General features: G+C 68.2%; 110 protein-coding genes and 1 tRNA gene (2 of these 111 cut by a window edge). 64 read left to right on the top strand and 47 right to left on the bottom strand.

Translation table 11 applies throughout. The features are described 5' to 3' along the window. The 7 genes from F3H32_RS03100 to cysE form a co-directional block, all read left to right on the top strand. On the top strand, positions 1-158 hold the 3' end of the coding sequence (locus tag F3H32_RS03100; protein WP_149764331.1) for a phage tail tape measure protein. It extends 508 nt beyond the left edge of the window; the window shows 158 of its 666 coding nt (coding positions 509-666); its start codon lies beyond the left edge, outside the window; the stop codon is at positions 156-158. A gap of 1 nt (position 159) precedes the next feature. Beyond that, positions 160-792 carry a DUF2460 domain-containing protein gene (locus tag F3H32_RS03105; RefSeq protein ID WP_149764333.1) on the top strand — a complete coding sequence of 211 codons (633 nt, stop codon included), beginning with the start codon at positions 160-162 and terminating at the stop codon, positions 790-792. Further along, a complete protein-coding gene (locus F3H32_RS03110; RefSeq protein WP_149764335.1) occupies positions 789-1,607 on the top strand; it encodes a DUF2163 domain-containing protein in 819 nt (272 codons plus the stop codon). Before F3H32_RS03105 ends, F3H32_RS03110 begins: the two co-directional genes overlap by 4 nt. Next, positions 1,604-2,026 carry an NlpC/P60 family protein gene (locus F3H32_RS03115; RefSeq protein WP_149764338.1) on the top strand — a complete coding sequence of 141 codons (423 nt, stop codon included), beginning with the start codon at positions 1,604-1,606 and terminating at the stop codon, positions 2,024-2,026. Before F3H32_RS03110 ends, F3H32_RS03115 begins: the two co-directional genes overlap by 4 nt. Before the next feature lie 14 nt (positions 2,027-2,040). Further along, positions 2,041-5,931 carry a baseplate multidomain protein megatron gene (locus tag F3H32_RS03120; protein ID WP_149764339.1) on the top strand — a complete coding sequence of 1,297 codons (3,891 nt, stop codon included), beginning with the start codon at positions 2,041-2,043 and terminating at the stop codon, positions 5,929-5,931. Next, a complete protein-coding gene (locus F3H32_RS03125; RefSeq protein ID WP_149764341.1) occupies positions 5,924-6,646 on the top strand; it encodes a DUF2793 domain-containing protein in 723 nt (240 codons plus the stop codon). The genes F3H32_RS03120 and F3H32_RS03125 overlap by 8 nt, the downstream gene beginning before the upstream one ends. Before the next feature lie 63 nt (positions 6,647-6,709). Next, positions 6,710-7,549: a serine O-acetyltransferase gene (cysE, locus tag F3H32_RS03130; protein ID WP_149764343.1), complete on the top strand. Its 840-nt coding sequence runs from the start codon at positions 6,710-6,712 to the stop codon at positions 7,547-7,549. Here cysE and F3H32_RS03135 read toward each other — a convergent pair. Both F3H32_RS03135 and F3H32_RS03140 read right to left on the bottom strand, forming a co-directional pair. Next, complete coding sequence (locus tag F3H32_RS03135) at positions 7,546-8,604, bottom strand: quinone-dependent dihydroorotate dehydrogenase (RefSeq protein WP_149764345.1); 1,059 nt, start codon at positions 8,602-8,604, stop codon at positions 7,546-7,548. The genes cysE and F3H32_RS03135 overlap by 4 nt on opposite strands. Further along, entirely contained in the window at positions 8,601-8,975 is a 375-nt protein-coding gene (locus F3H32_RS03140) for a DUF952 domain-containing protein (RefSeq protein WP_149764636.1), read from the bottom strand. Before F3H32_RS03140 ends, F3H32_RS03135 begins: the two co-directional genes overlap by 4 nt. A gap of 82 nt (positions 8,976-9,057) precedes the next feature. Here F3H32_RS03140 and F3H32_RS03145 point away from each other — a divergent pair, with 82 nt between their 5' ends. Further along, complete coding sequence (locus F3H32_RS03145) at positions 9,058-10,659, top strand: bifunctional metallophosphatase/5'-nucleotidase (RefSeq protein WP_149764347.1); 1,602 nt, start codon at positions 9,058-9,060, stop codon at positions 10,657-10,659. A 42-nt stretch (positions 10,660-10,701) separates the two neighbouring features. Here F3H32_RS03145 and F3H32_RS03150 read toward each other — a convergent pair whose 3' ends face one another. Then, on the bottom strand, positions 10,702-11,052 hold the full coding sequence (locus F3H32_RS03150; RefSeq protein WP_149764349.1) for an ArsR/SmtB family transcription factor: 351 nt from the start codon (positions 11,050-11,052) through the stop codon (positions 10,702-10,704). Positions 11,053-11,237: 185 nt separating this feature from the next. Between F3H32_RS03150 and F3H32_RS03155 the strand changes: the two genes are divergently transcribed. The 5 genes from F3H32_RS03155 to F3H32_RS03175 all read left to right on the top strand — a co-directional run bounded on the left by F3H32_RS03155 (position 11,238) and on the right by F3H32_RS03175 (position 13,899). Beyond that, positions 11,238-11,579 (top strand): AtpZ/AtpI family protein, encoded by a 342-nt coding sequence (locus F3H32_RS03155; protein ID WP_115756002.1) that lies wholly within the window; start codon positions 11,238-11,240, stop codon positions 11,577-11,579. 2 nt (positions 11,580-11,581) lie between these two features. Next, positions 11,582-12,328 (top strand): F0F1 ATP synthase subunit A, encoded by a 747-nt coding sequence (locus F3H32_RS03160; RefSeq protein ID WP_115756003.1) that lies wholly within the window; start codon positions 11,582-11,584, stop codon positions 12,326-12,328. Positions 12,329-12,386: 58 nt separating this feature from the next. Beyond that, positions 12,387-12,620 carry a F0F1 ATP synthase subunit C gene (locus F3H32_RS03165; protein WP_010394077.1) on the top strand — a complete coding sequence of 78 codons (234 nt, stop codon included), beginning with the start codon at positions 12,387-12,389 and terminating at the stop codon, positions 12,618-12,620. 77 nt (positions 12,621-12,697) lie between these two features. Beyond that, positions 12,698-13,348, top strand: coding sequence for a F0F1 ATP synthase subunit B' (locus tag F3H32_RS03170; RefSeq protein ID WP_188128576.1), 651 nt, complete (start codon positions 12,698-12,700; stop codon positions 13,346-13,348). Then, positions 13,345-13,899, top strand: a complete 555-nt coding sequence (locus F3H32_RS03175; protein ID WP_149764350.1) for a F0F1 ATP synthase subunit B — start codon at positions 13,345-13,347, stop codon at positions 13,897-13,899. Before F3H32_RS03170 ends, F3H32_RS03175 begins: the two co-directional genes overlap by 4 nt. A 182-nt stretch (positions 13,900-14,081) precedes the next feature. Here F3H32_RS03175 and F3H32_RS03180 read toward each other — a convergent pair whose 3' ends face one another. Both F3H32_RS03180 and F3H32_RS03185 read right to left on the bottom strand, forming a co-directional pair. Continuing rightward, the gene (locus F3H32_RS03180) at positions 14,082-14,729 is read right to left on the bottom strand and encodes an OmpA family protein (RefSeq protein ID WP_149764352.1); all 648 of its coding nucleotides are present in this window, start codon (positions 14,727-14,729) and stop codon (positions 14,082-14,084) included. Positions 14,730-14,887: 158 nt separating this feature from the next. Next, the gene (locus tag F3H32_RS03185; RefSeq protein ID WP_149764354.1) at positions 14,888-15,484 is read right to left on the bottom strand and encodes a methylated-DNA--[protein]-cysteine S-methyltransferase; all 597 of its coding nucleotides are present in this window, start codon (positions 15,482-15,484) and stop codon (positions 14,888-14,890) included. A 100-nt stretch (positions 15,485-15,584) separates the two neighbouring features. Between F3H32_RS03185 and nth the strand changes: the two genes are divergently transcribed. Together nth and F3H32_RS03195 are read left to right on the top strand one after the other, a co-directional pair. Further along, entirely contained in the window at positions 15,585-16,253 is a 669-nt protein-coding gene (gene nth, locus F3H32_RS03190; protein WP_149764356.1) for an endonuclease III, read from the top strand. Continuing rightward, entirely contained in the window at positions 16,250-17,257 is a 1,008-nt protein-coding gene (locus tag F3H32_RS03195; protein ID WP_149764358.1) for an adenosine kinase, read from the top strand. The genes nth and F3H32_RS03195 overlap by 4 nt, the downstream gene beginning before the upstream one ends. A gap of 166 nt (positions 17,258-17,423) precedes the next feature. Here the strand turns inward: F3H32_RS03195 and F3H32_RS03200 are convergent, their stop codons facing one another. The 6 genes from F3H32_RS03200 to F3H32_RS03225 form a co-directional block, all read right to left on the bottom strand. Further along, the gene (locus tag F3H32_RS03200; RefSeq protein WP_149764360.1) at positions 17,424-19,601 is read right to left on the bottom strand and encodes a 3-hydroxyacyl-CoA dehydrogenase NAD-binding domain-containing protein; all 2,178 of its coding nucleotides are present in this window, start codon (positions 19,599-19,601) and stop codon (positions 17,424-17,426) included. Positions 19,602-19,613: 12 nt separating this feature from the next. Next, the gene (locus tag F3H32_RS03205) at positions 19,614-20,825 is read right to left on the bottom strand and encodes an acetyl-CoA C-acetyltransferase (RefSeq protein ID WP_149764361.1); all 1,212 of its coding nucleotides are present in this window, start codon (positions 20,823-20,825) and stop codon (positions 19,614-19,616) included. Further along, positions 20,822-21,463: a glutathione S-transferase family protein gene (locus tag F3H32_RS03210; protein ID WP_149764363.1), complete on the bottom strand. Its 642-nt coding sequence runs from the start codon at positions 21,461-21,463 to the stop codon at positions 20,822-20,824. Before F3H32_RS03210 ends, F3H32_RS03205 begins: the two co-directional genes overlap by 4 nt. 267 nt (positions 21,464-21,730) lie before the next feature. After that, the gene (locus F3H32_RS03215) at positions 21,731-23,509 is read right to left on the bottom strand and encodes an acyl-CoA dehydrogenase C-terminal domain-containing protein (RefSeq protein ID WP_149764365.1); all 1,779 of its coding nucleotides are present in this window, start codon (positions 23,507-23,509) and stop codon (positions 21,731-21,733) included. Beyond that, entirely contained in the window at positions 23,506-23,922 is a 417-nt protein-coding gene (locus F3H32_RS03220) for a MerR family transcriptional regulator (protein ID WP_149764367.1), read from the bottom strand. Before F3H32_RS03220 ends, F3H32_RS03215 begins: the two co-directional genes overlap by 4 nt. 76 nt (positions 23,923-23,998) lie before the next feature. Further along, on the bottom strand, positions 23,999-24,418 hold the full coding sequence (locus F3H32_RS03225; RefSeq protein ID WP_149764369.1) for a MerR family transcriptional regulator: 420 nt from the start codon (positions 24,416-24,418) through the stop codon (positions 23,999-24,001). 137 nt (positions 24,419-24,555) lie between these two features. Here F3H32_RS03225 and F3H32_RS03230 point away from each other — a divergent pair, with 137 nt between their 5' ends. Genes F3H32_RS03230 through F3H32_RS03240 form a run of 3 tightly spaced genes read left to right on the top strand, consistent with a single transcriptional unit; the run spans position 24,556 to position 26,831 of the window. After that, positions 24,556-24,999 (top strand): PaaI family thioesterase, encoded by a 444-nt coding sequence (locus F3H32_RS03230; protein ID WP_115756015.1) that lies wholly within the window; start codon positions 24,556-24,558, stop codon positions 24,997-24,999. A 1-nt stretch (position 25,000) separates the two neighbouring features. Beyond that, on the top strand, positions 25,001-25,504 hold the full coding sequence (locus F3H32_RS03235; protein ID WP_115756016.1) for a PaaI family thioesterase: 504 nt from the start codon (positions 25,001-25,003) through the stop codon (positions 25,502-25,504). Then, a complete protein-coding gene (locus F3H32_RS03240) occupies positions 25,497-26,831 on the top strand; it encodes an MATE family efflux transporter (protein WP_149764371.1) in 1,335 nt (444 codons plus the stop codon). The genes F3H32_RS03235 and F3H32_RS03240 overlap by 8 nt, the downstream gene beginning before the upstream one ends. Before the next feature lie 38 nt (positions 26,832-26,869). Here the strand turns inward: F3H32_RS03240 and F3H32_RS03245 are convergent, their stop codons facing one another. Then, positions 26,870-27,184, bottom strand: a complete 315-nt coding sequence (locus F3H32_RS03245; protein WP_115756859.1) for a DUF1476 domain-containing protein — start codon at positions 27,182-27,184, stop codon at positions 26,870-26,872. 147 nt (positions 27,185-27,331) lie between these two features. On the opposite strand from F3H32_RS03245, the gene purC reads away from it, so the two are divergent. The 9 genes from purC to rnr all read left to right on the top strand — a co-directional run bounded on the left by purC (position 27,332) and on the right by rnr (position 37,635). Beyond that, positions 27,332-28,096, top strand: a complete 765-nt coding sequence (purC, locus tag F3H32_RS03250) for a phosphoribosylaminoimidazolesuccinocarboxamide synthase (protein WP_115756861.1) — start codon at positions 27,332-27,334, stop codon at positions 28,094-28,096. Between the two features lie 11 nt (positions 28,097-28,107). Beyond that, positions 28,108-28,347 (top strand): phosphoribosylformylglycinamidine synthase subunit PurS, encoded by a 240-nt coding sequence (gene purS / locus F3H32_RS03255; RefSeq protein WP_115756863.1) that lies wholly within the window; start codon positions 28,108-28,110, stop codon positions 28,345-28,347. An 88-nt stretch (positions 28,348-28,435) separates the two neighbouring features. After that, on the top strand, positions 28,436-29,308 hold the full coding sequence (locus tag F3H32_RS03260) for a LysR family transcriptional regulator (protein WP_149764373.1): 873 nt from the start codon (positions 28,436-28,438) through the stop codon (positions 29,306-29,308). Between the two features lie 76 nt (positions 29,309-29,384). Then, positions 29,385-29,876: a formate dehydrogenase subunit gamma gene (locus tag F3H32_RS03265; RefSeq protein WP_149764375.1), complete on the top strand. Its 492-nt coding sequence runs from the start codon at positions 29,385-29,387 to the stop codon at positions 29,874-29,876. Further along, positions 29,873-31,405, top strand: a complete 1,533-nt coding sequence (locus F3H32_RS03270; RefSeq protein ID WP_149764377.1) for an NADH-ubiquinone oxidoreductase-F iron-sulfur binding region domain-containing protein — start codon at positions 29,873-29,875, stop codon at positions 31,403-31,405. Before F3H32_RS03265 ends, F3H32_RS03270 begins: the two co-directional genes overlap by 4 nt. Then, positions 31,402-34,281 carry a formate dehydrogenase subunit alpha gene (fdhF, locus tag F3H32_RS03275; RefSeq protein ID WP_149764379.1) on the top strand — a complete coding sequence of 960 codons (2,880 nt, stop codon included), beginning with the start codon at positions 31,402-31,404 and terminating at the stop codon, positions 34,279-34,281. Before F3H32_RS03270 ends, fdhF begins: the two co-directional genes overlap by 4 nt. A 4-nt stretch (positions 34,282-34,285) precedes the next feature. Further along, positions 34,286-35,101 (top strand): formate dehydrogenase accessory sulfurtransferase FdhD, encoded by an 816-nt coding sequence (fdhD, locus tag F3H32_RS03280; protein WP_149764381.1) that lies wholly within the window; start codon positions 34,286-34,288, stop codon positions 35,099-35,101. Positions 35,102-35,107: 6 nt separating this feature from the next. Beyond that, on the top strand, positions 35,108-35,326 hold the full coding sequence (locus F3H32_RS03285) for a formate dehydrogenase subunit delta (RefSeq protein ID WP_115755109.1): 219 nt from the start codon (positions 35,108-35,110) through the stop codon (positions 35,324-35,326). Positions 35,327-35,370: 44 nt separating this feature from the next. Beyond that, positions 35,371-37,635, top strand: a complete 2,265-nt coding sequence (gene rnr / locus F3H32_RS03290; protein ID WP_149764383.1) for a ribonuclease R — start codon at positions 35,371-35,373, stop codon at positions 37,633-37,635. 215 nt (positions 37,636-37,850) lie between these two features. On the opposite strand, the gene F3H32_RS03295 is transcribed toward rnr, so the two are convergent. Next, entirely contained in the window at positions 37,851-39,449 is a 1,599-nt protein-coding gene (locus F3H32_RS03295; protein WP_149764385.1) for a phosphoenolpyruvate carboxykinase, read from the bottom strand. A gap of 226 nt (positions 39,450-39,675) precedes the next feature. Between F3H32_RS03295 and F3H32_RS03300 the strand changes: the two genes are divergently transcribed. The 6 genes from F3H32_RS03300 (at position 39,676) to F3H32_RS03325 (ending at position 42,991) form a co-directional block, all read left to right on the top strand. Further along, positions 39,676-40,104 carry an HPr kinase/phosphorylase gene (locus F3H32_RS03300; protein WP_115755110.1) on the top strand — a complete coding sequence of 143 codons (429 nt, stop codon included), beginning with the start codon at positions 39,676-39,678 and terminating at the stop codon, positions 40,102-40,104. A gap of 8 nt (positions 40,105-40,112) precedes the next feature. Continuing rightward, positions 40,113-41,072 carry an RNase adapter RapZ gene (gene rapZ / locus F3H32_RS03305; RefSeq protein WP_115755106.1) on the top strand — a complete coding sequence of 320 codons (960 nt, stop codon included), beginning with the start codon at positions 40,113-40,115 and terminating at the stop codon, positions 41,070-41,072. Positions 41,073-41,096: 24 nt separating this feature from the next. Further along, positions 41,097-41,522, top strand: a complete 426-nt coding sequence (locus tag F3H32_RS03310) for a PTS sugar transporter subunit IIA (protein WP_115755105.1) — start codon at positions 41,097-41,099, stop codon at positions 41,520-41,522. Beyond that, positions 41,519-41,809, top strand: a complete 291-nt coding sequence (locus F3H32_RS03315) for an HPr family phosphocarrier protein (protein ID WP_115755104.1) — start codon at positions 41,519-41,521, stop codon at positions 41,807-41,809. Before F3H32_RS03310 ends, F3H32_RS03315 begins: the two co-directional genes overlap by 4 nt. Positions 41,810-41,818: 9 nt before the next feature. Then, positions 41,819-42,430, top strand: coding sequence for a TetR/AcrR family transcriptional regulator (locus F3H32_RS03320; protein WP_115755103.1), 612 nt, complete (start codon positions 41,819-41,821; stop codon positions 42,428-42,430). Positions 42,431-42,526: 96 nt separating this feature from the next. Then, positions 42,527-42,991, top strand: coding sequence for a DUF2852 domain-containing protein (locus F3H32_RS03325; protein ID WP_149764387.1), 465 nt, complete (start codon positions 42,527-42,529; stop codon positions 42,989-42,991). Between the two features lie 33 nt (positions 42,992-43,024). Here F3H32_RS03325 and F3H32_RS03330 read toward each other — a convergent pair whose 3' ends face one another. The 10 genes from F3H32_RS03330 to F3H32_RS03375 all read right to left on the bottom strand — a co-directional run bounded on the left by F3H32_RS03330 (position 43,025) and on the right by F3H32_RS03375 (position 51,877). Then, positions 43,025-44,404: a glutamate--cysteine ligase gene (locus tag F3H32_RS03330; protein ID WP_149764389.1), complete on the bottom strand. Its 1,380-nt coding sequence runs from the start codon at positions 44,402-44,404 to the stop codon at positions 43,025-43,027. A gap of 50 nt (positions 44,405-44,454) precedes the next feature. After that, positions 44,455-44,970 (bottom strand): hypothetical protein, encoded by a 516-nt coding sequence (locus F3H32_RS03335; RefSeq protein ID WP_115755100.1) that lies wholly within the window; start codon positions 44,968-44,970, stop codon positions 44,455-44,457. Then, complete coding sequence (locus tag F3H32_RS03340) at positions 44,967-45,386, bottom strand: GNAT family N-acetyltransferase (protein WP_149764391.1); 420 nt, start codon at positions 45,384-45,386, stop codon at positions 44,967-44,969. The genes F3H32_RS03335 and F3H32_RS03340 overlap by 4 nt, the downstream gene beginning before the upstream one ends. Then, a complete protein-coding gene (gene dapE / locus F3H32_RS03345; protein WP_149764393.1) occupies positions 45,383-46,540 on the bottom strand; it encodes a succinyl-diaminopimelate desuccinylase in 1,158 nt (385 codons plus the stop codon). Before dapE ends, F3H32_RS03340 begins: the two co-directional genes overlap by 4 nt. Before the next feature lie 29 nt (positions 46,541-46,569). Beyond that, positions 46,570-47,343: a sulfite exporter TauE/SafE family protein gene (locus F3H32_RS03350; protein WP_149764395.1), complete on the bottom strand. Its 774-nt coding sequence runs from the start codon at positions 47,341-47,343 to the stop codon at positions 46,570-46,572. A 284-nt stretch (positions 47,344-47,627) separates the two neighbouring features. Then, positions 47,628-47,702: transfer RNA gene (locus F3H32_RS03355), tRNA-Val, on the bottom strand. A 56-nt stretch (positions 47,703-47,758) separates the two neighbouring features. After that, positions 47,759-48,049 carry an HU family DNA-binding protein gene (locus tag F3H32_RS03360; protein ID WP_115755096.1) on the bottom strand — a complete coding sequence of 97 codons (291 nt, stop codon included), beginning with the start codon at positions 48,047-48,049 and terminating at the stop codon, positions 47,759-47,761. Positions 48,050-48,122: 73 nt separating this feature from the next. Next, positions 48,123-50,537: an endopeptidase La gene (gene lon / locus F3H32_RS03365; RefSeq protein WP_149764397.1), complete on the bottom strand. Its 2,415-nt coding sequence runs from the start codon at positions 50,535-50,537 to the stop codon at positions 48,123-48,125. A 195-nt stretch (positions 50,538-50,732) separates the two neighbouring features. Further along, on the bottom strand, positions 50,733-50,933 hold the full coding sequence (locus F3H32_RS03370) for a CsbD family protein (RefSeq protein WP_149764399.1): 201 nt from the start codon (positions 50,931-50,933) through the stop codon (positions 50,733-50,735). Positions 50,934-51,028: 95 nt separating this feature from the next. Continuing rightward, entirely contained in the window at positions 51,029-51,877 is an 849-nt protein-coding gene (locus F3H32_RS03375; protein WP_149764401.1) for a glycosyltransferase, read from the bottom strand. Positions 51,878-52,494: 617 nt separating this feature from the next. Here F3H32_RS03375 and F3H32_RS03380 point away from each other — a divergent pair. Then, positions 52,495-53,673, top strand: a complete 1,179-nt coding sequence (locus F3H32_RS03380; protein WP_149764403.1) for a hypothetical protein — start codon at positions 52,495-52,497, stop codon at positions 53,671-53,673. A 48-nt stretch (positions 53,674-53,721) separates the two neighbouring features. Here F3H32_RS03380 and ileS read toward each other — a convergent pair whose 3' ends face one another. After that, complete coding sequence (ileS, locus tag F3H32_RS03385) at positions 53,722-56,655, bottom strand: isoleucine--tRNA ligase (RefSeq protein ID WP_149764405.1); 2,934 nt, start codon at positions 56,653-56,655, stop codon at positions 53,722-53,724. A 203-nt stretch (positions 56,656-56,858) separates the two neighbouring features. On the opposite strand from ileS, the gene F3H32_RS03390 reads away from it, so the two are divergent. Next, positions 56,859-57,260: a group III truncated hemoglobin gene (locus tag F3H32_RS03390; RefSeq protein ID WP_115755090.1), complete on the top strand. Its 402-nt coding sequence runs from the start codon at positions 56,859-56,861 to the stop codon at positions 57,258-57,260. Positions 57,261-57,323: 63 nt separating this feature from the next. Here the strand turns inward: F3H32_RS03390 and F3H32_RS03395 are convergent, their stop codons facing one another. The 5 genes from F3H32_RS03395 to F3H32_RS03415 all read right to left on the bottom strand — a co-directional run bounded on the left by F3H32_RS03395 (position 57,324) and on the right by F3H32_RS03415 (position 60,822). After that, complete coding sequence (locus tag F3H32_RS03395) at positions 57,324-57,956, bottom strand: trimeric intracellular cation channel family protein (RefSeq protein WP_149764407.1); 633 nt, start codon at positions 57,954-57,956, stop codon at positions 57,324-57,326. Continuing rightward, positions 57,953-58,420, bottom strand: a complete 468-nt coding sequence (rnhA, locus tag F3H32_RS03400) for a ribonuclease HI (RefSeq protein WP_149764409.1) — start codon at positions 58,418-58,420, stop codon at positions 57,953-57,955. Before rnhA ends, F3H32_RS03395 begins: the two co-directional genes overlap by 4 nt. A gap of 251 nt (positions 58,421-58,671) precedes the next feature. After that, on the bottom strand, positions 58,672-59,622 hold the full coding sequence (gene ispH / locus F3H32_RS03405) for a 4-hydroxy-3-methylbut-2-enyl diphosphate reductase (protein WP_149764411.1): 951 nt from the start codon (positions 59,620-59,622) through the stop codon (positions 58,672-58,674). A gap of 40 nt (positions 59,623-59,662) precedes the next feature. Beyond that, positions 59,663-60,226, bottom strand: coding sequence for an adenine phosphoribosyltransferase (locus F3H32_RS03410; RefSeq protein WP_149764413.1), 564 nt, complete (start codon positions 60,224-60,226; stop codon positions 59,663-59,665). Further along, the gene (locus F3H32_RS03415) at positions 60,226-60,822 is read right to left on the bottom strand and encodes a flavin reductase family protein (RefSeq protein ID WP_149764640.1); all 597 of its coding nucleotides are present in this window, start codon (positions 60,820-60,822) and stop codon (positions 60,226-60,228) included. Before F3H32_RS03415 ends, F3H32_RS03410 begins: the two co-directional genes overlap by 1 nt. A gap of 355 nt (positions 60,823-61,177) precedes the next feature. Between F3H32_RS03415 and F3H32_RS03420 the strand changes: the two genes are divergently transcribed. Further along, the gene (locus F3H32_RS03420; RefSeq protein ID WP_149764415.1) at positions 61,178-61,735 is read left to right on the top strand and encodes a GNAT family N-acetyltransferase; all 558 of its coding nucleotides are present in this window, start codon (positions 61,178-61,180) and stop codon (positions 61,733-61,735) included. Here F3H32_RS03420 and F3H32_RS03425 read toward each other — a convergent pair. Then, positions 61,723-62,259, bottom strand: coding sequence for an Ivy family C-type lysozyme inhibitor (locus F3H32_RS03425; protein WP_149764417.1), 537 nt, complete (start codon positions 62,257-62,259; stop codon positions 61,723-61,725). The two genes, F3H32_RS03420 and F3H32_RS03425, sit on opposite strands and share 13 nt — an antisense overlap. Before the next feature lie 156 nt (positions 62,260-62,415). Here F3H32_RS03425 and F3H32_RS03430 point away from each other — a divergent pair, with 156 nt between their 5' ends. Then, positions 62,416-63,237, top strand: coding sequence for an EcsC family protein (locus F3H32_RS03430; RefSeq protein ID WP_149764419.1), 822 nt, complete (start codon positions 62,416-62,418; stop codon positions 63,235-63,237). Here F3H32_RS03430 and F3H32_RS03435 read toward each other — a convergent pair. The 3 genes from F3H32_RS03435 to hemE form a co-directional block, all read right to left on the bottom strand. Beyond that, complete coding sequence (locus F3H32_RS03435) at positions 63,234-64,775, bottom strand: ATP-dependent DNA helicase (RefSeq protein ID WP_149764421.1); 1,542 nt, start codon at positions 64,773-64,775, stop codon at positions 63,234-63,236. The two genes, F3H32_RS03430 and F3H32_RS03435, sit on opposite strands and share 4 nt — an antisense overlap. 133 nt (positions 64,776-64,908) lie before the next feature. After that, positions 64,909-65,784, bottom strand: a complete 876-nt coding sequence (locus F3H32_RS03440; protein WP_149764422.1) for an EamA family transporter — start codon at positions 65,782-65,784, stop codon at positions 64,909-64,911. Between the two features lie 16 nt (positions 65,785-65,800). Next, complete coding sequence (gene hemE / locus F3H32_RS03445) at positions 65,801-66,829, bottom strand: uroporphyrinogen decarboxylase (RefSeq protein ID WP_149764424.1); 1,029 nt, start codon at positions 66,827-66,829, stop codon at positions 65,801-65,803. A gap of 75 nt (positions 66,830-66,904) precedes the next feature. Between hemE and hemC the strand changes: the two genes are divergently transcribed. Beyond that, a complete protein-coding gene (hemC, locus tag F3H32_RS03450) occupies positions 66,905-67,846 on the top strand; it encodes a hydroxymethylbilane synthase (RefSeq protein ID WP_149764426.1) in 942 nt (313 codons plus the stop codon). Here hemC and cbiB read toward each other — a convergent pair. Then, positions 67,843-68,751, bottom strand: a complete 909-nt coding sequence (gene cbiB, locus F3H32_RS03455; RefSeq protein WP_394349608.1) for an adenosylcobinamide-phosphate synthase CbiB — start codon at positions 68,749-68,751, stop codon at positions 67,843-67,845. The two genes, hemC and cbiB, sit on opposite strands and share 4 nt — an antisense overlap. Before the next feature lie 17 nt (positions 68,752-68,768). Next, positions 68,769-69,320, bottom strand: a complete 552-nt coding sequence (locus F3H32_RS03460; protein WP_149764430.1) for a histidine phosphatase family protein — start codon at positions 69,318-69,320, stop codon at positions 68,769-68,771. 176 nt (positions 69,321-69,496) lie between these two features. On the opposite strand from F3H32_RS03460, the gene F3H32_RS03465 reads away from it, so the two are divergent. Beyond that, entirely contained in the window at positions 69,497-70,657 is a 1,161-nt protein-coding gene (locus tag F3H32_RS03465) for an isovaleryl-CoA dehydrogenase (RefSeq protein ID WP_149764432.1), read from the top strand. After that, positions 70,657-71,106 (top strand): lysozyme inhibitor LprI family protein, encoded by a 450-nt coding sequence (locus F3H32_RS03470; protein WP_149764434.1) that lies wholly within the window; start codon positions 70,657-70,659, stop codon positions 71,104-71,106. The genes F3H32_RS03465 and F3H32_RS03470 overlap by 1 nt, the downstream gene beginning before the upstream one ends. A gap of 50 nt (positions 71,107-71,156) precedes the next feature. Here F3H32_RS03470 and F3H32_RS03475 read toward each other — a convergent pair whose 3' ends face one another. Beyond that, positions 71,157-71,768, bottom strand: coding sequence for an OmpW/AlkL family protein (locus F3H32_RS03475; protein WP_149764436.1), 612 nt, complete (start codon positions 71,766-71,768; stop codon positions 71,157-71,159). A gap of 143 nt (positions 71,769-71,911) precedes the next feature. On the opposite strand from F3H32_RS03475, the gene F3H32_RS03480 reads away from it, so the two are divergent. The 6 genes from F3H32_RS03480 to F3H32_RS03505 all read left to right on the top strand — a co-directional run bounded on the left by F3H32_RS03480 (position 71,912) and on the right by F3H32_RS03505 (position 79,340). Further along, positions 71,912-73,516, top strand: coding sequence for a carboxyl transferase domain-containing protein (locus F3H32_RS03480; protein ID WP_149764438.1), 1,605 nt, complete (start codon positions 71,912-71,914; stop codon positions 73,514-73,516). Between the two features lie 126 nt (positions 73,517-73,642). Beyond that, a complete protein-coding gene (locus tag F3H32_RS03485) occupies positions 73,643-75,583 on the top strand; it encodes an acetyl-CoA carboxylase biotin carboxylase subunit (protein WP_149764440.1) in 1,941 nt (646 codons plus the stop codon). Then, positions 75,576-76,241, top strand: coding sequence for a glutathione S-transferase family protein (locus F3H32_RS03490; protein WP_149764442.1), 666 nt, complete (start codon positions 75,576-75,578; stop codon positions 76,239-76,241). Before F3H32_RS03485 ends, F3H32_RS03490 begins: the two co-directional genes overlap by 8 nt. Continuing rightward, positions 76,228-77,082, top strand: a complete 855-nt coding sequence (locus tag F3H32_RS03495) for a hydroxymethylglutaryl-CoA lyase (RefSeq protein ID WP_149764444.1) — start codon at positions 76,228-76,230, stop codon at positions 77,080-77,082. The genes F3H32_RS03490 and F3H32_RS03495 overlap by 14 nt, the downstream gene beginning before the upstream one ends. Further along, entirely contained in the window at positions 77,079-77,864 is a 786-nt protein-coding gene (locus tag F3H32_RS03500) for a crotonase/enoyl-CoA hydratase family protein (protein ID WP_149764446.1), read from the top strand. Before F3H32_RS03495 ends, F3H32_RS03500 begins: the two co-directional genes overlap by 4 nt. Before the next feature lie 279 nt (positions 77,865-78,143). Beyond that, the gene (locus F3H32_RS03505; protein ID WP_149764448.1) at positions 78,144-79,340 is read left to right on the top strand and encodes an MFS transporter; all 1,197 of its coding nucleotides are present in this window, start codon (positions 78,144-78,146) and stop codon (positions 79,338-79,340) included. Positions 79,341-79,557: 217 nt separating this feature from the next. Here F3H32_RS03505 and F3H32_RS03510 read toward each other — a convergent pair whose 3' ends face one another. The 3 genes from F3H32_RS03510 to F3H32_RS03520 form a co-directional block, all read right to left on the bottom strand. After that, positions 79,558-80,610 carry an ABC transporter substrate-binding protein gene (locus tag F3H32_RS03510; protein ID WP_149764642.1) on the bottom strand — a complete coding sequence of 351 codons (1,053 nt, stop codon included), beginning with the start codon at positions 80,608-80,610 and terminating at the stop codon, positions 79,558-79,560. Between the two features lie 150 nt (positions 80,611-80,760). Beyond that, on the bottom strand, positions 80,761-81,687 hold the full coding sequence (locus tag F3H32_RS03515) for a homoserine O-succinyltransferase (protein WP_115756780.1): 927 nt from the start codon (positions 81,685-81,687) through the stop codon (positions 80,761-80,763). Beyond that, positions 81,665-82,576, bottom strand: a complete 912-nt coding sequence (locus tag F3H32_RS03520; RefSeq protein WP_149764450.1) for an ATPase — start codon at positions 82,574-82,576, stop codon at positions 81,665-81,667. Before F3H32_RS03520 ends, F3H32_RS03515 begins: the two co-directional genes overlap by 23 nt. A gap of 269 nt (positions 82,577-82,845) precedes the next feature. Between F3H32_RS03520 and F3H32_RS03525 the strand changes: the two genes are divergently transcribed. The 14 genes from F3H32_RS03525 to recN all read left to right on the top strand — a co-directional run bounded on the left by F3H32_RS03525 (position 82,846) and on the right by recN (position 98,980). Further along, a complete protein-coding gene (locus F3H32_RS03525) occupies positions 82,846-83,826 on the top strand; it encodes a TerC family protein (RefSeq protein WP_149764452.1) in 981 nt (326 codons plus the stop codon). A gap of 228 nt (positions 83,827-84,054) precedes the next feature. After that, a complete protein-coding gene (locus tag F3H32_RS03530; protein WP_115756776.1) occupies positions 84,055-85,224 on the top strand; it encodes a peptidoglycan glycosyltransferase FtsW in 1,170 nt (389 codons plus the stop codon). After that, positions 85,221-86,336, top strand: a complete 1,116-nt coding sequence (locus F3H32_RS03535; RefSeq protein WP_149764454.1) for a UDP-N-acetylglucosamine--N-acetylmuramyl-(pentapeptide) pyrophosphoryl-undecaprenol N-acetylglucosamine transferase — start codon at positions 85,221-85,223, stop codon at positions 86,334-86,336. Before F3H32_RS03530 ends, F3H32_RS03535 begins: the two co-directional genes overlap by 4 nt. Further along, complete coding sequence (murC, locus tag F3H32_RS03540; protein ID WP_149764456.1) at positions 86,333-87,754, top strand: UDP-N-acetylmuramate--L-alanine ligase; 1,422 nt, start codon at positions 86,333-86,335, stop codon at positions 87,752-87,754. Before F3H32_RS03535 ends, murC begins: the two co-directional genes overlap by 4 nt. Continuing rightward, the gene (locus F3H32_RS03545; RefSeq protein WP_149764458.1) at positions 87,751-88,008 is read left to right on the top strand and encodes a DUF2484 family protein; all 258 of its coding nucleotides are present in this window, start codon (positions 87,751-87,753) and stop codon (positions 88,006-88,008) included. Before murC ends, F3H32_RS03545 begins: the two co-directional genes overlap by 4 nt. A gap of 239 nt (positions 88,009-88,247) precedes the next feature. Continuing rightward, positions 88,248-88,910, top strand: coding sequence for a metal-binding protein ZinT (locus F3H32_RS03550; protein WP_149764460.1), 663 nt, complete (start codon positions 88,248-88,250; stop codon positions 88,908-88,910). A 91-nt stretch (positions 88,911-89,001) separates the two neighbouring features. Next, a complete protein-coding gene (gene murB / locus F3H32_RS03555) occupies positions 89,002-89,922 on the top strand; it encodes a UDP-N-acetylmuramate dehydrogenase (protein ID WP_149764462.1) in 921 nt (306 codons plus the stop codon). A gap of 118 nt (positions 89,923-90,040) precedes the next feature. Further along, entirely contained in the window at positions 90,041-90,976 is a 936-nt protein-coding gene (locus F3H32_RS03560) for a D-alanine--D-alanine ligase (protein WP_149764464.1), read from the top strand. Continuing rightward, positions 90,964-91,983 (top strand): cell division protein FtsQ/DivIB, encoded by a 1,020-nt coding sequence (locus tag F3H32_RS03565; RefSeq protein ID WP_149764466.1) that lies wholly within the window; start codon positions 90,964-90,966, stop codon positions 91,981-91,983. The genes F3H32_RS03560 and F3H32_RS03565 overlap by 13 nt, the downstream gene beginning before the upstream one ends. A 19-nt stretch (positions 91,984-92,002) precedes the next feature. Further along, positions 92,003-93,337 carry a cell division protein FtsA gene (ftsA, locus tag F3H32_RS03570; RefSeq protein WP_149764468.1) on the top strand — a complete coding sequence of 445 codons (1,335 nt, stop codon included), beginning with the start codon at positions 92,003-92,005 and terminating at the stop codon, positions 93,335-93,337. Positions 93,338-93,557: 220 nt separating this feature from the next. Then, positions 93,558-95,186 (top strand): cell division protein FtsZ, encoded by a 1,629-nt coding sequence (ftsZ, locus tag F3H32_RS03575; RefSeq protein WP_149764470.1) that lies wholly within the window; start codon positions 93,558-93,560, stop codon positions 95,184-95,186. Between the two features lie 229 nt (positions 95,187-95,415). Continuing rightward, a complete protein-coding gene (gene lpxC, locus F3H32_RS03580) occupies positions 95,416-96,357 on the top strand; it encodes a UDP-3-O-acyl-N-acetylglucosamine deacetylase (RefSeq protein WP_149764472.1) in 942 nt (313 codons plus the stop codon). 129 nt (positions 96,358-96,486) lie between these two features. Further along, positions 96,487-97,329, top strand: coding sequence for an outer membrane protein assembly factor BamD (locus F3H32_RS03585; protein WP_115756429.1), 843 nt, complete (start codon positions 96,487-96,489; stop codon positions 97,327-97,329). 7 nt (positions 97,330-97,336) lie between these two features. Then, positions 97,337-98,980: a DNA repair protein RecN gene (recN, locus tag F3H32_RS03590; RefSeq protein ID WP_149764474.1), complete on the top strand. Its 1,644-nt coding sequence runs from the start codon at positions 97,337-97,339 to the stop codon at positions 98,978-98,980. On the opposite strand, the gene F3H32_RS03595 is transcribed toward recN, so the two are convergent. The 5 genes from F3H32_RS03595 to F3H32_RS03615 all read right to left on the bottom strand — a co-directional run bounded on the left by F3H32_RS03595 (position 98,977) and on the right by F3H32_RS03615 (position 104,103). Beyond that, a complete protein-coding gene (locus F3H32_RS03595) occupies positions 98,977-99,288 on the bottom strand; it encodes a hypothetical protein (protein ID WP_149764476.1) in 312 nt (103 codons plus the stop codon). The two genes, recN and F3H32_RS03595, sit on opposite strands and share 4 nt — an antisense overlap. Positions 99,289-99,368: 80 nt before the next feature. Beyond that, complete coding sequence (gene mmsB, locus F3H32_RS03600; RefSeq protein WP_149764478.1) at positions 99,369-100,244, bottom strand: 3-hydroxyisobutyrate dehydrogenase; 876 nt, start codon at positions 100,242-100,244, stop codon at positions 99,369-99,371. Then, positions 100,241-101,248: an enoyl-CoA hydratase/isomerase family protein gene (locus F3H32_RS03605; protein WP_149764479.1), complete on the bottom strand. Its 1,008-nt coding sequence runs from the start codon at positions 101,246-101,248 to the stop codon at positions 100,241-100,243. The genes mmsB and F3H32_RS03605 overlap by 4 nt, the downstream gene beginning before the upstream one ends. Further along, positions 101,248-102,393, bottom strand: a complete 1,146-nt coding sequence (locus F3H32_RS03610; protein WP_149764481.1) for an acyl-CoA dehydrogenase family protein — start codon at positions 102,391-102,393, stop codon at positions 101,248-101,250. Before F3H32_RS03610 ends, F3H32_RS03605 begins: the two co-directional genes overlap by 1 nt. A 210-nt stretch (positions 102,394-102,603) precedes the next feature. Next, complete coding sequence (locus tag F3H32_RS03615) at positions 102,604-104,103, bottom strand: CoA-acylating methylmalonate-semialdehyde dehydrogenase (RefSeq protein ID WP_149764483.1); 1,500 nt, start codon at positions 104,101-104,103, stop codon at positions 102,604-102,606. 109 nt (positions 104,104-104,212) lie between these two features. On the opposite strand from F3H32_RS03615, the gene F3H32_RS03620 reads away from it, so the two are divergent. The 4 genes from F3H32_RS03620 to F3H32_RS03635 all read left to right on the top strand — a co-directional run bounded on the left by F3H32_RS03620 (position 104,213) and on the right by F3H32_RS03635 (position 107,153). Next, a complete protein-coding gene (locus F3H32_RS03620; protein ID WP_149764485.1) occupies positions 104,213-105,106 on the top strand; it encodes a LysR family transcriptional regulator in 894 nt (297 codons plus the stop codon). Positions 105,107-105,199: 93 nt separating this feature from the next. After that, complete coding sequence (locus F3H32_RS03625; RefSeq protein WP_115754313.1) at positions 105,200-105,637, top strand: CBS domain-containing protein; 438 nt, start codon at positions 105,200-105,202, stop codon at positions 105,635-105,637. Positions 105,638-105,746: 109 nt separating this feature from the next. Further along, positions 105,747-106,241 carry a pantetheine-phosphate adenylyltransferase gene (coaD, locus tag F3H32_RS03630; protein WP_149764487.1) on the top strand — a complete coding sequence of 165 codons (495 nt, stop codon included), beginning with the start codon at positions 105,747-105,749 and terminating at the stop codon, positions 106,239-106,241. 54 nt (positions 106,242-106,295) lie between these two features. Next, a complete protein-coding gene (locus F3H32_RS03635; protein WP_149764489.1) occupies positions 106,296-107,153 on the top strand; it encodes a DUF2189 domain-containing protein in 858 nt (285 codons plus the stop codon). An 88-nt stretch (positions 107,154-107,241) separates the two neighbouring features. On the opposite strand, the gene F3H32_RS03640 is transcribed toward F3H32_RS03635, so the two are convergent. The 3 genes from F3H32_RS03640 to F3H32_RS03650 form a co-directional block, all read right to left on the bottom strand. Beyond that, a complete protein-coding gene (locus F3H32_RS03640; RefSeq protein ID WP_115754315.1) occupies positions 107,242-107,751 on the bottom strand; it encodes a bactofilin family protein in 510 nt (169 codons plus the stop codon). Next, the gene (locus F3H32_RS03645; RefSeq protein ID WP_149764491.1) at positions 107,741-109,030 is read right to left on the bottom strand and encodes a M23 family metallopeptidase; all 1,290 of its coding nucleotides are present in this window, start codon (positions 109,028-109,030) and stop codon (positions 107,741-107,743) included. The genes F3H32_RS03640 and F3H32_RS03645 overlap by 11 nt, the downstream gene beginning before the upstream one ends. A gap of 416 nt (positions 109,031-109,446) precedes the next feature. After that, positions 109,447-110,170: the 3' portion of a helix-turn-helix domain-containing protein gene (locus F3H32_RS03650; protein WP_115754317.1), read on the bottom strand. Its footprint extends 671 nt past the window's final position; only the last 724 of its 1,395 coding nucleotides appear in the window; its start codon lies beyond the right edge, outside the window; its stop codon occupies positions 109,447-109,449.

Genomic DNA, 110,170 nt, shown 5'->3' on the forward strand with positions numbered 1-110,170 from the left:
ACGGGCGGCTGGGGGTCGCGGCGGCGGGCGGCGGCGGGCGGCCGGTCAATGTGACATTCAACGTCTCGACCCCCGACGTGGCGGGATTCCAGCGCAGCCAGAGCCAGATCGCCGCGCAGATGGGCCGGCTGCTGGCGCGCGGGGAAAGGAACGGCTGAGATGGCATTTCACGAGATCAGGTTCCCGGCGAACCTGTCCTTTGGCTCGGTCGGCGGGCCAGAGCGGCGGACGGAAATCGTCGCGCTGACCAACGGCCACGAAGAACGCCGCACGCCCTGGGCGCATTCGCGGCGGCGCTATGACGCCGGGCTGGGCCTGCGTTCGCTGGACGACGTGGCGGCGCTGATCGCGTTCTTCGAGGCGCGGGCCGGGCAGATGCACGGGTTTCGCTGGAAGGATTGGGCGGATTGCAAGTCCTGCGCGCCAAGCGGGACGGTGAGCTTCCAGGACCAGGAGATCGGCATGGGCGACGGGGTGCGGCGCGAATTTGCGCTGCGCAAGGGCTATGCCTCGGGTCCGGTACGCTATTGGCGGCCGGTGGCCAAGCCGGTCCAGGGTACGGTGCTGGCCGGGGTGGGCCAGGTGGAGCTGCGCGCCGGGGTGGATTTCGCGGTCGATTGGGCGACGGGGGTGGTCCGTTTCGTCGCGCCGCCCGAGCGGGGGGGGGTGGTCACGGCCGGGTTCGAGTTCGACGTGCCGGTGCGCTTTGACACCGACTGCATCGCGGTCTCGGTCGCGTCCTTCCAGGCGGGCGACCTGCCGCAGGTGCCGGTGGTGGAGGTGCGGCTATGAGCGAGACGATCGCGCGGGCCTGGGCGGTCGAGCGCCGCGACGGGCTGGTGCTGGGATTTACCGATCACGACCGGGGCTTGGGCTTTGACGGCATCGCCTTTCGCCCCGATAGCGGGCTGAGCGCGCGGGCGCTGGTGCAGGGATTGGGCCTGTCGGTGGACAATAGCGAGGCGGTGGGGGCGCTGTCGGACGGCGCCATCACCGAGCGCGACCTGATGGCCGGGCGCTGGGACGGCGCCGAAGTGCGGCTGTGGGAGGTGGACTGGACCGATTCCGCGAACCGGCGGCTGCTTTTCCGCGGCCATCTGGGCGAGGTGGTGCGCAGCGGCGCGGCCTTCCGCGCCGAGTTGCGCGGCCTGTCCGAGCCATTGGGCCGGGCGCAGGGGCGGGTCTATCACCCGCGCTGCTCGGCCATGCTGGGGGATGGGCAGTGCCGGTTCGACCTGGGCCGCCCCGGCTATGCCGCCGAGGGCGTGGTCGAGGCCGAGGACGAGGGCCGGCTGGTCCTGTCGGGCGTCGCCGGCCATGACGCCGGCTGGTTCGAGCATGGCCGGCTGGTGGTGCTGGCCGGCGCGGCCGAGGGGCTGTCGGGCCTGGTCAAGGCCGATGCCGCCCTGCCGGGTGCGCGGCGCGAGGTCGAGTTGTGGACCGCGCTGGGCATCCGGCCCGCTGTAGGCGACCGGGTGCGGCTGGAAGCGGGCTGCGACAAGCGGGCCGAGACCTGCCGAATGAAGTTCCTGAACTACCTGAACTTTCGAGGCTTTCCGCACCTGCCGCCCGAGGACTGGCTGATCGCGCCCAAGGTGAACCGATGAGCGCGGTCGTTCAGGCGGCGCGGGGCTGGATCGGCACGCCCTATGTGCACCAGGGCTCGGCCAAGGGGGCGGGGACGGATTGCCTGGGGCTGGTGCGCGGGGTGTGGCGCGAATTGTGCGGCGCCGAGCCCGAGGTGATGCCGGCCTATACGCCCGACTGGGGCGAGGCGGGCGGGACGGAACTGCTGCTGGGCGGGGCGGGGCGGCTGCTGCGGCCCGCGCCCGACGAGCGGCCGGGCGATGTGCTGGTCTTTCGCATGCGGGCGGGGGCGGTTGCCAAGCATATGGGAATACTGGCGGAAATCGGCGCGCGGGGCAGTTTCATCCATGCCTATGACCGGCATGGCGTGGTCGAAAGCCCGCTGTCGGCGCCGTGGCGGGCGCGGATCGCCGGGCGATTCCGGTTTCCGCCGCGGTAAGGGAAAGGGAAGCAATGGCGACGATTCTGCTGGCGGCGGTCGGGGCATCGCTGGGTGCGGGCTTTGGCGGCACGGTTCTGGGGCTTTCGGGCGCCGTCATCGGCCGGGCGCTGGGCGCAAGCCTGGGCCGGGCCATCGACCAGCGCCTGCTGGGCGGCGGCTCGAAGGCGGTCGAGACGGGGCGCGTGGACCGGATGCGCATCCAGACCGCGGGCGAGGGCACGCCGGTCGCGCGCATCTGGGGGCAGATGCGGGTGCCGGGCCATGCGATCTGGGCCGGCCCGCTGGTCGAGACCCGGCGCAGCCAGGGCGGCGGCAAGGGCTCGGGGTCCAGCGTGACCCAGATCGGCTATCGCGCCAGCCTGGCGCTGGCGCTGTGCGAGGGGCCGATCCTGGGGGTCGGGCGCATCTGGGCGGATGGCGAAGAGGTCTCGGCCGATGCGCTGAACATGCGGGTTTACCTGGGCGACGAGGAGCAATTGCCCGACCCGGCGATTGCCGCCGAGGAGGGCGAGGCGGCGCCGGCCTATCGCGGCTTGGCCTATGTCGTGCTGGAAGACCTGGCGCTGGAGAAATGGGGCAACCGGGTGCCGCAACTGTCCTTCGAGGTCACGCGGGCGGCCAGGCAGGGTCGGGGCCTGTCGCGCGAGGTGCAGGGGGTGGCGATGATCCCCGGCACCGGCGAATATGCGCTGGCGACCACGCCGGTCAGCTATGACATGGGCCTGGGCGAGATGCAGGTCGCGAACCGCAACAGCGCGCTGGGGGCGACGGATTTCCTGGCCTCGATGGCGACGCTGGGGCGGGAATTGCCGCGGGTCGGCTCGGTCTCGCTGGTGGTGTCGTGGTTCGGCGACGATCTGCGGGTCGGCGAATGCGCGGTGCGGCCCAAGGTCGAGGACCTGTCGCGCGACGGCCAGGGCATGGCCTGGCGCGCCGGCGGCATCGGGCGCGATGCGGCGCAGGCGGTGGCGCGGGTGGACGGGCGGCCGATCTATGGCGGCACGCCGGCCGACGGCTCGGTCATCGAGGCGCTGCGGGCGATCGCGCAAAGCGGGCGCAAGGCGGTGTTCTATCCCTTCATCCTGATGGAGCAGCTTGCCGGGAACGGCCGGCCCGATCCCTGGAGCGGGGCCGCGAACCAGCCGGTCATGCCCTGGCGCGGGCGCATCACCACCAGCGTCGCGCCGGGGCGCGAAGGCAGTCCCGTGGGCACCGAGGCGGCCGCCGAGGAGGTGGCGCGGTTCTTTGGCACGGCCGAGCCGGGGGATTTCAGCCGCGACGGTTCGGTGATCCGCTATGACGGGCCGGAGGAATGGTCCTATCGCCGGTTCATCCTGCATTACGCGCATCTTTGCGCCGCGGCGGGCGGGATCGACGCCTTCCTGATCGGGTCCGAGATGGTCGGGCTGACGACGATCATGGCGGCGGGGCATTCCTTTCCGGCCGTGCAGCAGTTGCGGCGGCTGGCGGCGGATGTGCGCGGCATCCTGGGCGAGGCGGTCAAGGTCGGCTATGCCGCCGACTGGTCGGAATATTTCGGCCACCAGCCCGGCAATGGCGACGTGCATTTCCACCTGGACCCGCTTTGGGCCGACGAGAACATCGACTTTGTCGGCATCGACAATTACATGCCGCTGTCGGATTGGCGCGATGGCGAGGATCACCTGGACGCCCATCACGGGCGCATCGACGATCCGGCCTATCTGCTGGCCAATGTCGCGGGCGGCGAGGGCTATGACTGGTATTATGCCAGCGATGCCGACCGGCAGGCGCAGCGGCGCACGGCGATCCATGATGGCGCGCATCACGAGCATTGGATCTGGCGCTACAAGGATATCCGCGGCTGGTGGCAGAACGCGCATCACGACCGGATCGGCGGGGTGCGGCAGGCGCAGCCTTCGGCCTGGGTGCCGGGCCTGAAGCCCGTGTGGTTCACCGAGATGGGCTGCGCGGCGCTGGACAAGGGCACCAACCAGCCCAACAAGTTCCTGGACGCGATGAGTTCGGAATCGATGCTGCCGTATTTCTCGGACGGGCGGCGGGACGACCTGGTGCAGGCGGCCTATCTGCGGGCGATGACCGGGTTCTGGGGCGATCCGGCGAACAATCCGGCGCGGGCCGCCCATGGCCGGACCGGGGCGGGGCGAATGGTGGACATGGCGCGCGCGCATGTCTGGTGCTGGGACGCGCGGCCCTATCCGGCCTTTCCGGCGCGTCTGGACCTGTGGTCGGACGGCCCGGCATGGCAGCGCGGGCACTGGCTGAATGGCCGCGCCGGCGCGGTGCCGCTGGCCGATGTGGTGGCCGAGATCTGCCGCGAGGCGGGGGTGCGGGCATTCGACGCCGAGGGGCTGCGCGGGCTGGTGCGCGGCTATGCGCTGTCGGGGGCCGAAAGCGGGCGCGCGGCCTTGCAGCCTTTGATGCTGGCGCATGGCTTCGACGCGGTCGAGCGCGACGGCGTCTTGCGCTTTGTCATGCGCGGCGCGCGGGTCGATGCCGAGCTTGGCCCCGGTGACATGGCGCTGGCCGAGGAGGTCGAGGCGGTGGAAGTTTCGCGCGCCGCCGATGCCGAGATGGTGGGCCGCATCCGGCTGACCCATGTCGAGGCGGGCGGCGATTATGCCGCGCGCACCGCCGAGACGGTGATGCCGGGGGCCGAGTTCCTGGCGGTCTCGGACAGCGAACTGGCGATGGCGCTGACGCGGGCCGAGGGGCGGGCGCTGGCGGAACGCTGGCTGTCCGAGGCGGCGGTGGCGCGGGACGCGGTGCGCTTTGCCCTGCCGCCCTCGCTGGGGCATCTGGGGCCGGGGGACGTGGTGCGGCTGGCCGAGGGGGCGGCCGAGGCCAAGCGCTGGCGCATCGACCGCATCGAGCGGGCGGGCGCGATCACGGTAGATGCGGTGCGGGTCGAGCCAGGGGTCTATCGCCCGGCCCGCGTGGTCGAGGGCGAGGCGGCGCTGCGCCCCTTTGTCCCGCCGATCCCGGTCTGGCCGGTTTTCCTGGACCTGCCCTTGCTGCGCGGCGACGAGGTGCCCCATGCGCCGCATCTGGCGGTGACGGCGACGCCCTGGCCGGGGGCGGCGGCCGTCTGGGTCTCGACCGAGGAGGCGGGGGGCTATGCGCTGAACGCGACCCTGGCCGAGCCTTCGGTCATGGGGGTAACGGAAGGGCCGCTTTCGGCGGCGCGGCCGGGGGTCTGGGACCGCGGGCCGGCGCTGCGGCTGCGGGTCAAGGGCGGCAACCTGCGTTCCGCCAGTGCCGAGGCGCTGCTGGCGGGGGCGAACCTGCTGGCGATCGGCGACGGCTCGGCCGAGGGCTGGGAATTGCTGCAATTCCGCGATGCGCGGCTGGTCTCGGCCGGGGTGTGGGAGGTGTCGATGCGGCTGCGCGGGCAGGCGGGGACGGATGCCTTCATGCCGGCGGTCTGGCCCTCGGGCAGCGTGGCGGTGCTGCTGGACGGGGCGGCGGCGCAGGTGGAACTGGCGCCCTCGGCCCGCAACCAGCTGCGGCATTGGCGCATCGGGCCGGCGACGCGCAGCCCGGACGATCCCAGCTATCGCCATATCGCCGCGGCGTTCCGCGGCGCCGGGCTGCGGCCGCTGTCGCCCTGTCACCTGGCGGTGCGGGGCCGGGTCGTGACCTGGGTGCGGCGCACGCGGATCCAGGGCGACGGCTGGGACGGGCCGGACGTGCCGCTGGGCGAGGCGCAGGAGCGTTACGCCGCCCGGCTGGTCCGGGACAGGCAGGTGCTGGCCGAGGCGGTGCTGGCCGAGCCGCGCTGGGCGGTGCCCGATGGCGTCTGGTCCCAGGCCGCGGCGGGCGGCGGCTTTGCCGTCGAGGTTGCCCAGCTTTCCGACACGTTCGGGGCCGGGCCCCATGCAAGGAGGATGATCCATGTCTGAGAACACGACCGCGAATTGCGCCCTGCCGCTGCTGATGCCGGCGCAGGCGCAGAAACATGTCACGGTGAACGAGGCGCTGATGCGGCTGGACGGGCAGGTGGACCTGGTGCTGCAAAGCCTGACCCGCATCACCCCGCCCGAAACGGTGGTGGATGGGCTATGCTGGGGCGTGCCGCAGGGCGCGGTCAACGCCTGGGAGGGGCAGGGCGGCAAGATCGCCGTCGGCGCGAATGGCGGCTGGGTCTTTGTCGAGCCGGGCTTCGGCCGGCGGGCGCTGGTCGCCGACCAGGGGGTGGTGGCGATCCATGGCGGGGCGGCCTGGGTGCCCGGCGCCGTCACGCTGGGCCAGCACGGATCGGGGCTGCTGGCGCGGCAATTGCACGAGGATGTCACGCTGGGCGCGGGCGCCTGGTTCGAGACGGCGATGGCCGTGCCGCCCGGCGCGCTGGTCATCGGCGCCACCGCGCGGGTGCTGGAGGCGATCACCGGCAGCGCGACATCCTGGTCCTTGGGCACGGCGGGCAGTTCGGACAGCCTGACGCGTTTCGGCCAGGGCCTGGGCAAGGCACAGGGGTCCTGGGCGCGGGGGATGCTGTCGCCGCCGATGGCCTTTTGGGAGCCGACGCCGCTGCGGCTGACGGCCTCGGGCGGGCAGTTCGCCGGCGGCCGGGTGCGCGTCGTGCTGCATTGGTGGGAATTGCGGCTGCCGGATTGACGCCTTTTCCACCCCGGCGGTTTGCGTTAGACTCGGCCGGATGAAACGCATGGGCGCATTTGGATGAACTTGCAAAAAGACATGATCGAGCCCTTGTCGGACGCGCGGGACGCCCCGCGCGATTCGGTCTGGGGCCGCATCCAGCGCGAGGCGCGCATCGCCGTGCGCGACGAGCCTTTGCTGGGCGCCTTGATTCATGCCGGGCTGTTGCACCATGCCACGTTCGAGGCGGCCCTTGCCTATCGCTTTTCGCTGAAGCTTGCCTCGCGCGAGATGAGCGAGCAAATCCTGCGCGAGATCGCCGACGATGCCTTTGCCCGCGCGCCGGAACTGTCGGCGGCGGCGCAGGCGGATTTGCTGGCGGTCTATGACCGCGACCCGGCGACGCATCGGCTGATGCAGCCGATCCTGTTCTTCAAGGGCTATCAGGCGCTGCAATCCTATCGCATCGGGCATTGGCTGTGGCAGCAGGGCCGGCGCGACATGGCCTATTTCGTGCAGATGCGCTGCTCCGAAGCTTTTGGCGTGGACATCCACCCGGCGGCGCGGATCGGCACCGGGGTGATGATCGACCACGCCCATTCCATCGTCATCGGCGAGACGGCGGTGGTGGGCGACGACGTGTCGATGCTGCATTCGGTGACGCTGGGCGGCACCGGCAAGGAAGACGGCGACCGCCATCCCAAGATCGGCAACGGCGTGATGATCGGCGCCGGCGCCAAGGTGCTGGGCAATATCCATGTCGGGCACCATTCGCGCATCGCCGCCGGCTCGGTGGTGCTGGCCGAGGTGCCGCCCTGCAAGACCGTGGCCGGGGTGCCGGCGCGGATCGTCGGCGATGCCGGCTGTTCGGAGCCGTCGAACACGATGAACCAGCTTTTGGGTTACAGCGACCTGTTCTAAAGCCAGTCGGCGTTGCCGCTGCCGGTCAGTTCGGCCAGCGTGACGTTTTCGCGCGCGAGCCGGTCGTCCAGGTCGCGCGCGATCTGCGCCGCCAGCGAAAAGCCCTGATAGACCAGCGCCGAATAGACCTGCACGGCCGAGGCGCCGGCGCGCAGCTTTTGCCATGCCTGCTCGGCCGAGCCGATGCCGCCGACGCCGATCAGCGGCACCCGGCCCTGCGTTTCGCGATAAAGCCGCGCGAGGATGCGGGTGGCGCGGTCGAAAAGCGGCGCGCCGGACAGGCCGCCGGTTTCCCCGGCATCCGGCGAGGCCAGCCCGTCGCGCGACAGCGTGGTGTTGGTGGCGATGATCGCATCGACCGGCGCGGTCAGCGCCACGGCGGCGATGTCGGCCAGGGCGGCATCGTCCAGGTCGGGGGCGATCTTGATGAGCACCGGCGGGCGGTTCGCCAGCGCGTCCCGCGCCGCCAGCACGCCTTGCAGCAGCGCCGCCAGCGCCTGTGGTCCCTGAAGGTCGCGCAGCTTTTCGGTATTGGGCGACGAGACGTTGACGGTCAGGAAATCGGCGTGCAGGCCGGCGATCCGCACCACCTGGGCGAAATCGGCGCTGCGGTCGGCGCTGTCCTTGTTGGCGCCGATGTTCAGCCCGACCGGAATGCCCCGCGGGCGCTGGGCCATGCGCTCGGCGATGGCTTGCGCGCCGTCATTGTTGAAGCCGAAGCGGTTGATGATCGCGCGGTCTTGCGTCAGGCGGAACAGCCGCGGGCGGGGATTGCCGGGCTGGGGCCGCGGGGTGGCGGCGCCGATCTCGACAAAGCCGAAGCCGGCGCGCATCAGCGCGGGCAGGGCGCGGGCATTCTTGTCATAGCCCGCCGCCAGCCCCACCGGGTTCGGCAGGTCCAGCCCGGCAAGGCGGATGCGCAGCCGGTCCGAGGTGACGGGCCGGCCCGGCAGCGGCACCAGCCCCCGCCGCAGCGCCAGGATCGAAAGATCATGCGCGCGTTCGGGGTCAAGCCGATGCAGCGCGGCCATGCCCAGCCGCTCGATGGGGGTCATGACAGCTCTCCCAAATCGTGGCCGGCGGGGCCGAGGGACAGGGGACGAGACCAGACCACGTCGCCCAGGCGCAATTCGCGATAGAGATGCGGAAACAGGTCGCCGCCGCGCGAGGGTTCCCAGCGCAGATCGGGCAGGGCATCGGCGTCCAGCGCCAGCAGGTGCAGCCCCGCTTCGCCGGCGAAATGGCGCGCAAGCGTTTCGGGAAGCTGCGCGGCGGTGGACAGGTGGACATAGCCGTCGGCCAGGTCCACCGGCGCGCCGTCGCTGCGGCCCTGCTGTTGAAGGGCCTGGAACTCGTATGTGCGGAAGATCTTGTAAACCAGCATGACGGTTTCATGCGTCGCGCCATGCGGGCCGTCAAGCGTCATCGCGCCGCGGCTTCGTCGATTGACGGGGCGGCCGTCATCCCCCAATCTGCCTGTCATCCAGATATTCGGGCAAGGGGGTTCGATGAAACGCGGGCTGATGGTTTCGGCGGCGGCGGTGCTGTTTTCCGCCGTCGCGGCGCAGGCGGATTACACGCTGCATGTGCTGCATATCAACGATTTCCACAGCCGGATCGAACCGATCAGCGCCTATGACAGCACCTGTGCCGCCGAGGCCGAGGCGAAGGGCGAATGTTTCGGCGGCGTGGCGCGGCTGGCGACGAAGATCCGCGAATTGCGCGACGGCCTGCGCGCCCAGGGCCAGAACGTGATCGTGCTGGATGCCGGCGACCAGTATCAGGGCAGCCTGTTTTACACCACCTACAAGGGCCGGGACACGGTCGAGTTCATGAACGCCATCGGCTTCGACGCCATGGCGGTCGGCAATCATGAATTCGACGACGGGCCGCAGGGGCTGCAAATCCTGGCGGAAGGGGCGAAGTTTCCGGTTGTCTCGGGCAACCTGGACCTGTCGCAATCGCCCGAGTTGAAGGGCAAGATCGGCGGCACGCTGGTGCTGGAGGTCGGCGGCGAAAAGCTGGGCATCGTTTCGGCCCTGGCGATGGACACGCCCGAGACCGCGGCGCCGGGCCCAAATGTCATCTTCATGGACGACATGGACAGCCTTGGCGCCGATGTCCGGGAACTGACCGATCAGGGCGTGGACAAGATCGTGGCGCTGACCCATTCCGGCTACAAGCGGGACCAGGCGTTCGCCGCCAGCGTGGCCGGGATCGATGCGGTGATCGGCGGGCACAGCCACACCCTGCTGGGCGATATGGAGGGCGCGGCAGGCCCCTATCCGACCATGGTCGAGGGGGCGGACGGCGCCATGGTGCCGGTGGCGACGGCCTATGCCTATGGCAAATACCTGGGCCATCTGGTGCTGACCTGGGACGACCAAGGCAAGCTGATCAAGGCCGAGGGGCAGCCGATCCTGCTGGACGGCTCGGTCGTGCCGGACGAGGCGCTGGCGGCGCGCGTCAAGGAAATGGCCGAGCCGATCGAGCGGCTGAAGCAAAAACGCGTGGCCGAGATCGCAGCGCCCATCGACGGCAGCCGCGAAACCTGCCGGGCGCGGGAATGCGAGATGGGCAGCCTGGTGGCCGACGCCATGCTGGCGCGCGTCAAGGGACAGGGCATCAGCATCGCGATCCAGAACGGGGGCGGCTTGCGGGCCTCGATCCCGGCGGGGGTGGTGACGATGGGCGATGTGCTGGCGGTGCTGCCGTTCCAGAACACGCTGTCGACCTTTCGGCTGAAGGGCGCCGACGTGGTCGCGGCGCTGGAAAACGGCGCCAGCCAGATCGAGGAGGGCGCCGGGCGCTTTGCCCAGGTCGCGGGCCTGAAATACACGCTGGACCACGCGGCCCCGGCGGGCAGCCGGATCAGCGAGGTCATGGTGCGCGACGGCGCCGACTGGGTGCCGCTTGACCCCCAGGCGATCTATGGCGTGGTGTCGCAGAACTACATGCGCGCGGGCGGGGACGGCTATCGCGTCTTTGCCGAAAAGGCGACGGATGCCTATGATTTCGGGCCGGACCTTGCGGAAGTGCTGGCCGATTACCTGGCGAAGCAGGGGCCGGATTTCGCCCCCGGCCTGGATGGGCGCATCACGGTGAAATGACATCGCTGCAAGGGCCGGGCCGATGCCCGGCCCTTTTTGCGTTTATGGCTTCGGCTCGCCGGCGTCGATCAGCGATTGGTGCAGGAAGCGTTCGAAATCGTCCAGGTCCACCGGCTCGAACTGGCCGAAACCCTGCATCCAGACCGAGGCATCGCGCAGCCCGTCGGGTTCCAGCTTGCACCAGATGATGCGGCCGCGCCGTTCCTGCCGGATCAGCCCGGCGGCGGCTAGCACGGCAAGATGCTTGGAAATCGCCGCCAGGCTGATGTGGAAAGGCGCGGCGACATCCGTCACCGCCATGTCGTCTTCCAGCAGCATGGCCAGGATCGCCCGCCGCGTCGGATCGGCGAGGGCAGAGAAAATGGCGTCCAGGCTGGGTTGCTGTGGGTTCATCGGGCTTTCTTAACCTGCGGGTTGAATATGCGGCGGAAGGCAGGGCGGCTGCAAGGCCGCGTTGGCCGGGCGCGGACGATTAGAAAAACGATGCATATTCAATAAGCTGAGATTTCCGCCCGCTTGCTTGACTCGCCGGGCGCGAATCCCTATCACCGCGCCAACCGATAACGGGGGTGTGAGCCGTGGCCGAGGACGACCATGACGCCGCGCGGGCCCGTGACGCGGAGCGGCTGCGCGCGCTGGAGGCCCGGCTGGGCAAGAAGGCCGGCGACAAGGCCCCCTCGCGCGGGGAAGAGCATTTCAGCCAGGCCAACATGGCCTGGCGCATGGTGACGGAGCTGGTGGCGGGATTGGCCCTGGGCTTCGGCATCGGGTTCGGGCTGGACTATCTGACCGGCCTGCAACCGGTCTTCATGGTGGTCTTCGTGCTGCTGGGACTGGCGGCCGGCATCAGGACGATGATGCGGACCGCGAACGAGATAGGCAAGACACCGGGGCGTCCCGGCGACGACAAGGGTGAATGACGATGGCAGAAGAAGAAGCAGGTGGTCTGGTTTTCCATCCGATGGACCAGTTCGTCGTCAAACCGCTGTTTGGCGAAGGTGCGGTGAACTGGTATACGCCGACCAATGCGACGCTGTGGATGGCGCTGGCGGCGCTGGCGATCACCGCGCTTCTGGTCTTTGGCACCCGTGGCCGGGCCATCGTGCCCAACCGCGTCCAGTCCATCGCCGAACTGCTTTACGGCATGGTCCACAAGATGGTCGAGGACGTGACCGGCAAGGACGGGCTGAAATATTTCCCCTATGTGATGACGCTGTTCTGCTTCATCCTGTTCGCCAACTTCCTGGGCCTGCTGCCGAAAAGCTTTTCGCCGACCTCGCATATCGCCGTGACGGCGGTGCTGGCGGTGCTGGTCTTTGCCGGCGTGACCGTGCTGGGCTTTGTCAAGAACGGCGCGCATTTCTTGGGCCTGTTCTGGGTCAGTTCGGCGCCCCTGGCGCTGCGCCCGGTGCTGGCGGTGATCGAGCTGATCTCGTATTTCGTGCGCCCGGTCAGCCATTCGATCCGACTTGCCGGCAACATCATGGCCGGCCACGCGGTGATCAAGGTCTTTGCCGCCTTTGCCGCGGTGGCCGCCATCGCGCCCGTGTCGGTCGTCGCCATCACCGCGATGTATGGGCTGGAGGTGCTGGTGTGCCTGATCCAGGCCTATGTCTTCACCATCCTGACCTGCGTCTATCTGAAGGACGCGCTGCACCCGGCGCACTAAGCCGGGCAGCCAAGGTCTGAAACGAAAAACTCTTTCCAAAGCCTCAAGGAGCATGAACATGGAAAATCTGGGTCAACTGGGACAGTATCTCGGCGCCGGTCTGGCTTGCGTCGGCATGGCGGGCGCCGCCATGGGTGTGGGCAACGTTGCCGGCAACTACCTGGCGGGCGCGCTGCGCAACCCGTCGGCCGCCGCTTCGCAGACCGCCACGCTGTTCATCGGCATGGCCTTTGCGGAAGCCCTGGGCATCTTCTCGTTCCTGGTCGCGCTGCTGCTGCTGTTCGCAGTCTGATCCTTTTGCCATCCTTGCGGTTGGGTGGGGGCATGAGGCGCCCACCCGATTGTGAAACGACCGGCATGGGGTAGGATATGTTCAGCCTGTTGCAACAGACCGCGCCCGTCGTGGTCGAAGAATCTGAAACGGTGGTCATCACCGAATCCGCCGAAGCGGCGGGACATGGCGCCGACGCGGTGGCCGCGGCGGATGCCGCCCATGGCGCGGCCGGCCATGCCGCAAGCGCCCCTGGGATGCCGCAACTGGATTTCACCACCTTCGGCAACCAGATCTTCTGGCTGCTGGTCATCCTGGCGGTGATCTATTGGGTGCTGTCGCGCATTGCGCTGCCGCGCATCGGCGGGGTGCTGTCGGACCGGCAAGGCGCCATCACCGGCGACCTGATGGCGGCCGAGGAATTCAAGCATAAGGCCAAGGAGGCCGAGGCCGCCTATGACAAGGCGCTGGCCGATGCCCGCGCCGAGGCCGGCAAGATCGTGGCCGCCAACAAGGCCGAGATCCAGAAGGAACTGGACGCCGCCATCGCCCATGCCGATGCGGAAATCGCCGCGCGTTCGGCGGAATCCGAAAAGCGCATCGGCGAAATCCGCGCCTCGGCCGTCGAGGATGCGCGTTCCGTCGCGCGTGAAGTCACCGCGGCGCTGGTCGAGAATTTCGGCGGCAAGCCCGACCAGGGACTGGTCGATACGACAGTGGATCAGCGGTTGAAGGGGGTTCTGCAATGAAACGTCTGAGCGTTCTCTTCGCGCTGATGGCAAGCCCGGCGCTTGCGGCTTCGGGGCCGTTCTTCTCGCTGCGCAATACCGACTTCATCGTCACGCTGGCCTTCCTGCTGTTCGTCGGCATCCTGGTCTGGTTCCGGGTGCCGCAGATCGTCGGCGGGCTGCTGGACAAGCGCGCCGAGGGCATCCGCAACGATCTGGCTGAGGCCCGCCGCCTGCGCGAGGAAGCGCAGGAGATCTATGCCAGCTACGAACGCCGCCAGCGCGAGGTGAAATCGCAGGCCGACGACATCGTCGCCAATGCCAAGCGTGAAGCGGTCGCCGAGGCCGAGAAGGCCAAGAAGGTGCTGCAACTGTCGATCGAGCGCCGCCTGAAGGCCGCCGAGGACCAGATCGCCAGCGCCGAATCCGACGCGGTCCGCGCCGTGCGCGATCGCGCCATCCAGACCGCGATCGGCGCCGCGACCGAGATCCTGGGCAAGCAGGCCAGCCCGGCCGAGCGCAGTGCCGGCATCGACCAGGCCATCGACGAAGTGGCCCGCCGCCTGAATTGACCCGACGGAGCCGAAGGATGGGGATGCGTCGAAGCACCCCCTTGGGACAGTGACCGGAACCCCCGAGGCGGAGACGCTTCGGGGGTTTTTCCGTTTCCGGCCCCCTCGCCGTGCTTCGGCGCAAAAGCAAGGGCCGGCCGCCTTTCGGCAGCCGGCCCGCATCCCTACCGTCCCTGCCGGGCTTAGCGGGTCGGCACGATCAGGATCTCGACCCGGCGGTTCTGCGCCCGGCCCGAGGCGGTGTCGTTCGAGGCCACCGGCTGGGTCGCGGCGCGCCCCGTGGTGGTGATGCGCGATTGCGACACGCCACCGGCGCCCAGGATGCCCGCGACCGAACGCGCCCGGCGTTCGGACAGGTCCTGGTTATAGGCGGCCGAGCCGGTGCTGTCGGTATGGCCCACCACCTGGATGGTGCTGTTGGGATATTGGGTCAGGTTGCGCGCGATGGTGTAAAGATCGTTCTGGCCCTGCGCGCCCACCGCGGCCGAATCCGTGGCGAACAGCGTGGTTTCCGGCATGATCACCGACAGGTGGGTCCCGTGGTTGACCACCTGGATATTCGGGTTGTTCAGCGATTGCTGCAAGGCGCGCTGCTGCTGGTCCAGGATCGAGCCGCCGACGGCGCCCGCCGTCGCGCCGATAATCGCGCCCTTGACGGCGTTCGAGCGGCTTTCGCCGGCGCCGATCAGCCCGCCCACCACCGCGCCCGCAACGGCGCCTTGCTTGGTGCGGCTCATCTGCTGGGGCTGGCCGTAGGGGTCGGCCGGCGTGCAGGCGCTGATGGCGATCACGCCGGCCGAGGCGAGAAGCAGCGAAATACGGGTCTTCATTCTTTCACCTTTCTTTTCGGGGCGATCCTACGCCGCCTGTCCTTGCGACGCGGCCGGCTTTCCCCAAGGGTGCCGGCGGCTGATGCCCAAACGCGGTCACATTGGCATGGGTTCCGGGCCAACTCCACAGGAATAGGCGGAAATCGGGCGCGGGCGACTCACAATGCGGCGATGGCGCGAGGGGCGATGGCGGCGCCTTCGCGCGCCAGCAGGGCGCGCTTTACCGCCTCGCCCCAATGATAGCCGCCAATGCGCCCGTCGGTGCGGGTCACGCGATGGCAGGGGATCGCCCAGGAAACCGGGTTCTGTCCCACCGCCGTGCCCACCGCCTGCAATGCGTTCGGGCGGCCGATGCGGCCGGCCAGCATGGCATAGCTGATGACCTGGCCCGGCGGCACCTGGGCCAGGGCGCGCCAGACCTGCATCTGGAACTCGGTCCCGGCCAGGCGCACGGTGATATCGCCCTGCTCGGCCGACAGCGCCCGGATGGCGGGGTCCAGCGCCTCTGGCGCCTCGACGATGCGGGCGCGGGGCCAGCGCCGCGCCAGGTCCGCCTCGACCTGGTCCACGGGCAGGGGGCCGGCAAAGCCCAGGCCCCACAGCGCGCCGCCGGCGCCCAGGGCCACCACCGTGCCAAGCGGCGTGGAAAAGCGCCCGCGACAAAGCACCGCGCCCAGATCCTGCGCCGGCTGGGTGGTGATCGCGACCCGCAGGCCGGGCTGGGCTGGTGCAGGGGTGAAAAGCGTTCGTGTCATCCTTGCCTCGCAACTGTTGCCGGGACAGAGTAGCGCGGCTGCGTCGCAAATCCATACGCGACTGCTTGCGCCGGGCCGCGCGGCGGGGCATCTGGAGGCCATGGCACGCAGCACCCTGACCCGGCTTCCCCCCGCCTTGCCCTATCCGACCCAGGTCGCGATCTTTTCGCGCCTGCGCGCGGCCAATCCGCAGCCGGTGACCGAGCTGGAATATACCAACGCCTTCACCCTGCTGGTGGCGGTGGCGCTGTCGGCGCAGGCGACCGATGTGGGCGTGAACAAGGCGACGAAATCGCTGTTCCAGCGCGTCGCCACCCCGCAACAGATGCTGGAGCTGGGCGTCGAGGCGCTGACCGAAGAGATCAAGACCATCGGGCTTTATCGGCAAAAGGCCAAGAATGTGATCGCCCTGTCGCGCCGGCTGGTCGAGGAATATGGCGGCGAGGTGCCGCAATCGCGCGCCGCATTGATGACCCTGCCCGGCGTCGGGCGCAAGACCGCCAATGTGGTGCTGAACAGCGTGTTCCATTTCCCGGCCCAGGCGGTCGACACGCATATCTTCCGCGTCGGCAACCGCACCCGCATCGCGCCGGGCCGCGACGTCGAGGCGGTCGAGCGCGCCGTCGAGGACAACGTCCCCGTCCCCTTTCAGCAGAACGCGCATCACTGGCTGATCCTGCACGGCCGCTATATCTGCCAGGCGCGGCGGCCGCGCTGCAAGATCTGCCCGATCGAAGACCTGTGCCCCTATGAGGAGAAGACCGAATGACCACCCCCTATGTGATCGGCATCGGCAATGCCGTCATGGACGTGATCGCGCCGACATCGGATGCCACGCTGGCGCGGCTGGAGGTGGAAAAGGGCATCATGCAATTGATCGACCGCGAGCGGTCCGAATTGCTGATGGCGGCGCAATCGGCCGATGCGCAGGCGGGCAAGGCGCGGCTGGTGCCGGGCGGCTCGGTCGCCAATACCCTGGCGGGGCTGGGGATGCTGGGCCTGCGCACCGCCTTTATCGGCAAGGTCGCGGGCGACGCGCTGGGGCTGAGCTATGCCGAGCAGACCGAGGCGCAGGGCACGGTCTTCGTCAACCCGCCGGTGGCCGGGGATGTGGCGCCGACCTCGCGCTCGATCATCTTCGTGACCCCGGATGGCGAGCGGTCGATGAACACCTATCTGGGGATTTCCGGCGAATTGGGGCCGGACGACGTGAACCCCGCCACCTTCAGCGGCGCGGACTGGCTGTTCCTGGAAGGCTATCTTTTCGACAAGGATGCCGGCAAGGCGGCCTTCCTGAAGGCGGCCGAGGCCTGTCACGCGGCGGGCGGGCAGGCGGGGATTGCGCTCTCTGATCCGTTCTGCGTCGACCGGCACCGCGAAGGTTTCCGCCGGCTGGTGGCCGGGCCGATGGATTACGTTATCGGCAATGTCCATGAATGGCAGTCGCTTTACCAGGTCGAGGACCTGGAAGAGGCGCTGCGCCTGGCCCGCGCCGATTGCGGCACGGTGATCTGCACCCGCTCGGGCGAGGATGCGATCCTGATCCGCGGGGCCGAGCGGGTCAGCGCGCCGGTCCACCAGGTGGTGCCGGTGGATGCGACCGGGGCGGGCGACCAGTTCGCGGCGGGGCTGATCTATGGGCTGGCCATCGGCGCCGACCTGGCGGCGGCGGGGCGCATGGGCTGCATCGCCGCGGCAGAGGTGATTTCCCATGTCGGCGCCCGCCCCGAAAGCGACCTGCGCGTGGCCTTCCGGGCCGAGGGGCTGATCTGACGGCGCTCAGGGGCGCGGTTGCCGGAGTATTTGGGAAACGGTGAATTGCCCTGGTCGCGCCTTTTCTGCCGAGGTTGCGGCATCGGCCCGGTTGCTTTCACCGTTTTCTAAAATACTCCGGCAACCGGGCGGACAAGGCCAGGCCGGCCCTGTCCGCCGCGAGATTTCAGGCGGCCTTGTTGCCGGCGTCGCCATAGAAGCGTTCGCCCTTTTCCGCCATGTCCCTGAGCAGTCGCGGCGGGGCAAAGCGCGGTCCGAATTTTTCCGCAAGGCTATCGGCGATCTCGACCGCACGGGCGGCGCCCAGCATGTCGAGCCAGCCAAAGGGGCCGCCTGACCAGGGCGCGAAACCCCAGCCGAGGATGGCGCCCACATCGCCTTCGCGGATGTCTTCCAGCACGCTTTCTTCCAGCGCCCGGACGGCTTCCAGCGATTGGGCGAACATCAGCCGGTGCTGGATTTCGGTCAGCTCGGGCTGGCTGTCGGCCTGGGGCCATTCCGCCGCCAGCCCAGGCCAGATGCCCTGGCGCTTGCCCCCCTCGTCATAGTCGTAGAACCCTGCCTTGGCCTTGCGGCCCAGCCGGCCCTGGTCGGCCAGGCGAAAGATCACCGCATCGACCGCATCGTCCGGGTAGGTCTCGCCCATGGCCGCGCGGGTCGCCTTGGCGATCTTGACGCCCAGGACGATCGAGGTCTCGTCCACCAGTTGCAGCGGCCCCAAGGGCATCCCCATCATCCGGGCGGCATTCTCGATCAGGGTCGGGCTGACCCCTTCGGCCACCATGCGGATGCCTTCGTTCAGATAGGGGATGATGCAGCGATTGGCATAAAAGAAGCGCGCGTCGTTCACCACGATGGGGGTCTTGCGGATCTGGCGCACGAAATCCAGCGCCTTGGCGACGGCGCGCGGGCCGGTTTCGCGGCCCTTGATGATCTCGACCAGGGCCATCTTGTCCACCGGGCTGAAGAAGTGGATGCCGATGAATTGCTCGGGCCGGGCGCTGGCGCGGGCCAGGTCGCTGATCGGCAGGGTCGAGGTATTGGTGGCAAAGATCGCGTCCTGCGGGATCACCGCCTCGGCGCGTTTCGTGACCTCGGCCTTGACTGCGGGGTCTTCGAACACCGCTTCGACCACCAGGTCGCAGCCTTGCAGCGCGGCGTAATCGGTGGTCGCGGTGATGCGCGACAGCACCTCGGCCTTTTTCTCCTCGGTCGCCTTGCGGCGGCTGATCGCCTTGTCCAGCAGCGTGGCGGAATGGGCCTTGCCGCGTTCGGCCGCATCCTGGGCGGCGTCGATCAGCACCACCTCGATCCCGGCCATGGCGCTGACATGGGCGATGCCGGCGCCCATCATCCCGGCGCCCAGGATGCCCAGTTTCCTGACCCGCTGGTCCGGGGCCTCGGGACGGTTCGCACCCTTTTCCAGCGCCTCCTTGTTGATGAACAGGCTGCGGATCATCGCGGTCGAGCTGGGGTTCATCAGCACGTTGGTGAACCAGCGCGCCTCGATCTTCAGCGCCGTGTCAAAGGGGACCAGCGCGCCTTCATAGACCGCCGACAGCAGCGCCTTGGCCGCCGGATAGACGCCCAGCGTCTTGCCATGCACCATGGCGCTGGCGCCGACAAAGGTCATGAAGCCCGCCGGGTGGTAAGGCTCGCCGCCCGGCATCTTGTAGCCCTTGGCATCCCAGGGCTTGACCAGGTCGGCATCGCCGGCAGCCAGCACCCAGTCGCGGGCGGCGGCCAGCGGATCGGCGGCCACCTCGTCGATCAGCCCGGCGGATTTCGCCCGCGCCGGGTCGGAAAGCTTGCCTTCCAGCAGGAAGGGCGCAGCACCCATGGCGCCCAGCTTGCGCACCAGCCGGGTGGTGCCGCCGCCGCCGGGAAAGATGCCGACCATGATCTCGGGCAGGCCGATTTTCGCCTTGGGATTGTCGGCGGCAAAGATGCGATGCGTGGCCAGCGGCAGTTCCAGCCCGATCCCCAGCGCAGTGCCGGGCAGGACGCTGGCGATGGGCTTGCCGCCCTTTTTCGTCTTTGGGTCCATCCCCGCCAGCTCGATCTTGCGCAACAGGCGGTGCAGCGACATGATGCCGTCGAAGACCGCCTGCGCGCCGCCGTCCTTCATCGCGGCGATGACGTTCAGGTCCATTCCGGCGGCGAAATCCGCCTTGCCGCTGGTGATGACGATGCCTTTGACGGCCGGGTCGGCCAGGGCGTCGTCGATCAGCGCGTCCAGTTCGGCGGCGCCGTCCAGCGACAGCACGTTCATCGACTTGCCGGGCAGGTCCCAGGTGATGATGGCGACGCCGTCGGCGCCTTTATCCATGGTGAAATCGGTCATCTTCCCCTCCGCTCAGACGCGCTCGATGATGGTGGCCGCGCCCATGCCGGACGCGATGCACAGCGTGGCAAGGCCCAGGGTCTTGTCCTGCCGCTCCAACTCGTCCAGCAGCGTGCCGATGATGATGGCGCCGGTCGCGCCCAGCGGGTGCCCCAGCGCGATGGCGCCGCCATTGACGTTGACGCGGGCGGGATCGACCTGGAAGGCCTGCATGAAGCGCAGGACGACGGCGGCAAAGGCCTCGTTCACCTCGAAAAGGTCGATGTCGCTGATCGCCAAGCCCGATTCGCGCAGGATCTTTTCCGTCACCGGCACCGGCCCGGTCAGCATGATGGTCGGATCGGTGCCGATCTTGGCGGTGGCGCGGATGCGGGCGCGGGGCCTTAGCCCATGGGCCTTGCCGAATTCCGCATTGCCGACCAGCACCGCGGCGGCGCCATCGACGATGCCCGAGCTGTTGCCGGCATGGTGGATATGCTCGATGCGGTCCAGATGCGGGTATTTCAGCATCGCCACCTTGTCAAAGCCGGGCATGGTCTCGCCCATCTCCTTGAAGCTGGCCTTCAGCCGGGCCAGGTCCTCCAGCGTGGTGCCGGGGCGCAGGTATTCGTCGCGGTCCAGGATGGCCAGGCCGTTCTGGTCCCGGACCGGCACGATGGACTTGGCAAAGCGGTCCTCGGCCCAGGCCTGGGCGGCGCGGCGCTGACTTTCGACGGCCAGGGCATCGGCTTCCTCGCGGGTGAAGCCGTATTCGGTGGCGATGATGTCGGCGCTGATCCCCTGCGGGACGAAATAGGTCTTGAAGGCCAGCGCGGGATCCACGGCGATGGCGGCGCCGTCGCTGCCCATGGGCACGCGGCCCATCATCTCGACGCCGCCGGCGATATAGGCGTCGCCTGCGCCGCCCCTGACCTGGTTCGCGGCCAGGTTCACCGCCTCCATGCCCGAGGCGCAGAAGCGGTTGATGGCAAGGCCGGGGATCGACTCGTCCAAGTCGGATTCCAGCACCGCCGAGCGCGCCAGGCAGCCGCCCTGTTCCTTGACCTGGGTGACATTGCCCCAGATCACGTCCTCGACCGCATGGCCGGAAAGCCCGTTGCGTTCCTTGACGGCATTGAGCAGCCGCGCGGAAAGCGCCACCGAACTGACTTCGTGCAGGCTGCCATCGGGACGGCCCTTGCCGCGCGGGGTGCGGGCGGCGTCATAGATATAGGCTTCGGTCATGCGTCCTCCTTCGCGGCCCGGTCCGCGGGATTGCCGGGCATCAGGTCATAGGGGTGTTTCCAGCCGGCCAGCGCCTGGATGCGGCCAAGCCAGGCGTCGATCCCCGGCCATGCGGCGCGGTCGAAGCCGAAGGGCTCGGGGTAAAAAAGATAGCTGCAACAGGACAGGTCGGCGACGGTCGGCCGGTCGCCCGCCAGCCAGTCGCGGCCGGCCAGGTGCTGGTCCAGGGTCTTGAGCGCCGCCTTGCAGCGCCCCTGCAACCAGCCGATCACCTCGGCCGGGCGCTTCTCGGGCGGCAGGAAGTTCATCAGGAAGCGCAGGGCGCCGAATTGCGACGAGCCCTTGTGGTTGTCCCAGAACAGCCAGCGCAGGATTTCATTGCGGTCGCCATCCATGAAGCGCCCGGTCTTTTCGGCCAGGTGCAGCAGGATCACGCCAGACTGGGTCAGCACCTGCCCGTCCTCGACCAGGACCGGCGCCTCGGCCATTTCGTTGAGGGCACGATAGTCGGCGCCGCGCATGGCGCCGCCGAAGAAATCCACGAAGACCGGCTGCCAGGCATGACCTGTCAACTGCATCATCAGCGCCACCTTGTAGGAATGGCCGGATTCTCCGAAGCAGTGAAGCTGGGCGGTCATGCTGTTTCCTTTCCTTCGACTTGGCGCCGGGCTTCCCGGTCGCATGGGTATTTATGAAACGGTGAAGCGATTAACCTTTTCTCAACATTTCTGGCCTAGCCTCGAGGGGCGGTACAGGCTGGGGAGCCGATGACCGCAAACGGTGAAAGCGCCCCGGACGACCCTGGCATTTTCGGAAAGCCCGGTCATCCGGGGCGCAGCATCGCCCTTTCACCGTTTTCCAAATACCCATGCGACCTTGCCACCAGGCGCCCCGCTTTGCCCGTTTCAGAACCGTTCCGCATCCAGCGCCATCACCGGCGCGGCGCCCGAACGGATGCGGGCCAGATGCGTCGCGGTCATCGGCAATTGCCGCGCCATGTAATAGCGGCCGGTGGCCAGCTTGGCCTCGTAGAAACCCGCGTCCCCGGCGCCGGCATCCAGCGACGTGCGCGCGGCGGCGGCCATGCGCGTCCACATCAGCCCGAGCGCCACATGGCCGAAAAGGTGCATGAAGTCGTAGGAGCCGGCCAGCGCCGCGTTCGGGTCCTTCATCCCCTGTTCCATGAAGAACATCGCCGCCGCTTGCAGGTCCTTGGACGCGGCCTTCAGCGGCTCGCAGAAGCCGGCCTTCAGCGCCGCGTCGCCGTCATGCGCCTTGATCTCGGCCTTGACCAGTTCGAAGAAACCCATGATCGGCTTGCCGCCCTCGGCCGCCAGCTTGCGGCCCACGAGGTCCAGCGCCTGCACGCCGTTCGCGCCTTCGTAGATCATGGCGATGCGGGCGTCGCGGACGAATTGCGACATGCCCTGTTCCTCGATATAGCCGTGGCCGCCGAAGACCTGCTGGGCCTGGACCGCCGTGTCGAAGCCCTTGTCGGTCAGGAAGCCCTTGATCACCGGGGTCAGCAGCGAAACCAGGTCATGCGCCTGCTTGTCCTGGCCCAGCACGGCGCGGTCGATCAGATGCGCGCCCCAGAAGGCCAGGGCGCGCGCGCCCTCCAGGAAGCTTTTCTGGTCCATCAGGTTGCGGCGGATGTCGGGATGCACGATCAGCGGATCGGCCGGGCCCGAGGGGTTGGCGTCGCCCGTCACCGCGCGGCCTTGCAGCCGGTCGCGGGCATAGGCGGCGGCGTTCTGATAGGCGGCCTCGGCCACGGAATAGCCTTGCAGGCCGACGCCGATCCGCGCCTCGTTCATCATGGTGAACATGGCGCGCATGCCCTTGTGAAGGTCCCCCAGCAACCAGCCCCTGGCGCCGTCATAGTTCATGACGCAGGTGGCATTGCCGTGGATGCCCATCTTTTCTTCCAGGTTGCCGACCGAAACTGCGTTGCGCTGGCCCAGCGAGCCGTCCTCGTTCACCAGGAATTTCGGCACGATGAAGAGCGAGATGCCGCGGGTACCCTCGCCCCCGCCCGGCGCCTTGGCCAGCACCAGGTGGATCACGTTCTGCGCCATGTCGTGGTCGCCGGCCGAGATGAAGATCTTTTGCCCGGTGATCAGGTAGCTGCCGTCGTCCTGCGGCTCGGCCCTGGTGCGCAGCAGGCCCAGGTCGGTGCCGGCATGGGGTTCGGTCAGGTTCATGGTGCCGGTCCATTCGCAGGACACCATTTTCGGCAGGTAGGTGGCCTTTTGCTGGTCGGTGCCATGGGCGTGGATGGCGGAATAGGCGCCGTGGGTCAGGCCCTGATACATGGTAAAGGCCATGTTCGCGGCCGAGAACATCTCGCCCGCCGCCAGGCCGATCACATAGGGCATGCCCTGGCCGCCATAGTCCGGATCGCAGTCGAGCGCGGTCCAGCCGCCCTCGCGCAGTTGCTCGAAAGCCTCGGCAAAGCCCTTGGGCGTATGGACCACGCCGTTTTCCAGCGTGCAGCCCTGGCGGTCGCCCACGGCGTTCAGCGGCGCCAGCACTTCGGCTGCAATCTTGCCGGCCGCGTCCAGCACCGCCTGGGTGAAGTCGCGGTCCAGGTCGCCATAGCCCGGCAGGTCCTGGCCCGATATCGCCAGCAGGTCGTGCAGCACGAATTGCATGTCGCGGATGGGGGCGGAATAGGTGTTCATCGGTCCTCCCAGGAGGGTTTGCCCTCAGGCGTCGATTTCAGTCTTTGCAGCGCGGCATCGCCCTCGGCGATCTGCTGGCGCAGCTCGGCGATGGCCTCGGCCAGGTCGCGGTGCTGGCGTTCCATGTCGGCCAGCCGGTCGCGGGCGGTGGCCAGCGTCGCCTCGGTCTGGGTGATGTTGCGGGTGGCGGGATCGTAAAGTTCCAGCAATTGCCGGATCTGTTCCAGCGAAAAGCCGAACCGCTTGCCGCGCAGGATCAGGGTCAGTCGGGCGCGGTCGGAACGGGCGTAAAGCCGGTGCTGGCCGCGCCGCTGCGGAAACAGCAATTCGCGCGATTCGTAGAAGCGCAGCGTGCGCGGCGTGACGTCGAAGGCGTCGCACATCTGGCGGATGGTCAACAGATCGTCGCCCATGGGATCCCTTCCCTGTGGCACATTCCCCGTGGGGAATATAGGACGAGTTGACGTGCGCGTAAGCCGCGACGTGGCGTCAGGGCCGGCGCGGGTCGTCGTCGCCGGGCTCGCCCCCGGCCTCCATGCCTTGGATGAGCGAGAGGGTTTCGTCGCGCAGGGCCGCCAGTTCCGACATCGAGGCGTCCAATTCCTCGCGCTGCTGGCGCAGCACCTGAAGCTGGCGGTCGGCCAGTTCGATCCAGACCCGATACTGTTCGCGCGTGCCCTTTTCGCCATAGATCAGCAGCCATTGCCGGATGTCCTCTAGCGAGAAGCCAAAGCGGCGGCCGCGCAGGATCAGCTTCATCCGGGCCACTTCGCGCGGGCCGTAGAAGCGCGAGCGGCCTTCCTTGCGGGGGCTGAGCAGCTCGATATATTCGTAATAGCGCAGCGTTCGCGGGGTCACGTCGAAGCGAGCGCACATTTCCTTGAAGCCAATGTATTCATTGTCGGACATCTGGCGTCTCTATGCTGCATATGCGGCAGCAGCCTAGCGCGGTGGCGGCGCGAACTCAACCTCGGCGCGGGTGGGCTTGCCTGCGGATCGCCGGGTGCTACCATGGCGGCCGGCACGCCAAGCGAAAGGCCAGGGGCATGAACGATCCGACGCCAGAGGGCGATCCTGAACAGCGCCGCCGCATCGCGCGCCAGTTCATCGAGGTGATCCCCCATGCGCGGGCCCTGGGCATGCGGCTGGACCAGCTTTCGGCCGAGGGCGCCGAGATTTCCCTGCCCTGGCGCGAGGACCTGGTGGGCGATCCGCGCAGCGGCGTGATCCATGGCGGCGTGATCTCGGCCCTGATGGACACATGCAGCGGTGCGGCGGTGATGGCCCATCCGGCGGGGGCGCATTCGACCGCGACCATCGACCTGCGCATCGACTATATGCGCGCGGCGACGCCCGGCCAGACCATCCGCGCCAAGGCGCATTGCTATCACATCACCCGGTCGGTCGCCTTTGTGCGCGCCTGGGCCATGGACGACGATGAATCGCGGCCCGTCGCCTCGGCCACCGGCGCCTTTACGGTCGAGCGCTGACATGGCCCCGCGCAATGAACCCCTGGACGTCATCAAGTCACGGCGCAACAACACGCTGAACGCCCTGGTTTCCAGCGTGCCCTATATCCGCTGGCTGGGCATCGGCTTTGACCGGCGCGGCGATGAATTGACCGCGGTGCTGCCCTTTGACGAAAAGCTGATCGGCAATCCGATGCTGCCGGCGATCCATGGCGGGGTCACGGCCGCCTTCCTGGAGGTGACGGCCATCGTCGAACTGACCTGGACCGCGATCTGGCAGGACATGGAACAGGGCCGCATCGCGCCCGATGCCGCGGTGCCCGAAAGCCTGCCGCGCCTGCCCAAGACCATCGACTTCACCGTGGATTACCTGCGGTCGGGCCTGCCGCGCGACGCCTATGCGCGGGCGCGGGTGGTGCGGTCGGGGCGGCGCTATGCCAGCGTCCATGTCGAGGCCTGGCAGGACCAGCGCAGCAAGCTTTTCGCCCAGGCGACCGGGCATTTCCTGATGGCGCAGCATGGCTGAGCGGTTGCCCGGCCCCTTGGGCCGGGCCCAGGCGGAAATCTCGCATCGCCGCGTCCTGGCCATCGCGCTGCCGGTGGTGCTGTCGAATGCGACCATCCCGATCCTGGGCGCGGTGGATACCGGCGTCATCGGCCAGTTGGGCGCCGCCGCGCCCATCGGCGCGGTGGGGCTGGGGGCGGTGATCCTGACCTCGGCCTATTGGATCTTCGGCTTTCTGCGCATGGGCACCTCGGGGCTGGTGGCGCAGGCGCATGGCGCGGGCGACGACGGCGAATCGGGCGCGCATCTGATGCGGGCGCTGGCGATCGGGCTGGCGGCGGGGCTGGCGCTGGTGCTGCTGCAAGCGCCGCTTTTCGCCGCCGCCCTGCGGCTTGCGCCCGCCTCGGATCAGGTCGAGGCGCTGGCGCGGCAATACCTGGTGCTGCGCATCTGGGGGGCGCCGGCGACCATTGCGCTTTACGCCCTGACCGGCTGGCTGATCGCGACCGAGCGCACCCGGCTGGTGCTGGCCCTGCAATTGCTGATGAACGGGCTGAACATCGTGCTGGACCTGTGGTTCGTGCTGGGGCTGGGCTGGGGGGTGCGCGGCGTGGCCGGCGCGACGCTGATCGCGGAATGGTCGGGGCTGGCGCTGGGGCTGTGGTTCGCCCGCCATGCCCTGCGCGCGGCAATGCAGCGCGCCGGGCTTTTCGCCCGCGACCGGATCGAGGAACTGGCGCGGCTGAACGGCGATATCCTGATCCGCTCGATCCTGCTGCAAGGCGCGTTCACCAGCTTCATGTTCCTGGCCGCGGGCCAGGGGGACGTGACGCTGGCCGCCAACCAGGTGCTGCTGCAATTCCTGTCCATCGTCGCCTATGGGCTGGACGGCTTTGCCTTTGCCGCCGAATCGCTGGTCGGGCAGGCGGTGGGCGCGCGCCGGCCCGACCGGCTGCGGCAGGCGGCGCGGCTGGCCTCGGCCTGGGGCGCGGCGGGGGCGGGGCTGCTTGCGGCGGCCTTCCTGCTGGGCGGGCCGGCGATCATCGACCTGCTGACCACCGCGCCCGAGGTGCGGTCCCAGGCGCGCGAGTTCCTGCCCTGGCTGGTCGCGGCGCCGCTGATCGGCATCGCCTCGTGGATGCTGGACGGCATCTTCATCGGTGCCACCCGCACGCGCGAGATGCGCAACGCCATGCTGGCTTCGGTCGGGGTCTATGCCGTGCTGGTCGTGGCGCTGCCGCCGGTCCTGGGCAATCACGGGCTATGGGCCGCGCTGATGGCGCTGAACGCGCTGCGCGGGCTGACCATGTGGCGGCTTTACCCGCGGGCCGAGGCGGCGGCGGCCTGAAAGCGTGCCCCGAAAGGGGCGCCGCGATCCGGCTGGGATCAGATCTCGCGCAGGATCTGTTCGCGCGCGGTCAGACGCAATTCGGCCATGCGGGTGCGGATGGCTTCCTCGTCCGCCTTGCCGGCCAGGTCGGCGGCCAGCTTGCGAAACACGTCTTCCTCGCCCGGCTCGTCGAAATCGGAGCTGACCACGGTCAGCGCATAGGCGCGGGCGTCGTCGCCGGTCTTGCCCAAAAGGCCGGCCGCCCATTCGCCCAGCAGGCGGTTGCGCCGCGCTTCGGCCTTGAAGTTCAGTTCCGCATCATGGGCGAATTTCGCCTCATGCGCGCGCTCGCGGTCGTCAAAAGTGGTCATGGCGGCCTCCGGCTTGGGAATATCCCGTGGTTATTTCGCAGGATATGCCCATGCGGGCCGGCCATCGCAAGCCCGTATTGCCCCGGACCCCGTTTCTGGCCTATAGCCGCATAAAGATTGTCACCTTGCGGACGGGAGACGCGCAGCATGGCACCAAGGCGCAAGAAAATCTACGAAGGCAAGGCCAAGATCCTTTATGAAGGCACCGAACCTGGAACGCTGATCCAGTATTTCAAGGACGATGCCACCGCCTTCAACGCGCAAAAGAAGGCCACGGTCGAGGGCAAGGGGGTGCTGAACAACCGCCTGTCGGAATTCTTCATGACCGGGCTGACCAATATCGGCGTGCCGAACCATTTCATCCGCCGCATCAATATGCGCGAGCAACTGGTGCGCCAGGTCGAGATCATCCCGCTGGAAGTGATCGTGCGTAATTTCGCCGCAGGCTCGATCTCGAAGCGGCTGGGCATGGAGGAAGGCACCCCCCTGCCGCGCCCGATCGTGGAATACAGTTTCAAGAACGACGAATTGGGCGACCCCTTCGTCAGCGAGGAATATGTCATCGCCTTTGGCTGGGCCACCCAGCAGGACCTGGACGACATCGTGTCGCTGGCGCTGCGGGTGAACGATTTCCTGTCGGGCGTGTTCTTCGGCGTCGGCATCAAGCTGATCGACTTCAAGATCGAGATCGGCCGCATCTGGGACGGCGATTTCATGCGCCTGGTGGTCGCCGACGAGATCAGCCCGGACAGCTGCCGGCTGTGGGACGTGAAGACCGGGCAAAAGCTGGACAAGGACGTGTTCCGCCGCGACCTGGGCAGCCTGACCGATGCCTATACCGAGGTGGCGCGCCGGCTGGGGCTGATGCCCGCCAACACCACCTCGCTGACCAAACCGACGCTCATCAACTGAAAGGCTCGCCGATGAAAGCTCGTGTCACCATCATGCTGAAGGATGGCGTTCTGGACCCCCAGGGCGAGGCGATCCGGCACGCGCTGGGGGGGCTGGGCTTTGCCGGCGTCTCGGGCGTGCGCCAGGGCAAGGTGATCGAGCTGGACCTGGCGGCATCCGATGCCGAGGCAGCCCGCGCCGAGGTAGCGCGCATGTGCGAGGGCCTGCTGGCCAATACCGTGATCGAGAAATACGCGGTCGAGATCGTCTGATCCGTTCGGGCCGGGGGCTTCGCGCCCCCGGACCCCCGCGGAGTATTTTGAAAACGGAGAAAGCCGGCCGGGCGGGGAGGGCGGGTCCGTGATCGACAAGCTCTCGATGTTCATGGCGCTGGCGCGCGAGAAGCATTTCGGCCGCGCCGCCCTGTCGCTGGGTATCACCCAGCCCACCCTGTCATCCGCCATCCGGGCGCTGGAGGATCAGCTTGGCGTGCAACTGGTGCGGCGCGGTTCGCGTTTCCAGGGGCTGACGCCCGAGGGCGAGCGGGTGCTGGGCTGGGCGCGGCGCATCGTCGCCGATGCCCGCGCCATGCAGGCCGAGATGCAGGCTAGCCGCAAGGGCGTGTCCGGCCTGCTGCGCATCGGGGTGATCCCCACCGCCATGCCGCGCATTGCCGAATTGACCGGCCCCTTTCTGCGCCGCCATCCCAATGCCGGCGTGTCGATCCTGTCGCGCAGTTCCGACGAGATCCGCGACCAGATCGAGGCGCTGGAGCTGGATGCGGGGGTGACTTACCTGGACAGCGAGCCGCTGGGACGGGTGCAGAGCATGCCGCTGTATCGCGAGACCTATTGCCTGATCGACCGCAGCGCCTTGGACGGGCCGGCGGATTGGGCCGAAACCGCCACTCGGCCGCTATGCCTGCTGACCCCCGACATGCAGAACCGCCGCATCGTCACCCGCCACCTGGTCGAGGCCGGGGCTGATACGCTGCCGCGGGTCGAATCGACCTCGATGCTGGCGATCCTGTCGCATGTGGCGACGGGGGACTGGGCGGCGATCCTGCCGCGGGCGCTGGCGCGCGGCCTGCCGCTGCCCGAAGGGGTGCGGGCGCGCGACCTGACCGGGCATGGCCATATGGTCGGACTGGTCGTCGCCCGGCGCGAGCCGCATCCGCCGCTGGTCGAGGCGCTGATCCGCATTGTCGCGTCGATTGATACCTTCAATGAATAGACGATAACTCACGATTGTTTTGTCTATCATCGGGTTCTATTCTTGCGCAAAGAGTTGAGCCCGGAACCGCCTAGCCATGACTTTCCCAGCGACAGACGCTGATTTCCTTTCGCGCCTTGATGAAATCATCGCCGCCCATCAGGGCCGCGAGGGGCCGCTTTTGCCCATCCTGCACGACATCCAGGCGGAATGGGGCCATGTCCCCGAAGAGGCGCAGCCGGTGATTGCCGCGGCCTTGGGGCTGACCCGCGCCGAGGTTTATGGCGTGGTGAGCTTTTACCACGATTTCCACGACCGCCCGCAGGCCCGGCATGTGCTGCGCCTGTGCCGGGCCGAGGCCTGTCAGTCCATGGGCGCCGATGCCCTGGCCGATCAGGTGCGCGCCGCACTGGGGATCGACTGGCACGAGACGACGCCGGACGGGCGGGTGACGCTGGAGCCGGTGTTCTGCCTGGGGCTGTGCGCCTGTGCGCCCTCGGCGCAGATGGGCGGCAGGCTGCTGGGCCGGGCGGATCTGGCCAAGGTGCAGAAGCTGGTGGCCGAAGCAGGCATGGGGGCGGGCGCATGAGGGTCTGGGTTCCCCTGGACGCCGCCGCGCGCGCCCTGGGCGCCGACGCGGTGGCCGAGGCGCTGGGGCGCGAGTTCACTGTTACCCGCAACGGCACCCGCGGCATGGTCTGGCTGGAGCCGCTGGTCGAGGTCGAGCGCGACGGCGTGCGCCACGGCTATGGGCCGGTCGGGCCCGAGGACGCGGCCTCGGTCGCCCAAGCGATCCGTTCGGGCGGCGATCATCCGCTGGCCCTGGGGCCGGTCGAGGAACTGCCCTGGATGAAGGCGCAGACCCGGCTGACATTCGCCCGCGTCGGCGTGATCGACCCGCTTTCGGTCGAGGAATACCAGGCGCATGGCGGGCTGGAGGGGCTGCGCCGGGCCATCGGCATGGGATCCGAGCCCATCGTCGCGGAGGTCGTCGAATCCGGCCTGCGCGGCCGCGGCGGCGCGGGTTTTCCGACCGGCATCAAGTGGAAGACGGTGGCCGCCGCCGCCGCCGCCGCCGAGCGCAAGTATATCGTCTGCAATGCCGACGAGGGCGATTCGGGCAGCTTTGCCGACCGGATGCTGATGGAGGGCGACCCGCTGGTCCTGATCGAGGGCATGGCCATCGCCGGCATCGCCGTGGGCGCGGTCCAGGGCTATGTCTATATCCGCAGCGAATATCCCGACGCGATCCGGCTGATGGAGGCCGCCATCGGCAAGGCGCGGCAGGCCGGCATCCTGGGCCAGTCGGTTTTGGGCTCGGCCCATGCCTATGACATGGAGGTGCGGGTCGGCGCCGGCGCCTATGTCTGCGGCGAGGAAACCAGCCTTTTGAACAGCCTGGAAGGCAAGCGCGGCGTGGTCCGCGCCAAGCCGCCGATCCCGGCGCTGGAGGGTTTCCTGGGCCGGCCGACGGTGGTCAACAACGTGATCTCGCTGGCCTCGGTGCCGTGGATCCTGGCCCATGGCGGGGCGGAATACGCGAAATTGGGCATCGGGCGGTCGAAAGGCACCATCCCGATCCAGATCGCCGGCAATGTCCGGCATGGCGGGCTGTTCGAGGCCGCCTTTGGCATGAGCCTGCGCCAGATCGTCGAAGAGATCGGCGGCGGCACCGCCTCGGGGCGGCCGGTCAAGGCGGCGCAGGTGGGCGGGCCGCTTGGTTCCTATATCCCGCATTGGAATTTCGACGTGCCCTTCGGCTACGAAGAGCTGGCGACGAAAGAGGGGCTTTTGGGCCATGCCGGCATCACCGTCTTTGACGACAGTGCCGACATGCTGAAGCTGGCGCGCTTTGCCATGGAGTTCTGCGCCGTGGAAAGCTGCGGCAAATGCACACCCTGCCGCATCGGCTCGGTTCGCGGCGTCGAGACCATCGACCGCATCGCCCAGGGCGACGAGACGGGGATCCCGATCCTGACCGATCTTTGCAACACGATGAAATGGGGCTCGCTTTGCGCGCTGGGGGGCTTTGCGCCCTTCCCGGTCATGTCGGCGCTGACGCATTTCCCCGATGATTTCAGGGGCCGCAGCGAGCCTCGGAAGGAGGCCGCCGAATGAAGGATTTCATTATCCCCGACCGTGACATGGGCACCCCCGCGGTCAAGTCCGACGTCGCCGTGAACCTGCTGGTGGACGGCATCTCGGTCAGCGTTCCCGCCGGCACCAGCGTCATGCGGGCGGCGGCCGTGGCCGGTATTTCTGTCCCCAGGCTTTGCGCGACCGACCATCTGGAAGCTTTTGGTTCGTGCCGTCTGTGCGTGGTGCAGATCGACGGCATGCGCGGCCTGCCTGCATCCTGCACGACCCCGGTGGCAGAAGGCATGGTGGTGCGCACCCAGACCGACGAGGTCGCCCAGGTCCGCAAGGGGGTGATGGAGCTTTACATCAGCGACCATCCGCTGGACTGCCTGACCTGCGCCGCCAATGGCGATTGCGAACTTCAGGACATGGCCGGCGCCGTCGGCCTGCGCGAGGTGCGCTATGAGCCGGGTGCGAACCATTTCGCCCGCCGCGACGCCGAGGGGCCAAACCCGGAATACCGGCCCAAGGACCAGTCGAACCCTTATTTCACCTTTGATCCGGCGAAATGCATCGTCTGTTCGCGCTGCGTGCGCGCCTGCGAGGAAGTGCAGGGCACCTTCGCGCTGACCATCGAGGGGCGGGGCTTTGACAGCCGCGTTTCGGCCGGGATGGAATCGGACAGCTTCCTGTCGTCGGATTGCGTGAGCTGCGGCGCCTGCGTGCAGGTCTGCCCGACCGCGACGCTGATCGAGAACAGCGTGATCCAGATCGGCACGCCGGAACATATCGTCAAAACCACCTGCGCCTATTGCGGGGTCGGCTGTTCCTTTGACGCGCATATGCGCGGCGAAGAGGTCGTGCGCATGGTGCCCAGCAAGGATGGCAAGGCCAACCACGGCCATAGCTGCGTCAAGGGCCGCTTTGCCTGGGGCTATGCCACGCATCGCGAACGCCAGACCCAGCCGATGGTGCGCGAGCGGATCACCAATCCCTGGCGCGTGGTGACATGGGACGAGGCGCTGGATTTCGCCGCCACCCGGCTGCGCCAGGCGCAGGCGGATTTCGGGCGCGATTCCATCGGCGTCATCACCTCGTCGCGCTGCACCAACGAGGAAACCTATCTGGTGCAAAAGCTGGCGCGGGCGGTGTTTGGCAACAACAACACCGACACCTGCGCGCGGGTCTGCCATTCGCCGACCGGCTATGGCTTGAAAACCACCTTCGGCACCTCGGCCGGCACGCATGATTTCGATTCGGTCGATGACACCGACCTGGCGCTGGTCATCGGCGCCAACCCGACCGACGCGCACCCGGTCTTTGGCTCGCGCATGCGCAAAAGGCTGCGCGAGGGCGCGGGGCTGATCGCCCTTGACCCGCGCGAAATCGACCTGCTGAAAACCCCGCATATGGGCGAAAGCCTGCATCTGCCGCTGCGGCCGGGCACCAATGTCGCCGTGCTGACCGCCTTGGCGCATGTCATCGTCTCGGAACGGCTTTATGACGAAGCCTTTATCCGCAGCCGCTGTGACTGGGACGAGTTCCTGGCCTATGCCGAGTTCCTGCTGGACCCGCGCCATGCCCCCGAAGCGGTCGAGACGCTGGCCCGCGTCCCGGCCGAGCTGATCCGCAAGGCCGCCCGCGCCTATGCCGCCGCACCCCGCGCCAGCATCTATTACGGGCTGGGCGTGACCGAGCATTCGCAGGGCTCGACCACGGTGATGGCGATCGCCAACCTGGCGATGATGACCGGCAATATCGGCAAGCCGGGCACCGGCGTGAACCCGCTGCGCGGCCAGAACAACGTCCAGGGTTCCTGCGACATGGGCAGCTTCCCGCATGAATATCCGGGCTATCGCCATGTCTCGGACCCCGAGACGCGGGCGATCTACGAACGCGCCTGGGGGGTGGAACTGTCGCCCGAACCCGGCCTGCGTATCCCCAACATGTTCGACGAGGCGCTGGCCGGCCGGTTCCGCGGGCTTTACTGCCAGGGCGAGGATATCGTGCAGTCCGACCCCGATACCCGGCACGTGACCGCGGCGCTGGCGGCGATGGATATCGTCATCGTGCAGGACCTGTTCCTGAACGAGACCTCGAACTACGCGCATGTGTTCCTGCCCGGTTCCAGCTTCCTGGAAAAGGACGGCACCTTTACCAATGCCGAACGCCGCATCAACATGGTGCGCCGCGCCATGACGCCCAAGAACGGCTACGAGGATTGGCAGGTCACGCAACTGCTGGCCAATCGCATGGGCGCCGCCTGGTCCTATACCCACCCGCGCGAGATCATGGCCGAGATCGCGATGACCACCCCCAGCTTTGCTGGTGTCAGCTATGACCTGCTGGAGCGCGAGGGGTCGGTGCAATGGCCCTGCAACGGCCAGGCGCCGCTGGGCACCCCGGTCATGCATATCGACGGTTTCGTGCGCGGCAAGGGCCGGTTCGTCCATACCGAATATATCGCGACCGAAGAACGGACCGGGGCGCGCTTCCCGCTGCTGCTGACCACTGGCCGGATCCTGTCGCAATACAATGTCGGCGCCCAGACCCGGCGGACCGGCAATTCCGTCTGGCACCCCGAGGACATCCTGGAGATCCATCCCTCGGATGCCGAGAACCGCGGCGTGCGCGATGGCGACCTGGTGCGGCTGGCCTCTCGTGCCGGGGAAACGACGCTGCGCGCGCATATCACCGAGCGGGTGGCGCCGGGGGTGGTCTATACGACCTTCCATCACCCGACGACCCAGGCCAATGTGGTGACGACCGACAATTCCGACTGGGCCACCAACTGCCCCGAGTTCAAGGTGACGGCCGTGCAGGTCAGCCCCTCGAACGGCCCGTCGGAATGGCAAGAGGAGTATCGCCATCATTCCGACCTGGCCCGCCGCATCCTGCCCACCGCTGCCGAATGACGGCATGCGGGACGTGACGGCCGGCGTCCTGCGCTGGAACGGCGCCGGCGCGGGTGGCGGCTGGCATCAGGTCGAGCCGCCACCCGCCCCCCAGGAATGCCCGGTGGCCATCGTCGTCGACGGCATGAGCCAGGCGGTGCTGATGGCGACGCCGCATGACCTGCGCGATTTCGCCCTGGGCTTTGCGCTGACCGAAGGGTTGATCGCCGCGCCCGCGGATGTCCAGGGCTTCGAAGAGGCCGAGGCCGAGGCCGGCGGCTTTCCCGCGCGCGAGGCGCGGCTGTGGCTGCGCCCCGGCCTTGCCGCGCGCCTGGCCGAACGCCGGCGCAGCATGGTAGGCCCGGTGGGCTGCGGGCTGTGCGGCATCGACAGCATCGAAGCGGCGCTGCCGCCGGTGGTTCCCGTCGCCTCGGGCTGGACCATGCCGCCCGCTGATGTGGCCCGCGCCATGGCCGCGCTGGCCCAGGGCCAGGTCCTGCGGCGCCAGACCCCGGCGATCCATGGCGCGGCCTTCTGGGACGGCGCCCGCGCGGTGACGCGCGAGGATGTGGGCCGCCACAATGCGCTGGACAAGCTGGCGGGGGCGCTGGTCCGCGCCGGGCTTGCGGCGGATCGCGGCGCGCTTGTCCTGTCCTCGCGGCTGTCGGTCGATCTGGTGCAAAAGGCCGCCCGCATCGGCGCGCCGATCCTGATCGGCGCCAGCGCGCCCACGGCGCTGGCGCTGGCCTGGGCCGAACGCGCCGGCATCACCCTGATCGCCCGCGCGCGCGGCGAAAGCTTTGATCTTTACACCCATCCCCGGCGCATCGCCGGAAGCTGAGGCAACATGTCCGACGATTCCAAACTGATCCGCATGGCCAGCCAGATGGCACAATTCTTCGCAAGCCAGCCCGACCGCCCCGCCGCCGAGGCGGTGGCCGCCCATATCAACGATTCCTGGACGCCGCGCATGCGGCAGGCTTTTGTCGACCAGATCCGCGCCGGGGTTCAGGCCGACCCGGTGGTGCGCGACGCTGCGGGTTTTGTCCGGCTGCCCGCGGGCTGATTTTTGCCCCTGCCACCCCGCGCGGCCTCGTGCTAGCGTGGGGCATGGCACAGCTACCTTCCCGACAGCAGATTCTCGACTGGGTGTCCGCCCACCCGGACGCCACCGCGAAACGCGACATCGCGAAAGCCTTCGGCATCAAGGGGGCCGAGCGGATCGAGCTCAAGCGCCTGCTGAAAGAGCTGGAGGCCGAAGGCCTGCTGGAGCGCCGCCGCCGCCATTACCACGATGCCGAGCGCCTGCCCCCGGTCACGGTGCTGCAATTGCTGCCGCCCGACGCCGACGGCGACATCTTTGCCAAGCCGCTGGAATGGCAGGGCGAAGGGCCGATGCCGCGCATCCTTTACGCGGCGCTGAAATCCGATCCGGCGCTGGGTGCGGGCGACCGGATCCTTGCCCGGCTGATCGAAACGCGGGGCGAAGATCACGACTACCAGGCCCGGCTGATCCGCCGCATCGGCACCGTGCAGCACCGCGTGGTCGGCATCTTTCGCGCCGCGGCCGGCGGGCCGGATGCCGGCGGCCGCATCCTGCCCATCGACAAGGGCCAGGACAAGGAATGGCAGGTGCGCGCCGGCGATGCGCAGGGCGCCAAAAGCGGCGAGTTGGTCGAGGCCGAGCAGGTCGGCCCGCGTGGCCGGCTTGGCCTGCCCATGGCGCGGATCGTCGAGCGGCTGGGCGATCCGTCGGCGCCGCGCGCGGTCAGCCTGATTGCCATCCACCAGCACGGCATTCCCGACGATTTCCCCGACGAAGCCATGGCCGAGGCCGATGCCGCCCGCCCGGCGACCATGAAGGGGCGCGAGGATCTGCGCGCGCTGCCCTTCGTCACCATTGACCCGGCCGATGCGCGCGACCGCGACGATGCCGTGGCGGCCGAAACGCATGATGACGGCGGCGCCACGGTCTGGGTCGCCATCGCCGACGTGGCGCATTACGTCCGCCCCGGCTCGGCCCTGGACCGCGAGGCGAGAAACCGCGGCAATTCCACCTATTTCCCCGACCGGGTGGTGCCGATGCTGCCCGACATCCTGTCGGGCGACCTGTGTTCGCTGCATCAGGGCGTGGACCGGCCGGTGATCGCGGTCAGGATGCGGCTGGACGCCCAGGGCAACAAGACCGGCCACAGCTTTCACCGCGGCATGATCCGCTCGGCCGCGAGCCTGGCCTATGAACAGGCGCAGGCGGCGGCGGACGGCAACCCGGACGACCAGACCGCGCCGCTGCTTGACGCGGCGATCCGCCCGCTCTGGCACGGCTACAGCCTGCTCAGGGCCGCGCGGCAGCGTCGCCAGCCGCTGGAACTGGACCTGCCCGAGCGCCGGATCGAACTGACCGAGGACGGGCGGGTGAAATCGGTGAACTTCCGCGAACGCTACGACGCGCACCGGCTGATCGAGGAATTCATGGTCCTGGCCAATGTCGCCGCGGCCGAGGAGCTGGAGCGCCTGCGCCGCCCACTGCTCTACCGTGTCCACGAGGAGCCGACGGTGGAAAAGCTGGACGCGCTGCGCGAGGTGGCCGAGGCTTCCGGCTTTACCCTGGCCAAGGGGCAGGTGCTGGAAACCCGGCACCTGAACCGGCTGCTGGAACAGGCCGAGGGTTCGGAATTCGACGAATTGATCAACATGACGGCGCTGCGCTCGATGCAGCAGGCCTATTACCACCCCGAGAATTTCGGCCATTTCGGGCTGGCGCTGCGGTCCTACGCGCATTTCACCTCGCCGATCCGGCGCTATTCCGACCTGATCGTGCACCGGGCGCTGATCATGGGGCATAAATGGGGCGACGACGGGCTGTCGGCGCAGGACATCGAGATGCTGTCTGACACCGCGCAGCAGGTCAGCGAGACCGAGCGGCGCTCGATGGCGGCGGAACGCGACACCACCGACCGCTACCTGGCCGCCTATCTGGCCGACCGGGTTGGGGCAGAGTTCACCGGCCGCATCAGCGGCGTGCAGCGTTTCGGCGCCTTCGTGCGGCTGGACGAAACCGGGGCAGACGGGCTTTTGCCGATCCGCGAGATCGGGCGGGAATATTTCCACTACGACCCGGATGCGCAGGTGCTGATGGGTTCGGAAACCGGGCTCGAGATCGGCATCGGCCAGCGCGTGACCGTGCGCCTGACCGAGGCGGTGCCGCTGACCGGCGGGCTGATGCTGGAACTGCTGGAAGTCGAGGGCCGGCCGCTGCCGCAAGGCTCGGGCACCGGGCGCGGCAAGGGGCCGATGCGCAAGCGCGCCACCCAGGCCCGCCTGGCCGAGATCAAGCGCGCGCAAAAGCGCCGGCGTGTCCGGCGGCAGCACTGAAGAAGGGGGCTTTGCCCCCGCGCGTTCCGCGCTCCCCCAGGATATTTCGACACGAAAGAAGCCGGTGCCCATCCCGCGCCGCTTCTTTCGTGGAAAAATATCCTGCGGGGGAGTCGGCCGCAGGCCGGCGGGGGCGCAAAGCCCCCTGGCGGCGGTGACGCAAGCGAAAGGGGCGGCCATTCGACCGCCCCCCGCTTTCATGTCCGGGCCTGGCCTCAGCCGATGGCGGCGGCGCGGACGTCGTCGTCGATCTTGTCGGCATATTGCGCGAAATTGTCGCTGAACATGCCGACCAGCTTGCGCGCCTGGGCGTCATAGGCGGCCGGATCGGCCCAGGTCTGGCGCGGGTCGAGCAGCCTGTCCTCGACACCGGGGACCGAGACCGGCACGTCGAAGCCGAAATTCGCATCCTTGCGGAACTCGACCTGGTTCAACGAGCCGTCCAGCGCCGCGGTCAGCAGGGCGCGGGTGGCCTTGATCGGCATGCGCTTGCCGGTGCCGAAGGCGCCGCCGGTCCAGCCGGTATTGACCAGCCAGCAGGCCGCGCCGGTCTTGGCGATCTTTTCCTGCAACAGCTTGCCATAGACTTCCGGCCGCCGCGGCATGAAGGGGGCGCCGAAGCAGGTCGAGAAGGTGGGCGTCGGCTCGGTCACGCCGACCTCGGTCCCCGGCGTCTTGGAGGTGAAGCCCGACAGGAAGTGATACATGGCCTGCGCCGGCGTCAGCCGCGCGATCGGCGGCAGCACGCCATAGGCGTCGCAGGTCAGCATGATCACGTTCCTGGGCTGGCCGCCCAGCGAGTTTTCCGACGCGTTCGAGATCTGCTCCAGCGGATAGGCGCAGCGCATGTTGTCGGTCAGCGAGTTGTCCTCGAAGTCCAGCTCCAGCGTGTCCTCGTCATAGACCATGTTCTCGATCACGGTGCCGAACTTGAAGCAGGTGGCGTAGATTTCCGGCTCGGCCTCGGCCGAGAGGTTGATGGTCTTGGCGTAGCAGCCGCCTTCGAAGTTGAAGATGCCGGTGTCGGACCAGCCATGTTCGTCATCGCCGATCAACGTGCGCGCGGGGTCTTGCGACAGCGTGGTCTTGCCGGTGCCCGACAGGCCGAAGAAGATGGCGCTGTCGTCGGGCTTGCCGATGGCGTGGTTGGCCGAGCAATGCATCGGCATCACGCCCTTTTCCGGCAGGATGTAGTTCAAGAGCGTAAAGACCGATTTCTTGTTCTCGCCGGCATAGGCGGTATTGCCGATCAGGATCAGCTTCTTTTCGAAGTTGAGCGCGATCACCGTTTCCGAGCGGCAGCCGTGCCGCGCCGGGTCGGCCTTGAAGCTGGGGCAGTTGATGATGGTGAAATCGGGCACGAAGCTTGCCAGTTCGGCCGCGTCCGGGCGGCGCAGCAGGTGGCGGATGAACAGCCCGTGCCAGGCCAGTTCGGTCACCACCCGGACATCCAGGCGCAGGGCAGGATCCGCGCCGCCGTAAAGGTCCTGGACGAAATAGTCCTTGCCCTTCATGTGCTCCAGCATGTCGGCATGCAGCCGGTCGAATGCCTCGGGCTCCATCGGGCGGTTGTTTTCCCACCAGATGCTGTCTTCCACCGAAGCGGTGCGCACCACGTGCTTGTCCTTGGGCGAGCGGCCGGTATGGACGCCGGTGGAAACCAGGAAGGTGCCGCCCAGGCCCAGCTTGCCTTCGCCGCGCTGGATCGCCGCCTCGACCAGCGCCGGTTCGAGCAGGTTGTAGTGGACATTGCCGAGTCCGGCGATCCCCTGGTCTTCAAGACGGCAATTCGGATTGACGCGCGATTCGGTCATGGCACCTTTGCTCCTGCTGATAGTCCGGGCCGGCAGCGGCCGTTGCGCGTCCTATAACACGGCATATCCCCGGCGAAAGCGCACATATGGGCAGGGTTAGCGCAATCACATGCAGTTAGCGCAATCATACGCCCGGCCGTGGCCTGGGCGTCGGAAATCCGTCACAAATGCCTTGGTGGCGGGGCTGGAAAACCGCCGGTTGAGGCCGCGGAAACGGGGGTGCGCGATGATCCTGCATGCAAGCTGCGTGGCCGTCGGGCGCAGGGGGCTGTTGATCCTGGGGCCTTCGGGCGCAGGCAAATCCGGGCTGGCCCTTGAATTGATGGCCTTTGGCGCGGCGCTTGTGGCGGATGACCGGACGGTGCTGCGGGCCGAGGCGGGGCGAATCATCGCCGATGCGCCGCCCTCGATCCGCGGCCTGATCGAGGCGCGCGGCGCCGGTATCCTGCATGCCCGGCCGCATGGCCCGGTGGACCTGGCCCTGGCGGTCGACCTGGGCCGCCCCGAGCCGCAGCGCCTGCCGCCGGACCGCCGGCTGGAGCTTTTGGGCCTGTCCCTGCCCCTTGTCCTTGGGGCCGGGGCCGGTCATCTTGCGCCCATATTGCTGCAATATCTTGTCGCCGGCCGGGCGGACGGCGACATGGGCGAAAGGTAGGCCAGACCATGCCGACGGCGACGGATGCCATGGAATGCCAGGACGAGCAGGCCCAGCGGCTGGTGCTGATCACCGGCCCGTCGGGGGCCGGGCGTTCGACCGCGATCAACGTGCTTGAGGATCTGGGCTACGAGGCCATCGACAACCTGCCCCTGTCGCTGATCCCGCGGCTGCTGGACGGGCCGGCGCGGCCGATGCCTCTGGCCCTGGGTCTGGACGTGCGCAACCGCGATTTTTCGGTGGCCAATCTGATCGAGCTGATCGACCGGCTGACCCGGCTGCCGGAATATGCGCCCGAGGTGCTGTTTCTGGACTGCACGACCGAACAGCTTTTGCGACGGTTCAACGAAACCCGCCGCCGCCATCCGCTGCGGGCCGAGGGCTCGCCCCTGGACGCCATCCGGGCCGAACGCGACATGCTGGCGCCGATCCGCGCCCGCGCCGATGTGCTGGTCGATACGTCGGACCTGTCGCCCCATGACCTGAAGGCCGAACTGGCCCGCTGGTTCGAGACCGAGCCGGGGCGGCGGCTGACGGTTTCGGTGCAGTCCTTTTCCTATAAGCGCGGGGTGCCGCGGGGCGTGGACATGATGTTCGACTGCCGTTTCCTGTCCAATCCGCATTGGCGGCCCGCGCTGCGGCCCCTGGATGGGCGCGATCCGGCGGTTCAGCACTATGTGATGGCCGATTCGCGATTCGACGAATTCTTCCGCCGGGTGCGGGATCTTGCGCTTTTCACCCTGCCTGCCCATCTGGAAGAGGGTAAGGCCCACCTGGCGATCGGCTTTGGCTGCACCGGGGGGAGACACCGTTCCGTCACAATGGCGGAAAAAATGGCGGATGCGCTTGCGAAAGCAGGCTGGCAGGTGTCAATTAGACATCGGGAACTTGAACGCCGTGAAAAGGCGCCGGCACCTGGGGATGATGGTCCTGTTCGGGCCTCTCGCACGGCTTTGGCGCAAGGGTGAACGGCTGCTGCGTGGTGGAGTGAATTGATCGGGATTGTCATCGTGGCGCATGGGGGCCTTGCGCGGGAATATCTCTCGGCGGTCGAGCATGTGGTGGGACCTCAGATCGGGATCAAGGCCGTGGCGATCGAGGAAAGCCATGACCGGGGCGAGAAGCAGGCCGAAATCTGCGCCGCCGCGGATGCGGTCGATTCGGGCGACGGCGTGGTCGTGGTCACGGACCTGTTCGGGGGCTCGCCTTCGAACCTGTCGCTGATGGCTTGTGCGATGCGCAACCGCTCGATCCTTTATGGCGCCAACCTGCCGATGCTGGTCAAGCTGGCCAAGTCGCGCAAGCTGTCGGTGGCGGATGCGGTGACGCTGGCCAAGGATGCGGGACGCAAATACATCAACAGCTATGACGTGCTGCCCGCCGACGTGCTGCCCATCCCCAAACGTGCCGCTTCATGAACGACCTGAGCAACGGGACCGTCACCCGCGAACTGGCGATCATCAACGAAAAGGGCCTGCATGCGCGGGCCAGCGCGAAATTCGTCGAAACGGTCGAGCGTTTCGATGCCAGGGCCACGGTCGAAAAGGACGGGATGAGCGTTTCGGGCGATTCGATCATGGGCCTGCTGATGCTGGCCGCGCCCCGCGGCAGCGCCATCCGCGTCACCACCCGCGGCGCGCAGGCGCGCGAGCTTGCCGATGCGCTGGCGGCGCTGGTCGGGGATTATTTCGGCGAAGGCATGTAAGGGCCCGGCATGGCCCGAACCTCTTATCACCACGGCAACCTGCGCCAGGCCCTTGCCGAAGCCACCGTGCGGCTGATCGAGGAAAAAGGTCCGCAGGCATTCACCCTGGCCGAGGCCGCCCGGCTGGCGGGCGTCAGCGCCGCGGCGCCCTATCGCCATTTCACCGGCCGCGAGGACCTGCTGGAAGAGGTGGCGCGCCAGGGATTCCAGGAATTTGCCGACCGGCTGGAAGCCGCCTTTGACGAAGGGCGGCCGCGGCCTTTGACCGCCTTTCTGCGCATGGGTCAGGAATACCTGAATTTCGCCGCCCAGCGGCGCGGCTTTTACATGGCGATGTTCGAATCCGGCATCTCGATCACCGGCAATGCCGGGCTGGCGCAGGCGTCCGAACGGGCGCGCGGCATCCTGGTGCGCGGGGCCGAGGCGCTGTTTGCGCCCCTGCCTGCCGGGCGCCGCCCGCCGCCCGGCATGGTCGCCGACCATATCTGGGCCATGAGCCATGGCGTGGTCGAGCTGTTCGGCCGCGGCAAGCCGGGTGCGCGCTCGCCCATCGCGCCGGCGGATATGCTGGAAAGCGGGGCGCTGATCTATCTGCGCGGGCTGGGGGTCATTTCCGACTGAAGCCTTGGGCGAAAATTTTCGCCTTGGCCTTGACGGCGGCGGGCTGCGCTCCATTTATGTAAATGTGATTAACATTCACATCGGAAAGGGACCGCCATGAATACCGACTTCGCCCCGCGCCCCTCTGTCCTGGACCGGGTCGGCGCCTTGCTGGCCGGTGTCCGGGACTGGCTGGACGATCGCGGCAAATGGGCCTGGATCGTCGCCATGATCCTGGGCTTTATCGCCTGCTGGCCCTTGGGCCTTGCCATCCTGGGTTACATGATCTGGAGCAAACGCATGTTTTCCTGTCGCCACCGCCATAATCACCATAACCACCACCACCACCGCGGCCATGGCCATGGTCACGGGCGCGGCTATGCCGCCTCGACCGGCAACACGGCTTTCGACGCCTATCGCGAAGAAACCCTGAAGCGGCTGGAGGACGAGCATCGCGAATTCCTGGACTTCCTGCAAAAGCTGCGCGAAGCCAAGGACAAGGCCGAGTTCGACCAGTTCATGCAGGGCCGCAAGGAACAGCCGGCCGAGCCGCAGGCTGGACCGGCCGCACCGCAGGCATGATGCGAAAAGGGCCGGGGATCACCCGGCCCTGCTTCAATAGGAATATTCGGCATAGATGCGGTTCAGATCGCCCGCCCATTCGCCGTGGTATTTGTCCAGCAATTCGTCGGCCGGCACCTTGCCGGTTTCGACGCTTTCCTTGAGCGTGTTCAGGAAATGCGTCTCGTCCGGGACCAGCCCGCCCGAGCCGGCCCGCCCGCGCGCCCTTAGCCCGGCTTCGGAAATCGCCAGCACCTCGCGCGCCAGGTCGCGCATCTTGGTGCCGCCGACCTGGGCATCCAGGGCCATTCGTCCCGCGCCCTGCCGCCAGGATTCCCGCGTCTCATGGTCCCAGCCCTTGACCAGGTCCCAGGCCGCATCCAGCGCCGATTGGTCGTAAAGCAGCCCGACCCACAGCGCCGGCAACGCGCAAAGCCGCCGCCAGGGGCCGCCGTCGGCGCCGCGCATCTCGATGAATTTCTTGACCCGCGCCTCGGGGAAGACCGTGGTCAGGTGGTCGGCCCAGTCCGACAGCGTCGGAATCTCGCCGGGCAGGGCGGGCAGGCGGCCGTTCAGGAAGTCGCGGAAGCTTTGCCCCAGCGCGTCGATATACTTGCCGTCGCGATAGACGAAATACATCGGCACATCGAGCACGTAATCGACCCAAGCCTCGTAGCCGAACCCGTCCTGGAAGACAAAGGGCAGCATGCCGGTGCGCGCCGCGTCAAGGTTCTGCCAGATATGCGCGCGCCAGCTTTTCCAGCCATTGGGCTGGCCGTCCAGGAAGGGCGAATTGGCGAAAAGCGCATTCGCCACCGGCTGCAAGGCCAAGGCCACGCGCAGCTTTTGCACCATGTCGGCTTCGGATGCGAAGTCCAGGTTCACCTGGACCGTGCAGGTGCGATACATCATCTGCGTGCCCAAAGTGCCGACCCGGCCCATATAGTCGGTCATCAGCCGATAGCGCCCCTTGGGCATCATCGGCATCTGGTCCTGCGTCCAGACCGGCGCCGCGCCCAGGCCGATGAAGCCCGCGCCCAGATCGTCGGCGACGGACTTCACCTCGGCCAGGTGCTGGTTCACCTCGTCGCAGGTCTGGTGGATGGTTTCCAGCGGCGCGCCCGACAGTTCAAGCTGCCCGCCCGGCTCCAGGCTGACATTGGCGCCGTTGCGTTCCAGCCCGATGATCTGGCCCGCCTCCTGCACCGGGGTCCAGCCAAAGCGGGCCTGCAACCCCTCCAGCATGGCGCGGATCGAGGGCTGGCCGGGCGCCGCCTCATAGGGCAGGGGCATCAGGTCGGCATGGCGATAGCCGAATTTCTCGTGTTCGGTGCCGATCCGCCAGTCCGCCCGTGGCTTTTCACCCGAGGCGATGTATTCGACAAGCTGTTCGGAATGTTCAATCGGGCCGCCGCCCTGTTGGGGAATGGACATCGGTGGCCTTTCGTTTGCCTTTGCCCGTCACAGGTGGCAAGCGTTGGGCGTCAAGTCAAGCGGGCGCGAGCCGGCCTGGTCCAAACGGTTTGGATTGCCGGCGCAGCCTCGGCCAGGGCGGCGGCGACCCGGCCCATCTCGATCCCCGGCAGGGTGGCAAAGGCACCGGCAAGATGTTCGGCCCCGGCGGCATCGACCGGGATCAGCAGCGCCTGGCCGTCGCCGCTTTTCAGCCGCCAATGCCGGCGGCCGTTCAGCCGCATCAGCCGGATCTCGTTCAATTCGCGCAGCGCGATTTCGCCGCCCAGCAGGCGGTTCGGCGACAGGTAGCGGATCGCGCCTTCGTCCAGTTCGACCATGCCGGGACCAAGCGTGTCGTGGCGAAAGCGCATCCGCCGCCGCGCATCCAGCGCCCATAGCGCCGAGGCCGCGGCGATTGCCGCGCCGATCGGCCACAGGATCCAGCCGCCCAGCGAGAACACCCATAGCCCAAAGGCGGTCGCGGCCAGCGCGGCGCCGGTTTCCGCCCAAGGGCGCAGCCTTTCGGCCAGTTCGGGACGGATCATTCCAGGTCCCGCGCCATGTCGCGATGCGGGATGCCGGCATCGTCGTATTCCGGGCCATAGGCGGCAAAGCCCAGCTTTTCGTAAAAGCCGATGGCATGGGTCTGGGCGCCCAGCTTGGCGCGGGTCAGCCCCGGCAGGGCGCGCAGTTCCGCCAGCGCCGCGCGGATCAGCGCCGCGCCGATGCCGGTGCCGCGCGCGGATCGCAGAACGGCGACGCGGCCGATCTTGCCGGTCGCGCCCTGGACCAGGATGCGGGCGGTGCCCACCGCCGCGCCCGAGGCGTCGCGGGCCAAGAGGTGGATCGCCTCGCCGTCGCGGCCGTCCCATTCCTCGGCTTCGGGGACGGATTGTTCGGTGACGAAAACCGCGTGGCGGATGGCCCGGCAGGTTTCCAGATCGGTCGTGCGTTCGATCATGCGAAATAACGCTCTAGGATGCGGCGATAGATGCGGGCAAGCTGGCGCACCTGTTCGGCCGGCACGCGTTCGTCCACCTGGTGCATGAAATGCCCCACCAGCCCGAATTCCAGCACCGGACAGTGATCCTTGACGAAACGCGCATCCGACGTCCCGCCCGAGGTGGACAGCACCGGGTCCAGCCCGGTTTCCTCGCGCACCACGCCGGCGACCAGATCGACAAAGGGGCCGGGCGCGGTCAGGAAGCTTTCGCCCGACACCTCGGTCGCGATGGCGAAATCGACCCCGGTCCGGGCCGAGATCGCCGCCGCCCGCTCGCGGACCATCCGGTTCAGGCTTTCGGAGCTATGCGCGTCGTTGAAGCGGATGTTCACCGTGGCCCGCGCCCGTTCGGGGATCACGTTCGAGGCGGGGTTGCCGCAATCCACCGTCGTCACCTGCAAGCCCGAAGGGTCGAAATGCGCGGTCCCCGCATCCAGCGGCGCGGCGGTCAGTTCGTGCAGCAGGTCCAGCAGCGCGTGGATCGGGTTGCGGGCGCGGTGCGGATAGGCGGCATGGCCCTGGACCCCCTGCGCCGCGATCCGCAGGGTCATCGAGCCGCGGCGGCCGATCTTGATCATCTCGCCCAGCCGGTCGGGGTTCGAGGGCTCGCCGACGATGCAGACATCCATCCGCTCGCCCGTCGCCGCCATCCAGTCCAGCAGCGCGCGGGTGCCGTGCTTGCCCGGCCCCTCTTCGTCGCCGGTGATGGCCAGGATCACCGCGCCGTCCGGCGGCGTCTCGGTCACGAAGCCGATGGCGGCGGCGGCAAAGGCCGCGACCCCGGATTTCATGTCGGTGGCGCCGCGGCCCCAGATCCAGCCGTCCTCTTCATGCCCGGAAAAGGGCGGATGCGTCCAGCTTGCCGGATCGCCCGGCGGCACCACGTCGGTATGGCCGTTGAAGCCGAAGGTCCTGGCGCCCCTGGCCCCCCAGCGCGCGAACAGGTTCGGCACCCCCTCGCGGTCGACGCGATGGCATTCGAAGCCCGCCGCGCCCAGCAGATCGGCCAGCAGGACCAGCGCCCCGCCCTCGTCCGGCGTGACCGAGGGGCAGCGGATCAGACGGGCGGTCAATTGCGCGGGGTCGGGGATGGTGGTCGGGGGCGCAGTCATGGCGGGCCTTTCGCTTGTCGCGCCCCTGATTACACCGCCCGGCCGGCAAGCTCCAGCGCGCGGCGCAGCAGGTTGGCGCCGGCCAGAGCCAGCAGGACCAGCGTCCAGCGCCGGAACCGCGCCGCGTCCAGCCGGTCATGTGCCAGATAGCCCAGCCCCATGCCCGCCAGCGCCGGCACCACCAGCGCCGCCGAAAAGGGCAGGGTCTGCGCGTTCAGCAGCCCCGATTGCAGATGCGATACGGTCAGCACCGCCGCGCCGATAAAGAACACGACGCCCTGCACCCGCATCTGTTCGGCCTTGGGCACATGCAGCGACAAAAGCAGCACCAGCAGCGGCGGCCCCCAGATGCCGGAAATGCCGCCGATCAGCCCGCCGGACACGCCGGTCGCGATCTCCATCCGGCGGCGGTGATGGACGGGCAGGACCAGGCTGCGCCCCAGGATCTGCCACAGCGCGAAGCCGGTAATGGGCAGGCCGATCAGCGCATACATCAGCCATTGCGGCACCCGCGTCGCGAAAAAGGCGCTGACCGGAATGAACAGCACGACTATGCCGACGTGCCAGCGCCAGTCCCAGGCCGCCTGCCAGGCCGGGCGCCAGCCCTGGCGCAGCGCTTGGCGGATATTCGTGACCAGCACCGGCAGGATGACCGCCGCAACGGCCTGCCGGGCGTCCAGGAACGAGCCCAAGGCCGCCAGCATGATCATCGGCATGGCGAAGCCGATGGCGCCCTTGACGAAGCCTGAAAACAGCGTGACCGCGGCAGCGATCCAGAAATGCAGGGGATCAAGGCCGAACATCGGCCCGCAGGACTGGAGGATGAAATGTCATGCGGTTTGGATATTCCCTTGCCGGGGCGATCTCAAGCGCGCAAGCCCCGGCTACGGGGTGAAGCCGCCGGGGGCTGGGGGGAAAGACGGCATCCTGATACCCACGGCATTTCATGTGGAGGCGGGTTTTCCATGCGTTTGCCCTGGCTGCATTGTCCAGACAAGCCGGCCAGGGCCGGGTGTGCAAAAGCTTGGGGGAAGGTTCAATCGACTTAGGCGCGCTTCGTATGCGCTGACCTAAGCCGATGAAAACATGGTGGGCGATAACGGATTTGAACCGCTGACATCTTCGATGTGAACGAAGCGCTCTACCGCTGAGCTAATCGCCCGGTGCGCGCTAGATAGCCGCAGCCGCGGCAGGCTGCAAGAGGGGTCCGGCGAAAAATCACGCCGCCCCGGTGGTGCGGCGGCGCAGGCGCAATGTGATGACCTCGCCGCCCGACCTGTCGTGGCGCCGGCTGATGCGCGCCCGGCCCAGGGGCGGCAATGCCAGCGTCATGCCCGAGGCGATGGCTTCGCCCAATTCGGCCAAGGTGGCCTCGACGACCGCCTTGACTTCGCTGTTGCGCAAGCCGGTTCGCCGCGCCACCTGGGCCAGAAGCTGGCGCTTTTGCAGAACGGTGGCGGGTGTCGGCTCGTCCGGGTCGGGATCTTGTCTTGCCTGGGAACTTGCCATGAGCGAACTCCTTTCCGAATGGAGCCTCGGTCAAGAAGAAGCCGCGCGGGCTGTTGGCCCGCGCGGCTTGATGTCAATGGGCGACCGTCGCGCCGCCGCCCTGGCCGCGGGTCGCGGCCAGGCGGCTGGCCTCGGCCGCTTCTTCGGCGGCTTCGTCCCATTCGATGGGCTCGGGCATCCGCACCAGCGCATGGCGCAGCACTTCGCGCACATTGCTGACCGGGATGATCTTCAGCCCTTCCTGGACATTCGCCGGGATCTCGGCCAGATCCTTTTCGTTATCGGCCGGGATCAGCACCGTCTTGATGCCGCCGCGCAGCGCCGCCAGCAGCTTTTCCTTGAGCCCGCCGATGGCCAGGACATTGCCGCGCAACGTGACCTCGCCGGTCATGGCGACATCCTTGCGGACCGGGATCTGCGTCAGCACCGAAACGATCGACGTGACCATGGCGATCCCTGCCGAGGGACCATCCTTGGGCGTCGCCCCTTCGGGGACGTGGACGTGGATATCCACCGTTTCGAACTTCGGCGGCTTCACCCCCAGTTCAGGGCTGACCGAGCGGACAAAGGACGATGCGGCGTCGATCGATTCCTTCATCACATCGCCCAGTTTGCCGGTCGTTTTCATGCGGCCCTTGCCGGGCAGCTTCAACGCCTCGATCTGAAGCAGATCGCCGCCGACCTGGGTCCAGGCCAGGCCCGTCACCACGCCGATCTGGTCGTCCTTTTCGGCAAGGCCGTAGCGGTGGCGGCGCACGCCCAGATAGTCCTCGGCCTGGTCGGGCGTCACTTCGACAGACTTGACCTTGCCCTTGAGGATTTCGGTCACGGCCTTGCGGGCCAGCTTGGCGATCTCGCGTTCCAGCGACCGCACCCCCGCTTCGCGGGTGTAATAGCGGATCACATGGGTCAGCGCCTCGTCCGTTACCGAGAACTCGCCCTTGCGCAGCCCGTTCGCCTTGATCTGCTTGGGCAGCAGGTGCTGGCGCGCGATCTCGCGCTTCTCGTCCTCGGTATAGCCGGCCAGCGGGATGATCTCCATCCGGTCAAGCAGCGGCCCCGGCATGTTGTAGCTGTTGGCGGTGGTCACGAACATCACGTTGGACAGGTCGTATTCCACTTCCAGATAGTGGTCCACGAAAGTCGCATTCTGTTCGGGGTCCAGCACCTCCAGCATGGCGCTGGCCGGATCGCCGCGGAAATCCTGGCCCATCTTGTCGATTTCGTCCAGAAGGATCAGCGGGTTGGTCGTCTTGGCCTTTTTCAGCGCCTGGATGATCTTGCCGGGCATCGAGCCGATATAGGTCCGGCGGTGGCCGCGGATCTCGGATTCGTCGCGCACGCCGCCCAGGCTGATGCGGATGAACTCGCGCCCCGTGGCCCGCGCCACCGAACGCCCCAGCGAGGTCTTGCCGACACCCGGAGGCCCGACAAGGCACAGGATCGGCCCCTTGAGCTTGGCCGAGCGGTTCTGCACCGCCAGGTATTCGACGATCCGTTCCTTGACCTTTTCCAGGCCGTAATGATCGGCGTCCAGCACTTCTTCGGCCTTGGTCAGGTCCTTGCGGACGCGCGATTTCACGCCCCAGGGCAGCGCCAGCAGCCAGTCCAGATAGTTGCGGCTGACCGTGGCCTCTGCCGACATCGGCGACATCGACTTCAGCTTCTTCAGTTCGGCCTCGGCCTTTTCACGGGCCTCCTTGCTGAACTTGGTCGCGGCGATCTTTTCCTCAAGCTCGGTGATTTCGTTGCCGCCATCCTCGCCGTCGCCCAGCTCTTTCTGAATGGCCTTCATCTGCTCATTCAGATAGTATTCGCGCTGGGTCTTCTCCATCTGCGTCTTGACGCGGGACTTGATCTTCTTTTCGACTTGCAGGACCGACATTTCGCCCTGCATCAGGCCGTAAACCTTTTCCAGCCGCTCGGCCGTCACCAGGGTTTCCAGCAGTTCCTGCTTTTTATCCAGGGCGATGCCCAGGTGACCGCTGACCAGATCGGCCAGGCGCGCGGCGTCGCCCGCCTCGGCCACGGCAGAGACCACTTCTTCGGGGATGTTCTTGCGCACCTTGACGTAACGCTCGAACTCTTCGGCGACGGCGCGGGTCAGGGCGGTGACGGTATCTTCGTCCCCCGCCTCTTCCGCCAGCGTCTCGCTGCGGGCCTCGAAATAGGCGTCATTGGGGATGAAATCGGTGATGCGCACCCGCTCGCGCCCTTCGACCAGGACCTTGACGGTTCCGTCGGGCAGCTTCAGCAGTTGCAGCACATTGGCCAGCACGCCGGTGCGGAAGATCCCCTCGGCGGCGGGCTCGTCGACGGCGGCATCCTTTTGCGCCGCAAGAAGGATCGGGCGATCCTGCTCCATCACGGCTTCGAGCGCCCGCACCGATTTTTCGCGTCCGACGAACAGCGGCACGATCATGTGCGGAAACACCACGATATCCCGCAAGGGCAGGACCGGATGGGTAGTCTGGGCGAATTCGTTCATGGAATCAGTCCTTTCTCGCCAAGAAGCGCAACCCCTAAGACAGGCAGTCTGCGCCCCCTGCTTGGCTGACAAGATAGGAAGCTCGCGCCGGAGGTTCAATGGGCGATTAGTTCGTATTTTGTTCCATTTTATACGACATTCGCCGCGTCGAAAAAGGGCCTCCGCCATGCGGCGAAAGCCCCTTGTCTGCGCGGTTCAGACCTTGTCGCGGAAGAAGCCGTCGATCTGCTCGTCGGCCTGTTCCTTGGTCCAGCCGTATTTCTCTTGCAGCTTGCCGGCCAGCTTGTCCCTTTTGCCGCCGACCTCGGTCAGTTCGTCATCGGTAAGGTCGCCCCAATTCTCTTTGACGCTGCCCTTGAGCTGGTTCCATTTGCCTTCGATGATATCCCAGTTCATTGGCGTTCCTTTCAGTCGGATTGCGTTTTCGATACGGGAAGGAAACGCCCATTTCGCCGGTGAAGTTCCCGCCGTCGCGCCGGCTTGGCTGCCGCTTAGCCCGCGCTATCCCGAAGCGCCATCAACCCGGACAGGCAGGACGGATCGAGAAAGGGGAAATTGCGGGCAAGCAATTCGCGAAACCCCGGCTCGTCCAGCGGCGACAGGCCGCTGCCGGGAACGGCCGCGACCATGCGCGAATCGTGGCCCTGAAACTTCAATTGCAACGAGCCGATGGCGCCATGGTCCAGCATTGCCGGAAAACGCCGCATCAGCGCGTAATGCCCAAAGGCAAAGACGCTGCGATGGGGCTGGCTTAGCCGCGCTGCCGCGCCGGCGGCGTGAAACGGCAGGCTGCATTCGTAATGGCGCGGCCCGCCGCCCTGGTAATGCGTGACCACAAGCGCGCGCGGCAGGGAAAAGGCAAAGCTGCGCTGGTCCTGCATGATCCGGGCCGCCCGCCCCAACCGCGCGACGTAATCGCCGCACAGGCAATCGTCGTCATCCAGCCGGAACTGGATCGCCGGCCCGGCCGGGCGCGCCAATTCGGCCAGCACCGGCGCCAGCGCGGTGCCCACATCCGCCGCATCGGAAAGAACCAGCCGCGCTTGCGGCAGGGTTTGGCACAGCGCCCGCAGCCGCTCTTGCCAGGGGCGGGGCAGGGCGGGCGAACTCAGCACCAGGAAGTGAAAATCCGGGTCAGTCTGCGCCCGAAGCGAGGCCAGGGTCAGCCGTTCGAAACTGTGAAAGCGAAAGCGCAGCCGCGCATCGTCGTAAAGCGCGGCGCGGCTGCGCTCTATCGCCGCCGCCTCGGCCGCCGAGCCGCGCGGGATGCCGGAAAACGCCTGCCAATCGCCGCGGCCCAGAAAGGAAAAGCGGCAAATCCCCACGATCGGCGCAACCATGCCACCCCTCACAACAGCCCAAGCCCGATTTCGGCCGGACTTTCCCGATCCGGCCGGAAAACGCAATGGCCGGCCGCAGATCAAAGGCCCGGCCGATTCGCGCCATTCGCTGCCGGATACGGGGTAGGGGCGGATGCGGACCCTGCATTATTCCTTGCGCGGCCGGGTCCAAATGCACGGAATGCGCGAATATCGGGTCCCGCCGCGGGATAATCGGCGAAAATCAGGCATTTTTCCGGTGATCCGTCGGCGAAAAAGCGCCTTGCATTGTCGAGGTAATCGACAATGAAAAGCCGAAATGGCAAATTCGAAAAAGAGCGACCGGATGAGCGCAGTGCCCTATTGTCTCATCCGGTCTGGCCGAACCTGTAAAAGCGGAAATCGTTCAACGGCTGAGGCTAGCCTGCAACGAAAGGCTTAGGCCGAACACCTGCCTTTTTAGTGAGGTTTTTGCCGCGTTCGGGCGGTTTTAGCTAATTCGAAAACCCTTTGGCATCATTGTCCTAGGCCGCTTTATCGTATACAGGTTGAGCAAAGAAAAATCAATTCACCTCTGGAACGAGGTGGACCGTTGTTGCTAGACCTGTCGCGGTTAAAGATTCGCACAGGGGCGTGGCATGACGGACAAGGACAAGGGCGAGATTCGGGACGAAACCCAGGCGCCGCCGTCGTCGGACCGGGCCGCCGAGCGGGCGGCGCGGCAGGCCGCCAATCGCGCCGAGCGCGAAGCCCGCCGCCAGGCCCGCCAGGCCGAAAGAGTCCGGCGCCGCGATTCGCCCGCGGCCGAAGTTCCAGCCGCGCCGCCTGCGTCCACCGGCGTCTTCAACATCCTTGTGGTGGGGCAGGGCCAGCGCCTGGGAATGGAGGCGCTGCTTTTCGCCGCCAGCCTGCGCCGCCACGCGCCGGGCTGGAGCGGCCGGCTGGTCGTTGCAGAACCCCGCCCCGAGGGGGCCTGGGCCGGGGCGCAAACCGCGATGCCCGGCCCGATTCGCGATGCCTTGACGGGTTTCGGCGCCGAAATCCTGCCCTTTACCGCCCAGCATTTCGGCGCCGGCTATCCCTATGGCAACAAGATCGAGGCGCTGGCGGCCCTGCCGCCCGGCGAGCCCTTTATCTTCTTCGACAGCGATACGCTTGTCACCGGCCCGCTGGATCGGCTGCCCCTGGAGTTTTCGCGTCCCTCCGCCTCGATGCGGCGCACCGGCACATGGCCCGAGCCGCCGCTTTACGGCCCCGGCTATGGCGCGATCTGGAAATCGCTTTATGACCGTTTCGGGCTGGATTACGAAAGCTCGCTGGACCCCGGCCAGCCCGACGAGCATTGGGAACGGTACCTGTATTTCAACGCGGGCTGGTTTTTCGGCGCCGATCCGCAGGAATTCGGCCGGCGCTTCCTGGACTGGGCGCTGGCGATCCGCGAGGAACCTGGCGAGGCGCTGGCCAGCCAGACGCTGGAGGTGCTGCTGGACCAGGTGGCGCTGCCGCTGGTGATCCATGCCCTGGGCGGCGGCCGGCCCGGTCCCGGCCTGGCGGGGCTGGACGGCGACGTGACTTGCCATTACCGCGACCTGCCGCTGCTTTACGCCCGAGAAAGCGACCTGGCGGTCGAGACGGTCGAGGCGGTCTTGCACGACCCGCGGCTGAAGACCCTGGCCGAGGCGTGGGAACCGGCCCGCACCATCGTGCTGCAAGGGGTGGGCCGGGACCGCATCCGCCCCATGTTCCAGCGCGACCGGCCCCTGAACGAAGGGCGGACCCGGCAGATGCTGAAGAAAGCCGGGCTCTGGCTGCGCTAGGCTGCCGGGCGGCGCGCGGGATGCCGCCGGGCAGCCGCGGACCGGCGGCTAGGCGTCCAGCACCGCGTCGCAGCGCGCACAGGTGCCCGGATGCGCGTGGCTGCCGACATCGGGCAGGATCTTCCAGCAGCGCTGGCATTTCTTGCCCTCCGCCCGCTCGAACACCACGCCGATTCCGGGCACGTCCGACATGCGGAACGCCTCGGCCGGGGCCGGATCGCTGGTCAGGCTCAGCGCCGAGGTGATGCAGATATCGGCGAAATCCACCGATTTCAGCGCCTGCAACTCTTCGGCGGCCTCGACATGCACCACCGGCCCGGCTTCCAGGCTGGCGCCGATAACCTTGTCGGTCCGCTTGATCTCCAGCGCGGCGGTGACGGCGCGGCGCACGCGGCGGATGGTTTCCCATTTGCGCGCCAGCGGCTCGTTCAGCCATTCAGCCGGGGTTGCCGGGAAATCGTGCAGATGCACGCTGTCATCCTCGGACGGAAAGCGGCTCAGCCAGACATCCTCCATGGTAAAGGGCAGGATCGGCGCCAGCCAGGTGACGAGCCGGTGGAACAGCAGGTCCAGCACCGTGCGCGCCGCCCGCCGACGCAGCGCATCGGGGGCGTCGCAATAAAGCGCGTCCTTGCGGATGTCGAAATAGAAGGCCGACAGGTCCACGGTGGCGAACTGGAACACCGCCTGGAACACGCCCTGGAAATCGAAGCGGTCATAGCCCTGGCGCAATTGCCCGTCGATCTGGGCAATGCGGTGCAGCACCCACTGTTCCAGTTCGGGCATCGCCGCCGGCTCGACGCGCTCGGCCTCGGAAAAATCCGCCAGGTTGCCCAGGATGAAGCGCAGTGTGTTGCGCAGCCGGCGATAGCTGTCGGCGGTGCCCTTCAGGATTTCCGGCCCGATGCGCTGGTCGGCGGTATAGTCGGTCTGCGCCACCCAAAGCCGCAGGATGTCGGCGCCGTATTGCTTGATGACCTCGGCCGGCACGATGGTATTGCCCAGCGACTTGGACATCTTCATGCCCTTTTCGTCCAGGGTAAAGCCATGCGTGACCACGTTGCGATAGGGCGCCCGGCCCCTGGTCGCGCAGGCCTGCAAGAGCGAGGACTGGAACCAGCCGCGATGCTGGTCGGTGCCCTCCAGATAGACGTCGGCGATGCCGTCCGGCGCCCCGTCGGCGCGGTCGCGCAGCACGAAGGCATGGGTCGAGCCGCTGTCGAACCAGACGTCCAGCACGTCCATCACCTGGTCGTAATCGGCCGGATCGGCCACGCCCGCCAGCACCTGGGCGGCAAAGCCGGGGCGATACCAGGCATCGGCGCCGTCCCGTTCGAAGGCGGCAATGATGCGGTCGTTCACCCGCTGGTCGCGCAGCAGGAACTCCGGGTCCGTGGGCCTTGCGCCCTTCCTGACGAAGCAGGTCAGCGGCACGCCCCAGGCGCGCTGGCGCGACAGCACCCAGTCGGGCCGGTTCTCGACCATGGAATGGATGCGGTTGCGGCCCGATTGCGGCCACCATTTCACCAGCCTGTCGATGCTGGTCAGCGCGCGCGCGCGGATGGTGTCGCCATAGTCGCCCATGCCGTCCGTCAGCCCGTGGTCGATGGCGGCGAACCATTGCGGCGTGTTGCGATAGATCAGCGGCGCCTTGGAGCGCCAGCTATGCGGATAGGAATGCTTGATCTTGCCCTTGGCCAGCAGCGCGCCCGCATAAGCCAGCTGCTTGATGACGCTGACATTGGCCGGGCCGTCCTTGCCGTCCGGCGCGATGATCGCCTGGCCGCCAAAGATCGGCAGGTCGGCGCGATAAGAGCCGTCGGGTTCCACATTATAGGTCATCGGCAGCTTGAAGCGCAGCCCAAGCTGATAGTCGTCGTCGCCATGGCTGGGCGCGGTATGCACAAAGCCGGTGCCCGCATCCTCGGTCACATGCTCGCCGGGCAGCATGGGCACGGCGTAATCCCACTCGCCCGCGCCGCCCTCGACCCCGCGCAGGGGGTGGGCCAGCACCAGCCCCTCCAGGTCGGCCGCGGCCACGTCGCGGACCCGCTCCCACTCCTCGACCTTGGCGGCGGCGCGCACGCTCTCGGCCAGCGCATCGGCCAGCACCAGCAATTCGCCCGCCTTCGCGGTCGCATTCTCGGCCACCGCGCCCACGCGATAAAGCCCGTAAGCCACGCCCGGATTATAGGCCACCGCCCGGTTCTGCGGGATGGTCCAGGGGGTGGTGGTCCAGATCACCACGCTTGCAGGTTTCTCCGTTGCCCAAATACCCTGCGACGATTCCACCGGGAAGCGCACCCAGATGGTGTGGCTCTGATGGTCGTGATACTCGACCTCGGCCTCGGCCAGCGCGGTCTTCTCGACCGGCGACCACATCACCGGCTTCGAGCCCTGATAAAGCGAGCCGTTCATCAACAGCTTCATGAACTCGGCCGCGATCACCGCCTCGGCGTGATGGTCCATGGTCAGATAGGGGTCGTCCCATTTGCCGGTGATGCCCAGCCGCTTGAACTCTTCGCGCTGGATGCCGACCCAGGATTCGGCAAAGCGGCGGCATTCCTGGCGGAACTCGACCACGTCCACCGCGTCCTTGTCGCGGCCTTCCTTGCGATATTGCTCCTCGATCTTCCATTCGATCGGCAGTCCGTGGCAGTCCCAGCCCGGCACGTAGCGCGCATCCCGGCCCATCATCTGGTGGCTGCGCACGATGATGTCCTTGATCGTCTTGTTCAGGGCATGGCCGATATGCAGGTGGCCGTTCGCATAGGGCGGGCCGTCATGCAGGATAAAGGGCGCCCGGCCTCCCGGCTGTCCCGCCGCCCGCTCGCGCAGCCGGTCATAGATGCCGATCCGCTCCCAGCGGGCCAGCCATTCCGGCTCGCGCTGCGGCAGGCCGGCGCGCATCGGGAAATCGGTCCGGGGCAGGAAGACGGTGTCGCGGTAATCGGGCGCGGTCGGGGTGGTCGTGTCGCTCATCTGGCGGGGATCCTTCGGTGGCAGGGCAGGCATGCGTGACCCGGCGGCGAGGGGTTCCCTACGCCGCCGGGCGAATAATTCGGAAAATCCGCGCCCTGCTGAACATGCGCGGGTTATAGGAAACCGCCCCCCGCCCTGCAAGCGCCGCTTGCAGCCGGGCAAGGGGGCTTGCGGCGCCGGCGCTTGGGGTCCATATCCGGGCCATGATCCCGCCCCGTTTCGATGTCACGCCCGAACAGATCGACCGCGTCGTCGCCACCTTCTACGCCGCGGTGCGCCGGCACGAGGTGCTGGGCCCGGTCTTTGCCGGCCATGTCGCCGACTGGCCCGAGCACGAGGCCAAGATCGCCCGCTTCTGGCGCAATGCCATCCTTTACGAGCGCGGCTATGACGGCAATCCGATGCAGGTCCATATGCGCGCCGGCGACGTGAAGGCCGGCCATTTCGCGCCCTGGCTGATGCTTTTCGACGAAACCCTGCGCCGCACGCTTCCGCCCGAAACGGCGGCGGCCTGGTCGGCGCTGGCGCATCGCATCGGCGCCGGCCTGCGCATGGGGGTCGAGGATCTGCGCGAACGTCGCCCCGGTCCCCCCGCCCTGCGCTGACCCACGCGCCAGGCCAGACAAAAGATCCGCCCCTGGCAATCTTGCCGGTCCGGCCTGCCGAACCTAGCGCCGCGGCGGCCGGGCCTTGTAGACCGGCAACCGCCAGCCGAAAACCATGCTGCCCGCGCGCAGCAGCAGCACCACCGCGCCGCCGCCGATCAGCGCCCAGCCGCGCGGGCTGCCCAGCGTCAGCAACAGCAGCGCCGCCACCGCCCCGCCAAAGGCGGCCGTGACGTAAAGCTCGCGCTGCTTCAGCACCAGGGGCATCTCGTTGCCGACCACATCGCGCATCAGCCCGCCGAAGGTGCCGGTCATCACCCCCATCAGCACCGTGACGACCGGGCCGACCCCCGCCTCCAGCGCCACCCCGACCCCGGCCGGCACCGCCACGGCCAGGGCAAAGGTGTCCAGCCACAGGATGGCGCGATAGCGGCTTTCCAGCAGATGCGCGGTCAGGAACACCGCGGCGGCGGCCCCGGCCGTCAGCAGCAGCAGTTCCGGCCGCTCGACCCAGAACACCGGCGCCCGGCCCAGCACCAGGTCGCGCAGGGTGCCGCCGCCGATCCCGGTCAGCGTGGCCAGAAAGACGAAACCCACCAGGTCAAGCTGGGCGCGGCTGGCGACCAGCGCCCCGGTCAGGGCAAAGACCAGCACGCTGGCATGATCCAGCAGCGCGATCAGCGCCCCGATGCTCATCCCGAAACCTTCGCCGGCTTGAAGGGCGCCATGCCCGCCCGCGCCAGTTCATCGGCGCGCTCGTTCTCGGGATGGCCGGCATGACCCTTGATCCATTCCCAGCGCACCCGGTGCCGGGCCTGCGCCAGGTCCAGCCGCTGCCACAGGTCGGCATTCTTCACCGGCTTGCGGTCGGCGGTGCGCCAGCCGTTCTTCTTCCAGCCGTGGATCCATTGCGTGACGCCGTTCTTTACATAGGCGCTGTCGGTGGTCACGGTGATCTCGCTGGGCCGCTTCAGCGTCTCAAGCGCCGCGATCGCCGCCATCAACTCCATGCGGTTGTTGGTGGTCAGCGCCTCGCCGCCGGACAATTCGCGTTCCTTCAGCACCTGCCCGTCCTCCAGGGCGCGCATCAGCACCCCCCAGCCGCCGGGGCCGGGATTGCCGCTGCATGCGCCGTCGGTCCAGGCATAAAGCGCGCTCATCCCACCATCCTTTCCAGGCCGGCCAGCGTGCCTGGGTCCAAACAGCCCCGGCGCGACGGCGCATCCACCATATCGGCGGCCCCGCAATCGCAAACTCGGGACATCCCCGGCGGCTGCGCCTTGCCGCGATATCCTTGGACCGGCATCGACCAGAGCTTCATCCCCATCTTTCTCCGTTTCAAAAATACTCCGGGGGAGGCCCGCAGGGCCGGGGGCAGAGCCCCCGCGACAGTCCCGCCGGCCGTCCCGCCTCAGGCTTCGCGCAAGACCCGCGGCACCTTGAACTCGACATTCTCGCGCGCCGTCTCGACCAGTTCGACCGTCACCTCATAGCGGTCGCGAAAGGCCGCGACCACCTCGTCCACCAGCACCTCGGGGGCCGAGGCGCCGGCGGTCACCCCCACCGCCCGCGCCCCCGCGATGGCGCGCCAGTCGATCTGGTCGGCGCGCATCACCAGTTGCGAATAGGCGCAGCCGGCGGCGCGGCCGACCTCGACCAGCCGGCGCGAATTGGAACTGTTCGGCGCCCCGATCACCAAAAGCGCGTCGATCCGCCCGGCGATGGCCTTGACCGAGGCCTGGCGGTTGGTCGTCGCATAGCAGATATCCTCCTTGGCCGGGCCGACGATGCCCGCAAACCGGGCCTGCAAGGCGGCGACGATGGCGGCGGTGTCATCGACCGACAGCGTGGTCTGGGTGATGAAGGCCAGCCGCCCAGGGTCGCGCGGCTCGATCCGCGCCACGTCCTCGACCGTCTCGACCAGCAGCACCTCGCCCTCGGGCAATTGTCCCATGGTGCCCAGCACTTCCGGGTGGCCGGCATGGCCGATCATCACCATCTGCAAGCCCTCGGCGTGATGGCGCTCGGCCTCGACATGGACCTTGCTGACCAGGGGGCAGGTGGCGTCGACAAAGACCATCTCGCGCCGCCGCGCCTCGGCCGGGACCGATTTCGGCACGCCATGGGCGGAAAAGATCACCGGCCGGTCGGAGGGCGCATCGTCCAGTTCCTCGACGAAGACCGCGCCCTTGTCGCGCAAGCTGTCCACGACGAACTTGTTGTGCACGATCTCGTGGCGGACATAGACCGGCGCGCCCCATTTCTGAAGCGCCAGCTCGACGATCTTGATGGCGCGGTCCACGCCGGCGCAAAAGCCGTGCGGCGCGGCCAGGTAAAGGGTCAGGGGCGGTTTCTTGTCCATGGGCCACCACCTAACCCCGGCCCGTGCGGCCCGCAAGGGATCAGGCGCCCTCGAAACTGGTCAGGGCATGGACCTCTTGGCCCAGCCCCTCCAGCACCGCGCGCCCGCCCAGCTCGGGCAGCTCTATCACAAAGGCGCAGCCCACGACCTCGGCCCCCAGCCGCTCGCAAAGCGAGATCCCGGCCGCCGCGGTGCCGCCGGTGGCCAGCAGGTCGTCCACGATCAGCACCCGTTCGCCGGGACGCAGCGCGTCGTCATGGATCTCCATCACCGCCTCGCCATATTCCAGGGCATAGGCCTGGCTGATGACGGCGCCGGGCAGCTTGCCTTTCTTGCGGATCGGCACGAAACCCACGGAAAGCTGATGCGCCACCGCGCCGCCCAGGATGAAGCCCCGCGCCTCCAGCCCCACCACCTTGTCGATATCCTCGCCGGCATAGGCGGCCAGAAGCTGGTCCACCGCCATGCGAAAGCCCCGCGCATCGGCGAAAAGCGTGGTCACGTCGCGAAACAGGATGCCTTCATGCGGGAAATCGACGATGGTGCGGATATAGTCGCGCACCGCGCGATTGTCGCGGCGGCGCTTTCCGTTGGTCGTTTCCATCAGGGGCGCTCCATTTCGAAGGTCTGGGTGGTGATGGCGTAATCCCGGTAGCCCAGCCGCGACAACCAGCCCAGGCCATGCAGGTCGAAGCGGCCGTCCTTCAGGCAATCCTCGCGCAGGTGGATGCCGGTCACGACGCCCAGCACCATGAAATTCGCCTCGCCCGCCAGGCGCTGGATGCGCGTGGCGCGGCATTCCAGCGCCGCGGCCGCGCCCTTGACGCGCGGGCAGTCGATGGTCTGGCAATCGGCGGGCTCGATGCCCGCGGCCTGGAACTCGTCCATGCCGGCAGGCAGGGCGGCGGAACTGGCGTTCACCTGCTCTTTCAGCGTGCCGTCGGCGATATTGACGCAAAAGACCCGCGATTCGGCGATCTGCGCCACGCTGTCCTTGGTGCCCGGCCGGTCCGGCTTGTCCGAGGTCGAGGCGAACATCACCTGCGGCGGCACATAGGCGGTCAGGTTGAAAAAGGAATAAGGCGCAAGATTGTCGCCCAGCCGCCCGCGGGTCGAGATCCAGCCGATGGGACGGGGCGCGACGATGGCGCTCAGCGGGTTGTGCGGCAGCCCGTGGCCGTCCTGGGGTCGGTAGAACATGGTGCCTCGCTGGTCCTTGGATTGCGGGTCCAGAAGTGGCCCCATGCGCGCGGCGCGTCAAGCACCCAGGCCGGCACGGCCGGGAGGTCGAGGCCGGGAGTGCGCCACATCTCCGCAGGGACATGCCCAGAACCGGCGACGGAAACGGCCTCGGCCCCGATTTTAACGCGATGGAATCGCGCATCAAGCGCAAAGATCCTGCGTAGCCGCCCTGGCCCCCATCGCCCGGCCGCGCGCCCCGGAACTCGGGGCGGGATTTTTAGCCCGCCCGTCTCCGCAGGCGGTTTTCGCGGCGGCGCCCGCATGCTAGGCCGTCCTGCGCCGCGCCCCGATCCATGCCAGTCCAGGAGGCAGGATGTACGAACTTTGCCCCGAAACCCCCGCCGACACGCCCGAGGTCGAGGCGCTTTTGGACCTGTGCTTTGCGCCGGGGCGCACGGCGCTGTCCTCGTATCGGCTGCGCGAGGGGGTGGCGCCGGTTCTGCCGCTATGCCTGATGCTGCGCGACGATTTCGGCGCGCTGATGGGCGCGATCCGCTATTGGCCGGTGCGGGTCGGCGCCAGCCCGGTCCTGCTGCTGGGCCCCGTCGCCGTCCACCCGACGGCGCAGGGCGAAGGGCTGGGCGGCCTGCTGATGCGCGAAAGCCTGTCGCGGGCGACCGCCATGGGCTGGCAGCGGGTCATGCTGGTCGGCGATCTGCCCTATTACCGGCGTTTCGGCTTTTGGAAGCTGGAAGGCGTCGAGATGCCCCCTCCGACCAACCCCGACCGGGTGCTGGGGATCGAACTGGTGCCCGGCGCCTGGTCCGGGATCACCGGCGCGGTCGAGCGCGAAACCGGCGATCCGCGCCCGGCGGACCGGCGCAGCCCAGGCTGCATTCAGGTCGCGCCGCCCGATCATCATTCGGCATAGCGGAAATCCTGCGGGTGGTTGGCCAGGCTGCCGGTCAGCGCCGCGTAAAGGATGGTGCGCCCGTCGATGGTCTCGGGTCCGCCGGCCATACCAAGCCAGGTCAGCAGCTCCGCCCCCTCGCCGTCGCGCACCGAAAGAACCCCGTGCGCCGTGCCGCTGCCCGGTGCGTAAAGCACCGCGAACTGGTTTTCGGCGCAGTCGTGCTGCTTGCAGGCGATCATGGCCAGGTATTCCTGGCCGCCGAAAGCCACGGTCTGGCTGGGCGAGATCACCGCGCCCTCGCGCAGCCATTCGGGCATCTGGTGGCCCTCGGCCATCTTCTCGACCGCCGCGGTCAGGCCCTGGTCCCTGCCCAGATCGGCCAGCGTCAGCCCCATCTCGGGGGCCGCGGCCTGGGCAGTCGCCTGCTCTGCCGTGCCTTGCGTTCCGGTGTCTTGCGCCCCGCTTTCCTGCGCCAGGGCGGCCGGTCCCAGCACCAGCGCGGCGGTCAGGGTCAGGGCGGGGATGATGCGGCGGATGGTCATGGCGGTCTTCCTTGTCCTTGTTCTTTCCGTCGTTCTTGCGTCCCGCCCTGCGGCGGCGGGCTGCCGATTCGCCTTAGGAACCTCTGGCACGGGTTGCGGGTTCCTCTGCCAATGCCCAGTTCTAGCACAGCCATGACATCGCAAGGTATCCGCAGGATGACCGAACAAAGCCAGATCCCCCTCCGCCAGACCGTGCTGCCGCCCATCGACGACCCGACCGTGCATGCCGCGATCGACAGGCTGGCGCGGCGCTACCTTCAGGCCGGGGGCATCGCGATGGAATTGCTGACCGCCGTCGGTGGCAAGGCCGAGGGGCTGATCGAACGTTTTCCGGCGGGCGTGCGCGGCCGCGTGGACCGCATCACCTTGGCGGCGCTGAACCGCGCCTTTGACGCCGCCTCGCGGTCGCGGGGGGTGCTGCGCGAACGCGGCGACATGTTCAACCGGCTGCTCTCGACCACCTCGGGGGCGGTGGGCGGGCTTGCCGGGATCGGCGGCGCGGCGCTGGAACTGCCGGTGACGGTGACGCTGCTTTTGCGCGCCATCATGGATATCGCCGCCGAACATGGGTTCGACCCCGTCTCGGACGAGGCGCGGCGCGAGGCGCTGCACGTCTTTGCCTCGGCCGGGCCGATGGCGGATGACGACGGCGCCGACCTGGGTCTCTTGGCCGCGCGCATGACCATCACCGGCCAGACCGTGCAGGCGCTGATCGCGCGGGTGGCGCCGCGGCTTTCGGCCTCACTTGCGCAGAAGCTGGCGGCGCAGGCGGTGCCGGTCTTGGGGGCGCTGGCCGGGGCGTCGATCAACTACAGCTTCACCCGCTATTACCAGGAACTGGCGCGGGTGCATTTCGGCCTGCTGCGCCTGTCCCAGGAAACCGGCATCCCGCGCGAGGCCCTGGCCGAGGCGCTGGAGCTGCGCATGGCCCAGCTACGTCCAGCCGGCGGCGCGCGCAAACCGTCGCGGCGCGGCTAGTCCCCGGCCTCGGCTTCAGCGGCCAGTTCCAGCGTGGCGGCCGGCACGGCAAGATGGTCGATGCCCAACGGGGCCGAGGGTCGGGCGAGGCGCGATTTGACCACCCAGTGCAGCCGTTCCTGGGCGCGGGTGATGGCGACATAGGCCAGCCGCTTCCACAGCGCGATGCCGGCCTCGGAGCGGCCCGACCAGGCGGCGGCGGCAATGTCGGGGGCAAAGACCTGCACGTCGGGCCATTGGCTGCCCTGCGCCTTGTGGATCGTCACCGCCGCGCCATGCAGGAAGGTCGCGCCCATGCGGGCGGCAAAGGGGATGAAGGGCTCTTCGACATCGGGCATCTCGATCTTGACGATGCTGGCCGCGGAAAGCCGGGGGTCTTCGGCCCCCACCACATGCAGGCGCGAAAAGCCGGGCTTGCGGCCCGGCCCCAGATAGACCACCTGCGCGCCCTTGATCAGCCCCCGCGCCTCCAGGTCGATGCGCTTCTTGCGGTGCTTCAAGGGTAGTTCCAGCCCGTCGCAGATCAGGGGCTCGCCCGGCAGCAGCGCGTCGCCCGGCGCGCCATAGGCGGAGCGAAAGGCCTGGATCAGCTTGATGCGGGTGATATTGCGCCAGACCAGCACCGGGCTTTGCGCCATCAGGTCGGATTCCACCCGTTCGGCCCAGATTACCCGCGGGTCGCGGGCGGCGGCGTCGCGGATCATCCGCTCGAACGCGTCGAATTCCAGCGCCGGATCGGCCAGCGCATGGGCAAGGTCCAGGATCGGGCTGTCGCCTTCCTGGCGGTGGATGCGGCTCAGCACCAGCCGCTGCGAGGGGGCCAGCCGCTCGAACACCATCTGCCCCGACTGGCCCACCGGGGCAAGCTGGGCCGGGTCGCCGAACAGCACCAGCACCGGAAAGATCTCGCGCAGGTCGTCGAATTGCCGTTCGTCCAGCATCGAGGCTTCGTCGATCAGCCCGATGTCCAGCCCTTCCTCGCGCCGCTTCCAGCCGCGAATGAAGTCCGAGCCGCGCAGCCCCGCCGCGGCCAGCGCGCCGGGGATCGAGGCATGCTGGTCGTAGAACGCCTTGGCGCGGTCCAGCGCCGCGTCGGTCAGCCCCTCCATCAGCCCCGCGACCGACGGACGCTCGCCGGCGCCGGTCAGCCAGTCGGCGATGCGTTCGTATTCGGGGTCATAGACCGGGGTGTAAAGGATGCGGTGGATCGTGGTCGCCGGCACGCCGCGCATGCGCAGCACGAAGGCCGCCTTGTTGGTGGGGGCCAGGATGGCGACGGTGCGGCGGTCCTTGCGCTTCTTGCCTTCGTAATCGCCCGAGATGATGTCGACCCCGGCCGCCTTCAGCGCCTTGGTCAGTTCCGCCAGCAGCAGGGTCTTGCCCGAGCCGGCCTTGCCGATCACCGCCATCACCCGCCCCTTGCCGGGCTGCGGCGGCGCGATTTCTTCCGAGACCAGGTCGATGCCGGCCTCTTCCAGGATGGCGGCAAGCGCATCCCAGGCTTCGGCCTGATCGGGGGAAAGGGCGGGCAGGGTCATGCGCCCTTGTTAGCCCGCAGCGCGCGGGGCGGAAAGGCCGATCCGGTGGCAGGGCGGTGATTTGAGTATTTGAAAAACGGTGAAATGGACCGCTTGGGGGGCTGTTCACCGTTTTCCAAATACTCATGCGATTCTAGCCGCTCGTCGCGACCAGTGCCGCGACGCCCAGCACGACCAGCGCCATCCCGGCCAGTTGCCGGCGCGAGACGCCTTCGCGAAACAGCCGGCCCGAGACGATCTGCGCCAGCACCACCTCGACCAGGGCCAGGGTGCGGACATTGGCCGCCGCCGTCAGCGCAAAGCCCAGGAACCAGAACAGCGAGGCCAGCGCCCCCAGCGCGCCCGCCCCCAGCGAGCCGCGCCAGTGCCGGGCGATGCCGGCCAGGGCGGGGCGGTCGCGCGCGCCGAGCCATGCCAGCATGATCGCGCTTTGCAGGGCCAGGGCCAGGACCAGCACGGTTGCCGCCCGCACCGCGCCGTCGCCAAAGGGCAGCGCCAGGATCGCACCGCGAAAGCCGATGGCCGACAGGCCGAACAGCGCCCCGGCCGCGATGCCCAGCCCCGCCGCCCGCCAGCCGCCGCGCCGCCAGTCGGCGCCGGACATCAACGTCACGCCCAGCGTCGCCGTGGCGATCGCGCCCATGCGCGCGGGGCCCAGCGGTTCGGCCAGCAGCAGGGCGCCGATCAGGGCCAGCGTCACCGGCTCGGTCTTGATCAGCGCCGTGGTGACGCCGAAGCCGCGGTTTTCCATCGTCAGCAACATCAGCGCGGTGGCGGCGATCTGCGCGCCCGCCCCCAACGCCGTCCAGGCCAGCACCGTGGCATCGGGCCTGGGCACCGGCGCAAGCCACGCCATGCCAGCCAGAACCAGCGCGGCAAAGGGCAGGCCGAAGAGAAAGCGCACCGCGGTCGCGCCGATGGTGCCCAGCTCCGCGGTCAGCCGCCGCTGCGCCGCGTTGCGCCCGGTCTGGGCCGCGGCGGCGATCAGCGTGGCCAGGATCCAGCTCAAGCGCCGATCCCGCCCGTCAGCCGCGGATGGCTTCCAGCATCCGCGTCACATTGTCGGGGTCGGCCTCGGGGGTGATGCCATGGCCGAGGTTGAAGATATGCGGCCCCTGCGAGAAAGCCTGCACGATCCGCCGCGTCTCGGCCACCAGTTCGTCGCCGCCGCTGACCAGCAGGCGCGGATTGAGGTTGCCCTGGACGCAGCCGTCCTTTTGCACCTCGGCCGCTGCCCAATCGGCGCTGACCGAATTGTCCAGCGCCACGCAATCGGCCCCGGTGGCACGGGCAAAGCCCGCATAGCGCGGCCCGGCTTCGCGCGGAAAGGCGATGACCGGAATGCCGGGATGGCGCGATTTCAGCGCCGCGATGATCCGCCGCGTCGGTTCGAGCGCGAAATCGTCGAAGTCCCGGCCCTTGAGCGAGCCGGCCCAGCTGTCGAACAGCTTGACGACCTCGGCCCCGGCCTCGATCTGGGCCGACAGGTAGTCGATGGTTCCCTGGGTGATCAGGTCGATCAGGGCGGCGAAGGCGGCGCGGTCCTGGGCCATGAAGGCATGGGCCGGTGCCTGGTCGGGGGTGCCGCGGCCGGCGACCATATAGGTCGCGACGGTCCAGGGCGCGCCGGCAAAGCCGATCAGCGTCGTTTCGCGCGGCAGTTCCCGCGCCAGGATGCGCACGGTTTCATAGATGGGCGACAGGGTGTCGTGGATCGCCGCGGCCGGTTTCAGCGCCGCGACCTGCGCCGCGGTGGTGACGGTCGACAGCCGCGGCCCCTCGCCGGTGACGAACCACAGGTCCAGCCCCAGCGCCTGCGGCAAAAGCAGGATATCGGCAAAGAGAATCGCCGCGTCGAAGCCATAGCGGCGGATCGGTTGCAGCGTGACCTCGGCCGCCAGGTCGGGGTTATAGCACAGCGACAAAAAGTCGCCGGCCTGGGCGCGGGTGGCGCGGTATTCCGGCAGGTAGCGGCCGGCCTGGCGCATCATCCAGACGGGCGGAACGGGCAGACGCTCGCCCTTGAGCGCGCGCAGGATGGTTTTTTCGGACATAATTCACCTCTCGCCCCCTTCATGGCGCGCCCGCCCCCGTTGTCAAGGCCGAGGGGGCGGGCTAAGCCCTGTGCCATGACCCAGATGCCCGACCCCCAGAACCCCCTCCGCATCGGCACCCGCGGCTCGGCGCTTGCGCTGGCCCAGGCGCATGAAACCCGCGACCGGCTGATCGCCGCGCATGGCCTGGCGGCCGATGCGTTCGAGATCGTGGTGATCAAGACCACCGGCGACCGCGTGCTGGACCGGCCGCTGAAAGAAATCGGCGGCAAGGGCCTGTTCACCCGCGAGATCGAGGATGCGCTGCTGGCGCAGGACATCGACATCGCCGTGCATTCGATGAAGGATATGCCGACGATCCAGCCCGACGGCTTGATGATCGACTGCTACCTGCCGCGCGAAGATGTGCGCGACGCCTTTGTCAGCGCGCAATACGGCGCGATTTCCCAGCTTCCGCCCGGCGCAGTGGTCGGATCATCCAGCCTGCGGCGGCGGGCGCAACTGGCGGCGCGGCGGCCGGACCTGAAGCTGGTGGAGTTTCGCGGGAACGTGCAGACCCGCCTGAAGAAGCTGGAAGAGGGGGTCGCCGTGGCGACCTTTCTGGCCATGGCCGGGCTGACCCGGCTGGGCATGCTGCATGTGGCGCGGGGCGCGGTCGAACCGGACGAGATGCTGCCGGCCGTGGCCCAGGGCTGCATCGGGGTCGAGCGGCGCAGCGGTGATGCGCGCGTCGCCGCGCTGCTGGCCGCCATCGCCGACCGCGACAGCGGGCTGCGGGTCACGGCCGAGCGCGCCTTTCTGGCCGGGCTGGACGGTTCCTGCCAGACGCCCATCGCCGGGCTTGCGGAACTGGACGGCGACCGGCTGCACCTGCGCGGCGAGATCCTGCGCCCCGACGGCAGCGAGGTGATCGTGGGCGAGCGCCGCGGCCTTGCCGCTGACGGCGCCGCCATGGGCAGCGACCTGGCCGAGGAATTGCGCGCCCGCGCGCCCGCCGATTTCTTCGACTGGAGCTAAAGCGCCAAGGCCAGCGCCAGCGCCAGTCCCAGCAGCACCATCGCCCGGCGATAAAGCGCCAGCCCGCGCAGCAGGTCTTGCGGGCCGGGGTCGCGGGCGTCTTCGTTCAGCCAGGGCTCGGGGCTTTCCACGCCGTGATAGCGGCGCGGACCCGACAGGCGCACGTCCAGCGCACCGGCCATGGCGGCCTCGGGCCAGCCGGCATTGGGCGAGCGGTGGCGGCGCGCATCGCGGCGCATTACTCGCCAGGCCCGCCGCGACCCCGCCGCCACGACAAAAAGCAGCCCGGTCAGGCGCGAGGCGGGCAGGTTCACCAGGTCGTCCAGCCGCGCCGCCACCCGCCCGAACAGCGCGTGGCGCGGGCTCATGTGGCCGATCATCGAATCAAGCGTGTTGATCGCCTTATAGGCCGCGATCCCCGGCAGACCTGCCACCGCCGCCCAAAACAGCGGCGCGACCACCCCGTCCGAGGTGTTTTCGGCCAGGCTTTCCAGGGCGGCGCGGGCGATGGGCTGGGGCCGGTCGTCCAGGTCGCGGCCGACGATCATCGCCACTGCCGCCCTGGCCTGCGGCACATCGCCCTGGGCCAGCGGCCGGGCCACGGCGGCGACGTGATCGTGCAGCGACCGGGTGGCGACCAGCGGCCAGGCCAGCAGGCCCAGCAGAACGGGGCCGAGGGTCAGCGGCAAGAGCGCCCAGGTCAGCAGCAGCGCCGGGACGACCGCCGCGCCAAGCGTCACCGCGACCGCCAGCGCGCCGCGGGCGATGCGGTGCCCGCCGCCATTCCAGCGCCGGTCCAGCGCCGAGATCAGCCGGCCGATCCAGACCACCGGGTGCGAGATGCGGCGATAAAGCGCATCCGGCCAGCCGATCAGCGCATCGGCCAGCATTGCCGTAAGCGCGATGGTCAAGGTTTCCTGCGTCACGGCGCGACCCGGTTGACGGCCTCGACCGCCCAGCCGGCGGGGCTGCGCGCCAGGATGGTCAGCGACAGCGGCGCCACGGAAAAGGACAGCGCCGCCGGGCCGACCGCCAGCGCCAGCGCCGCCCGCACCGTGCCGGCATGGGCGACCACGGCCACGGTGCCCTGCGCCCGATCCAGCAGCGGCTGCACCCGCGCGGCCATGTCCAGGAAGCTTTCGCCCCCCGGCGGGCGCTGGCGGGCCAGTTCCTCGGGCAGCAGCGGGCCAAGGTCGGGGATCGTGGCGCCGGGTTCCTCCCAGGCGCCGAAATCCTGCTCCCACAGGGCGGGATGCCATTCCGGGGACAGATCCAGCGCCGCGCAGGTCTGCCGGCAGCGCCGGGCGGGGCTGGACCAATGCGTCCCGGCGCCATCCAGCGCGGCGCGCGCCCAGTCCAGCGCCGCGCGGTCGCTGCAATCCGCCGCGACGTCGCGGCGACCGGCCAGACCCGGCACGGCCAGCGGCGCATGGCGCAGCATCAGCAGCCGCGCGGCAACAGGGGCAGGGTTCATCGGGCATCCTTGCGGTTTGGCCGGCCTTGGATGGCCGCGGGGCGCGGACTTGTCAACGCGCGCCCCGCAGGCGCAGGATGGCCCCGGACCGCCCAGAACAGGCTTGACGCGGGCCGGGCACCGGCCGCATAAGTCAGTTAAATGAACACTTGTTCAATAAACAGAGGAGAAGGCCGATGTTCACCGCGGGAATGCAGTTCGACCTGGGCGAGGACGTGAACGCGCTGCGCGACACCGTCCACCGCTGGGCGCAGGAGCGGGTGAAGCCGATGGCGGCCCAGGTGGACCGATCCAATGCATTCCCGAACGAGCTGTGGCGCGAAATGGGCGATCTGGGCCTGTTGGGCATCACCGTGTCCGAGGAATATGGCGGCGCCGGCCTGGGCTATTTGGCCCATGTCGTCGCGACCGAGGAAATCGCCCGCGCCTCGGCCTCGGTCAGCCTGTCCTATGGCGCGCATTCGAACCTTTGCGTGAACCAGATCAAGCTGAACGGCAGCGATGAACAGCGGCGGAAATACCTGCCCGGCCTGTGCAGCGGCCGCGCCGTCGGCGCCCTGGCCATGTCCGAGGAGGGCGCGGGCAGCGACGTGGTCGGCATGAAGCTGCGCGCCGAAAAGCGCGGCGACCGCTATGTGCTCAATGGCAATAAATACTGGATCACCAACGCGCCCGACGCCGATACGCTGGTGGTCTATGCCAAGACCGACCCCGAGGCCGGCAGCCGCGGCATCACCGCCTTTATCGTCGAGCGCGGCATGGCCGGCTTTTCGACCAGCCCGCATTTCGACAAGCTGGGCATGCGCGGCTCGAACACCGGCGAGCTGATCTTCCACGATTGCGAGGTGCCCGCGGAAAACGTGCTGGGGGCCGAGGGCAAGGGCGTGCGGGTGCTGATGTCGGGCCTTGATTACGAACGGCTGGTGCTGTCGGGCATCGGCACCGGCATCATGGCCGCCTGCCTTGACGAGGTCATGCCCTATGTCAAGGAACGCAAGCAGTTCGGCCAGCCCATCGGGTCCTTCCAACTGATGCAGGCCAAGGTCGCCGACATGTATGTCGCGCTGAACACGGCGCGCGCCTATGTCTACGAGGTAGCGAAGGCCTGCGACGCGGGCCGCGTCACCCGCCAGGATGCGGCCGGCGCGGTGCTTTACGCCAGCGAACAGGCCATGGTGCAGGCGCATCAGGCCGTGCAGGCGCTGGGCGGCGCCGGCTTCCTGAACGATTCCGCGGTCAGCCGGCTGTTCCGCGATGCCAAGCTGATGGAGATCGGCGCCGGAACCTCGGAAATCCGCCGGATGCTGATCGGGCGGCAGTTGATGGACATTGCCTGATGCGCGCGCTAGCGCTGCTGCTGCTGATGGGCGCGCCTGCGCTGGCCGGCGATGCCTCGGGCTTCGATCCGGCGGCGATCGACCGATGCCTTGATGCGGCCCAAACCCAGGGCGCGCGGGCCGATTGCGCCGGGGCGGGGATGCCGCCCTGCCTGGACTATGCCCGGCAGAAATATACCGGCGACGACCCGGATTTCCCGATGGCGAACTGCCTCGACGCCTCGCACCAGGCATGGGAGGCCAAGCTGACCGCCGTCTACGCGGCGGCGCTGGCGGGTGCAGCCCAGCAAGAGCCGCTGCGCCGGATGGAACGCGCCTGGATCGCGTTTCGCCAGGCGCTTTGCGACCGGGCAGGCCAGGCCGGCGAGGACCTGGCCCGCGCCCGCTGCCTGCGCGACGAGACCGCGCGGCAAGCGGCGCTGCTTCTGTCCGTGGCGGAACCGAAATGATCCGGGGCGCGCAAAACGGGCGGCGCCCCGCCAAGGGCCGCGATGGCGGCCTAGAACTTCATCACATAGCTGACGCCGGCCACCACCGGATCGACATCGACCGAACCGATATTGGCGCCGTTCAACTCGACATCGGCATTGATGTCGATCCAGCGCAGGTCGGCGCGCAGGGCCGAGCGGTCGTTGATCCAATGGTCCACGCCCAGATGCGCGGCCAGTCCCCAGCTATTCTTGACCCGCAACTGGTTGCCGGCCAGCGGCCCCTTGGCCTCGCCGTCCCAGAAGCCGGTAAAGTTCACGCCCAGGCCGACAAAGGGCTTCCAGCGCGGATGCATGTCGAAATGATATTGCAGCGACACGACCGGCGGCAGGTGCTTGACGGTGCCGATCTCGGCCCCGTTCGACCGGACCGAATGGGTGAAGGGCAGGGCGCCCAGCACCTCGACGCCGATATTGTCGCGGATGAAATATTCAAAGGTGATGCTGGGGCGGGTGCTGTCGTCGATGCTGGTCGGAACCGTGCCCGCGGCCAGCACGCCATTGTCCGATTTCGGATTCACATGTGCGATCCCGAAGCCGAGCGTCCAGTCGCCTTGCGATTGCGCAAGCGCAGGCGAGGCAAGCGCGGCGAGCGCCGCGGCAATGGCAAGCTTGTGTCTCATGGCGATCCTCTCTTCTTGTCGCAGCTCCGCTCATCGCGCCTCGCCTTGGGCTGCGGCGTTGATCTGGATCAAGATTTCCCCGCCTTTGCCCCGACTGCGACAAACAGGCGCAGCCTCCGGCCCGGTCCCGAAAGGATGATGCGATGAAGCTTGGCAGTTCGGTCCTGCCCTCCTCGGAAACCTTCCGCGCCAATCGCGCGGCGCATCTGGCCATGCTGGAAACCGTGCGCGAGGCGGCCTTGGCCGCGGCGGCGGGCGGCGGCGCCAAGGCGCTGGACCGCCACGTCGCCCGCGGCAAGATGCCGCCGCGCGAACGGGTGGCGAACCTGCTCGACCCCGGCTCGCCCTTCCTGGAAATCGGCGCGACGGCGGCGCATGGCATGTATGACGACGCCGCGCCCGCGGCCGGGGTCATCGCCGGCATCGGCCGGGTGCATGGCCAGGACGTGATGGTCGTGGCCAATGACGCGACCGTCAAGGGCGGCACCTATTACCCGATGACGGTGAAAAAGCACCTGCGCGCCCAGGAAATCGCCCAGGAATGCCACCTGCCCTGCATCTACCTGGTCGATTCCGGCGGCGCGAACCTGCCCAACCAGGACGAGGTCTTTCCCGACCGCGACCATTTCGGCCGCATCTTCTACAACCAGGCGCAGATGAGCGCGATGGGCATCGCCCAGATCGCCGTGGTCATGGGGTCCTGCACGGCGGGCGGCGCCTATGTGCCGGCCATGTCCGACGTGACCATCATCGTGCGAAACCAGGGCACGATCTTCCTGGCCGGCCCGCCCTTGGTGCGCGCCGCCACCGGCGAGGTGGTCTCGGCCGAGGACCTGGGCGGCGGCGACGTGCACACGCGCCTGTCCGGCGTGGCCGACTACCTGGCCGAGGACGACGCCCATGCCCTGGCCATCGCCCGGCGCAGCATCGCCAACCTGAACCGCCGGCAGCCCGCGACCGTGCAATGGCAATCCCCCGAACCGCCGGCCCACGACCCCGACGAAATCCTGGGCCTGGTCCCCGCCGACCTGCGCATCCCCTATGATATCCGCGAGGTGATCGCCCGCGTCGTGGACGGCTCGCGCTTCGACGAGTTCAAGGCCCGCTTCGGCGAAACGCTGGTGACGGGCTTTGCCCATGTCGAGGGCTGCCCCGTCGGCATCATCGCCAATAACGGCGTGATCTTCTCGGAAGCCGCGCAAAAGGGCGCGCATTTCATCGAGCTTTGCTCGATGCGCGGCGTCCCCCTGGTCTTCCTCCAGAACGTCACCGGCTTCATGGTCGGGCGCAAATACGAAAACGAAGGCATCGCGCGCCACGGCGCCAAGATGGTGACGGCGGTGGCCACGACCAATGTGCCCAAGATCACCATGCTGGTCGGGGGCAGCTTCGGGGCCGGCAATTACGGCATGTCGGGCCGCGCTTACGGCCCGCGCTTCCTCTGGACCTGGCCCAACAGCCGCATCTCGGTGATGGGCGGCGAACAGGCGGCGGGGGTGCTCGCCACCGTGCGCCGCGACGGGATCGAGCGCCAGGGCGGCCACTGGTCGCCCGAGGAAGAGGCCGAGTTCAAGCGCCCCACCATCGAGATGTTCGAACGCCAAAGCCATCCGCTCTATGCCTCGGCCCGGCTCTGGGACGACGGCGTCATCGACCCGCGAAAGACCCGCGACGTGCTGGCGCTCAGCCTGCGCGCCAGCCTCAACGCCCCGATCCAGCCGACCCGCTTCGGCATCTTCCGGATGTGACGGCCATGCGCATCCCGCCCCATGCCCTGCCCCGGAAAGGCTGATGATTTCTCCGTTTCCCAAATACTCCGCGGGGGTCCGGGGGTGTGAAACCCCCGGCCCGTCCGCTGCCACAGGAGCCACCGGATGTTCCAGAAGATCCTGATCGCCAACCGGGGCGAGATCGCCTGCCGCGTCATCGACACTGCCCGCAAGCTGGGCGTGCGCACGGTCGCGGTCTATTCCGATGCCGACCGCGCCGCACGCCATGTGGCGATGGCGGACGAGGCCGTGCCTATCGGCGGCCCCGCGCCCAAAGACAGCTACCTGCGCGGCGACGCGATCATCCGCGCCGCGCTGGACACCGGCGCGCAAGCCATCCATCCCGGCTACGGCTTTCTCAGCGAAAACCCGGATTTCGTCGATGCGGTGACGGCGGCGGGGCTGGTCTTCATCGGCCCCTCGGCCGATGCGATCCGCAAGATGGGCCTCAAGGACGCGGCCAAGGCGCTGATGGAGCAGGCCGGCGTCCCCGTCGTGCCCGGCTATCACGGCGAAAACCAGGACGCCGCGCATCTGGCGCAGCAGGCCCAGGCGATCGGCTATCCGGTGCTGATCAAGGCGGTGGCCGGCGGCGGCGGCAAGGGCATGCGCCTGGTCGAGCGGGCGCAGGATTTCCCCGCCGCGCTGCAATCCGCGACCGGAGAGGCCGCCACCGCCTTCGGCAACCCTGCCGTGCTGATCGAGAAATATGTCCGCCAGCCCCGCCATATCGAGGTTCAGGTCTTCGGCGACGGCCATCGCGCCGTCCACCTTTTCGAACGCGACTGTTCGCTGCAACGCCGCCACCAGAAGGTGATCGAGGAAGCCCCGGCCCCCGGCATGACGCCCCGGATGCGCGCCGCCATGGGCGAGGCCGCCACCCGCGCCGCCCAGGCCATCGGCTATGCCGGCGCCGGCACCGTCGAATTCATCGTCGATGCCGGCCAGGGCCTGCGCCCCGACGGCTTCTGGTTCATGGAGATGAACACCCGCCTTCAGGTCGAACATCCCGTGACCGAGGCGATCACCGGCATCGACCTGGTGGAATGGCAACTCCGCGTCGCCAGCGGCGAGCCGCTGCCGGCCCGGCAAGAGGACCTGGCTATCACCGGCCATGCCTTCGAGGCCCGGCTTTATGCCGAGGACGTGCCGGCGGGCTTCCTGCCCGCCACCGGCCGGCTGGCGCATCTGCGCTTTCCCGACCAGGCGCGGCCCGACCAGGTACGAATCGAGACCGGGGTCCGGGCGGGCGACGCCATCTCGCCCTGGTATGACCCGATGATCGCCAAGGTCGTCACCCATGGCGCGACCCGCGCCATCGCGCTGCGGGCGCTCGAATCGGCGCTGGCCGATACCGAGGTGGCGGGTTCCGTGACCAACCTGGATTTCCTGATCGCGCTGACCCGGCATCCGGGCTTCGGCCGCGGCGAGGTCGATACCGGCCTGATCGCCCGCGACCTGCCGGCGCTGATTGCCGCCGCCGAACCCGATCCGGCGGCGCTGGCGCTGGCGGTGCTGGGCCTGGCCCGGCTGGACGATCCGCAAAGCCGCGGCGGCATCACCTTGTGGCAGCCGCTGCGCCGCACCATCGCCTGGGACGGGGGCGCGGCGCTGCTGGAGGTGCTGGGCCCCGGCGCGGCCCGCGTCACGCTGGACGGCGCCGCGCATGAGATCGGCTATCAGGGCGGACGCTGGTGGGTCGACGGCAGCCCGCGGCGCGCGCGCATCGTGAACCATGCGGCCGGCACCAGCGTTTTCGGCGACGGCGCGCTGACGCTTGTCCCGCTGGATCCGCTGGCGCGCGGCGGGGCAGAGACGGGCGGCGGCTTGACGCTGTCGCCCATGCCGGGCCTGGTCAAGGCGATCTTCGTCGCGCCGGGGCAGCAGGTGGCGGCCGGCACGCGGCTGGCGATCCTGGAGGCGATGAAGATGGAACACACGCTGACCGCCGCCCGCGACGGCCGGGTGGCCGAGGTCCTGGCCCAGCCCGGCGACCAGGTCGAGGCCGGCGCCCCCCTGATCCGGCTGGAGGAAGAGGATGGCTGAACTGACGCTTTGGCATGTGCCGCTGTCGCGCTCGATGCGCATCCTGTGGCTGCTCGAAGAGATCGGCTGCGACTATGACCTGCGGCTGATGGATCTGGCCGACGGATCGACCCGCCGGCCGCCCTATGACGCGATCCACCCGGTCGGCCGGGTCCCGGCGCTGCGCGACGGCGCGACCACGATCCACGAATCCGGCGCCATGACCGAATGGCTGTGCGAAACCCGCGCCCCGCATCTGTGGCGCGCGCCCGGCAGCCCCGGACGCCTGGGCTGGCTCGACTGGCTGCATTTCGGCGAGACGCTGGGCCAGCACCTGGCCAACCTGACCCAGCAGCATGTGTTCCTGCGGCAGGAAAGCCAGCGCTCTGCCATCCTCATGCGGCTGGAAGCGGCGCGGCTGTCGCGGGCGCTGCGCCTGGTCGAGGCTTGCGTCGCGGATTCGGACTGGCTGCTCAGCGAATTTTCCGGCGTCGACTGCCAGGTCGGCTATTCGGTCTGGATCGCCTCGCGCTTTGTCAGCTATGCCGACCGGCCGGCGCTGGCCGCCTATCGCGACCGCTGCGCCGCGCGCCCGGCCTTCCGGCGCAGCCTGCCCGGACCGGGCACGGCGCTGCTTTATACCCGCGATTTCTACGAGGTCCCCGATGTCCCAGGTTGAAATCTTCGAGGTCGGGCCGCGCGACGGGTTGCAGAACGAAAAGCGCCTGATCCCGGCGGCGGAAAAGATCGCGCTGGTCGACCTGTTGTCGCAGGCCGGGTTCCGCCGCATCGAGGTGACAAGCTTCGTGCCGCCGAAATGGGTGCCGCAAATGGCGGATGCGGCCGAGGTCATGGCCGGCATCACGCGCCGCCCCGGCATCCGCTATGCGGTGCTGACCCCGAACCTGCGCGGCTACCAGGCGGCGCGGGCGGCCGGCGCGGACGAGGTGGCGATCTTCGCCTCGGCCTCCGAGGGGTTTTCCAGGGCGAACCTGAACGCCTCCATCGCCGAAAGCCTGGAACGGCTTGCGCCGGTGGCACAGGCGGCGCGGCGGGACGGCATTGCCTTGCGCGGTTATGTCTCGGTGGTGACGGACTGCCCGTTCGAGGGCAAGGTCGCGCCCGCCAGCGTCGCGCGCGTCGCGGCCAGGCTGCGCGACCTGGGCTGTCACGAGATCAGCCTGGGCGAGACACTCGGCCAGGCCCGGCCCGAAGCCATCGACGCCATGCTGGCCGCGGTTCTGGATGAGTTGCCGCCCGAAAGCCTGGCCGGCCATTACCACGACACCGCCGGCCGGGCGCTGGAGAATATCGACGCGAGCCTGGCGCGCGGTTTGCGGGTCTTTGACGCCGCCGTCGGGGGCCTGGGCGGCTGTCCCTATGCGCCCGGCGCCGCGGGCAATGTCGCGACCGAAAAGCTTGCCGCGCACCTGGCGCTGCGCGGCCATGACACCGGGCTGGACATGGCGCTGATCGAACAGGCCGCCGCCATGGCCCGCGCCATGAAAGGAGCCGAGTGATGGAAACCATCCGCATCGACACCGATGCCCGCGGCGTGGCGCATCTGTGGCTGGCGCGCCCAGACAGGCACAATGCGCTGTCGGCGCAGATGATCCGGGAACTGACCCAGGCCGCGCAGGCGCTTGGCGCCGATCCCGCGGTGCGCGTGGTGGTGCTGGCGGCCGAGGGGCGCAGCTTCTGCGCCGGCGGCGACCTGGGCTGGATGCAAGAGCAGATGCGCGCCGATGCCGGGACCCGGCGCGAGGGCGCGCGCGAACTTGCCATGATGCTGAACGCGCTGAACACCCTGCCCAAGCCGCTGATCGGCCGGGTGCAGGGCAATGCCTTCGGCGGCGGGATCGGCCTGCTTTCGGTCTGCGACGTGGCGGTGGCGGTGCCCGAGGCGCGCTTCGGCCTGACCGAAACCCGGCTGGGCCTGATCCCCGCCACCATCGGCCCCTATGTGCTGGCGCGGATGGGCGAGGCTGCGGCGCGCCGCGTCTTCATGTCGGCGCGGCTTTTCGAGGCTGACGAGGCGGTGCGGCTGAACCTGCTGGCCGGCCTGGCCGATGCCGCGGCGCTGGATGCGGCGATCGAGGGCGAAGTCCTGCCCTATCTTTCCTGCGCCCCCGGCGCGGTGGCGGCGGCCAAGCGCCTGGCCCGGCGCCTTGGCCCCCCCATCGGCCCGGCCGAGATCGAGGCCAGCATCCAGGCCCTGGTCGATGTCTGGGAAGGGGACGAGGCGCCCGAGGGCATCGCCGCCTTTTTCGACAAGCGCAAGCCGCGCTGGCAGTCCGGCTGAGGCGCCGGCCGGGGCAGTTTCACCGTTTTCCAAATACTCATTCCCGAGAGCGTCCCGAGCCGAGAGGTGGCAAAGTCGGGCCTGCATATCGACGCCGCGCCGGCCGGCCCTGCCGCTTTCGAGTATTTGAAAAACGGTGAAGGCGGGTGGAGCGCGCTTTGCGCAGCCTTGCGCCTTTTGCATGTCAGGGCTTCGCGGCGGGCGGCTTGGCGGCATATGGTCGCATCTGTTAACGCCAGCAGTTCTGCCTCCTCCCGCTTTGCCAACCAAGGGGCCGCCATGACGCCGCAGCCGAACCTGAAGCTTGCCGTTCTTGCCCTGGGCCTTGGCGCCTTTGCCATCGGCACCTCGGAATTCGCCGCCATGGGGCTTTTGCCCTGGTATGCCAGCGACCTGGGCATTACCGAGCCGCAGGCGGGCCATGTGGTGTCCGCCTATGCGCTGGGGGTGGTGGTCGGTGCGCCCGTCACCTCGATCCTTGGCGCGCGGTTGCCGCGGCGGCGCTATCTGGCGGCGCTGATCGCGGGTTACGGGCTGATGAACCTGCTGGCCGCGGTGCTGCCGGGCTATGGCACACTGGTGGGGGCGCGCTTTCTTGCCGGGCTGCCGCATGGCGGTTTTCTGGGCGTGGCGATGCTGTTCGCCGCCGATGCCCTGCCGCGCGAACAGCGCGCCAAGGGCGTGACGCAGGTGCTGCTGGGCCTGACCGTCGCCAATATCGCGGGGGTGCCGCTGGCAAGCATCCTGGGGCAGGGGCTGGGCTGGCGCTGGGGCTTTGCGCTGCCGGCCGTGCTGGCGCTGCTGGCGGGTTGGCTGATCTTGCGGCTGGCCCCGCATGTCGGCCCGCCCAAGGACGCGCGCCCGCTGGCCGAGCTGAAGGCGCTGCGCAATCCGGCGGTGGTGCTGATCCTGCTGGTCGGCGCCATCGGCTTTGGCGGACTTTTCGCGGTCTATTCCTATCTTTCCGCGGCGATGCTGGCCACGGCGCAGCCGCCGGCCTGGGCCGTCCCCGCGGCGCTTTCGGCCTTTGGCGTCGGCGGCACGCTGGGCAGCATCCGGGCGGCGCGGCTGACCATCCGCCACGGCCCCTGGGGCGCGGCGCTGCGCCTGATGCTGTTCATGACCGTGACACAGGCTTTCGCAGCCTTGGCGGTGGGGAACTGGGGGCTGATGCTGGTGTCGTCCTTTCTGCTGGGCCTGGGCTCGGGCATGGTCGTGCCCTTGCAGACGCGGCTGATGGACGTGGCGGGCGAGGCGCAGAGCATGGCGGCGGCGATGAACCACGCCGCCTTCAACGCCGCCAATGCCCTGGGGCCCTGGCTGGCGGGGCTGGCGCTGGCGGCGGGCTGGGGCTGGCGGTCGTCGGGCCTGGTGGCGGTGGCGCTGTCGGCGGCGGGGATGCTGGCGCTGGCGCTTGCCTGGTGGCAGGCTCGCCTTGCCGGGGACCAGTTTCGCGATCACCCGGCGCGGAGGTGATCCGTTCGGCGGGTGCAGCGATTGTTTCTTCCCGTGATCAAGGGGAACTCTGTTCCCCTCTTGTCCCGCTGCGCGGGCCAATTCACCCCTTGGGATATTTGGACACGAAAGAAGCCCGGCGGGGATGGGGCTGGATTTCTCTGTTGTGAAAATACCCATGCGGCCGTCACGCCGGGCAGGCGCCCCGCCGTTTCGGGCGGAGCGCTGCAAGCGGCGATCAGAAGCCGGCCTTGATCTTTTCGAATTCCTGCAATTGCCGTTCGCGCTGCTGCGGGTCGTTCGGGGTCTGGGCCAGGATCGGCGCGTCCACGGGCGAAAGCCCTTCCTGCACCGCAGGTTCGTCCTGGATCGTCTGCATCGCGACGGTCGAGGTATGGCCGTAGCCGATGGTGTCCAGCAGGCCCTTGGCTGCCTCGGGCGCGAGCCAGGCGTTGATGAAGTCATAGGCCTTGTCTTCGTTGCCCGGTCCGTCCTTGAGGTTGATGAAGCCGCAGAAGAAGGTCGAGCTGCCCTCCTTTGGGGCGCGCTGGAAGCCGACGGGGAAGCCGTCCGCCTCTAGCAGGACCACGCCGTCGTTCCAGGACCAGGCCACGTCCACCGCGCCCGAGGCCATGAGCTGCGCCTGTTCGGCCGGATCGGCCCAATAGGCGGCGACGTTCTGATGCGCCTGGCGCAGCCAATCGGCGGCGGCCGTGAACTGTTCGTCCGTCACTTGGGTCCAGTCGGTGGTGCCGGTGGCCAGGTAGGCCAGCGCCCAGACGTCGTCGGCCGAATCGGGCAGCGAGGTGCGGCCCTGGTATTTCGGGTCGATGAAGATGTTCAGGCTGGCCACGTCCTCGGCCGGCACATTCTCGGTATTATAGGCGACCGCGGTCGCGCCCCAATCGGTCGGGATATACCAGACCCCCTGGTCGTCCTTGAAGATTTCCGAATCGAGGAATTTCGGATCGAGGCTTTCGAAGGCCGGGATCTTCGACACGTCCCAGGGCTCGATCAGCCCCGCATCGCGATATTTGGACACCATCTGCGAGCAGGGATGGGCGAGGTCTGCCTTGAAGCCCGAGGCGAGCTTTTGATAGGCCTCGTCGTCATCGCCGTAGAAGGCAAAGGTGGGGCTGGCGCCATGCTTGTCGATATAGCCCTGGAAGATCACCGGCTCTTCGAAGCCGGCCCAGTCGAAGACGGTCAGGTCGGAATCGGCGGCCTGTGCGGCGGTCAGGCTGGTGCTGGCAAGCACCAGCGCAAGGGCGGGGAAGCGAAAAGGTTTCATGTCCATGCTTTCCTTGGGGGCAGTCCGAAACGACGCTAGCGGGCCTGCGCCGACCTCGCAAGCGGGCGGCATGGCCGCGCCTTGGGCGCTCCCGTTTCCGGGCGGCGCGAGATGGCCACAAGGCGCGGCCGTTCCTGCTGTCCCCGACGCTCAGCCCTGGCCGATGCGGGCCAGGTCGAAGGGGGTGGTCTGGTAGATATCGTTGATCCAGTTGCCGTAAAGCAGATGCGCGTGGCTGCGCCAGCGGTTCGTCGGCATGCGCGAGGGGTCGTCGTCCGGGTAATAGTTCACCGGCACCTCGATCGGTTTGCCCGAGGCGGCGTCGCGGTCGTATTCGTCCTTGAGCGTCGTGCTGTCATATTCGAAATGGTTGAAGACATAGAGCGCGCGATGGCCGGGATCTTGCAGCAGGCAGGGGCCGACCTGGTCCGAGGCGATCAGCGTCGTCAGCGCCGGGATGGCGTCCACCTCGGGCTGGCGCACCTCGGTCCAGCGGCTGACCGGGACCAGCACGTCGTCGGAAAAGCCGCGCAGATAGGGGCTGGAGGGCGCCATGTTGCGGTGGCGGAAGCAGCCGAAGGCCTTGTGGTCCAGCAGGTGCTTTTCCAGGCGGTGGAAATGCCAGGCCATGGCCATGCCGCCCCAGCAGACGCCGAAGGTCGAATGCACATGGCTTTGCGTCCAGTCGAAGACCCGCGTGAGTTCGTCCCAATAGGTCACGTCCTCGAACGGCAGGTGTTCGATGGGCGCGCCGGTGATGATCAGCCCGTCGAAGCGCTCGCCCGAATCTTCGACCTCGCAGAAGCGGCGGTAAAAGGATTGCAGGTGGTCGGCGGCGGTGTTGCGGCTTTCATGGTCCGACATGCGGATCAGGTGAAAGTCGATCTGAAGGGGCGTCGCGCCGATCAGCCGGGCGAACTGGGTCTCGGTCTGGATCTTCTTGGGCATCAGGTTCAAAAGCCCGATGCGCAAGGGCCGGATGTCCTGGGTTGCCGCCCGGCCCGGCGACATGACCATGACGCCTTCGTTCGACAGGATGTCGAAGGCGGGCAGGTCATTGGGCAGGGTGATGGGCATCATGCGTCCTTTCTGTCGGTCTTTCCGGTGGCGGCCGTCTTTCGATGGCATGGCCGATCAGGGCCGTCAGGTCGTCGGGGGTCCTGACCTGCGCGACCTCTTCGGCCAGCAGGGTCACGCCGCGCCGGGCCATGGCCTGATAGCGCGGCTGGCGGTGGGCCAGGGCGCGGGCATAGGTCCAGCGGATGAAATCGTCGGGATTGACCTGTTCGGCGCGCAGGCCGTTTTCGACCCGATAGTCGGTCCAGGCCCGGTCCAGGAATTCCGGCTGGTAATACATCGGCTTGGGCGCGCGGTCAAAGCGGCGCACCAGTTCCTCGGTATGCGCGTCCGAACCCTTGATCCAGACCAGCAGCAACTCGCGCTGCAACGCGTCCAGCACCGGGTCGGTTTCGGCAAACGGGTCCACCACCTCGCAGACCGAGCCGCCGGAATCGCAGACGAAATGGTCCAGGCCATAGATTTCCTGCGCGCGGCGGATGAAATGGCCGCTATCCAGCAGCGCCGCGATCTCGGCCGTGCGGTGCTGGTCCTGGCGGCGCATGTATTCGGCAAATTCCAGCCCGCCGCGGGTCACGCTGCCGGGCTTGCCCAGATAGGTGGACAGCGGCGCCAGGTTCTCGAAGGTGATGTTGCTGGCGATATAGACCGAATCCGACAACAGCAGCTCGCGCAGGAAGGGGACCTTCATCGCCTCGCGCTTGAAGTTGTCGGCGATCAGCTCGCCCATGTAGCGGGTGCCGATGCGGTAATCGACCGAATAGTGGAACCATTCCCCCGAGCCGCGCAGCATCGAGGCAAGGAAGGTCTTGCCCAGTCCCGACATGCCAAAGAACAGCACGCGCTTTTTAGGGGCGGCCAGCCATTCGGCCTGGGTCTGGTAAAGCATGGGCGATCCTTTTGCGGGGCTTGCCGATAGTTAGTCCCGCGCGGGCCCGAGGGGAAGGGGGGCGCGGGTCGCCGGTGGGACTGCCTGTCGAAAAGCCGGCGGGACGGCCTTGCGTCGCGCCATCGAGCCCCTATCTGGGACAGGCGGACCGGGCCCCTCTGACGACGCATGTCGTGATGTCGGACCGCATCGAGCCCTGCTCGGTGCCAGCCCGGACCCCATTCCCGCCCAAGGCTTCGCACCGGCGTTCGTCCAATGTGGAGCCTGACATGGAACCTTTCTACCTGACCCTCTTTCTCGGCACGCCGATCTGGCTGTGGCTGGTCTTTCTTGGCCTCGTCGCGGTGCTCTTGGCCTTCGATCTGGGCGTGCTCAATCGCGGCGACAAGGAGATCGGCGTCGCCGAGAGCCTGAAGCTATCGTCCTTCTACATCACGCTGGGCGTGCTCTTCGGCGGCTTCGTCTGGTATCAGCTAGGCAGCAATGCCGCCGCGGAATACATGACCGCCTTCGTGGTCGAAAAGACGCTGGCGATGGACAATGTCTTCGTCATCGCGCTGATCTTCGCCACGCTGTCGATCCCCCGCCGCTACCAGCATCGCGTGCTGTTCTGGGGCATCCTGGGGGTGATCGTGCTGCGCGGCATCATGATCGGCGTCGGCGCCACGCTGGTCGCGCAATACGGCTGGATCCTCTATGTCTTCGCCGGCTTCCTGATCCTGACCGGCTTCAAGATGCTGTTCATCGGCGACAAGGAGCATGACATGGGCTCGAACCCGGTCCTGAGGTTCCTGCGCCGCCGCATGCCGCTGACCGAAGGCCTGCACGGCCATGCCTTCGTGGTGCGCCAGCCCGACCCAAAGACCGGCCGTCTGCGCCGTGTCGCCACGCCGCTGCTGCTGGCGCTGGTGATGATCGAGATCGCCGACGTGATCTTTGCCGTCGACTCGGTGCCGGCGGTCTTTGCCATCACCACCGATCCCTATATCGTCTATACCTCGAACATCTTCGCCATCCTGGGCCTGCGCGCGCTGTTTTGTGCGCTGGCGGCGATCATCCACCGCTTCGAATACCTTAAGCAGGCGCTGGCGGTGCTGCTGATCTTCATCGGCTCCAAGGTGTTCATCGCCGACCTGATGGGGCTGGCGAAATTCCCGCCCGCCGTGTCACTGGGCATCACCTTCGCCATCCTGGGCGCCGGCGTCGGCTGGTCGCTGTGGCGCACCCGCAAGGACGCGGCGCGCGCCTGAGCGCCAGATTTCCGCCGCCGCGTCCGGCCGCGCGGTTGCCGTTGGGTATTTGAAAAACGGAGAAGGCGGGGCGGCGGGGTGCGAAACCCGGCCGTCTTCCGCGCGATGTGATCCGGGCTGCCACCACGTCGCTCAATCCGCAGTAGCGCGGCGGGTGCAATCGCGCTATGCTGGCGCCCAGACCCGGCAAACGGGCAAGATGTATCGAGGCAGTGACGGCGGTATTCCATGACCGAGATGGTCTTTGGCACCTCGCCCGTAAGGGCAGGTGATCCGATTCTTCCACGCTGGTGGCGCACCGTGGACCGATGGTCCCTGGCCTGCGTGCTGGGGCTGTTCGCGGTGGGGCTGCTTCTGGGGCTGGCTGCCTCGGTGCCGCTGGCCGAAAAGAACGGGTTGCCGCAATTCTATTACGTCATCCGGCAGGCGGTCTTCGGGGCCATGGCGCTGGCGACGATGCTGGTGATCTCGACCTTTTCGCCGCGCATGGTGCGGCGCATCGGGGTGCTGGGCTTTCTGGCCGCGTTCGTGGTGCTGTTCGCGCTGCCTTTCATCGGCACCGATTTCGGCAAGGGCGCGGTGCGCTGGCTGCGCCTGCCCGGCGGCATGTCGGTCCAGCCGTCCGAGTTTCTCAAGCCCTTTTTCGTCGCCATCTGCGCCTGGTTCATGGCCGCCAGCCAAGAGGTGGGCGGCCCGCCCGGCAAGATCTTTTCCTTTGGCCTTGCCGTGGTCGTGGTGGTGCTTTTGGCCATGCAGCCCGATTTCGGCCAGGCCTCGCTGGTGCTGTTTTCCTGGTGCGTGATGTATTTCATCGCCGGCGCGCCGCTTTACCTTTTGGGGGGCGTGATGGGGCTGGCCTGCACCGGCGGCGTCTTCGCCTATGGCGCGTCCGAGCATTTCGCCCGCCGCATCAACGGTTTCCTGGCGGCCGAGGTCGATCCGCGCACCCAGCTTGGCTATGCCACCAATGCCATCCAGGAGGGCGGCTTCTTCGGCGTCGGCGTGGGCGAGGGCACGGTGAAATGGTCCTTGCCCGATGCGCATACCGATTTCATCATCGCCGTCGCGGCCGAGGAATACGGGCTGATCCTGGTGCTGATCATCATCGCGCTTTATTCGGCGATCGTCATCCGCTCGCTGTGGCGGCTTCAGGATGAGCGCAATCCCTTTGTGCGCATTGCCGGAACCGGGCTGGCCTGCGCCTTTGGCGTGCAGGCGCTGATCAACATGGGCGTCGCGGTGCGGCTTTTGCCGGCCAAGGGGATGACGCTGCCCTTTGTCAGCTATGGCGGCTCGTCGGTCATCGCCTCGGGGATCGCCATGGGGATGCTGCTGGCGCTGACCCGTTCGCGCCCGCAGGGCCGGCTGGGCGACGTGCTGGGCCGGGGGCGGGGATGAGCGCGGCGCAACGCCCGGCCCAGCCGCTTTGCCTGATCGCTGCGGGCGGGACCGGCGGGCACATGTTCCCGGCGCAGTCGCTGGCCGAGGTGCTGCTGGCGCGCGGCTGGCGGGTCAAGCTTTCGACGGATGAGCGCGGCGCCCGCTATGCCGGCGCCTTCCCGGCCCAGGTCGCGCGCGAGGTGGTCAGTTCCGCAACCACCGCCCGCGGCGGCGCGCTGGCCAGGTTCGCGGTGCCCTTGCGCATCGGCGCCGGCATCCTGGCCGCAAGGCGCGCGATGCAGGCCGACCGGCCCGCCGTGGTGGTGGGCTTTGGCGGCTATCCGACCATCCCGGCCATGTCGGCGGCGCTGACCCTGCGTATCCCGCGCATGATCCACGAACAGAACGGCATCATGGGGCGGGTGAACGCCGCCTTTGCCCGCCGGGTGGACCGGGTGGCCTGCGGCACCTGGCCGACGGTCCTGCCGCCCGGCGTGCAGGGCGTCCATACCGGCAACCCGGTGCGCCAGGCGGTCCTGGACCGCGCCGCCGCGCCCTACATGCCGCCGGGCGCCGGCCCCGAGGGTGGGGCGCTGAAGCTTCTGGTCATCGGCGGCAGCCAGGGCGCGCGGGTGCTGTCGGACATGGTGCCCGAGGCCGCCGCGGGCCTGCCCGACGAGATGCGCGCCCGCCTGACGGTCAGCCACCAGGCCCGCGCCGAGGACGTGGCCCGCGTCACCGCCGCCTATGCCCAGGCCGGCATCGCCGCCCAGGTGCAGCCCTTTTTCGACGACGTGCCGCAGCGGCTGGAGGCGTGCCAGTTGGTCGTCAGCCGGGCCGGGGCGTCCTCCATCGCCGACATCACCGTGATCGGCCGCCCGGCGATCCTGATCCCCTATGCGGCGGCGACCGGCGACCACCAGACCGCCAACGCCCGTGCCCTTGCGGAATCCGGGGGCGCGGTGGTCTTGCCGGAATCCGTGCTTGACGCCGAAAGCCTCAGGCGCGACATGCGGGACATTCTTTCCGACGGCGACCGCGCCTTTGGCATGGCGGCCGCGGCGTTGACCCTGGGCCGGCCCGACGCGGCGCAGCGCCTTGCAGATCTAGTGACGGAACCGACCCGATGAACGCAGCGACCAAACTTCCCGGCGAACTGGGCCCCATCCATTTCATCGGCATCGGCGGCATCGGCATGTCCGGCATCGCCGAGGTGCTGATGACGCTGGGCTACCAGGTCCAGGGCTCGGACGCGAAGCGCTCGAAGATCACCGACCGGCTGGAATGCCTGGGCGCCACCGTGTTCGAGGGACAGCGCGCCCAGAATATCGGCGAGGCGGGGGTGGTGGTCATCTCGACCGCGATTCGGAAAGGCAACCCCGAGCTGGAAGAGGCGCGCCGCCGCGGCCTGCCTGTGGTGCGCCGGGCCGAGATGCTGGCCGAACTGATGCGGCTGAAATCCAACGTCGCCATCGCCGGCACCCATGGCAAGACCACCACGACCACCATGGTCGCGACGCTGCTGGATGCCGGCGGCTTTGATCCGACCGTGATCAATGGCGGCGTGATCCACGCCTATGGCAGCAATGCCCGCGCCGGCGCCGGCGAATGGATGGTGGTCGAGGCCGACGAATCGGACGGCAGCTTCAACCGCCTGCCCGCGACCATCGCCATCGTGACCAATATCGACCCCGAGCATATGGAGCATTGGGGCAGCTTCGACGCGCTGCGCCGGGGTTTCCAGGACTTCGTCTCGAACATTCCCTTTTACGGCCTTGCGGTCTGCTGCACCGACCACCCCGAGGTGCAGGCGCTGGTGGGCAAGCTGACCGACCGCCGCGTCGCAACCTTTGGCTTCAACGCCCAGGCGGACGTGCGCGCCATCAACCTGCGCTACGAAAACGGCGTGGCGCATTTCGACATCGCCCTGCAAGCCGAGGCAGACCAGGGCGAGGTTCCGGTGATCGAGGGCTGCACCCTGCCGATGCCGGGCGATCACAATGTCAGCAATGCCCTGGCCGCCGTGGCGGTCGCCCGGCATCTGGGCATGAAGCGCGCCCAGATCCGCGAGGCGCTGGCCCGCTTTGCCGGGGTCGGCCGCCGCTTTACCCGCGTGGGCGAGGTGGGGGGCGTCACCATCATCGACGATTACGGCCACCACCCGGTCGAGATCGCGGCGGTGCTGAAGGCGGCGCGCCAGGCGACCAAGGGCCGGGTGATCGCCGTGCATCAGCCGCACCGCTACAGCCGGCTCTCCGGCCTGTTCGACGATTTCTGCACCTGTTTCAACGAAGCCGACGTGGTCGCCATCGCCGAGGTCTATGGCGCGGGCGAGGAACCGATCCCCGGCGCCACCCGCGACGATCTGGTCGCCGGGCTGATCGCCCACGGCCATCGCCATGCCCGCGCGGTGATGGACGAAGGCGACCTGGAACGGCTGGTGCGCGAACAGGCGCGGCCGGGCGACATGGTGGTCTGCCTGGGCGCGGGCACCATCTCGACCTGGGCCAACAACCTGCCCGAGCGGCTGGCGGAGAAGGCTGCGTGATCGCCCTGGTCAGCCATCCCGGCGCGGCGGCGCTCGGGGCTGTGCTTTGGGGCCTGCTAGCGTGTTTTCTGCCTTTCGTGCGGCTGCGCTGGCGGCATTCGGCGCTTTGGGCGCTGGTGGTCTGCGGCGTCCCGGTGCTGGGCTGGCTGACCTATCTGTGCGGGCCGGGCTTTGGCGTGCTGTTCCTGGCACTTGGCCTGTCCCTGCTGGTCTGGCCGCCATTCGGCCGCCGCGGCCGGCACGAGGCGCATTGAGCGGACGGTTTCGTCCGGCCGATCTCCCATTGGACTGACGCGGCGGCATTTTCATGCCGACCAGCGGACGAGGGTGCGGTTTTTCCTGAAGCTTTCAGGGACCGCGGCTGCCGCTGATCCTGTTCGCCGGCGGGACTGGCGGTTGTGCGGACGTCCTCTTGCCCTGGCCGCGCAAACTGGCTAGGTAGGAAATGTAATGTAATTACATTTCTAGAATCAATCGCAAGAGGTCCAACCGGATGCAAACCCCCTTCACCACCCCGATCGGCGCGCTGGCGCTGGGCTCGATGCTGCTTTTCGCAACCGTTGCCGCAGGGCAGACCGCCCATGACCACACCCACGCCCATGATCACGCCCACGGCCATGCGCACAGCATCCATGCCGGCTATTTCGACGACAGCCAGGTTCAGGACAGGCCGCTGTCGGACTGGCAGGGCGAATGGCAGTCGGTCTATCCCCTTCTGCGCGACGGCACGCTGGACCCGGTCATGGCGCACAAGGCCGAGCATGGCGACAAGACCGCCCAGGAATACCGCGCCTATTACGAAACCGGCTACAAGACCGATGCGGACCGCATCGTCATCCAGGGCGATCAGGTCACGTTCTACCGCGACGGCCAGGCGGTCTCGGGGCAATATGCCGCCGACGGGCACGAGATCCTGACCTATGCCAAGGGCAATCGCGGCGTGCGTTTCGTCTTCAGCAAGACCGCCGGCGACAAGGCCGCGCCGCAGTTCATCCAGTTCAGCGACCACCGCATCGCGCCCGAAAAGGCCGATCATTACCATCTTTACTGGGGCGACGACCGTGCCGCCTTGCTGCAAGAGGTGGCGAACTGGCCGACCTATTATCCCGCATCGCTGGACGGCGGGCAGATCGTGGCCGAGGTGATGGCGCATTGACGCCGCCCGCGCTTGCCGGTGCCGCCGCGCCCGCCGGTCGTGCGACGGCAGCCCGATTGACGCCCCGCGCCCTGCCGATTACCACCGCGCCATGACCCAGACGCTTCCCACGCCCCGCGGCGCCCTGACCGCGAACCGCCCGCTTGCCGACCTGACCTGGCTGCGGGTCGGCGGCCCTGCGGATTGGCTGTTCCAGCCCGCGGACCAAGGCGACCTGGCCGGGTTCCTGCGCGGCCTGGACCCGGCGCTGCCGGTGTTCGCGATGGGCGTCGGCTCGAACCTGATCGTGCGCGACGGCGGCATCCGCGGCGTGGTGATCCGGCTGGGGCGCGGCTTCAACGGCATTGCCTGCGACGGCGGCATCGTCACCGCGGGCGCGGCGGCGCTGGACGCCCATGTCGCGCGCCGCGCGGCCCAGGCGGGGCTGGACCTGACCTTCTTGCGCACCATCCCCGGCAGCATCGGCGGCGCGGTGCGGATGAATGCGGGCTGCTATGGCAGCTATGTCGCCGACCACCTGATTTCCGTCCGCGCCGTGGCCCGCGACGGCGGCCTGCATGACATACCGGCCGCCGACCTGCGCCTGGCCTATCGCCATTCCGAGATCCCCGAGGGCTGGATCGTGACCGAGGCGCGCTTTCGCGCCGCGCCGGGCGATCCCGCCAAGCTGGAGGCGCGGATGGAGGAACAGCTGGCCCGGCGCGATGCCAGCCAACCCACGCGCGAACGCAGCGCCGGCTCGACCTTTCGCAACCCGGCCGGGTTTTCCTCGACCGGGCGGGCGGATGACAGCCACGAGTTGAAGGCCTGGTCGCTGATCGACGCCGCCGGCCTGCGCGGGCATCGGCTGGGCGGGGCGCAGATGTCGGAAAAGCATCCGAACTTCCTGCTGAACGCGGGTGGCGCAACCGCCGCCGAGCTGGAAGAACTGGGCGAGTTGGTGCGGACGCGGGTGCGCGACACCAGCGGGCACGAGCTGCAATGGGAAGTCATCCGCATAGGCCAGCCCTAGGAACCGGCCGTAACCCGCCGTCATTGCCGGAAATCTCGCGCGAAACGCGAAAAGGGACTTTTGCGATTCCGTCCAAGCGGCTATCCTGACCGCATAAATACCCGGATCAACCGGGGTCATGAGGCAAAAATTGGCGGGCAGGTCGAGCAGGACGGCCCCGAAAGTCGTGGTCCTGATGGGCGGACCCTCGGCCGAGCGCGAGGTTTCGCTGTCGTCGGGGCGTGAATGCGCAATGGCGCTGCGGCAGGCGGGCTATGAAGTCGTGGAATTGGATGCGGGCAGGGATCTGCCCGCGCGTCTGGCCGAACACGCGCCGGACGTGGTCTTCAACGCCCTGCATGGCCGTTGGGGCGAAGACGGCTGCGTCCAGGGCCTGCTGGAATGGCTGGGCTGGCGCTATACGCATTCCGGCGTCCTGGCCTCGGCCCTGGCCATGGACAAGACCCGCGCCAAGGAGATCCTGCGCCTTGCCGGCCTGCCGGTGCTGGAGGGGCTGGTCGCCGATGCCGACGAGGTGCGCGCCCGCCATGTCATGGCGCCCCCCTATGTGGTCAAGCCCAATGACGAAGGTTCCTCGGTCGGGGTCTATATCGTGCACGAGGCCGCGAACGGCCCGCCGCAGCTTTCCGAGCAGATGCCGGCGCGGGTCATGGTGGAAACCTATGCGCCCGGCCGCGAACTGACCGTGGCCGTCCTGGGCGACCGCGCGCTTGGCGTGACCGAGATCATGACCGAGGGCTGGTATGACTATGACGCCAAATACAAGCCCGGCGGCTCGCGTCATGTCATCCCCGCCGAAATCCCCGAAAAAATCGCCGCCGCCTGCCGCGAGCAAGCCGTGCGTGCGCACCAGGCGCTAGGGTGCCGCGGCCTGACCCGCACCGATTTCCGCTGGGACGAAGGCCGCGGGCTGGACGGGCTGGTCATCCTGGAGGTGAACACCCAGCCCGGCATGACCCCCACCTCGCTTGCCCCCGAGCAGGCGGTCCATGCCGGCATGGATTTCCCGGCCCTTTGCCGCTGGATCGTCGAGGAGGCGCTATGCAGGGCCTGAACCCCTTTCACCGCGGCCAGGGGCCGGGCGGCCGGCCCGCGCCGGTGCGCCCTGCGCCCGCGCGTCCCACCCCGGCGGCGGCCCGCGTGCCGCGCAAGGATCCGGCGCCCTCGCGGCTGGCCTATCGGCTGAACCGGATGATGCTGCGGCCGCTGGTGCGGCGGCTGGTGCATGTCGGGCTGCCGGCCTTTCTTGCGGCGCTGGTGGTGGGGATCTGGCTGTCGGACGAGACCCGCCGCGCCAACCTGACCGGCGGCATCGACGCCATCGTCGACCGCATCCAGCATCGCGACGAATTCATGGTCGGGATGATGACGATCGAGGGCGCCTCGCCCGCGGTGGACAAGGGGCTGCGCGCCATGCTGCCCGTGGACCTGCCGGCATCCAGCTTCGAGATCGACCTGGAAAAGCTGCGCGAACGGGTGCTCAAGCTCGACGCGGTCGAAACCGTGGACCTGCGCATCAAGCCCGGCGGGGTGCTGTCGGCCGTCGTGACCGAGCGGGTGCCGGCGGTGCTGTGGCGCCATGCCCGCGGCATCGAATTGCTGGACAAGACCGGGCATCGCGTCGCCTCGGTCACATCGCGCGAGGTGCGCAGCGATCTGCCGATCATCGCGGGCGCAGGCGCCGACCGGGCCGCGCGCGAGGCGCTGGCGCTGATCGACGCCGCCGGGCCGATCCTGCCACGCCTGCGCGGGCTGGAGCGCATGGGCGAGCGGCGCTGGGACGTGGTGCTGGATCGCGGACAGCGCATCAAGCTGCCCGAGGACAAGGCGCTTCAGGCGCTGGAACGCGCCATCGCCCTGGACGGCGCGCTGCACATGCTGGACCGCGACCTCACGGTCGTGGACCTGCGGCAAGAGACGCGGCCGGTGGTCCGGCTGGGGCTGGATGCGCAAAACGCCATCCGCCGGGTTCGCGGCCAGCCGGATCTGGGCCCGGACGGGCTGCCGCTTTCGCCCGAGGCGACGGCAAAGGCCGCGACCGGCACAAAGACAAGCGGCTGAGAGCGTAAGGAGGCAGCGAATGAAGGATCTGTATCAGGGCCAGCGCGCAATGCGGAGCATGCGCCGCCAAGCCATGCAGCGCGGCGTGATCGCGGTTCTGGACATCGGAACCTCGAAGATCGCCTGCCTGGTGCTGCAATTCGACGGCCCCAGCCAGTTTCGCGAAACCGACGGCGTCGGCCCCATGGCCGGCCAGTCGAATTTCCGCGTCATCGGCACCGCCACCACCCGCGCCCGCGGCATGCGCTATGGCGAGATCGAGGTCATGGCCGAAACCGAGCGCGCCATCCGCACCGTGATCCAGTCGGCGCAAAAGGTGGCGGGCGTCCGCGTCGATCACGTCATCGCCGCCATCTCGGGCGCGCGCCCGGCCAGCTACGGCCTGGCGGGCGAGATCACCCTGCCCGCCGGCAAGGTCGGCGAGGGCGACGTGGCCCGCGTCCTGGCCGCCTGCGAGGTGCCCGATTTCGGGCGCGGCCGCGAGGTGCTGCACGCCCAGCCGGTGAACTTCGCCCTTGACGGCCGCTCGGGCCTGTCGGACCCGCGCGACCAGTCGGGCGGCAGCCTGGCCTGCGACATGCATGTGCTGACCATCGACGGCGACGCGGCCAGCAACCTGGTGCATTGCATCCGGCGCTGCGACATGGAACTGGCGGGGGTGGCCTCGGCCTCATACGCCGCGGGGCTGGCGGCGCTGGTCGAGGACGAACAGGAACTGGGCGCCGCCTGCATCGATCTGGGCGGCGGCACGACCGGGGTTTCGGTCTTCATCAAGAAGCACATGATCTTTGCCGATGCCGTCCGCTTCGGCGGCGAGCTGATCACCCAGGACATCGCCAAGGGCCTGCGCGTCAGCCATGCCGTGGCCGAGCGGCTCAAGACCCTGCATGGCGGGCTGGAGGCCACCGGCCGCGACGACCGCGAGATGATCGAACTGGGCGGCGAGACCGGCGACTGGGAGACGGATCGCCGCGCCGTCAGCCGCGCCGACCTGATCGGCATCATGCGTCCGCGGGTCGAGGAGATCCTGGAAAAGGTCGGCGAGATACTGGACGCGGCGGGGTTCGACTGCATGCCTTCGCGCCAGATCGTGCTGACCGGCGGCGGCAGCCAGATCCCCGGACTGGACCAGCTTGCCGCGCGCATGCTGGGCCAGAACGTGCGCATCGGCCGGCCGCTGCGCATCCAGGGCCTGCCGCATAACGCGACCGCGCCGGGCTTTTCCTCGGCCATCGGGCTGGCGCTGCTGACGGCGCATCCGCAGGACGAGTGGTGGGATTTCGACATGCCCGCCGAACATTACCCGGCGCGCAGCCTGCGCCGGGCCTATCGCTGGTTCCGCCACAACTGGTAGGGGCGCGGAACCCGGATGCGGTGGTGCGGGCTTGCGTCCCCACCACATGCAGGAGTATGGGCAAGATGCCGCCGAAAACCCCAGTATACCCCGCGATATTTGGTGTGGGGACTGTGTTTTTCGGGTGACGGTTGGTGCGAATCTGGCTAGGCTGGACGGAATACGGGGATTCGACCGGACGGCGCAGATGTCCGGCGCAACAGATGAAGGCAGGCGAGACATGGAACGGCAGATTCACCTGATGCTGAATGATGACCAGGAACTGAAGCCGCGCATTACCGTCTTCGGCGTCGGCGGCGCGGGCGGCAATGCGGTCAACAACATGATCGACAAGGAGCTGGAGGGTGTCGAGTTCGTCGTGGCGAATACCGACGCCCAGGCGCTGCAAGCCTCCAAGGCGGAAAGCCGCATCCAGATCGGCCCGAAAGTGACCGAGGGGCTGGGCGCCGGCGCCAAGCCCTCGATCGGCGCCAAGGCCGCCGAGGAAACCATCGAGGACATCGTCGACCATCTGATGGGCGCGCATATGTGCTTCATCACCGCCGGCATGGGCGGCGGCACCGGCACCGGCGCCGCCCCGATCATCGCCCAGGCCGCGCGCGAGATGGGCATCCTGACCGTCGGCGTCGTGACCAAGCCCTTCCAGTTCGAAGGCGCCAAGCGCATGCGCCAGGCCGACGAGGGCGTCGAGGCGCTGCAAAAGGTCGTGGACACCCTGATCGTGGTGCCGAACCAGAACCTGTTCCGGCTGGCCAACGAAAAGACCACCTTCACCGAAGCCTTCGCCATGGCCGACGACGTGCTTTACCAGGGCGTCAAGGGCGTGACCGACCTGATGGTGCGGCCCGGCCTGATCAACCTGGACTTCGCCGACGTGCGCGCGGTGATGGACGAGATGGGCAAGGCGATGATGGGCGCAGGCGAGGCCACCGGCGAGAACCGCGCCGTGCAGGCCGCCGAAAAGGCCATCGCCAACCCGCTGCTGGACGAAATCAGCCTGACCGGCGCCAAGGGCGTGCTGATCAACATCACCGGCGGCTACGACCTGACCCTGTTCGAGATGGACGAGGCGGCCGAGAAGATCCGCGAAAAGGTCCATGCCGATGCCAATATCATCGTCGGCTCGACCCTGGACCCTTCGATGGAGGGCACGATCCGCGTTTCGGTCGTGGCGACCGGCATCGACGCCACCGCGGCCGAAATCCCGGCCCCGCGCCGCGGCATGAAAGAGCCGCTGACCCAGAACCCCGCCGTCGCGCATAAGCCGGTCGAGGAAGAGGCGCAGATCCCGCCGCGCCGCGCCGCGCCGCTGGCCGAATCCGCGCCCGCGGCCCGTGTGCAGCACCCGGCCCAGGCCGCCTATCGCGACCATGACGACATGCCGCGTCCCGCCTATCAGCCGGACCTGCGCCAGCCGGCCACCCCTGCGGCCGCAGGGGACGCGCTGAATGCCGATGCCGGCGGTTTCGTCGCGCCCAGCCGCCGGCCCCAGGCCCCGGCCGGCACCCCCTCGGACGAGGTGATGCAGCGCCTGGCCGCCGCCGTGCAAAAGGCGCCCGAGCGCCAGGCCGCCCAGCAGCAGCGCGCGACGCAGCAACAGCAGCCCCAGGCCGAACAGGGCCGCGCCCAGGGCCGCATGGGCGGGCTAAGCCGGATGCTGGAGCGCATCTCGGGCCATGGCGAACAGGCCGACAAGCCGACCGCCTCGACCATCGCCGAGCGCGTGAACGAGCGTGTCGCGGCGCGCCACCGCAGCGGGCTGGATGCCGGTTTCGACGATCTGGGCAGCCCCGACCGGGCCGGCGCCAATGTCGAAATCCCGGCTTTCCTGCGCCGCCAGGCAAACTGAGCCGATCACAAGATTCCGGCGACGGATTGGTGAAGGACCGCTTCGGCGGTCCTTTTTCGTAAGTAAACCATGGGTTTGCCAAAAGGCGGCGGGGGTGCGCAGAACCCCGCCCGCGATTGTTTCACCCCGTCACAAAAGGTTATTTGAGCAATCGGCCGCGCGTGCCTAACTCATCCCCAGACGGCGGAAGGCCGTGACAAGGCAAGTGACAGAAACGGCAGGCAAGACCATGCAGACCACCATCGCTCAGAAAGCCCAGTTCCGCGGCGTCGGACTGCATTCGGGTGCGGCCGTGCGGCTGGCCATCCTGCCGGCCCCGGCGGGGCACGGCATCGTCTTTGTGCGCACCGACCTGGACCGCGCCCGCATCCCGGCCCGCTGGGACCATGTCACGCCGTCGCAGCTTTGCACCTTGCTGGACAATGGCCGCGGCGCCACCGTTTCGACGGTCGAACATGTGATGGCCGCGCTGTCGGGCACCGGCATCAACAATGCCGTGGTCGAGGTGAACGGGCCGGAGGTGCCGATCCTGGACGGTTCGGCCGCGCCTTTCGTGCAGGGCATCCTGGAAGCCGGCCTGCGCCAACAGCCCGGCGCGCCGCTGCGCGCCCTGCGGGTGCTGCGCGAGGTCGAGGTGCAGCAGGGCGAAGCCTTTGCCCGCCTGTCGCCCGCCGACCACCTGGAAATCCATTTCGACATCGACTTCGCCGATGCCGCCATCGGCCGCCAGGAAAAGCGGCTGGACATGGCCAATGGCAGTTTCGTGCACGAATTGATGGACAGCCGCACCTTTTGCCGCCAGGCGGATGTGGTGCAGATGCAGCAAAACGGCCTGGCGCTGGGTGGCACCTATCTGAACGCCGTGGTGGTCGATGGCGACAAGATCCTGTCGCCGGGCGGGCTGCGCCACCGCGACGAGGCCGTGCGCCACAAGATGCTGGACGCGGTGGGCGATCTTGCACTGGCCGGGGCGCCGCTGCTGGCCCGCTATACCGGGCACCGCGCCGGGCACGCCATGACCAACCGGCTGCTGCGGGCGCTGTTCGCCCAGCCGGACGCCTGGGAATGGGTAACGCTGACCCCGGCGATGGAAAACCGCCTGCCGGGCGCGGGCGTTCTGGCTTCGGCCGCGCGGCTGCTGCCGCGCGCCCGCCAGCTCGCCGTCGCCTGACAGTGACGGTCCCGCCGCCCATTTTGCCGTTTTGGCATTTTGCGCAGCCCGATTTTCTGTGCTAGGACGGCCGGGCCGCGCGGGCGTTCCGCCCCTGCGGCGACGTGAATTTCTGACGGGCAGGGTGGAATGACGGGCATCAGATCGGGTTCCTTGGTCGCGGCTGTGCTGTCGTTGGGCCTTGTGGCGGGCTGTTCCGGCGGGGCGGGCAAGAAACCCGAATCGTTCGAGAATTTCACCGCCGAACAGATCTACAAGCGCGGCGAATACGAATTGGAAAATTCGCGCCGCCCCGAGGATGCCGTGACCTATTTTTCCGAGGTCGAGCGGCTTTACCCCTATTCCGAATGGGCCAAGCGGGCGCTGATCATGCAGGCCTATGCCCATCACCGCGCCCGCGACTACGAAGAGGCGCGGGGCGCCGCCCAGCGGTTCATCGACACCTATCCCGGCGACGAGGATGCGGCCTATGCCAAATACCTGCTGGCCCTGTCCTATTACGACCAGATCGACGAGGTCGGGCGCGACCAGGGCCTGACCTTCCAGGCGCTCCAGGCGCTGCGCGAGGTGATCGAGCAATATCCCGACACGGAATATGCCCGCTCGGCCATCCTGAAATTCGACCTGGCCTTTGACCATCTGGCCGCGAAAGAGATGGAGATCGGCCGCTACTACCTCAAGCGCGGGCATTACGCCGCGGCGATCAACCGCTTCCGCGTCGTGGTCGAGGAATTCCAGACCACCACCCACACGCCCGAGGCGCTGATGCGCCTGGTCGAGGCCTATCTGGCGCTTGGCCTGAATGACGAGGCGCAGACCGCGGGCGCGATCCTGGGCCACAACTTCCAGTCCTCGCCCTTCTACCGCGATGCCCATGCGCAGTTGCGCGGTCGTGGCTTGCAGGCCGAAGCGCGCGGCGATAGCTGGCTGACGCGGGTCTATCGCCAGGTCGTCCAAGGCAAGTGGTTGTAGCGCGGCGATGCTGCGGCATCTCGACATTCGCGACATATTGCTGATCGACCGGCTGGAGCTTGAGTTCCGGCCGGGCCTGAACGTGCTGACCGGAGAGACGGGGGCGGGCAAGTCGATCCTGCTGGATTGCCTGGGCTTCGTGCTGGGCTGGCGCGGCCGCGCCGACCTGGTGCGCGCCGGTGCCAGCCAGGGCGAGGTGACGGCGGTCTTCGACCTGCCGCCCGGCCATCCCGCCCGCACCCTGCTGGACGAGGCGGGGTTTCCGGTTTCGGACGAATTGATCATTCGCCGGGTGAATGGCGGCGACGGGCGCAAGACCGGCTGGATCAACGACCGCCGCGCCTCGGGCGAGGTCTTGCGCACGCTTTCGGAACTGCTGGTGGAACTGCACGGCCAGCATGACGACCGCGGGCTTTTGAACCCCCGCGGCCACCGGCTGCTGCTGGACGCCTTTGCCGGGGCAGAGCTGGGGCCGGTCCGTGCCGCCTGGGCCGCCCGGCGCGAGGCGCGCGCCGCGCTGGACCGGGCCGAGACGGCGCTGGCCGCCGCCAGGGGCGAAGAGGATTTCCTGCGCCATGCCGTCGCCGAACTGGACAAGCTGGACCCCCGCCCCGGCGAAGAGGCAGAACTGGACACCCGCCGCCGCGCCATGCAGGGGGCCGAGCGTATCCGCGACGATGTGGCGCGCGCCTTGCAGGCCCTGGGCACCGAGGGGGCCGAAGGCGCGATGCTGGACGCCGTGCGCTGGCTGGACGGCGCAGCCGAGCGGGCCGAGGGCCGGCTGGAGGCCCCCGCCGCTGCCCTGCAACGGGCGCTGATCGAACTGGGAGAAGCGGTTTCCGGCGTCGAATCGGCGCTGGATGCGCTGGATTTCGACCCAAGCGAGCTAGAGGCGACCGAAGAGCGGCTGTTCGCCCTGCGCGCCCTGGCCCGCAAGCATGACGTGCTGGCCGACGACCTGGCCGGGCTTGCGGATGAATTGCGGTCGCGGCTGGGCCGGCTCGACGCCGGCGAGGGCGACCTGGCGCGCCTGCGCGACGCCATGGCGGCGGCCGATGCCGGCTATCACGCGGCGGCGGCCGCCTTGACGCAGCAGCGCGCCGCGGCGGCCAAGCGGCTTGATGCCGCGATGGCGGCCGAGCTTGCGCCGCTGAAGATGGAGCGCGCGGTCTTTGAAACCCGCCTGTCCCCGGCCGAACCGGGCCCGGATGGCGGCGATGCCGTGGCCTTTACCGTTGCGACCAATCCCGGCGCGCCTGCCGGGCCGCTGGACCGCATCGCCTCGGGCGGCGAATTGTCGCGCTTTCTGCTGGCGCTCAAGGTCTGCCTGGCGCGCGGCAACGACGCGCTGGTGCTGATCTTTGACGAGATCGACCGCGGCGTGGGCGGTGCTACCGCCGATGCCGTCGGCCGGCGCCTGGCCCGGCTGGCCGAAGGTGCGCAGGTGCTGGTCGTCACCCACAGCCCGCAGGTCGCGGCGCTTGGCGGGCATCATTTCAGGGTGGCGAAATCCGTCCAGGGCGGCATGACCACCTCGAACGTGGGCGCCCTGACCGCAAGCCAGCGGGTCGAGGAAATCGCGCGCATGCTGTCGGGCGAAGAGATCACGCCGGCCGCGAAAGAGGCGGCGCGGTCGCTGCTGCAAGGCTAGTCCACGATCCGGTCCACCTGGCGAATGATCGACAGCACCTGGGCGCTTTCCGGGTCATATCGGATCAGCTTGCCGTCCACGATGCCGTAGCGGCTGCCAGCCGGCGCCTGGCTCATGCCGTAAAGGCCGGGGCGTGTCACCATGTGCAGCCGCGCATCCTCCAGCCGGTCACCGACGCGCAGCACAGCCGGCCGATCCGCGGGGGCCGCCGCCTGATCCGCCCGCCCCGCCTGCTGCCCCATGCAGGCCGTGGCCAAGGCGGCTAGAAATCCGGCGGCGACGAACAGGCTAGGACGATCACGCAACATGGTATCAGCCTGGCACAGAAAACCCAATCAAGGGTTAAACGCCACGAACCCCGGATCGGCTCCTTCACGAGGGCGAGAAATCAGCCCTTGCGGTGCCGCGCCTCGAACCTGGGCAGCATGGCCGAGAAGTCCTTGCCCTTTCCGTCCTCATCCTCGACGAAGCGGGCGTAAAGCGCGGCGGCCAGTTCGCCCATCGGCGTGTCGGCATCCACGGCCTCGGCGGCCTGCTGGCTAAGCCGCAGGTCCTTCAGCATCAGCTCGGCGGCAAAGCCGGGACGATAGCCGTTGTCGGCGGGCGATTGCGGACCCACGCCCGGCGCCGGGCAATAGGCGTTCATCGACCAGCTATAGCCCGACGAGGTCGAGACCACGTCGAACATCCTCGCGCGGTCCAGCCCCAGCTTGTCGGCCAGCGCAAAGGCTTCGCAAGTGGCGATCATGGTCGCGCCCAGGATCATGTTGTTGCAGATCTTGGCCGCTTGGCCCGCGCCCGCCTGGCCGCAATGCACGGCCTTTTGCCCCATCACGTCGAAAAGCGGCTTCACCTTGTCGAAGGCCGTGGCGTCGCCGCCGACCATGAAGGTCAGCGTGCCGGCGCTGGCGCCGCCGACCCCGCCCGAGACCGGCGCGTCAAGCGCGCCCAGGCCCGCCGCCTGCGCCTGCGCCGCCGCCGCGCGGGCGCTTTCCACATCCACCGTCGAGCAGTCGCAGAACACCGCGCCGGCAGCCATGGCCGGGATCACCTGATCGGCGACCGCGCGCAGGATGGCGCCGTTCGGCAGCATGGTGATGACCACATCGGCGCCCTGGGCCGCCTCGGCCGCCGTCGCCGCCTTGGCGACGCCCTCGGGCATCGGCGCGGCCAGGTCGAAGCCCGCGACCGCGTGCCCCGCCTTGACCAGATTGGCCGCCATCGGGCCGCCCATATTGCCCAAGCCGATGAATCCGATCTTCATTTGCCATCCTCCCATTCGATTTCATCCTCGCCCAGCGGCGCCAGCATCGCCGCGACATGCGCGGGGCCGGCATCGGCGGACCATTGCGGATTGCGGTCCTTGTCGATGATCTGCGCCCGCACCCCTTCCAGGAAATCGCTTTCCGCCGTGGCGCGGGCGGTAAAGCGCAGCTCGCGCGCCAGGCTGTCGCGCAGGCGGGCGTCGCCGCGCGCCGCGCGCACCAGCGCCAGCGTCGCCGCCATCGACAGGGGCGAGTTGCGGCGCAAGGGTTTCAGCGCCGCCTCGTCGCCCGCCGCTTCCAGCGCGGCCGCAATCTCGGCGACCGAGACCGCGCCAAAGGCCGCAAGGTCGCGGCCCTCCAGCGGCGCCTCGGGGCGGGGGCGGCCCTGGATGGCGGCCACGTCGCCGGTTTCCGCCAGCCGCTCGATCAGCGCCGGCCATTCCGCCTCGAGGATATAGCTGTCCGCAAAGCCGGCAAAGATCGCGTCGCCCGGTCCCATGCGCGCCCCGGTCAGGCCCAGATATTCGCCGACATGCCCCGGCGCATGGCCCAGCAGCCAGCTACCGCCGACGTCCGGGATCAAGCCGATGCCGCATTCCGGCATGGCGATCTGGGTCGTGTCGCCGACGATGCGGTGACTGGCATGGCCGCCGACGCCGACCCCGCCGCCCATGACGAAGCCCTGCATCAGCGCGACGATGGGCTTGGGATATTCCTTGATCCGGGCGTTCATGCGGTATTCGTCGCGAAAGAAGTCGCGCCCGACCCGGTGGTCGCCCGCGAGCCCGGCGCGATAGACCGCGGCGATGTCGCCGCCCGAGCAAAAGGCGCGCTCGCCCGCGGCGTCGATCAGGACCAGCGCCACCTCGGGATCATCGCGCCACTCTTGCAGCGCCGCGTCGATGGCCAGCGCCATGTCGTGGCTCAGCGCGTTCAGCGCCTGCGGCCGGTCAAAGGTCAGCCGCCCGGCGCGGCGGTCCTTGCGGATGATGATATCGGCCATCAGTCACGCTCCGCCAGCAGGGCGCGGGCGATGATCAGCCGCATGATCTCGTTGGTGCCTTCCAGAATCTGGTGCACGCGCAGGTCGCGAACGATCTTCTCGATCCCGTAATCGGCAAGATAGCCGTAGCCGCCATGCAATTGCAGGCATTGATTGGCGACATCAAAGGCGCGGTCGGTCACATGCAGCTTGGCCATGGCGCAGAACCTGGTCGCGTCGCGTTCGCCCCGGTCCAGCATCCACGCCGCCTGGCGCAGGAAGATGCGCGAGGATTGCAGCGCCGTCTCCATCTCGGCCAGGCGGAATTGCAGCGCCTGAAACTGGTCCAGCGTCTGGCCGAAGGCGCGCCGTTCGCCCATATAGCGCAGCGTCGCGTCCAGCGCCGCCTGCGCGCCGCCCAGGGCGCCGGCCGAGATGTTCAGCCGCCCGCCGTCCAGGCCTGCCATGGCATAGGCAAAGCCGCGGCCTTCCTCGCCGATCAGGTTTTCCTCGGGGATGATGCAGTCGTCGAACTGCACCTGCGCGGTCGGCTGCGCCTTCCAGCCCATCTTCTGCTCGGGCGCGCCAAAGGATAGGCCGGGCGTCCCTGCCTCGACCAGCAGGGTCGAGATGCCTTTGGGCCCATCCTGGCCGGTGCGGGCCATGACCAGGTAGCAATCCGAATAGCCCCCGCCCGAGATGAAGGCCTTGGTTCCGTTCAGCTTCCAGCCGCCCGGCACCCGTTCGGCCCGCGTGCGCAGCGCCGCGGCGTCCGAGCCCGAGCCCGGCTCGGTCAGGCAATAGGAAAACACCTTTTCCATGCTGCACAGGCCGGGCAGCCAGCGCGCCTTGTTCGCGTCGGTGCCGAACTTGTCGATCATGCCGCCGCACATGTTATGGATCGACAGGAACGACCCGACCGAGGGGCAGGCCATGGCCAGCGCTTCGAAGACCAGCGTGGCGTCCAGCCGCGAAAGCCCGGTGCCGCCGTGATCCTCGCCGACATAGATGCCGCCCAGGCCCAGTTCGGCCGCGCGCGCCCACAACTCGCGGGGAATGGTGCCTTCGTTTTCCCATTGCCGGGCATGCGGCGCGATGTGATCGGCCCCGAAATCGCGGGCCAGATCGAAGATCGCCTGCTGTTCCTCGCTCAGCGCGAAATCCATGCTCTCCCCCTCATGTCATTCGACGATATGTCCTGTCCGGCCATGGCCGGGAAATGTTGCACCAGTTTTTCAACCCGCTGCAAAAGCCGGGGCGACGATCCTGCGCGCGCCTTGGCTTCTTTCGTGTCCAAATATCCCGGGGGGGCATGCCCGGCACCCCGTCCAGGGGTGCAGGGCATGCGGGGGCAGAGCCCCCATCCGCCCCAGCCGTCAGTCCATGGCCTTGAAGTTCAGCGCCACGCCGTCCTTGATGCCGGAAAACCAGCGGGCGGTGACGGTCTTGGTCTTGGTGTAGAAGCGGAAGGCGTCCGGGCCGTATTGGTTCAGGTCGCCAAAGGCCGACTTCTTCCAGCCGCCAAAGCTGTAATAGCTCAGCGGCACCGGGATCGGGAAGTTGATGCCGACCATGCCCACGTTCACCCGGCTGGCAAAGTCGCGCGCCGTGTCGCCATCGGCGGTATAGATCGCCGTGCCGTTGCCATAGTCGTTGTCCATGACCAGGTTCAGCGCGTCCTCGTAGCTTTGCGCGCGCACGGTGGACAGCACCGGGCCGAAGATCTCTTCCTTGTAGATCTCCATGTCGCGGGTCACGTTGTCGAACAGCGACGGGCCGCAGAAAAAGCCGTTCTCATAGCCCTGGATCTTCAGCCCGCGGCCGTCGACGACCAGCTTGGCGCCCTGGTCCACGCCGGATTCGATCAGCCGGTCGATGCGTTCCTGCGCGGCCTTGGTGATGACCGGGCCGAAATCCACGTCCTCGCCGGCGGTATAGGGGCCGACCTTCAGCTTTTCGATCTTGGGGATCAGCCGCTCGATCAGCGCGTCGGCGGTCTTGTCGCCCACCGGCACCGCGACCGAGATCGCCATGCAGCGTTCCCCCGCCGCGCCGAAGCCGGCGCCGACCAGCGCATCCGCCGCCTTGTCCAGGTCGGCATCGGGCATGATCAGCATGTGGTTCTTGGCGCCGCCGAAACATTGCGCGCGCTTGCCGTTGGTCGCCGCGCGGCCATAGATATATTGCGCGATCGGGGTCGAGCCGACGAAGCCCACCGCCTGCACGGTCGGGTGGTCCAGGATCGCGTCCACGATCTCCTTGTCGCCGTTGACGACTTGCAGCACGCCGTCGGGCAGCCCGGCCTGTTGCGCGAGCTTGGCCAGCATGATCGAGGTCGAGGGCACGCGCTCGGACGGTTTCAGGATCATCGCGTTGCCGGACACCAGCGCCGGACCCATCTTCCACAACGGAATCATCGCCGGGAAGTTGAAGGGGGTGATGCCCGCGACCACGCCCAGCGGCTGGCGCATGGAATAAAGGTCGATGCCGGGGCCGCCATTGTCGGTGAACTCGCCCTTGAGCATCGCGGGCGCGCCCATGCAGACCTCGATCACCTCCAGCCCGCGCTGCACGTCGCCGCGCGCGTCGGGCAGGGTCTTGCCGTGTTCGCGCGAAACCAGCTCGGCCAGGGCGTCCATGTTGTCCTGGATAAGCTGGGCGAATTTCATCATCACCCGCGCGCGGCGCTGCGGGTTGGTGGCGGCCCATCCGACCTGTGCCTTTTCGGCGCTGCGCACCGCGGCATCCAGTTCGGCCGGGGTGGCCAGCGGCAGGCGGGCGATCACCTCGCCGGTCGCCGGGTTCATCACATCGCTGAAGCGGCCCGAGGTGCCCTTGACCTCTTTGCCGTCGATCCAGTGGCTCAGTTCTTCCATGGGTGCCTCCCGAAGGGTTCAGGTTTCGGAGGGATCATAGACTTGCAGCATTGCCGGAAAAAGAGGAAGTCTGGCAAAAGGGTTTTGCATTTCTGCAAAGGTGGCGGGCATGGATTGGGACGATCTGCGCATCTTTCTGGCGGTGGCGCGCGCCGACAGCCTGTCGGGGGCGGGGCGGCGGCTTGGCATCGACGCCTCGACCGTCGGCCGGCGGGTGGCGCGGCTGGAAGGCGCGTTGGGGGCCAAGCTTTTCGTCAAGACGCCGCAGGGCTATGGCCTGGCCCCCGAGGGCGAAAGGCTGCTTCCCCATGCCGAAGCGGTCGAGGCGGCTATGGGCAGCGCGCAAGAGGCGCTGTCGGGTCCCGGCGATCTGACCGGGCAATTGCGCATCGGCGCCCCGGACGGCTGCGCCAACTACCTGTTGCCGCAGGTCTGCGCGCGCCTGTCAGAGGCGCATCCGCGGCTGGAGATCCAGATCGTCGCCCTGCCGCGGGTCTTCAATCTGTCCAAGCGCGAGGCGGACATGGCCGTCGCCGTGTCGCAGCCGCAGGCCGGGCGGCTGGTGGTGCAGCGGCTGACCGACTATCAGCTTCACCTGGCCGCGCATGAAGATTACTTGCGCGCCCATCCGCCGATCCGCGGGCGCGCGGATCTGCGCGGCCATCGCATGATCGGCTATATCGCCGACATGATCTTCGACCGCGAACTGGACTACCTGGCCGAGACCGGGGTGGAATGGGCGGCGCTGACCTCGAACTCGGTTTCGGTGCAGATGCAGGCCATCCGCATGGGCGCGGGCCTGGGCATCGTCCATGATTTCGCCATTCCCTTCTGCCCCGGCGTGCGGCGGGTGCTGACCGACGAGATCAGCCTAAGGCGCAGCTTCTGGCTGATCCGCCATGCCGACGACCGCCGCTCGCAGCGGATGAACCGGCTGGCCGAGGCGCTGGCGCAGGGCATCCGCGCCGAAGTGGCGCGGCTTCAGGCGCGTCTCATCCCTTGATCGCTGCACCGCGACATCGGGCTTGACGCCGGACCCGGCTGGGGTGACGCTGGGCGCCAGAGGCAGTTTTCGCCAGCCCGGAGGAGAAGAGCGATGCTTGTCAACCAGATCCTTGCGATGAAAGCCAGCGGCGAGATTTTCACCGTCGCCCCGACCGCCAGCGTGGCCGATGCCGCCAGGCTGCTTTCGGAAAAGCGCATCGGTGCGATCGTGGTTTCCGACGATGGCAAGGTGCCGCTGGGCATCCTGTCCGAACGCGACATCGTGCGCGAATTAAGCAGGCGGGGCACCGCCGTGCTGGAACTGCCCATCGCCGAGATGATGACGCGCAAGCTGGCGACCTGCACCATCGGCGAAGATGCGCTGGTGATCCTGGACCGCATGACGCAAGGCCGCTTTCGCCACCTGCCGGTGCTGGACGACGAGGGCGCGATGATCGGCATCATCTCGATCGGGGACGCCGTGTCGGCCCGGCTCAAGGAGCTTGCGGCAGAGAAAGAGGCGCTGACCGGCATGATCATGGGCAACTGAACCGGCCGCCGGCCGCGGCTGCGCGAATTGCCGCGCTGCCGCATGGCCTTGCATCGGTTGCCGGAATCCTGTTTGACTGCCGCAATTCGGCGAGGAGAAGGCAACCCCAATGCGCATCGGGCTATACCCAGGCACCTTCGATCCCATCACCATGGGTCATCTCGACATCATCCAGCGCGCGCTGGAACTGGTGGACCGGCTGGTGATCGGCGTGGCCATCAACCGCGACAAGAGCCCGCTTTTCTCGCTGGAGGACCGGGTCGCCATGGTGCGCGAGGAATGCGACCGCATCGTCGCCCGGCGCGGCGGCGAAATCGTGGTCCATCCCTTTGACAACCTGCTGATCGACTGCGCCCGCGATGTCGGCGCCAAGGTGATCGTGCGCGGGCTGCGCGCGGTGGCGGATTTCGAATACGAATTCCAGATGGTCGGCATGAACCGCGCCATGGACGAAAGCATCGAGACGGTGTTCCTGATGGCCGATGCCCGCCGCCAGGCCATCGCCTCGAAACTGGTCAAGGAAATCGCGCGGCTGGGCGGGGATGTGTCGAAATTCGTGTCGCCCGGCGTCCGGGATGCCCTGACGGCCCGCTTCGCACGCTAAGGCTTTTTCTTTGCCGCGGGCCTGCTAACATTTGTCCTATTGACGGAGGAACAGATGGTAGCGACCGATTCGGATCCCAGGCCCATTCCCACCCCCATCCCCGAACCCGAGCGGCCGCCGCTGCCCGATCCCTTGCCCGACCGGGGCCCAGACGACATTCCCATGCCCGATGTGATCGGGGTCGAGGCCATTCCGGCGGTGCTGGTGGCGGGCTGGCGGGATTTCCGCCGCGCCCCGGCCTTTGGCCTGCTGTTTGCGGCCTTCTATGTCGCGGGCGGGCTGGTGCTGACCGCGGTCGCAACGGCTGCGGGGCGGGAATGGTGGCTGATGCCCTTTATCGTCGGCTTTCCGCTGATCGCGCCCTTTGCGGCCGTCGGCCTATACGAGGTCAGCCGGCGAATCGAATCGGACCGGCCGCTGGTCTGGCGCGAGGTGCTGGCGCTGGTCGTCGCGCAAAAGGACCGGCAGATCCCGTCCATGGCCATGGTCATCCTGCTGCTTTTCATGTTCTGGGTCTTTGTCGCCCATACCACCTTTGCCCTGTTCATGGGGGTGTCCGCGCTGACCAACATCACCACCTCGCCCGACGTGCTGCTGCAAGGCCGCGGGCTGGTCATGCTGGCGGCGGGCACGGCGATCGGCGCGGGCTTCGCCGCGTTCCTGTTTTCGATCACCGTGGTGGGCCTGCCGCTGATCCTGGACCGCGAGGTCGATCTGGTCTCGGCCATCATCGCCAGCTTTCAGGCGGTGGCGGCGAACCTGCCGGTCATGCTGTCCTGGGCCGTGGTCATCGCCACGCTGCTGTTCGCCGGCATCGTGCCGCTGTTTCTGGGGCTGTTCGTCGTGCTGCCGGTGCTGGGCCATGCCAGTTGGCACATGTATCGCCTGCTGATGCCCGACCCCGAACCCTAGTCTAGGCGGGGGGCAGATCAGGCTCGGCGCAAACGAACAAGGGCGGCCCGGCGGCCGCCCTTGTCCTGTCTGTCCCGGAACGGGCCGATCATCCGGCCTCGCCGTCCTTGTCGCTGCCGCGGCCGGCCGGCGGGGCCAGCTTCTTGGTGACGCCATTGGCCAGCGGGTCTTCCTGGCGCTGGACGGACCCTTCGAAATGGGCGCCGGATTCGATGGCGATGGTCTTGTGGATGATGTCGCCCTCGACCCGCGCGGTGGCGGTCAGCCGCACCTTGAGGCCGCGGACACGGCCGATGACGCGGCCGTTCACCACCACCTCTTCGGCGACGATTTCGCCGCGGATGGTGGCGCTGTCGCCGACGACAAGCTGATGGGCGCGGATGTCGCCTTCGACCGTGCCTTCGACCTGGATGTCGCCCTGGGTCTGGATATTGCCGGTGACGGTCAGGTCCGAGGACAGGACCGAAGGTGCTGTGCGCGCCCGCGCCGGCGCTGCGGGGGGCATGTCATAGCTCGTGTCAAGGCCGCGCGGCGGTTCGGATTCGGGCGTCGGCTGGGTGCGGGGGCCTGGTTCGGTGACACGGGTCTTAGAAAACATTTTGGGCTGCCTTGATGAAGCTCATGGGGTCCACGGCCCGACCGTTCACGCGCACCTCATAGTGAAGATGCGGCCCGGTCGATCTGCCGGTATTGCCCATATCACCGATCCGGCTGCCGCGCGATACCTTTTGGCCCACCTTCACGCGAATCTTGGACAGGTGGCCATAGCGGGTTTCGGTCCCCAGCTCGTGCTTGATCTTGATCAGGTTGCCATAGCCGCGCTGCCAGCCGGCAAAGGTCACGACGCCGTCGCCGGTGGCATGGATCGCCGTGCCGACCGGCGCGGCCAGGTCGATGCCTTCGTGCATCCGTCCCCAGCGGCGACCAAAGGTCGAGCTATAGCGAAAGCTGGACTGGACCGGCATGGCCAGGGGCATCTTTTCGACCGCGATGCGATAGCGGTTCACCTGGTCCAGGGTGATCAGGATCTCGTTGGCCTTGGCTTCGCCCTGGGTGATCTCGGCATTGCCGCTTGAGGAATAGCTGATCGGGTTCAGCGGGCCGCCCTGGCCGGCATAGCCGCGGCGCACGGTGCGCAGGATCTCGTCGGGGTTCATGCCGACGCTGCGGAACATGTCGTCCAGCGGCTTGATCGAGACCGAGACGGCGTCTTCCAGTTGCGACAGGATCTCGTCGTTGCGGGCGACGATCTGGTCACGTTCCAGGGTGACGGCATCGGCCAGGCGTCGGGCATCCTCGGCCTCGCGCAGGGCGCCGGCGCGCTGTCCGGCGGCCTGGTCCAGTTCGCCCGCCAGGATATCCAGCGCGGCCTGCAATTCCGCGGTGCGGGCCGGATTGGCCTGATCGCCGGCATTGGCCAGCGCGGGGGAGTCCTGCTGGTTCTTGACCGCCTGTGTCAGGCTGGCCTGCACCGCGGCCAGGCCGGTTTCCAGTTCCCGCCGCCGCGCCTCGGATTCCAACAGCATGGACTGCATGTGCGACACCTGGTCCAGCGCCATGGCAAAGCGGTCCTGTGCGGCAACCGCTTCGGCGGCGCGGCGGTCGCGCTCGGCCGAAAGATCGGTCAGCCGCGCCTCCAGCGCGCCTTGCGCCAGCCGTGCCTCGTTGCGGGTCGAGCCGGTGTTGACCGCATCGACGACCAGGATGGAACTGGCGATGATCGACCAGCCGAAGACCAGGGCGATCCCGCCCAGGCCAAGAAGCTGGGTAAAGGGCCGCAGGCGAAGGAAGCGGGTGGCCTTGTCCGATTTCAGGAAAAGGCGCTGCTCTGGCAGCCGGCGTTCAAGCACCGCATTCAGGCTATGGATGATGCGCAATGTCCCTGGTCCATCTTTGTTTGGGCCGATCCGCCGGACAGACCCAGCCGTGGCTGGCCCGGATAAATCCGACCTGTGGTCAAAGCGCAACAACCACGGGATATTTGCCCAATCCTTGGGCGGATTGATGCCGATACCGGCGCGGTCCCCCGGTGGATATTCGCCGGTGGCGATCTGGCCGCTTGACGCAATCACGGGTTGAAAGAGGCAATGCTCTGCATAAATCTCTAAAAATATTTAGGAATATCAGCTTCGTTGCAGCCTATGGCGGCCAGGCTGCGGGCATTTGTCGCGGCATTCCCAACTGCCTTGCCATTGGGCAGCGGCCGCCGGCCAGCGCCCGAGGGCAGGCGATTCCCACGGGTTTTCTCGGCGAAGCAAGGAACCCCAACTGAAATGGCGCGTTTGTCGCGGTTTCACGCGATCTCATAGGGCAGGGGACCGGGGCGGTCCTGCGGAATGCGGATATGCCGGTCCACGGGCGGCACCGATCGCTGATGGCAGTTCGGCCGGGGACAGATGCGGCAGGACACGCCGATCGGCTCGAACAGCAGCGGATTGCCCAGGTCCAGCCCGTCGGCATAGACCACATCGCGGGCATGGCTGATCTCGCAGCCCAGGCCGATGGCAAAGCGGCGCACCGGCGCGCCAAAGGCGCCCGCCGGTTTCGACACGTCCCGCGCCAGCAGCAGATAGCGCTTGCCGTCCGGCGTCTCGGCCAGTTGGCGCAGGAAGCGGCCGGGGGTCTCGAACGCCTGATGCACGTTCCACAGGGGGCAAGCGCCGCCGAAGCGGGCGAATTGCATGCGCGTGGCGGAATGGCGCTTGGTGATGGTGCCGGCCTGGTCGACGCGGACGAAAAAGAACGGCACGCCGCGGTCGCCGCCGCGTTGCAGGGTCGAAAGCCTGTGCGCGACCTGTTCCAGCGAGGCGTGGAACAGATGCGCCAGCCGCTCCAGGTCGTGCCGTTCTTCGCGGGCGGTGGCCAGGAAGCGGGCATAGGGCATCATCGCCGCGCCGGCAAAGAAGTTGGCCAGCCCCAGCCGGGCGATCTCGCGGGCCGAGGCGCTGCGGAACCGCGCCATGTCCAGCGTCGCTTCCAGCAGGTCGCCGCGCGTCTCTAGCGCCAGCAGGTGCAGC

Origin of the sequence: Paracoccus thiocyanatus (assembly GCF_900156255.1) — a bacterium.
Lineage (GTDB): Bacteria > Pseudomonadota > Alphaproteobacteria > Rhodobacterales > Rhodobacteraceae > Paracoccus > Paracoccus thiocyanatus.

What these genes read in the sequence shown, in the direction of transcription:
- F3H32_RS03105 (WP_149764333.1), top strand. Translation starts at nt 160, where the DNA reads ATGGCATTTCACGAGATCAGGTTCCCGGCGAACCTGTCCTTTGGCTCG.
- F3H32_RS03110 (WP_149764335.1), top strand. Translation starts at nt 789, where the DNA reads ATGAGCGAGACGATCGCGCGGGCCTGGGCGGTCGAGCGCCGCGACGGG.
- F3H32_RS03115 (WP_149764338.1), top strand. Translation starts at nt 1,604, where the DNA reads ATGAGCGCGGTCGTTCAGGCGGCGCGGGGCTGGATCGGCACGCCCTAT.
- F3H32_RS03120 (WP_149764339.1), top strand. Translation starts at nt 2,041, where the DNA reads ATGGCGACGATTCTGCTGGCGGCGGTCGGGGCATCGCTGGGTGCGGGC.
- F3H32_RS03125 (WP_149764341.1), top strand. Translation starts at nt 5,924, where the DNA reads ATGTCTGAGAACACGACCGCGAATTGCGCCCTGCCGCTGCTGATGCCG.
- cysE (WP_149764343.1), top strand. Translation starts at nt 6,710, where the DNA reads ATGAACTTGCAAAAAGACATGATCGAGCCCTTGTCGGACGCGCGGGAC.
- F3H32_RS03135 (WP_149764345.1), bottom strand. Translation starts at nt 8,604, where the DNA reads ATGACCCCCATCGAGCGGCTGGGCATGGCCGCGCTGCATCGGCTTGAC.
- F3H32_RS03140 (WP_149764636.1), bottom strand. Translation starts at nt 8,975, where the DNA reads ATGACGCTTGACGGCCCGCATGGCGCGACGCATGAAACCGTCATGCTG.
- F3H32_RS03145 (WP_149764347.1), top strand. Translation starts at nt 9,058, where the DNA reads ATGAAACGCGGGCTGATGGTTTCGGCGGCGGCGGTGCTGTTTTCCGCC.
- F3H32_RS03150 (WP_149764349.1), bottom strand. Translation starts at nt 11,052, where the DNA reads ATGAACCCACAGCAACCCAGCCTGGACGCCATTTTCTCTGCCCTCGCC.
- F3H32_RS03160 (WP_115756003.1), top strand. Translation starts at nt 11,582, where the DNA reads ATGGCAGAAGAAGAAGCAGGTGGTCTGGTTTTCCATCCGATGGACCAG.
- F3H32_RS03165 (WP_010394077.1), top strand. Translation starts at nt 12,387, where the DNA reads ATGGAAAATCTGGGTCAACTGGGACAGTATCTCGGCGCCGGTCTGGCT.
- F3H32_RS03170 (WP_188128576.1), top strand. Translation starts at nt 12,698, where the DNA reads ATGTTCAGCCTGTTGCAACAGACCGCGCCCGTCGTGGTCGAAGAATCT.
- F3H32_RS03175 (WP_149764350.1), top strand. Translation starts at nt 13,345, where the DNA reads ATGAAACGTCTGAGCGTTCTCTTCGCGCTGATGGCAAGCCCGGCGCTT.
- F3H32_RS03180 (WP_149764352.1), bottom strand. Translation starts at nt 14,729, where the DNA reads ATGAAGACCCGTATTTCGCTGCTTCTCGCCTCGGCCGGCGTGATCGCC.
- F3H32_RS03185 (WP_149764354.1), bottom strand. Translation starts at nt 15,484, where the DNA reads ATGACACGAACGCTTTTCACCCCTGCACCAGCCCAGCCCGGCCTGCGG.
- nth (WP_149764356.1), top strand. Translation starts at nt 15,585, where the DNA reads ATGGCACGCAGCACCCTGACCCGGCTTCCCCCCGCCTTGCCCTATCCG.
- F3H32_RS03195 (WP_149764358.1), top strand. Translation starts at nt 16,250, where the DNA reads ATGACCACCCCCTATGTGATCGGCATCGGCAATGCCGTCATGGACGTG.
- F3H32_RS03200 (WP_149764360.1), bottom strand. Translation starts at nt 19,601, where the DNA reads ATGACCGATTTCACCATGGATAAAGGCGCCGACGGCGTCGCCATCATC.
- F3H32_RS03205 (WP_149764361.1), bottom strand. Translation starts at nt 20,825, where the DNA reads ATGACCGAAGCCTATATCTATGACGCCGCCCGCACCCCGCGCGGCAAG.
- F3H32_RS03210 (WP_149764363.1), bottom strand. Translation starts at nt 21,463, where the DNA reads ATGACCGCCCAGCTTCACTGCTTCGGAGAATCCGGCCATTCCTACAAG.
- F3H32_RS03215 (WP_149764365.1), bottom strand. Translation starts at nt 23,509, where the DNA reads ATGAACACCTATTCCGCCCCCATCCGCGACATGCAATTCGTGCTGCAC.
- F3H32_RS03220 (WP_149764367.1), bottom strand. Translation starts at nt 23,922, where the DNA reads ATGGGCGACGATCTGTTGACCATCCGCCAGATGTGCGACGCCTTCGAC.
- F3H32_RS03225 (WP_149764369.1), bottom strand. Translation starts at nt 24,418, where the DNA reads ATGTCCGACAATGAATACATTGGCTTCAAGGAAATGTGCGCTCGCTTC.
- F3H32_RS03230 (WP_115756015.1), top strand. Translation starts at nt 24,556, where the DNA reads ATGAACGATCCGACGCCAGAGGGCGATCCTGAACAGCGCCGCCGCATC.
- F3H32_RS03235 (WP_115756016.1), top strand. Translation starts at nt 25,001, where the DNA reads ATGGCCCCGCGCAATGAACCCCTGGACGTCATCAAGTCACGGCGCAAC.
- F3H32_RS03240 (WP_149764371.1), top strand. Translation starts at nt 25,497, where the DNA reads ATGGCTGAGCGGTTGCCCGGCCCCTTGGGCCGGGCCCAGGCGGAAATC.
- F3H32_RS03245 (WP_115756859.1), bottom strand. Translation starts at nt 27,184, where the DNA reads ATGACCACTTTTGACGACCGCGAGCGCGCGCATGAGGCGAAATTCGCC.
- purC (WP_115756861.1), top strand. Translation starts at nt 27,332, where the DNA reads ATGGCACCAAGGCGCAAGAAAATCTACGAAGGCAAGGCCAAGATCCTT.
- purS (WP_115756863.1), top strand. Translation starts at nt 28,108, where the DNA reads ATGAAAGCTCGTGTCACCATCATGCTGAAGGATGGCGTTCTGGACCCC.
- F3H32_RS03265 (WP_149764375.1), top strand. Translation starts at nt 29,385, where the DNA reads ATGACTTTCCCAGCGACAGACGCTGATTTCCTTTCGCGCCTTGATGAA.
- F3H32_RS03270 (WP_149764377.1), top strand. Translation starts at nt 29,873, where the DNA reads ATGAGGGTCTGGGTTCCCCTGGACGCCGCCGCGCGCGCCCTGGGCGCC.
- fdhF (WP_149764379.1), top strand. Translation starts at nt 31,402, where the DNA reads ATGAAGGATTTCATTATCCCCGACCGTGACATGGGCACCCCCGCGGTC.
- fdhD (WP_149764381.1), top strand. Translation starts at nt 34,286, where the DNA reads ATGCGGGACGTGACGGCCGGCGTCCTGCGCTGGAACGGCGCCGGCGCG.
- F3H32_RS03285 (WP_115755109.1), top strand. Translation starts at nt 35,108, where the DNA reads ATGTCCGACGATTCCAAACTGATCCGCATGGCCAGCCAGATGGCACAA.
- rnr (WP_149764383.1), top strand. Translation starts at nt 35,371, where the DNA reads ATGGCACAGCTACCTTCCCGACAGCAGATTCTCGACTGGGTGTCCGCC.
- F3H32_RS03295 (WP_149764385.1), bottom strand. Translation starts at nt 39,449, where the DNA reads ATGACCGAATCGCGCGTCAATCCGAATTGCCGTCTTGAAGACCAGGGG.
- F3H32_RS03300 (WP_115755110.1), top strand. Translation starts at nt 39,676, where the DNA reads ATGATCCTGCATGCAAGCTGCGTGGCCGTCGGGCGCAGGGGGCTGTTG.
- rapZ (WP_115755106.1), top strand. Translation starts at nt 40,113, where the DNA reads ATGCCGACGGCGACGGATGCCATGGAATGCCAGGACGAGCAGGCCCAG.
- F3H32_RS03315 (WP_115755104.1), top strand. Translation starts at nt 41,519, where the DNA reads ATGAACGACCTGAGCAACGGGACCGTCACCCGCGAACTGGCGATCATC.
- F3H32_RS03320 (WP_115755103.1), top strand. Translation starts at nt 41,819, where the DNA reads ATGGCCCGAACCTCTTATCACCACGGCAACCTGCGCCAGGCCCTTGCC.
- F3H32_RS03325 (WP_149764387.1), top strand. Translation starts at nt 42,527, where the DNA reads ATGAATACCGACTTCGCCCCGCGCCCCTCTGTCCTGGACCGGGTCGGC.
- F3H32_RS03330 (WP_149764389.1), bottom strand. Translation starts at nt 44,404, where the DNA reads ATGTCCATTCCCCAACAGGGCGGCGGCCCGATTGAACATTCCGAACAG.
- F3H32_RS03335 (WP_115755100.1), bottom strand. Translation starts at nt 44,970, where the DNA reads ATGATCCGTCCCGAACTGGCCGAAAGGCTGCGCCCTTGGGCGGAAACC.
- F3H32_RS03340 (WP_149764391.1), bottom strand. Translation starts at nt 45,386, where the DNA reads ATGATCGAACGCACGACCGATCTGGAAACCTGCCGGGCCATCCGCCAC.
- dapE (WP_149764393.1), bottom strand. Translation starts at nt 46,540, where the DNA reads ATGACTGCGCCCCCGACCACCATCCCCGACCCCGCGCAATTGACCGCC.
- F3H32_RS03350 (WP_149764395.1), bottom strand. Translation starts at nt 47,343, where the DNA reads ATGTTCGGCCTTGATCCCCTGCATTTCTGGATCGCTGCCGCGGTCACG.
- F3H32_RS03360 (WP_115755096.1), bottom strand. Translation starts at nt 48,049, where the DNA reads ATGGCAAGTTCCCAGGCAAGACAAGATCCCGACCCGGACGAGCCGACA.
- lon (WP_149764397.1), bottom strand. Translation starts at nt 50,537, where the DNA reads ATGAACGAATTCGCCCAGACTACCCATCCGGTCCTGCCCTTGCGGGAT.
- F3H32_RS03370 (WP_149764399.1), bottom strand. Translation starts at nt 50,933, where the DNA reads ATGAACTGGGATATCATCGAAGGCAAATGGAACCAGCTCAAGGGCAGC.
- F3H32_RS03375 (WP_149764401.1), bottom strand. Translation starts at nt 51,877, where the DNA reads ATGGTTGCGCCGATCGTGGGGATTTGCCGCTTTTCCTTTCTGGGCCGC.
- F3H32_RS03380 (WP_149764403.1), top strand. Translation starts at nt 52,495, where the DNA reads ATGACGGACAAGGACAAGGGCGAGATTCGGGACGAAACCCAGGCGCCG.
- ileS (WP_149764405.1), bottom strand. Translation starts at nt 56,655, where the DNA reads ATGAGCGACACGACCACCCCGACCGCGCCCGATTACCGCGACACCGTC.
- F3H32_RS03390 (WP_115755090.1), top strand. Translation starts at nt 56,859, where the DNA reads ATGATCCCGCCCCGTTTCGATGTCACGCCCGAACAGATCGACCGCGTC.
- F3H32_RS03395 (WP_149764407.1), bottom strand. Translation starts at nt 57,956, where the DNA reads ATGAGCATCGGGGCGCTGATCGCGCTGCTGGATCATGCCAGCGTGCTG.
- rnhA (WP_149764409.1), bottom strand. Translation starts at nt 58,420, where the DNA reads ATGAGCGCGCTTTATGCCTGGACCGACGGCGCATGCAGCGGCAATCCC.
- ispH (WP_149764411.1), bottom strand. Translation starts at nt 59,622, where the DNA reads ATGGACAAGAAACCGCCCCTGACCCTTTACCTGGCCGCGCCGCACGGC.
- F3H32_RS03410 (WP_149764413.1), bottom strand. Translation starts at nt 60,226, where the DNA reads ATGGAAACGACCAACGGAAAGCGCCGCCGCGACAATCGCGCGGTGCGC.
- F3H32_RS03415 (WP_149764640.1), bottom strand. Translation starts at nt 60,822, where the DNA reads ATGTTCTACCGACCCCAGGACGGCCACGGGCTGCCGCACAACCCGCTG.
- F3H32_RS03420 (WP_149764415.1), top strand. Translation starts at nt 61,178, where the DNA reads ATGTACGAACTTTGCCCCGAAACCCCCGCCGACACGCCCGAGGTCGAG.
- F3H32_RS03425 (WP_149764417.1), bottom strand. Translation starts at nt 62,259, where the DNA reads ATGACCATCCGCCGCATCATCCCCGCCCTGACCCTGACCGCCGCGCTG.
- F3H32_RS03430 (WP_149764419.1), top strand. Translation starts at nt 62,416, where the DNA reads ATGACCGAACAAAGCCAGATCCCCCTCCGCCAGACCGTGCTGCCGCCC.
- F3H32_RS03435 (WP_149764421.1), bottom strand. Translation starts at nt 64,775, where the DNA reads ATGACCCTGCCCGCCCTTTCCCCCGATCAGGCCGAAGCCTGGGATGCG.
- hemE (WP_149764424.1), bottom strand. Translation starts at nt 66,829, where the DNA reads ATGTCCGAAAAAACCATCCTGCGCGCGCTCAAGGGCGAGCGTCTGCCC.
- hemC (WP_149764426.1), top strand. Translation starts at nt 66,905, where the DNA reads ATGACCCAGATGCCCGACCCCCAGAACCCCCTCCGCATCGGCACCCGC.
- F3H32_RS03460 (WP_149764430.1), bottom strand. Translation starts at nt 69,320, where the DNA reads ATGAACCCTGCCCCTGTTGCCGCGCGGCTGCTGATGCTGCGCCATGCG.
- F3H32_RS03465 (WP_149764432.1), top strand. Translation starts at nt 69,497, where the DNA reads ATGTTCACCGCGGGAATGCAGTTCGACCTGGGCGAGGACGTGAACGCG.
- F3H32_RS03470 (WP_149764434.1), top strand. Translation starts at nt 70,657, where the DNA reads ATGCGCGCGCTAGCGCTGCTGCTGCTGATGGGCGCGCCTGCGCTGGCC.
- F3H32_RS03475 (WP_149764436.1), bottom strand. Translation starts at nt 71,768, where the DNA reads ATGAGACACAAGCTTGCCATTGCCGCGGCGCTCGCCGCGCTTGCCTCG.
- F3H32_RS03480 (WP_149764438.1), top strand. Translation starts at nt 71,912, where the DNA reads ATGAAGCTTGGCAGTTCGGTCCTGCCCTCCTCGGAAACCTTCCGCGCC.
- F3H32_RS03485 (WP_149764440.1), top strand. Translation starts at nt 73,643, where the DNA reads ATGTTCCAGAAGATCCTGATCGCCAACCGGGGCGAGATCGCCTGCCGC.
- F3H32_RS03490 (WP_149764442.1), top strand. Translation starts at nt 75,576, where the DNA reads ATGGCTGAACTGACGCTTTGGCATGTGCCGCTGTCGCGCTCGATGCGC.
- F3H32_RS03495 (WP_149764444.1), top strand. Translation starts at nt 76,228, where the DNA reads ATGTCCCAGGTTGAAATCTTCGAGGTCGGGCCGCGCGACGGGTTGCAG.
- F3H32_RS03505 (WP_149764448.1), top strand. Translation starts at nt 78,144, where the DNA reads ATGACGCCGCAGCCGAACCTGAAGCTTGCCGTTCTTGCCCTGGGCCTT.
- F3H32_RS03510 (WP_149764642.1), bottom strand. Translation starts at nt 80,610, where the DNA reads ATGAAACCTTTTCGCTTCCCCGCCCTTGCGCTGGTGCTTGCCAGCACC.
- F3H32_RS03515 (WP_115756780.1), bottom strand. Translation starts at nt 81,687, where the DNA reads ATGCCCATCACCCTGCCCAATGACCTGCCCGCCTTCGACATCCTGTCG.
- F3H32_RS03520 (WP_149764450.1), bottom strand. Translation starts at nt 82,576, where the DNA reads ATGCTTTACCAGACCCAGGCCGAATGGCTGGCCGCCCCTAAAAAGCGC.
- F3H32_RS03525 (WP_149764452.1), top strand. Translation starts at nt 82,846, where the DNA reads ATGGAACCTTTCTACCTGACCCTCTTTCTCGGCACGCCGATCTGGCTG.
- F3H32_RS03530 (WP_115756776.1), top strand. Translation starts at nt 84,055, where the DNA reads ATGACCGAGATGGTCTTTGGCACCTCGCCCGTAAGGGCAGGTGATCCG.
- F3H32_RS03535 (WP_149764454.1), top strand. Translation starts at nt 85,221, where the DNA reads ATGAGCGCGGCGCAACGCCCGGCCCAGCCGCTTTGCCTGATCGCTGCG.
- murC (WP_149764456.1), top strand. Translation starts at nt 86,333, where the DNA reads ATGAACGCAGCGACCAAACTTCCCGGCGAACTGGGCCCCATCCATTTC.
- F3H32_RS03550 (WP_149764460.1), top strand. Translation starts at nt 88,248, where the DNA reads ATGCAAACCCCCTTCACCACCCCGATCGGCGCGCTGGCGCTGGGCTCG.
- murB (WP_149764462.1), top strand. Translation starts at nt 89,002, where the DNA reads ATGACCCAGACGCTTCCCACGCCCCGCGGCGCCCTGACCGCGAACCGC.
- F3H32_RS03560 (WP_149764464.1), top strand. Translation starts at nt 90,041, where the DNA reads ATGAGGCAAAAATTGGCGGGCAGGTCGAGCAGGACGGCCCCGAAAGTC.
- F3H32_RS03565 (WP_149764466.1), top strand. Translation starts at nt 90,964, where the DNA reads ATGCAGGGCCTGAACCCCTTTCACCGCGGCCAGGGGCCGGGCGGCCGG.
- ftsA (WP_149764468.1), top strand. Translation starts at nt 92,003, where the DNA reads ATGAAGGATCTGTATCAGGGCCAGCGCGCAATGCGGAGCATGCGCCGC.
- ftsZ (WP_149764470.1), top strand. Translation starts at nt 93,558, where the DNA reads ATGGAACGGCAGATTCACCTGATGCTGAATGATGACCAGGAACTGAAG.
- lpxC (WP_149764472.1), top strand. Translation starts at nt 95,416, where the DNA reads ATGCAGACCACCATCGCTCAGAAAGCCCAGTTCCGCGGCGTCGGACTG.
- F3H32_RS03585 (WP_115756429.1), top strand. Translation starts at nt 96,487, where the DNA reads ATGACGGGCATCAGATCGGGTTCCTTGGTCGCGGCTGTGCTGTCGTTG.
- recN (WP_149764474.1), top strand. Translation starts at nt 97,337, where the DNA reads ATGCTGCGGCATCTCGACATTCGCGACATATTGCTGATCGACCGGCTG.
- F3H32_RS03595 (WP_149764476.1), bottom strand. Translation starts at nt 99,288, where the DNA reads ATGTTGCGTGATCGTCCTAGCCTGTTCGTCGCCGCCGGATTTCTAGCC.
- mmsB (WP_149764478.1), bottom strand. Translation starts at nt 100,244, where the DNA reads ATGAAGATCGGATTCATCGGCTTGGGCAATATGGGCGGCCCGATGGCG.
- F3H32_RS03605 (WP_149764479.1), bottom strand. Translation starts at nt 101,248, where the DNA reads ATGGCCGATATCATCATCCGCAAGGACCGCCGCGCCGGGCGGCTGACC.
- F3H32_RS03610 (WP_149764481.1), bottom strand. Translation starts at nt 102,393, where the DNA reads ATGGATTTCGCGCTGAGCGAGGAACAGCAGGCGATCTTCGATCTGGCC.
- F3H32_RS03615 (WP_149764483.1), bottom strand. Translation starts at nt 104,103, where the DNA reads ATGGAAGAACTGAGCCACTGGATCGACGGCAAAGAGGTCAAGGGCACC.
- F3H32_RS03620 (WP_149764485.1), top strand. Translation starts at nt 104,213, where the DNA reads ATGGATTGGGACGATCTGCGCATCTTTCTGGCGGTGGCGCGCGCCGAC.
- F3H32_RS03625 (WP_115754313.1), top strand. Translation starts at nt 105,200, where the DNA reads ATGCTTGTCAACCAGATCCTTGCGATGAAAGCCAGCGGCGAGATTTTC.
- coaD (WP_149764487.1), top strand. Translation starts at nt 105,747, where the DNA reads ATGCGCATCGGGCTATACCCAGGCACCTTCGATCCCATCACCATGGGT.
- F3H32_RS03635 (WP_149764489.1), top strand. Translation starts at nt 106,296, where the DNA reads ATGGTAGCGACCGATTCGGATCCCAGGCCCATTCCCACCCCCATCCCC.
- F3H32_RS03640 (WP_115754315.1), bottom strand. Translation starts at nt 107,751, where the DNA reads ATGTTTTCTAAGACCCGTGTCACCGAACCAGGCCCCCGCACCCAGCCG.